The sequence below is a fragment of the Streptomyces sp. NPDC047880 genome, assembly GCF_040706515.1.
In the GTDB taxonomy this organism is placed as follows: Bacteria; Actinomycetota; Actinomycetes; order Streptomycetales; family Streptomycetaceae; genus Streptomyces.
The window spans coordinates 114,208-228,150 of the sequence record NZ_JBEZOK010000011.1; the positions used below are offsets into that span (position 1 = coordinate 114,208).

At 72.3% G+C, this 113,943-nt stretch carries 98 protein-coding genes, 3 tRNA genes and 2 pseudogenes (1 of these 103 only partly in view); 58 read left to right on the forward strand and 45 right to left on the reverse strand.

Annotation, left to right across the window (positions count from 1 at the left end; translation table 11 throughout):
- Both AB0937_RS18735 and AB0937_RS18740 read right to left on the reverse strand, forming a co-directional pair.
- Positions 1-208: the beginning of a TetR/AcrR family transcriptional regulator gene (locus tag AB0937_RS18735; protein ID WP_366712971.1), read on the reverse strand. The gene continues 434 nt to the left of window position 1, outside the view; only the first 208 of its 642 coding nucleotides appear in the window; the start codon lies at positions 206-208; its stop codon lies beyond the left edge, outside the window.
- Positions 209-306: 98 nt separating this feature from the next.
- Complete coding sequence (locus tag AB0937_RS18740; RefSeq protein ID WP_366712973.1) at positions 307-1,485, reverse strand: Glu/Leu/Phe/Val dehydrogenase dimerization domain-containing protein; 1,179 nt, start codon at positions 1,483-1,485, stop codon at positions 307-309.
- A gap of 140 nt (positions 1,486-1,625) precedes the next feature.
- On the opposite strand from AB0937_RS18740, the gene AB0937_RS18745 reads away from it, so the two are divergent.
- The 13 genes from AB0937_RS18745 to AB0937_RS18805 all read left to right on the forward strand — a co-directional run bounded on the left by AB0937_RS18745 (position 1,626) and on the right by AB0937_RS18805 (position 13,098).
- Positions 1,626-2,891 carry an MBL fold metallo-hydrolase gene (locus AB0937_RS18745; protein WP_366712975.1) on the forward strand — a complete coding sequence of 422 codons (1,266 nt, stop codon included), beginning with the start codon at positions 1,626-1,628 and terminating at the stop codon, positions 2,889-2,891.
- A 572-nt stretch (positions 2,892-3,463) separates the two neighbouring features.
- Complete coding sequence (locus AB0937_RS18750) at positions 3,464-5,863, forward strand: ATP-binding protein (RefSeq protein WP_366712977.1); 2,400 nt, start codon at positions 3,464-3,466, stop codon at positions 5,861-5,863.
- A gap of 68 nt (positions 5,864-5,931) precedes the next feature.
- Complete coding sequence (locus AB0937_RS18755) at positions 5,932-6,363, forward strand: roadblock/LC7 domain-containing protein (RefSeq protein WP_030840841.1); 432 nt, start codon at positions 5,932-5,934, stop codon at positions 6,361-6,363.
- Between the two features lie 2 nt (positions 6,364-6,365).
- Complete coding sequence (locus AB0937_RS18760; protein ID WP_366713132.1) at positions 6,366-6,737, forward strand: DUF742 domain-containing protein; 372 nt, start codon at positions 6,366-6,368, stop codon at positions 6,735-6,737.
- The gene (locus AB0937_RS18765) at positions 6,715-7,344 is read left to right on the forward strand and encodes an ATP/GTP-binding protein (RefSeq protein ID WP_366712979.1); all 630 of its coding nucleotides are present in this window, start codon (positions 6,715-6,717) and stop codon (positions 7,342-7,344) included. The genes AB0937_RS18760 and AB0937_RS18765 overlap by 23 nt, the downstream gene beginning before the upstream one ends.
- A 61-nt stretch (positions 7,345-7,405) precedes the next feature.
- Entirely contained in the window at positions 7,406-7,978 is a 573-nt protein-coding gene (locus AB0937_RS18770) for a GAF domain-containing protein (protein WP_366712980.1), read from the forward strand.
- A 182-nt stretch (positions 7,979-8,160) separates the two neighbouring features.
- Positions 8,161-9,189, forward strand: coding sequence for an L-threonine 3-dehydrogenase (gene tdh, locus AB0937_RS18775; RefSeq protein WP_366712982.1), 1,029 nt, complete (start codon positions 8,161-8,163; stop codon positions 9,187-9,189).
- A gap of 35 nt (positions 9,190-9,224) precedes the next feature.
- Positions 9,225-10,427, forward strand: coding sequence for a glycine C-acetyltransferase (locus tag AB0937_RS18780; protein ID WP_366712984.1), 1,203 nt, complete (start codon positions 9,225-9,227; stop codon positions 10,425-10,427).
- Between the two features lie 26 nt (positions 10,428-10,453).
- Positions 10,454-11,356, forward strand: coding sequence for a LysR family transcriptional regulator (locus AB0937_RS18785; protein ID WP_366712985.1), 903 nt, complete (start codon positions 10,454-10,456; stop codon positions 11,354-11,356).
- A 46-nt stretch (positions 11,357-11,402) separates the two neighbouring features.
- Entirely contained in the window at positions 11,403-11,975 is a 573-nt protein-coding gene (locus AB0937_RS18790; RefSeq protein ID WP_366712987.1) for an XRE family transcriptional regulator, read from the forward strand.
- Positions 11,972-12,499: a GNAT family N-acetyltransferase gene (locus tag AB0937_RS18795; RefSeq protein ID WP_366712989.1), complete on the forward strand. Its 528-nt coding sequence runs from the start codon at positions 11,972-11,974 to the stop codon at positions 12,497-12,499. The genes AB0937_RS18790 and AB0937_RS18795 overlap by 4 nt, the downstream gene beginning before the upstream one ends.
- 30 nt (positions 12,500-12,529) lie before the next feature.
- A complete protein-coding gene (locus tag AB0937_RS18800) occupies positions 12,530-12,886 on the forward strand; it encodes an MmcQ/YjbR family DNA-binding protein (RefSeq protein ID WP_366712990.1) in 357 nt (118 codons plus the stop codon).
- 138 nt (positions 12,887-13,024) lie between these two features.
- Positions 13,025-13,098: transfer RNA gene (locus AB0937_RS18805), tRNA-Pro, on the forward strand.
- A 74-nt stretch (positions 13,099-13,172) separates the two neighbouring features.
- Here the strand turns inward: AB0937_RS18805 and AB0937_RS18810 are convergent.
- From AB0937_RS18810 to AB0937_RS18840, 7 genes are all read right to left on the reverse strand, one after another.
- Positions 13,173-14,159, reverse strand: coding sequence for an MASE1 domain-containing protein (locus AB0937_RS18810; protein WP_366712992.1), 987 nt, complete (start codon positions 14,157-14,159; stop codon positions 13,173-13,175).
- A 104-nt stretch (positions 14,160-14,263) separates the two neighbouring features.
- On the reverse strand, positions 14,264-15,481 hold the full coding sequence (locus tag AB0937_RS18815) for a GAF domain-containing SpoIIE family protein phosphatase (protein WP_366713134.1): 1,218 nt from the start codon (positions 15,479-15,481) through the stop codon (positions 14,264-14,266).
- 165 nt (positions 15,482-15,646) lie between these two features.
- Positions 15,647-16,174, reverse strand: coding sequence for an NUDIX hydrolase family protein (locus tag AB0937_RS18820; RefSeq protein WP_033308005.1), 528 nt, complete (start codon positions 16,172-16,174; stop codon positions 15,647-15,649).
- Positions 16,175-16,259: 85 nt separating this feature from the next.
- Positions 16,260-17,399 (reverse strand): amidohydrolase family protein, encoded by a 1,140-nt coding sequence (locus AB0937_RS18825; RefSeq protein WP_366712994.1) that lies wholly within the window; start codon positions 17,397-17,399, stop codon positions 16,260-16,262.
- 1 nt (position 17,400) lies between these two features.
- On the reverse strand, positions 17,401-18,804 hold the full coding sequence (locus AB0937_RS18830; RefSeq protein ID WP_366712995.1) for a glutamine synthetase family protein: 1,404 nt from the start codon (positions 18,802-18,804) through the stop codon (positions 17,401-17,403).
- 55 nt (positions 18,805-18,859) lie between these two features.
- The gene (locus AB0937_RS18835; RefSeq protein ID WP_366712997.1) at positions 18,860-19,672 is read right to left on the reverse strand and encodes an SAM-dependent methyltransferase; all 813 of its coding nucleotides are present in this window, start codon (positions 19,670-19,672) and stop codon (positions 18,860-18,862) included.
- 141 nt (positions 19,673-19,813) lie between these two features.
- Positions 19,814-20,629 (reverse strand): hypothetical protein, encoded by an 816-nt coding sequence (locus tag AB0937_RS18840; RefSeq protein ID WP_366712999.1) that lies wholly within the window; start codon positions 20,627-20,629, stop codon positions 19,814-19,816.
- 189 nt (positions 20,630-20,818) lie between these two features.
- Here AB0937_RS18840 and AB0937_RS18845 point away from each other — a divergent pair, with 189 nt between their 5' ends.
- Genes AB0937_RS18845 through AB0937_RS18880 form a run of 8 tightly spaced genes read left to right on the forward strand, consistent with a single transcriptional unit; the run spans position 20,819 to position 27,947 of the window.
- On the forward strand, positions 20,819-21,514 hold the full coding sequence (locus AB0937_RS18845; RefSeq protein ID WP_366713000.1) for an XRE family transcriptional regulator: 696 nt from the start codon (positions 20,819-20,821) through the stop codon (positions 21,512-21,514).
- Positions 21,515-21,566: 52 nt separating this feature from the next.
- Positions 21,567-23,036, forward strand: coding sequence for a Xaa-Pro peptidase family protein (locus tag AB0937_RS18850; RefSeq protein WP_366713002.1), 1,470 nt, complete (start codon positions 21,567-21,569; stop codon positions 23,034-23,036).
- Positions 23,036-24,013, forward strand: coding sequence for a thiamine pyrophosphate-dependent dehydrogenase E1 component subunit alpha (locus AB0937_RS18855; RefSeq protein WP_366713004.1), 978 nt, complete (start codon positions 23,036-23,038; stop codon positions 24,011-24,013). The genes AB0937_RS18850 and AB0937_RS18855 overlap by 1 nt, the downstream gene beginning before the upstream one ends.
- A complete protein-coding gene (locus AB0937_RS18860) occupies positions 24,001-24,981 on the forward strand; it encodes an alpha-ketoacid dehydrogenase subunit beta (RefSeq protein WP_366713005.1) in 981 nt (326 codons plus the stop codon). Before AB0937_RS18855 ends, AB0937_RS18860 begins: the two co-directional genes overlap by 13 nt.
- Positions 24,982-25,022: 41 nt before the next feature.
- Entirely contained in the window at positions 25,023-26,384 is a 1,362-nt protein-coding gene (locus AB0937_RS18865) for an amidohydrolase family protein (RefSeq protein ID WP_366713006.1), read from the forward strand.
- Positions 26,381-27,037, forward strand: coding sequence for a cupin domain-containing protein (locus AB0937_RS18870; RefSeq protein WP_366713008.1), 657 nt, complete (start codon positions 26,381-26,383; stop codon positions 27,035-27,037). The genes AB0937_RS18865 and AB0937_RS18870 overlap by 4 nt, the downstream gene beginning before the upstream one ends.
- Complete coding sequence (locus AB0937_RS18875; protein ID WP_366713010.1) at positions 26,971-27,261, forward strand: cupin domain-containing protein; 291 nt, start codon at positions 26,971-26,973, stop codon at positions 27,259-27,261. The genes AB0937_RS18870 and AB0937_RS18875 overlap by 67 nt, the downstream gene beginning before the upstream one ends.
- Positions 27,258-27,947 carry an SDR family oxidoreductase gene (locus tag AB0937_RS18880; RefSeq protein ID WP_366713012.1) on the forward strand — a complete coding sequence of 230 codons (690 nt, stop codon included), beginning with the start codon at positions 27,258-27,260 and terminating at the stop codon, positions 27,945-27,947. The genes AB0937_RS18875 and AB0937_RS18880 overlap by 4 nt, the downstream gene beginning before the upstream one ends.
- Before the next feature lie 104 nt (positions 27,948-28,051).
- On the opposite strand, the gene AB0937_RS18885 is transcribed toward AB0937_RS18880, so the two are convergent.
- The 4 genes from AB0937_RS18885 to AB0937_RS18900 are packed head-to-tail and all read right to left on the reverse strand — an operon-like array spanning position 28,052 to position 29,832.
- Positions 28,052-28,699, reverse strand: coding sequence for an endonuclease (locus AB0937_RS18885; RefSeq protein ID WP_366713014.1), 648 nt, complete (start codon positions 28,697-28,699; stop codon positions 28,052-28,054).
- Positions 28,700-28,704: 5 nt separating this feature from the next.
- Positions 28,705-29,049 (reverse strand): DUF3140 domain-containing protein, encoded by a 345-nt coding sequence (locus tag AB0937_RS18890; RefSeq protein WP_366713016.1) that lies wholly within the window; start codon positions 29,047-29,049, stop codon positions 28,705-28,707.
- A 52-nt stretch (positions 29,050-29,101) separates the two neighbouring features.
- Positions 29,102-29,578 (reverse strand): DNA starvation/stationary phase protection protein, encoded by a 477-nt coding sequence (locus AB0937_RS18895; RefSeq protein ID WP_366713017.1) that lies wholly within the window; start codon positions 29,576-29,578, stop codon positions 29,102-29,104.
- Complete coding sequence (locus AB0937_RS18900; RefSeq protein ID WP_366713018.1) at positions 29,575-29,832, reverse strand: WhiB family transcriptional regulator; 258 nt, start codon at positions 29,830-29,832, stop codon at positions 29,575-29,577. The genes AB0937_RS18895 and AB0937_RS18900 overlap by 4 nt, the downstream gene beginning before the upstream one ends.
- 183 nt (positions 29,833-30,015) lie before the next feature.
- Between AB0937_RS18900 and AB0937_RS18905 the strand changes: the two genes are divergently transcribed.
- Both AB0937_RS18905 and AB0937_RS18910 read left to right on the forward strand, forming a co-directional pair.
- On the forward strand, positions 30,016-31,203 hold the full coding sequence (locus AB0937_RS18905; protein WP_366713020.1) for a thiolase family protein: 1,188 nt from the start codon (positions 30,016-30,018) through the stop codon (positions 31,201-31,203).
- An 83-nt stretch (positions 31,204-31,286) separates the two neighbouring features.
- Complete coding sequence (locus AB0937_RS18910; RefSeq protein WP_366713022.1) at positions 31,287-32,060, forward strand: sulfite exporter TauE/SafE family protein; 774 nt, start codon at positions 31,287-31,289, stop codon at positions 32,058-32,060.
- On the opposite strand, the gene AB0937_RS18915 is transcribed toward AB0937_RS18910, so the two are convergent.
- Positions 32,046-32,846, reverse strand: coding sequence for an HAD-IIA family hydrolase (locus AB0937_RS18915; protein WP_366713024.1), 801 nt, complete (start codon positions 32,844-32,846; stop codon positions 32,046-32,048). The two genes, AB0937_RS18910 and AB0937_RS18915, sit on opposite strands and share 15 nt — an antisense overlap.
- Before the next feature lie 156 nt (positions 32,847-33,002).
- Here AB0937_RS18915 and AB0937_RS18920 point away from each other — a divergent pair, with 156 nt between their 5' ends.
- The gene (locus AB0937_RS18920) at positions 33,003-33,743 is read left to right on the forward strand and encodes a cobalt-precorrin-6A reductase (protein ID WP_366713026.1); all 741 of its coding nucleotides are present in this window, start codon (positions 33,003-33,005) and stop codon (positions 33,741-33,743) included.
- A gap of 241 nt (positions 33,744-33,984) precedes the next feature.
- Here AB0937_RS18920 and cobF read toward each other — a convergent pair whose 3' ends face one another.
- A complete protein-coding gene (gene cobF / locus AB0937_RS18925) occupies positions 33,985-34,755 on the reverse strand; it encodes a precorrin-6A synthase (deacetylating) (protein WP_366713027.1) in 771 nt (256 codons plus the stop codon).
- A gap of 315 nt (positions 34,756-35,070) precedes the next feature.
- Entirely contained in the window at positions 35,071-35,610 is a 540-nt protein-coding gene (locus tag AB0937_RS18930; RefSeq protein ID WP_366713029.1) for a DUF309 domain-containing protein, read from the reverse strand.
- A gap of 98 nt (positions 35,611-35,708) precedes the next feature.
- Here AB0937_RS18930 and AB0937_RS18935 point away from each other — a divergent pair.
- A tRNA-Pro gene (locus AB0937_RS18935) sits at positions 35,709-35,782 on the forward strand.
- Between the two features lie 96 nt (positions 35,783-35,878).
- Here the strand turns inward: AB0937_RS18935 and AB0937_RS18940 are convergent.
- On the reverse strand, positions 35,879-36,601 hold the full coding sequence (locus tag AB0937_RS18940; RefSeq protein WP_366713030.1) for a TetR family transcriptional regulator: 723 nt from the start codon (positions 36,599-36,601) through the stop codon (positions 35,879-35,881).
- A gap of 343 nt (positions 36,602-36,944) precedes the next feature.
- On the opposite strand from AB0937_RS18940, the gene AB0937_RS18945 reads away from it, so the two are divergent.
- From AB0937_RS18945 to AB0937_RS18960, 4 genes are read left to right on the forward strand one after another with little or no spacing between them, the layout of a single operon-like run.
- Complete coding sequence (locus tag AB0937_RS18945) at positions 36,945-39,092, forward strand: glycosyltransferase (protein ID WP_366713032.1); 2,148 nt, start codon at positions 36,945-36,947, stop codon at positions 39,090-39,092.
- Complete coding sequence (locus AB0937_RS18950) at positions 39,092-40,495, forward strand: O-antigen ligase family protein (RefSeq protein ID WP_366713033.1); 1,404 nt, start codon at positions 39,092-39,094, stop codon at positions 40,493-40,495. The genes AB0937_RS18945 and AB0937_RS18950 overlap by 1 nt, the downstream gene beginning before the upstream one ends.
- A gap of 10 nt (positions 40,496-40,505) precedes the next feature.
- Complete coding sequence (locus AB0937_RS18955; RefSeq protein ID WP_366713034.1) at positions 40,506-41,189, forward strand: hypothetical protein; 684 nt, start codon at positions 40,506-40,508, stop codon at positions 41,187-41,189.
- On the forward strand, positions 41,186-41,953 hold the full coding sequence (locus tag AB0937_RS18960) for a polysaccharide deacetylase family protein (protein ID WP_366713035.1): 768 nt from the start codon (positions 41,186-41,188) through the stop codon (positions 41,951-41,953). Before AB0937_RS18955 ends, AB0937_RS18960 begins: the two co-directional genes overlap by 4 nt.
- Here AB0937_RS18960 and AB0937_RS18965 read toward each other — a convergent pair.
- Positions 41,886-43,112: a glycosyltransferase gene (locus AB0937_RS18965; RefSeq protein WP_366713037.1), complete on the reverse strand. Its 1,227-nt coding sequence runs from the start codon at positions 43,110-43,112 to the stop codon at positions 41,886-41,888. The two genes, AB0937_RS18960 and AB0937_RS18965, sit on opposite strands and share 68 nt — an antisense overlap.
- 233 nt (positions 43,113-43,345) lie before the next feature.
- On the opposite strand from AB0937_RS18965, the gene AB0937_RS18970 reads away from it, so the two are divergent.
- Positions 43,346-44,647 (forward strand): sugar transferase, encoded by a 1,302-nt coding sequence (locus AB0937_RS18970; protein WP_366713038.1) that lies wholly within the window; start codon positions 43,346-43,348, stop codon positions 44,645-44,647.
- A gap of 44 nt (positions 44,648-44,691) precedes the next feature.
- Entirely contained in the window at positions 44,692-46,035 is a 1,344-nt protein-coding gene (locus AB0937_RS18975) for a UDP-glucose/GDP-mannose dehydrogenase family protein (RefSeq protein ID WP_366713039.1), read from the forward strand.
- Positions 46,036-46,057: 22 nt separating this feature from the next.
- Here AB0937_RS18975 and AB0937_RS18980 read toward each other — a convergent pair whose 3' ends face one another.
- Positions 46,058-47,143 (reverse strand): GNAT family N-acetyltransferase, encoded by a 1,086-nt coding sequence (locus tag AB0937_RS18980; RefSeq protein WP_366713041.1) that lies wholly within the window; start codon positions 47,141-47,143, stop codon positions 46,058-46,060.
- Between the two features lie 252 nt (positions 47,144-47,395).
- Between AB0937_RS18980 and AB0937_RS18985 the strand changes: the two genes are divergently transcribed.
- A complete protein-coding gene (locus AB0937_RS18985; protein ID WP_366713042.1) occupies positions 47,396-48,502 on the forward strand; it encodes a GNAT family N-acetyltransferase in 1,107 nt (368 codons plus the stop codon).
- 25 nt (positions 48,503-48,527) lie between these two features.
- Here AB0937_RS18985 and AB0937_RS18990 read toward each other — a convergent pair whose 3' ends face one another.
- A complete protein-coding gene (locus AB0937_RS18990) occupies positions 48,528-50,159 on the reverse strand; it encodes a flippase (RefSeq protein WP_366713043.1) in 1,632 nt (543 codons plus the stop codon).
- A gap of 167 nt (positions 50,160-50,326) precedes the next feature.
- Here AB0937_RS18990 and AB0937_RS18995 point away from each other — a divergent pair, with 167 nt between their 5' ends.
- A complete protein-coding gene (locus tag AB0937_RS18995; protein ID WP_366713045.1) occupies positions 50,327-52,213 on the forward strand; it encodes a glycoside hydrolase family 15 protein in 1,887 nt (628 codons plus the stop codon).
- Positions 52,214-52,369: 156 nt separating this feature from the next.
- Here AB0937_RS18995 and AB0937_RS19000 read toward each other — a convergent pair whose 3' ends face one another.
- Complete coding sequence (locus tag AB0937_RS19000) at positions 52,370-55,516, reverse strand: EAL domain-containing protein (RefSeq protein ID WP_366713047.1); 3,147 nt, start codon at positions 55,514-55,516, stop codon at positions 52,370-52,372.
- Positions 55,517-55,656: 140 nt separating this feature from the next.
- Positions 55,657-56,790 carry a UDP-glucose 4-epimerase GalE gene (galE, locus tag AB0937_RS19005; RefSeq protein WP_366713049.1) on the reverse strand — a complete coding sequence of 378 codons (1,134 nt, stop codon included), beginning with the start codon at positions 56,788-56,790 and terminating at the stop codon, positions 55,657-55,659.
- 179 nt (positions 56,791-56,969) lie between these two features.
- Between galE and AB0937_RS19010 the strand changes: the two are divergent.
- Both AB0937_RS19010 and AB0937_RS19015 read left to right on the forward strand, forming a co-directional pair.
- Positions 56,970-57,172 (forward strand): annotated as a pseudogene (locus AB0937_RS19010) (aldo/keto reductase); the annotation flags it as partial.
- Positions 57,173-57,358: 186 nt separating this feature from the next.
- Positions 57,359-58,162: a DUF427 domain-containing protein gene (locus tag AB0937_RS19015; RefSeq protein ID WP_366713051.1), complete on the forward strand. Its 804-nt coding sequence runs from the start codon at positions 57,359-57,361 to the stop codon at positions 58,160-58,162.
- On the opposite strand, the gene AB0937_RS19020 is transcribed toward AB0937_RS19015, so the two are convergent.
- Genes AB0937_RS19020 through iolC form a run of 6 tightly spaced genes read right to left on the reverse strand, consistent with a single transcriptional unit; the run spans position 58,152 to position 65,140 of the window.
- Positions 58,152-58,940: a GntR family transcriptional regulator gene (locus AB0937_RS19020; RefSeq protein WP_366713053.1), complete on the reverse strand. Its 789-nt coding sequence runs from the start codon at positions 58,938-58,940 to the stop codon at positions 58,152-58,154. The two genes, AB0937_RS19015 and AB0937_RS19020, sit on opposite strands and share 11 nt — an antisense overlap.
- Before the next feature lie 20 nt (positions 58,941-58,960).
- The gene (locus tag AB0937_RS19025) at positions 58,961-60,454 is read right to left on the reverse strand and encodes a CoA-acylating methylmalonate-semialdehyde dehydrogenase (protein ID WP_366713135.1); all 1,494 of its coding nucleotides are present in this window, start codon (positions 60,452-60,454) and stop codon (positions 58,961-58,963) included.
- 41 nt (positions 60,455-60,495) lie between these two features.
- Positions 60,496-62,367 carry a 3D-(3,5/4)-trihydroxycyclohexane-1,2-dione acylhydrolase (decyclizing) gene (iolD, locus tag AB0937_RS19030; protein WP_366713055.1) on the reverse strand — a complete coding sequence of 624 codons (1,872 nt, stop codon included), beginning with the start codon at positions 62,365-62,367 and terminating at the stop codon, positions 60,496-60,498.
- Positions 62,364-63,257 carry a 5-deoxy-glucuronate isomerase gene (gene iolB, locus AB0937_RS19035; protein WP_366713057.1) on the reverse strand — a complete coding sequence of 298 codons (894 nt, stop codon included), beginning with the start codon at positions 63,255-63,257 and terminating at the stop codon, positions 62,364-62,366. The genes iolD and iolB overlap by 4 nt, the downstream gene beginning before the upstream one ends.
- A gap of 13 nt (positions 63,258-63,270) precedes the next feature.
- Positions 63,271-64,149 carry a deoxyribose-phosphate aldolase gene (locus tag AB0937_RS19040; RefSeq protein WP_366713059.1) on the reverse strand — a complete coding sequence of 293 codons (879 nt, stop codon included), beginning with the start codon at positions 64,147-64,149 and terminating at the stop codon, positions 63,271-63,273.
- Positions 64,150-64,162: 13 nt separating this feature from the next.
- Positions 64,163-65,140: a 5-dehydro-2-deoxygluconokinase gene (gene iolC / locus AB0937_RS19045; protein WP_366713061.1), complete on the reverse strand. Its 978-nt coding sequence runs from the start codon at positions 65,138-65,140 to the stop codon at positions 64,163-64,165.
- Between the two features lie 321 nt (positions 65,141-65,461).
- Between iolC and AB0937_RS19050 the strand changes: the two genes are divergently transcribed.
- The 7 genes from AB0937_RS19050 to AB0937_RS19080 all read left to right on the forward strand — a co-directional run bounded on the left by AB0937_RS19050 (position 65,462) and on the right by AB0937_RS19080 (position 72,312).
- Positions 65,462-66,481 carry a sugar ABC transporter substrate-binding protein gene (locus AB0937_RS19050; RefSeq protein ID WP_366713063.1) on the forward strand — a complete coding sequence of 340 codons (1,020 nt, stop codon included), beginning with the start codon at positions 65,462-65,464 and terminating at the stop codon, positions 66,479-66,481.
- Positions 66,481-67,557, forward strand: a complete 1,077-nt coding sequence (locus tag AB0937_RS19055) for an ABC transporter permease (protein WP_366713065.1) — start codon at positions 66,481-66,483, stop codon at positions 67,555-67,557. Before AB0937_RS19050 ends, AB0937_RS19055 begins: the two co-directional genes overlap by 1 nt.
- A 5-nt stretch (positions 67,558-67,562) precedes the next feature.
- Positions 67,563-68,474: an ATP-binding cassette domain-containing protein gene (locus AB0937_RS19060; RefSeq protein WP_366713067.1), complete on the forward strand. Its 912-nt coding sequence runs from the start codon at positions 67,563-67,565 to the stop codon at positions 68,472-68,474.
- A gap of 1 nt (position 68,475) precedes the next feature.
- Positions 68,476-69,378 (forward strand): sugar phosphate isomerase/epimerase, encoded by a 903-nt coding sequence (locus tag AB0937_RS19065; RefSeq protein WP_366713069.1) that lies wholly within the window; start codon positions 68,476-68,478, stop codon positions 69,376-69,378.
- An 18-nt stretch (positions 69,379-69,396) separates the two neighbouring features.
- Positions 69,397-70,416 (forward strand): Gfo/Idh/MocA family oxidoreductase, encoded by a 1,020-nt coding sequence (locus AB0937_RS19070; RefSeq protein WP_366713071.1) that lies wholly within the window; start codon positions 69,397-69,399, stop codon positions 70,414-70,416.
- 109 nt (positions 70,417-70,525) lie between these two features.
- On the forward strand, positions 70,526-71,161 hold the full coding sequence (locus AB0937_RS19075) for a hypothetical protein (protein WP_366713073.1): 636 nt from the start codon (positions 70,526-70,528) through the stop codon (positions 71,159-71,161).
- Positions 71,162-71,508: 347 nt separating this feature from the next.
- Complete coding sequence (locus AB0937_RS19080) at positions 71,509-72,312, forward strand: hypothetical protein (RefSeq protein ID WP_366713136.1); 804 nt, start codon at positions 71,509-71,511, stop codon at positions 72,310-72,312.
- An 81-nt stretch (positions 72,313-72,393) separates the two neighbouring features.
- Here AB0937_RS19080 and AB0937_RS19085 read toward each other — a convergent pair.
- The 4 genes and pseudogenes from AB0937_RS19085 to AB0937_RS19100 form a co-directional block, all read right to left on the reverse strand.
- Positions 72,394-72,609, reverse strand: a pseudogene (locus tag AB0937_RS19085) (gfo/Idh/MocA family oxidoreductase); the annotation flags it as partial.
- On the reverse strand, positions 72,606-73,610 hold the full coding sequence (locus AB0937_RS19090; protein WP_366713074.1) for a Gfo/Idh/MocA family oxidoreductase: 1,005 nt from the start codon (positions 73,608-73,610) through the stop codon (positions 72,606-72,608). The pseudogene AB0937_RS19085 and the gene AB0937_RS19090, both read right to left, overlap by 4 nt.
- A 46-nt stretch (positions 73,611-73,656) precedes the next feature.
- Positions 73,657-74,433, reverse strand: a complete 777-nt coding sequence (locus AB0937_RS19095; protein ID WP_366713075.1) for an SDR family oxidoreductase — start codon at positions 74,431-74,433, stop codon at positions 73,657-73,659.
- 8 nt (positions 74,434-74,441) lie between these two features.
- Positions 74,442-75,599, reverse strand: coding sequence for a phytanoyl-CoA dioxygenase family protein (locus tag AB0937_RS19100; protein WP_366713077.1), 1,158 nt, complete (start codon positions 75,597-75,599; stop codon positions 74,442-74,444).
- Positions 75,600-75,707: 108 nt separating this feature from the next.
- Between AB0937_RS19100 and AB0937_RS19105 the strand changes: the two genes are divergently transcribed.
- Both AB0937_RS19105 and AB0937_RS19110 read left to right on the forward strand, forming a co-directional pair.
- Positions 75,708-76,739: a LacI family DNA-binding transcriptional regulator gene (locus tag AB0937_RS19105; RefSeq protein WP_366713079.1), complete on the forward strand. Its 1,032-nt coding sequence runs from the start codon at positions 75,708-75,710 to the stop codon at positions 76,737-76,739.
- 63 nt (positions 76,740-76,802) lie between these two features.
- Positions 76,803-77,414 carry a TMEM175 family protein gene (locus AB0937_RS19110; protein ID WP_366713080.1) on the forward strand — a complete coding sequence of 204 codons (612 nt, stop codon included), beginning with the start codon at positions 76,803-76,805 and terminating at the stop codon, positions 77,412-77,414.
- A 9-nt stretch (positions 77,415-77,423) separates the two neighbouring features.
- Here AB0937_RS19110 and AB0937_RS19115 read toward each other — a convergent pair whose 3' ends face one another.
- The gene (locus AB0937_RS19115; protein ID WP_366713082.1) at positions 77,424-78,587 is read right to left on the reverse strand and encodes a Gfo/Idh/MocA family oxidoreductase; all 1,164 of its coding nucleotides are present in this window, start codon (positions 78,585-78,587) and stop codon (positions 77,424-77,426) included.
- Positions 78,588-78,720: 133 nt separating this feature from the next.
- Here AB0937_RS19115 and AB0937_RS19120 point away from each other — a divergent pair, with 133 nt between their 5' ends.
- Complete coding sequence (locus AB0937_RS19120) at positions 78,721-79,725, forward strand: LacI family DNA-binding transcriptional regulator (RefSeq protein WP_366713083.1); 1,005 nt, start codon at positions 78,721-78,723, stop codon at positions 79,723-79,725.
- Between the two features lie 15 nt (positions 79,726-79,740).
- Here the strand turns inward: AB0937_RS19120 and AB0937_RS19125 are convergent, their stop codons facing one another.
- Entirely contained in the window at positions 79,741-80,085 is a 345-nt protein-coding gene (locus AB0937_RS19125; RefSeq protein WP_366713084.1) for a cupin domain-containing protein, read from the reverse strand.
- Positions 80,086-80,597: 512 nt separating this feature from the next.
- Between AB0937_RS19125 and AB0937_RS19130 the strand changes: the two genes are divergently transcribed.
- From AB0937_RS19130 to ugpC, 5 genes are all read left to right on the forward strand, one after another.
- Positions 80,598-80,674, forward strand: a tRNA-Pro gene (locus AB0937_RS19130).
- Between the two features lie 263 nt (positions 80,675-80,937).
- On the forward strand, positions 80,938-82,158 hold the full coding sequence (locus AB0937_RS19135; RefSeq protein ID WP_366713086.1) for an ABC transporter substrate-binding protein: 1,221 nt from the start codon (positions 80,938-80,940) through the stop codon (positions 82,156-82,158).
- Between the two features lie 70 nt (positions 82,159-82,228).
- Positions 82,229-83,188 (forward strand): sugar ABC transporter permease, encoded by a 960-nt coding sequence (locus tag AB0937_RS19140; protein WP_366713088.1) that lies wholly within the window; start codon positions 82,229-82,231, stop codon positions 83,186-83,188.
- The gene (locus AB0937_RS19145; RefSeq protein WP_142156932.1) at positions 83,188-84,021 is read left to right on the forward strand and encodes a carbohydrate ABC transporter permease; all 834 of its coding nucleotides are present in this window, start codon (positions 83,188-83,190) and stop codon (positions 84,019-84,021) included. The genes AB0937_RS19140 and AB0937_RS19145 overlap by 1 nt, the downstream gene beginning before the upstream one ends.
- 26 nt (positions 84,022-84,047) lie before the next feature.
- Complete coding sequence (gene ugpC / locus AB0937_RS19150) at positions 84,048-85,235, forward strand: sn-glycerol-3-phosphate ABC transporter ATP-binding protein UgpC (RefSeq protein ID WP_366713090.1); 1,188 nt, start codon at positions 84,048-84,050, stop codon at positions 85,233-85,235.
- A gap of 601 nt (positions 85,236-85,836) precedes the next feature.
- On the opposite strand, the gene AB0937_RS19155 is transcribed toward ugpC, so the two are convergent.
- The 3 genes from AB0937_RS19155 to AB0937_RS19165 all read right to left on the reverse strand — a co-directional run bounded on the left by AB0937_RS19155 (position 85,837) and on the right by AB0937_RS19165 (position 88,861).
- Complete coding sequence (locus tag AB0937_RS19155) at positions 85,837-86,112, reverse strand: hypothetical protein (RefSeq protein ID WP_366713091.1); 276 nt, start codon at positions 86,110-86,112, stop codon at positions 85,837-85,839.
- Positions 86,113-86,273: 161 nt separating this feature from the next.
- On the reverse strand, positions 86,274-87,617 hold the full coding sequence (locus tag AB0937_RS19160) for an HEXXH motif domain-containing protein (RefSeq protein ID WP_366713092.1): 1,344 nt from the start codon (positions 87,615-87,617) through the stop codon (positions 86,274-86,276).
- A 20-nt stretch (positions 87,618-87,637) separates the two neighbouring features.
- Positions 87,638-88,861, reverse strand: coding sequence for an FxsB family cyclophane-forming radical SAM/SPASM peptide maturase (locus tag AB0937_RS19165; RefSeq protein ID WP_366713093.1), 1,224 nt, complete (start codon positions 88,859-88,861; stop codon positions 87,638-87,640).
- Between the two features lie 256 nt (positions 88,862-89,117).
- Here AB0937_RS19165 and fxsA point away from each other — a divergent pair, with 256 nt between their 5' ends.
- The 3 genes from fxsA (at position 89,118) to AB0937_RS19180 (ending at position 94,105) form a co-directional block, all read left to right on the forward strand.
- Positions 89,118-89,312 carry an FxSxx-COOH cyclophane-containing RiPP peptide gene (fxsA, locus tag AB0937_RS19170; protein WP_366713095.1) on the forward strand — a complete coding sequence of 65 codons (195 nt, stop codon included), beginning with the start codon at positions 89,118-89,120 and terminating at the stop codon, positions 89,310-89,312.
- Between the two features lie 123 nt (positions 89,313-89,435).
- A complete protein-coding gene (gene fxsT, locus AB0937_RS19175) occupies positions 89,436-93,062 on the forward strand; it encodes an FxSxx-COOH system tetratricopeptide repeat protein (RefSeq protein ID WP_366713096.1) in 3,627 nt (1,208 codons plus the stop codon).
- Between the two features lie 170 nt (positions 93,063-93,232).
- Positions 93,233-94,105, forward strand: coding sequence for a hypothetical protein (locus AB0937_RS19180; protein WP_366713098.1), 873 nt, complete (start codon positions 93,233-93,235; stop codon positions 94,103-94,105).
- Here AB0937_RS19180 and AB0937_RS19185 read toward each other — a convergent pair.
- From AB0937_RS19185 to AB0937_RS19205, 5 genes are all read right to left on the reverse strand, one after another.
- Positions 94,083-96,356 (reverse strand): hypothetical protein, encoded by a 2,274-nt coding sequence (locus AB0937_RS19185; RefSeq protein WP_366713100.1) that lies wholly within the window; start codon positions 96,354-96,356, stop codon positions 94,083-94,085. The genes AB0937_RS19180 and AB0937_RS19185 overlap by 23 nt on opposite strands.
- A gap of 47 nt (positions 96,357-96,403) precedes the next feature.
- Positions 96,404-97,489: a hypothetical protein gene (locus AB0937_RS19190; protein WP_366713101.1), complete on the reverse strand. Its 1,086-nt coding sequence runs from the start codon at positions 97,487-97,489 to the stop codon at positions 96,404-96,406.
- The gene (locus AB0937_RS19195) at positions 97,486-98,427 is read right to left on the reverse strand and encodes a hypothetical protein (protein WP_366713103.1); all 942 of its coding nucleotides are present in this window, start codon (positions 98,425-98,427) and stop codon (positions 97,486-97,488) included. Before AB0937_RS19195 ends, AB0937_RS19190 begins: the two co-directional genes overlap by 4 nt.
- A gap of 56 nt (positions 98,428-98,483) precedes the next feature.
- Positions 98,484-99,737 carry a cation:proton antiporter gene (locus AB0937_RS19200; RefSeq protein WP_366713105.1) on the reverse strand — a complete coding sequence of 418 codons (1,254 nt, stop codon included), beginning with the start codon at positions 99,735-99,737 and terminating at the stop codon, positions 98,484-98,486.
- 539 nt (positions 99,738-100,276) lie between these two features.
- On the reverse strand, positions 100,277-101,362 hold the full coding sequence (locus AB0937_RS19205; RefSeq protein ID WP_366713107.1) for a M12 family metallopeptidase: 1,086 nt from the start codon (positions 101,360-101,362) through the stop codon (positions 100,277-100,279).
- A 99-nt stretch (positions 101,363-101,461) separates the two neighbouring features.
- Here AB0937_RS19205 and AB0937_RS19210 point away from each other — a divergent pair, with 99 nt between their 5' ends.
- A complete protein-coding gene (locus AB0937_RS19210) occupies positions 101,462-103,189 on the forward strand; it encodes a LuxR C-terminal-related transcriptional regulator (RefSeq protein WP_366713109.1) in 1,728 nt (575 codons plus the stop codon).
- Positions 103,190-103,377: 188 nt separating this feature from the next.
- Here the strand turns inward: AB0937_RS19210 and AB0937_RS19215 are convergent, their stop codons facing one another.
- Positions 103,378-105,945 carry a CHAT domain-containing protein gene (locus tag AB0937_RS19215; RefSeq protein WP_366713138.1) on the reverse strand — a complete coding sequence of 856 codons (2,568 nt, stop codon included), beginning with the start codon at positions 105,943-105,945 and terminating at the stop codon, positions 103,378-103,380.
- Between the two features lie 170 nt (positions 105,946-106,115).
- Between AB0937_RS19215 and AB0937_RS19220 the strand changes: the two genes are divergently transcribed.
- The 3 genes from AB0937_RS19220 to AB0937_RS19230 all read left to right on the forward strand — a co-directional run bounded on the left by AB0937_RS19220 (position 106,116) and on the right by AB0937_RS19230 (position 108,678).
- Complete coding sequence (locus AB0937_RS19220; RefSeq protein ID WP_366713111.1) at positions 106,116-107,546, forward strand: S8/S53 family peptidase; 1,431 nt, start codon at positions 106,116-106,118, stop codon at positions 107,544-107,546.
- Positions 107,547-107,608: 62 nt separating this feature from the next.
- Positions 107,609-108,184: a sigma-70 family RNA polymerase sigma factor gene (locus tag AB0937_RS19225; RefSeq protein WP_234845394.1), complete on the forward strand. Its 576-nt coding sequence runs from the start codon at positions 107,609-107,611 to the stop codon at positions 108,182-108,184.
- 14 nt (positions 108,185-108,198) lie between these two features.
- Positions 108,199-108,678, forward strand: coding sequence for a hypothetical protein (locus AB0937_RS19230; RefSeq protein WP_366713140.1), 480 nt, complete (start codon positions 108,199-108,201; stop codon positions 108,676-108,678).
- Positions 108,679-108,714: 36 nt separating this feature from the next.
- On the opposite strand, the gene AB0937_RS19235 is transcribed toward AB0937_RS19230, so the two are convergent.
- The gene (locus AB0937_RS19235; protein ID WP_366713113.1) at positions 108,715-109,503 is read right to left on the reverse strand and encodes an N-formylglutamate amidohydrolase; all 789 of its coding nucleotides are present in this window, start codon (positions 109,501-109,503) and stop codon (positions 108,715-108,717) included.
- Positions 109,504-109,649: 146 nt separating this feature from the next.
- Positions 109,650-111,869, reverse strand: coding sequence for an NADP-dependent isocitrate dehydrogenase (locus tag AB0937_RS19240; protein ID WP_366713114.1), 2,220 nt, complete (start codon positions 111,867-111,869; stop codon positions 109,650-109,652).
- A 187-nt stretch (positions 111,870-112,056) separates the two neighbouring features.
- On the opposite strand from AB0937_RS19240, the gene AB0937_RS19245 reads away from it, so the two are divergent.
- The gene (locus AB0937_RS19245; protein ID WP_366713115.1) at positions 112,057-113,601 is read left to right on the forward strand and encodes a M1 family metallopeptidase; all 1,545 of its coding nucleotides are present in this window, start codon (positions 112,057-112,059) and stop codon (positions 113,599-113,601) included.
- Positions 113,602-113,943: the final 342 nt, after the last annotated feature.

A 113,943-nucleotide genomic window follows, 5' to 3' on the forward strand; every position in this document is an offset into this window, starting at 1 on the left:
GATCGCCCTCCGCCGCGTGCCGGAACGCGGCGGCGACCAGCTGTTCCTTCGTCGAGAAGTGGTAGAGGACCAGCGCGTTGCTCACGCCGAGCGCCGAGGCCACGTCGGCGATCCTGACGGCCGCCACACCCCTCGCCTCGATCTGCTCGATGGCGGCCCGCAGCAGATCCCCGCGCCGCTCGGCCACACTCAACCGGACTCTCGTCACGCCGTCACCCTACCCATGCACGTGCGGCCCATCGACGGGGTGTTCCGGCCGGTCCTGCCGGGCCCGCGACGGCAGTCGCCGAGGGCGCGGCAGGTGCCTCACCGGAACCAGCCGAAGCGTTCCGCGATCAGCGGCAGCCGGTCCGCCGCGATCGCGTGGGCGGCGGCCCGCGGTGTCGTCCCGTCGGCCTGCGCGCGGTCCAGCATCCGCTCGACCAGGGTCCGCATCGCGCGGCGGGTGTGGGTGAACGCCTCCTCGGCGTCGGCGCCGACGTCCCCGAACAGCGTCCACCACCACCAGGCATTGGTACCCGAGTTGACCACGACGTCCGGCAGCACGGTCACCCCGCGCGCGGCCAGCAGCAGCTCCGCCTCCGGGCGCACGGGCATGTTGGCGGCCTCCACGACCCAACGGGCGGTGATCCGCTCCTGGTTGACAGCGTCGACCGCGTACGACACGGCGGCCGGTACCAGCACGTCCGCGTCGGCCGACAGCCAGTCCTCGCCCGGCAGTTCGCGGTCGCCGGGGCGCAGCGCGCGGCGGTCGACCGTGCCGTGGGTGTCCCTCGCCGCGAGCAGCGCCTCGACGTCGAGGCCCGCCGGGTTGGCGATGGTGCCCTTGAGGTCGGCGACGGCCACGATCGTGAGCCCCGCGCGGGTGAGGAAGCGCGTGGTGGCCCCGCCCATGGTGCCGAGCCCCTGGAGGGCGACCCGTGTCCCGGTGCGCGGCACACCTGCCCGGTCCAGGACGGTCAGGGCCGCCTCGGCCACACCGCAGCCGCCGACCAGCTCGTCCAGGCCGATGCCGTCGGCCTCGACCGCGAACGCGTCCCGCAACCGCCGCCGGGCCTCGGCCTCGTCGTCCAGCAGCGGATACACGGCCTGGATCGAGGAGACCAGCCCCGCTTCGGCCGCGGCCCGGTCGACCAGGTCCTGGGTGAGCCCCAGGTCCTCGCCCGTCGTCCAGCAGCTCTCTATGTACGGCCGCATCGCGCGCAGGTAGCGCACCAGCAGCGGGTACGCCCCGGGGTCCCGGGGATCGCAGTCGATGCCGCCCTTGGCGCCGCCGAGGGGGACGTAGCGGCTCGCCGGGTCGTAGTGCAGGGCCTCCTTGACGGTCATGCCGCGGGCCAGGCCGGTGACCTCGTCCAGGGTGCAGCCGGCGCGCATCCGCAGGCCGCCGCTGGCGACCCCGCGCACCAGCCGGTCCACGACCAGGAAGCCCTGCCGTCCCGTGAGGTGATCGGTCCAGGTCAGAGACAGCAGGGGGGTGGCCATACGGGCTCCTTCGCCACACGGGTAACTGAATCACCGGTCAGTATCGCCTTCGGTCCGCCTCCGGTGTGACCTCTGTGATCCCGTGGTGTCGGAGGGGCCGACCATAATGGAAAGCCTGACCGACTCCACCTGGAGGTACCGTGGCCGGTTTCCGCACTCTGAGCTCCGGGCTCCGCGCGCTGCAGCCCGGGGCGTTCGGCGCCGACCCGAGCGGTGAGCGCATGGCGCGCATCCGCAGATCACCCCACTTCAAGGACGGGGTCTTCCAGAACCCCGGCGGCCCCGCGCGGACCCGTCCCTCGGGCTCGACCCTGGACTTCGCGAAGGTCTTCTTCGACAAGGACACCCGGCCCCGCCGTGTCCCGAAGGGCACCGTGCCGGTGCACTCCACCACCCTCGCCGACATTGCCCGGCCCCCGGCCACCGGCCTCCGGCTGACGTGGATGGGGCACTCGAGCGTGCTCGCGGAGATCGACGGCCGTCGCGTCCTGTTCGACCCGGTGTGGGGCGAGCGGTGCTCCCCCTTCTCCTTCGCGGGTCCCAAGCGGCTGCACCCCGTCCCCCTGCCGCTGGCCGCCCTCGGGCCGGTCGACGTCGTGGTCATCTCGCACGACCACTACGACCACCTGGACATGCCCACCATCAAGGCGCTCGCGGGCACGGACACGCTGTTCGCCGTGCCCCTCGGCGTCGGCGCGCACCTCGAGCACTGGGGCGTGTCCGCCGGCCGGCTGCGCGAACTGGACTGGCACGAGTCCACCGGCATCGGCGGCCTCACCCTGACCGCCACCCCGGCCCGGCACTTCTGCGGTCGCGGACTGCGCAACACCCAGCACACCCTGTGGGCCTCCTGGGTCGTCTCCGGTGAGGAGCACCGGATCTACCACAGCGGTGACACCGGCTACTTCGGCGGCTTCAAGGAGATCGGCGCCGAGCACGGGCCGTTCGACGCCACGATGATCCAGATCGGCGCGTACTCCGACTTCTGGCCCGACATCCACATGACCCCCGAGGAGGGCATGCGCGCCCACCTCGACCTCCAGGGCGGACCGGAACACGGCCCGATGCTGCCGATCCACTGGGCCACCTTCAACCTGGCGACGCACCCGTGGGCGGATCCCGGTGAGGGGACGCTCGCGGCCGCCCGCGCGGAGGGTGCCGGCGTCGCCCTGCCCCGCCCCGGTGAGCCCTTCGAACCCACGGCCGAGACCGTCCCGTCCGAGCCGTGGTGGCGTGGCGTGGCACTCGCCCCGAAGGGTGGCTTCCCGACCGGGGAGGTCCTCGCCGACGCCACGATCAAGACCGCGTCGGACGCGGCAGCCTTGGCCCAAGCTGACACGGTGAGTGACGGTGGTCGTGGAGCGGGCCAGGGTACCGAGGATCCCGAAACGCTCCCGACGGGCTGACCCGGGGACGTAGGACAGAGCGGCGGCGAGGGCCGGGGGTGAGAAGCCCCCGGCCCTCGCCGCTTCCGTGTGACCGCTTCTGACCAGGTCGGATCGATCTCTCATCGTTCGCGTTCGGGTCTAGGGCGGTGTTATCGGTCTGTCGTGCGAGACCTCATACCAGAGCGGGACGCTCACCGTATGAGTTTGTCAACTGCCCGCCGCACATGATGCGCTGGCGACTACTGTCAGTGGCCGTCGGGAAACAGGGCGGATCAGCGAGCGGGGGCCGGCACGTGCAGGCGCAGGGCGGACGAGGGAGTCGACGCGACGGGGAGCCCCGCTGCCCGCGCGCCACCGCCGCCGGCGTCGGCGGCGCGATCGGCGGCGACGTCCCGGACGAGGCAGGCGCGGCCGTCACGGAGGTCTCCCGCCCGGGTCGCCCCACAGGACCCCGAGGCGCCGGCGGCACGCGGAAGCGGCGTGCGGCCGGGGGAGCCTCCCGGGGCGCACGCAAGCGTCCACGCGAACCCGTTCGCACCCCCGCGAGCTCCCCTGGCACCCAGGCCCGACGTACCCGTACGAGGACACCGATGTCTCACCTCCGCGCCCCGGCCGCACGCGCAGACCGCCGTGAGGGCGGGCGGCACGGGCGGCCCGCCGTCCGCACCGCACCCGCGCTGCCCGAGACCCACATACGGCCCCAGCTGCTGCGGCTCGCGGTTCTGCCCCCCGTGGCCGTCGCCCTCAGCGGCTGCGCCGCCGTCCTCTTCACCGTCCGGTCCACCGGAGCGCGGCCGGGCCCCACCCTGTGGGCGGTGCTCGGCGGTGCCGTCTTCGTGGCCCTCGTCGGCATCGTCGTCGCCGCGGTCGCCGCCGACCGGGCCGCCCGCTCCGTGCACGACCGCATCGGCGTGCTGCGTCGCGGCACCGCTCGGCACGAGGCCGATCTGCGCACCCTCGTCGAGACCCTGCGCCGCGGCGACGGCCCGCCGCAGCTCGCATCGCAGAGCCGGCCCGAGGGACCGCCCGCGGACGCCGACGACTTCGACCTCCTCGCCGCCGACCTGTCCCGCGCGCACGACGGCGCCGTCACCGCCGTCGTGCAGGCCTCCCAGCTCTCCAGCCAGACCGGAAGCGAGCAGAAGCTCGAGGTGTTCGTCAACCTCGCCCGGCGCCTGCAGTCCCTGGTCCACCGCGAGATCTCCATCCTCGACGAGCTGGAGAACGAGATGGAGGACCCCGACCTGCTCAAGGGGCTCTTCCACGTCGACCACCTCGCCACCCGCATCCGCCGCCACGCGGAGAACCTCGCCGTGCTCGGCGGAGCCGTCTCGCGCCGCCAGTGGAGCAACCCGGTCTCCATGACCGAGGTGCTGCGCTCGGCCATCGCCGAGGTCGAGCAGTACTCGCGGGTCAAACTCGTGCCGCCGATCGACGGTCAGCTGCGGGGGCACGCCGTCGCCGACGTCATCCACCTCCTCGCCGAACTCGTCGAGAACGCCACGGTGTTCTCCGCCCCGCACACCCACGTCCTGCTGCGCGCCAACCTCGTCACCTCCGGGCTCGCCGTCGAGGTCGAGGACCGCGGACTCGGCATGCCCCTGGAGGAGCAGACGCGGATGAACGCGCTGCTCGCCGACCCCGACCAGGTGAACGTCGCCCGGCTCCTCGCCGACGGCCGCATCGGCCTGTTCGTCGTCTCCCAGCTCGCACGACGGCACGGCATCACCGTCCGGCTCCAGACCAACATCTACGGCGGAGTGCAGGCGGTGCTCGTCGTGCCGCAGGCGTTGCTGGGAGCGGAGGCGGGGGCGGGTGCGCCCGGGGGAGAGGGGCAGCCGGAGGGCGGAGCGGACACTGCGGACCGCCCTGCTGTACCGACGCGGCAGGCCGGGCAGGGTGGTCAGGCGGGGCCGGGTGGCGGTGGTCAGGCGGGGCCGGGTGGCCGGACCGGGCAGGGCGGTCAGGCCGGGCGGCCGGGCCGGGCCGGGCAGGCGACCTCTGGTGCCGGGGCCGGGCCGGCTGCCCTTGCCCCGGCCCAGGGCCGATCCTCGGCCGACGGCGCCGAATCCGGGGTCTCCTCCGCACAGCTGCCCGTCTCCGGAGCGGGGACACCGACCCCGCTCGCCCCACCCGGGGCATCACGGGGACGCGCACCGGAAGCCGAGCCTGTCCCGGGCGGGAACGCGCCGGGCGGCCGGCCCGCGCCCCTGCCCGTGCGCGGGGCCCGTCGGGAACGTCCGACCCCCGCCGAGGCACGGCCCGGTGTCAGTCCCGACGACCGGCGCGCCCTCGCCGAGCACGCCACCGAACTGCCCACCCCCCGCAACGGCGCCGTGCGCGGCACCATGGGCAAGCCCCAACTGCCCCGTCGCCGTGCCCAGGAGCACATCGCCCCCCAGCTGCGTGACGGCCCGGCGCCCCGCCAGGACCCCGAGCACCTCGTGGGGCACGACCCCGGTCTGATGGCGGCCTTCCAACGCGGCATCAGCCTCGCGGAGGCCCAGCAGAATCTGGAGGCCGACCACACGGAGTGGGGCGACACCCCGACCGCCCCCATGGAGACGGCCCCCACACAGTCCTCGCACACGCCTGCCGTCCCCCGGCCGGGCACGGAGCCGTCCCCCTTGGACTCGCACATGGGTGGTGTTCCCGTGGATTCCGCGCACATGGGCGATGCCCCCATGGACTCCACGCACATGGGCGGTCCCCCCACGCGCCCCACCTACATGGACTGCGCCTACACGGACCCCGTCCCCATGGGCTCCGCCTACACGGACCCCGTCCCCATGGGCTCCGCCGACACAGGCACCGCCCACACGGACCCCGCACCCAGCGGGTCCACCCGCAGGGAGCCGATGCACGTCCGTCCCGTCCACCTCGAGGCGCTCGCCCAGGAGCCGTTCCCCTCGAGCAGGCCGACGCCCGGGCCCCGTTCCGACCACCGCACGACCCCCACCCGGCAGGACGGGAGCGCACCCGCCGGATGACCACCCCCCTTCCCACCCCCACCCCCAGCGCTCCCTCAGACCTTCGTACCCCAAGGAGTCGATCCACCATGGCGAGCGATGCGCCGACCGCCCATGTTTCCGATCTCGACTGGCTGATGAGCGGCCTCGTGCAGCGCGTACCGCACACGACCGCCGCCGTGCTCCTGTCCTGCGACGGACTCGTGAAGTCCGTGCACGGTCTCGACCCGGACAGCGCCGACCACATGGCAGCGCTGGCCTCCGGCCTGTACTCCCTCGGCCGCAGCGCCGGTGTCCGCTTCGGCGACGGCGGCGACGTGCGGCAGGTCGTCGTCGAACTCGCCTCGACCCTGCTGTTCGTCACCACCGCCGGCTCCGGCACCTGCCTCGCCGTGCTCGCCGGCCGCGAGGCCGACGCGGCCGTGCTGGGCTACGAGATGGCGATGCTGGTCAAGAGTGTCCGGCCCTACCTGGTGACCGCTCCCCGGCAGTCCGTCGAATCCCCGGCGATGAGGCCTTGAGCGTGACGGCGGCCGGTGACGGGCCATGGCTCGACGACGCGGCCGGGCGGCTCGTACGGCCGTTCACGGTCAGCAACGGCCGCACCCGTCCGACCGTCGCGCTCGACCTCATGTCGCAGGTGATGGCCACCGGGTCGACCCCGCTCGGCTACCTCGGCCCCGAACACACGGAAGCGCTGGAGCGGTGCCGCGTGCCCGTCGCCGTCGCCGAGGTCGCCGCCCACCTCAAACTGCCGGTGGCCGTCACCAAGGTGCTGCTGGCGGACCTCGTCGACTGCGGGACGCTGACGACCAAGCCCCCCGCGTTCCACCACAACCCGACGGACCGGGCCCTTCTGGAGGCAGTGCTCGATGGACTACGACGACAGCTCTGACTACACCGACGGACCGGGCCCCGGCGCGGACCCGTTCCCCACCGCGCTGAAAATCCTGGTGGCAGGCGGGTTCGGGGTGGGCAAGACGACCTTCGTCGGCGCGGTCAGCGAGATCGCGCCGCTCAGCACGGAGGAACTGCTCACCACCGTCAGTGCCGCGACCGACAACCTCGACGGCATCGAGAACAAGGTCGAGACGACCGTGGCCATGGACTTCGGCCGGATCACCCTCGACCCCAAGCACGTGCTGTACCTCTTCGGCACGCCCGGGCAGGAGCGCTTCTGGTTCATGTGGGACGAGTTGTGCGAGGGCGCGCTCGGCGCGGTCATCCTCGCCGACACCCGCCGGCTCCAGGAGTGCTTCGCGGCCGTCGACTTCTTCGAGCAGCGCGGCCTCGGCTTCATCGTCGCCGTCAACGAGTTCGACGGCGCCTACCGCTACGACCCCGAGGAGGTGCGCGGCGCCCTGGACCTGTCAGCGGACGTCCCCGTCGTGTGCTGCGACGCGCGGATCTCCAGCTCCGGGGTCCAGACCCTGCTGACCCTGGTGCGCCATCTCATCGCCCACACGCCGGCCCCCGCGACGGGGTATGGCGCCCACAGGTGACCCCCTCACACCAGCCACGGAGCCCATATATGACGCAAGTCCACACTCCAGGAGCATGCCCATGACCTACGACCCGCCGCGCCCGGCCGGTCGTCTGCTGCTCACACCCGAGGACAAGGAGGCCCCCGCCCGCACCCGCCGACTGCGCCGACTGGGCCTGGGGGAGTGCCCCGACCCGGCGCTCGACGCCTTCGCCCACCGCCTCGCCGCACTCACCGCGGCGCCTTACGCCATGGTCAACCTCCCCGACGAGCAGGGGCAGTTCTTCGCGGGCCTGTACGCGCCGGCGATCGCGCCGGTCGTGCGCAGCGACGGCACCAGCCCGCGCCTCGGCCGTGCCCTGCCCCGCGACCACGGCTTCTGCCCCCATGTGGTGGCACGCCGCAAGGCCCTCGCCCTGGAGGACGTCGGCGACTTTCCGCGGTTCGCGGGCAATCCGGTGGTCGACGAGTTCGGCATCCGCTCCTACCTCGGCGCACCGCTCATCGACGGCACGGGCCTGGTTTTGGGCACGGTCAGCGTCGCGGACATCGCGCCCCGGCCGTGGGGGAAGCCGGGCCTGACGACGATCAAGGAACACGCCGCGCGCCTCGTCGTGGAACTGGAGAGCCGGGACGGCCTGCCGCCCTACTGAGGCCCGGGCCTCCCACGGCCGTGGCCGAGGGCGTGAAGCAAAGCTGAGGCGGCGCTTAAGAAATCCTCGATGGACCGGCGTGGCCGCCGTACGGCAGATTGCAGTGCGATCCCACTCCCATCCCGGTCCAGGGGTTCCTTCGGCATGCCCGGAGCCGGGACTCACGCACAGGAGCCGTAGCGGTGAAGGCGCTGGTCAAGCAGAAGGCGGAACCCGGGCTGTGGCTCGCGGACGTCCCCGAGCCCGCCGTCGGGCCCACGGACGTGCTCATCAAGGTGCTGCGCACCGGCATCTGCGGCACCGATCTGCACATCCGGGCGTGGGACGGCTGGGCCCAGCAGGCGATCAGCACCCCGCTCGTGGTCGGGCACGAGTTCGTCGGCGAGGTCGTCGAGACCGGCCGCGACGTCACCGACATCTCCGTCGGCGACCGGGTCAGCGGCGAGGGCCACCTGGTGTGCGGCAAGTGCCGCAACTGCCTGGCCGGCCGCCGTCACCTGTGCCGGGCCACCGTCGGGCTCGGAGTCGGCCGGGACGGCGCGTTCGCCGAGTACGTGGCCCTGCCCGCCGGCAACGTCTGGGTGCACCGGGTGCCCGTCGACCTCGACGTGGCCGCCATCTTCGACCCCTTCGGCAACGCCGTGCACACCGCGCTGTCCTTTCCGCTCGTCGGCGAGGACGTCCTGGTCACCGGAGCGGGCCCCATCGGCCTGATGGCCGCCGCCGTGGCCAGGCACGCGGGTGCCCGCAACGTCGTGATCACCGACGTCAGCGAGGAGCGGCTGGAACTCGCCCGCAAGATCGGCGTCAGCCTCGCACTGAACGTCTCCGGCTCCACCATCGCCGACGGGCAGCGCACGCTCGGACTGCGGGAGGGCTTCGACATCGGCCTGGAGATGTCCGGCCGCCCCGAGGCCATGCGCGACATGATCGCCAACATGACGCACGGCGGCCGGATCGCGATGCTGGGCCTGCCCTCGCAGGAGTTCCCCGTCGACTGGGCCCGCATCGTCACCTCGATGATCACCATCAAGGGCATCTACGGCCGCGAGATGTTCGAGACCTGGTACGCCATGTCCGTCCTGCTCGAAGCGGGCCTGGACCTCGCGCCCGTCATCACCGGCCGCTACAGCCACCGCGACTTCGAGGCGGCGTTCGAGGACGCGGCGAGCGGCCGCGGCGGCAAGGTCATCCTCGACTGGACCGCGTAACCCCCAACTCCGCGAGCACCTTAGGAGCTTTCCCGATGTTCGACTCCGTGCGCGACGACCTGCGCGCCACCCTCGACGAGATCCGCGCCGCCGGCCTGCACAAGCCCGAGCGCGTGATCGGCACTCCGCAGTCCGCCACCGTGAACGTCACGGCGGGCGGCCGCCCCGGCGAGGTCCTCAACTTCTGCGCCAACAACTACCTCGGCCTCGCCGACCAGCCCGAGGTCGTGGCCGCCGCACACCAGGCCCTGGACCGCTGGGGATACGGCATGGCCTCCGTCCGCTTCATCTGCGGCACCCAGGAGGTGCACAAGGAACTCGAGGCCAGGCTCTCGGCGTTCCTCGGCCAGGAGGACACGATCCTCTACTCGTCGTGCTTCGACGCCAACGGCGGCGTGTTCGAGACGCTGCTCGGCCCGGAGGACGCGGTCATCTCCGACGCCCTCAACCACGCGTCGATCATCGACGGCATCCGCCTGTCCAAGGCCCGCCGCCTGCGCTACGCCAACCGCGACCTGGCCGAGCTGGAAGCCCGCCTGAAGGAGGCCTCCGACGCGCGCCGCCGCCTGATCGTCACGGACGGCGTCTTCTCCATGGACGGCTACGTCGCCCCGCTGCGCGAGATCTGCGACCTCGCCGACCGCTACGACGCGATGGTCATGGTCGACGACTCCCACGCGGTCGGTTTCGTCGGCCCCGGCGGCCGCGGAACGCCCGAGCTGCACGGCGTGATGGACCGCGTCGACATCATCACCGGCACCCTCGGCAAGGCCCTCGGCGGCGCCTCCGGCGGCTACGTCGCCGCCCGCGCCGAGATCGTCGCCCTGCTGCGCCAGCGCTCCCGGCCGTACCTGTTCTCCAACACGCTCGCCCCGGTCATCGCCGCGGCCTCCCTGAAGGTCCTCGACCTGCTGGAGTCGGCGGACGACCTGCGCGTCCAGCTGGCCGAGAACACGGCCCTCTTCCGCGGCCGGATGACCGAGGAGGGCTTCGACGTCCTCCCCGGCGACCACGCCATCGCCCCGGTGATGATCGGGGACGCGGCGGTCGCCGGCCGCATGGCGGAGCTGCTGCTGGAGCGCGGCGTCTACGTCATCGGCTTCTCGTACCCGGTGGTGCCGCAGGGCCAGGCCCGCATCCGCGTCCAGCTGTCGGCCGCGCACTCCACGGACGACGTCAACCGCGCGGTCGACGCTTTCGTGGCGGCCCGGGCTCAGCTGGACTCCGAGCAGGCCTGAGGGATGCGTTTGAGACAATCGATCGCATGATCGAAGCGCGGCGGCTCCACATCCTCCGGGCGGTGGCCGACCACCGTACGGTGACGGCGGCTGCCGCCGCGCTCTACCTCACCCCGTCGGCCGTCTCCCAGCAGCTCGCCGCCCTGGAGCAGGAGACCGGCCACCGGCTCGTCGAGCGCGGCGCCAAGGGCGTACGGCTCACCCCCGCCGGCGAGATCCTGCTCAACCACACCAACGCGGTCCTGGCCCAGCTGGAGCGGGCCGAGGCCGAGCTGGCCGCGTACAGCTCGGGCTCGGCCGGCACCGTCACGGTCGCCTCCTTCGCCACGGGCATCGCCCTGGTCGTCGCGCCGGCCGTGGCCGGTCTCGCCCGGTCGGCGCCCGGCATCCGCATCCGCGTCCAGGACGCCGAGGGCGACGCGAGCCTGCCGATGGTGCTGGACCGGCAGGTCGATGTCGCGGTCGCCGTCGAGTACCGCGGGGCCCCGCCCGCCGACGACCCGCGACTGGCCCACGTGCCGTTGTACTCCGAGCCCTTCGACGCGGTCGTGCCGGTCACCCACCGTCTGGCCGACGCGGCGGAGGTGCCGCTCGCCGAACTGGCCAAGGACGCGTGGATCGGCCCCTACCCCGGCAACCCCTGCCACGACGTGGTGATCCTGGCCTGCGAGAACGCCGGTTTCCAGCCGCGCATGGAACATTCCTCGGACGACTTCCGCGCGGTCGTCGCCCTCGCCTCGGCCGACGCCGGAGTCGCCCTGGTGCCTCGCTCGGCGCTGCGCGGCATGGACCTCACCGGCGTGGTGGTCCGCCCCGTCGACGGGACACCCCCCACCCGCCGGGTCTTCGCCGCCGTCCGCAGGGGAGCCGAGGAGCACCCCCTCATCCGACCCGTGCTGGACGCGCTCGGCGCGGCGGCCCGGATGTGAGCGTCCCGTAACGCGGTTGTCTCATATCCGGGATAGCGTCCCGGATGTGAGAAATGACGAGGTGGACCCCGTCGACGCCCGGCTGGGTGCACGACTGGCCGAGCTGCGGGCCGAACACGGCTGGTCCCTGGGCGAGTTGGCGAACCGTAGCGGAGTGAGCCGGTCCACCCTGTCCCGGGCCGAACGGGCGGAGACCAGCCCGACCGCCGCTCTCCTGAACCGCCTGTGCGCCGTCTACGGACGCACCATGTCCCAACTGCTCAGCGAGGTCGAGGCGGAACCGGAGGAAGTGGTCCGCTCCGCCGAGCAGCCCGTGTGGCAGGACCGGGCCCACGGCTTCGTACGGCGGTCCGTGTCGCCCCCGCACACCGCCCTGCGCGGCGAACTGGTCGAGGCCCGCCTCTCACCGGGCGCGGACATCTCCTACGATCGTCCACCCGTGGCCGGGCTGGAGCAGCACATCTGGATCCTGGAGGGAGCCCTGGACGTGACGGCACAGGACACCGAACACCACCTCGGCGCCGACGACTGCCTGCGGATGCGCGTATGGGGCCCGACCCGTTTCCGGTGCGCCGCACCCGAGGGTGTCCGGTACCTGCTGGCGGTGGTGCGGCCGTGATCCCGCTGGACGAGACCGGCCTGCCGGCCCACGCGGAGCAACTGGCGGATCTGCTGGCCGACACCGTGAACGGAGGTGCCTCCATCGGGTTCCTCGCCCCGCTCGACCGGGCGCAGGCCCTGGCCTGGTGGGAGGAGAGGGCCATGGACGTCGCCGCGGGCCGGCTCGCCGTCTGGGCCGCGTGCGAGGGGGAGCGCGTGCTCGGCACCGTGAGCCTGGCCTTCCCCGGCAAGACCAACAGCCGTCACCGCGCCGAGCTCGTGAAGCTGATGGTCCACGCGGACGCCCGTGGTCGCGGCCTCGGCCGCGCGCTCCTGGCCACGGCCGAGGCCGCGGCCACGGCGGCCGGTGTCACGCTCCTGCACCTGGATACGCAGACCGGCAGCCCCGCCGAGCGTCTGTACCGGTCCGCCGGCTGGACCCCGATCGGCTCGATCCCCGACTACGCGGCCGATCCCGGCGGAAGGCTGCGGCCGACGACGATCTACTACAAGCGCATCCCGGCCACCGCTCCCACCAGGTGATTGTCAGTGCGAGCCGATACGGTGCCTGCCATGCCGGATGCCGAAGACGTACGACGGATCGCCCTGTCCCTGCCGGACACGACGGAGAAGATCGCCTGGAGCATGCCCACGTTCCGGGTCGCGGGGAAGATGTTCGCTACCCTTCCCGAGGACGAGACCTCCCTCGCCGTGCGCTGCCCCAAGGAGGAGCGCGACGAACTGGTGCTCGCCGAGCCGGGGAAGTTCTGGATCGCCGACCACGAGGCCCAGTTCGCCTGGGTGCGGGCCCGGCTCGACGCCATCGAGGACGAGGCCGAGCTGCGCGACATCCTCGCCGACTCCTGGCGGCAGGCGGCCCCGACCCGGCTCCTGGAGGCCCACCCCCGCCTGGGCCTTCCGGCGAACTGAGGCGCACACCTCGCCACCGCGACCGGCCTCGCAGTCGAGCGGGCGGGCCCGGGGAAACGGGTGCACGATCATCGGCGCGAGTGCGGTATTGTTTTCCTGCGCGTTCGGCCGGGGGAAACCCCCAGGTCAGACGGGCAACGGGACGTGGCGCAGCTTGGTAGCGCACTTGACTGGGGGTCAAGGGGTCGCAGGTTCAAATCCTGTCGTCCCGACTTGTGAAGCAGCAGGTCGGCGGCCGTAATCGGAGCATTCCGATACGGCCGCTCGATCGTTTCCGGCGTCCTGCTCATTCCTGTTCGCGCCGACCGCTCGGCAGGGCCGGCCTGCGGTCGCTGGTGGCGATCCTGGTGGCCATCCCGGCGAGTTGCCGGCACGCCTGCGTGATCTCCCGCTCGGTCTCGGCGCGTTCGCTCACGGCCGCTCCGAGCATGAGCGCCGTCAACGAGGCGGAACCGTTGAACGCCTGAAGAGTGATCATGTCGGTGAACAGGTCATGGCCGGCGAACGGCCCCGATTGCTGCGCGGCCGCGACGATCGCGAAGGTCGACACGGCGAGGGCGCAGGGCGCGACCCCGGCGAGCCGGAAGCGGAAGCCGGCCCAGATCAGCAGCGGGAAGCCGAGGAAGAGCAGCGGTGTGCTGCTGGTCTCGACGAAACCGACACACGCCGTGGCCGCCACCAGCAGGATCCCCTCCACCCATCGGGACAGCGGAACGCCCCGGGGCCACCGGGCCGAGCGCAGCACGAGCAGCACGGGTGTGACGGTCAGGACGCCCATCGCGTCTCCGGTCCACCACACCGACCAGGTCGAGGCGAAGTCGTCGGTCGCCAGCACCCCGGTCAGGGCCAGCGTCCCGCTGCCGACGGAGGCGCTGACCAGCATCCCGGTGAAGGCCCCGAGGAAGATCAGGGCCAGCGCGTCCCGCAGCCGGTTCAGTTCGTTGCGGAACCCGGCACGCCGGAGCAGGGCGTACGAACAGACCGGTGCGAGCGTGTTGCCCGCCGCGATCGCGAGGACGGCCCACAGGGACGGCCCGAGAGTGACGTTGGCCAGGAACGCGCCGAGAGCGATCCCGGGCCAGACCCGCGGTCCGAGCAGCAGGAGACTCGCGAGCGCGATACCGCTCGGCGGCCACAGCGGGGTGACCTGCCCGCGTACGAGTTGCTGGAGCAGTCCCAGCTCGGCCGAGCCGTAGTACAGCGCGGCGACGGCGCAGATCTGCAGGGCCACCCGGACGTCGCGCCGGGGCCGGACCTGCCGCGCGACCGCCATCGGGGACCTCCGCATCGCCATCCCCTCGACCATCATCCGCCGGATCCCCAGGTTCCTCCACACCATTGCTGAGCTGGATGTTCGGCCCTCGTGGGTGCCCGGCCTCAGGAGGGCGGCGTGCGCAGGGCGAGCAGGGCCATGTCGTCGTGACCGTCGCTGGGATGGTGATCGGCCAGGGCGCACACGAAGTCCGGCAGGGGCAGGGCGGTGTGGACCGCCGCGAGACCGGCCAGCTCCGCCAGGCTCTCGTCGATGGAGCGGGAGGGATGCTCGATCAGGCCGTCGGTGAAGAAGACCAGGGTGGTGCCGGGGTCCAGGAAGCGGGAGTGGTCGGGGCGGGGCTCCTCCGGGTCGACCCCGAGCGGCAGCCCGGGCTCCGCTGAGAGGATCTCGACCCGGCGCTCGGGGGTGATCAGCAGGGGTGGGACGTGCCCCGCGGTGCTCCAGCGCAGGCGCCAGCCACGTCCCTCCGGCTCGATCCGGGCCAGGGCGGTCGTCGTGACGGGGTTGGGTGTGACCGCCTGGAGCGTGTGGTCGAGCCGGGTCAGGACCGCCGCGGGCGAACTGCCCGGATCGAAGAGCAGAGCGCGCAGCATGTTGCGCGTGGAGGCCATGGCGGCCGCGGCGTGCAGATCGTGTCCGACCACGTCACCGATGACGACGGCCACCACGTCGTCGGGCAGCTGGATCGCGTCGTACCAGTCCCCGCCGAGCTTGCTGGGCTCCGCGGCGGGCCGGTAGACGGCCGCCGCGGTGAACGGGCTCAGGTCCGGCAGCGTGGGCAGCAGCAGCCGCTGGAACTGCTCGGCTCCCACCCGCACCTGCTCGAACAGGCGGACGTTCTCGATCGCGATCCCGGCGGCGCTGGCAAGGGCCATCAGGACGTTCTCGTCGTGCACGTCGAAGGGCTGCCCGTCCTGCCGCTCGGAGAGGTACAGGTCGCCGTAGATCTCGCCGCGGACGCTGATGGCGACGCCGAGCAGGGTCGTCAGGTGGGGATGGCCGGGCGGGAAGCCGACGGACGCGGCGTGGGCGGGGATGTCGCCGATCCGCAGGGGCTCGGGGTGGCTGATCAGATGGCCTAGGACGCCCCGGCCGGTCGGCAGGCCCGTCCCGGCCAGGGCGGCGCTCTCCCGCTCCGAGAGGCCGGCGGTGATGAACTGCTCCAAGTGCTCACCGGTGTCGTTGAGCACGCCGAGGGCACCGTAGCGGGTGCCGACCAGGTCCATGGCGGTGGTGACGATGCGGTGCAGCACCGCGGGCAGCTCCACCTCGCGGCTGATGGCCACCACGGCGTCCAGCAGTCCCTGCATCCGGTCCATCGCGTCCAGCAGGGAGCGCAGCTGCTCGTCGATCCGGTCCAGCTCGGTGCGCAGGCGCACGTGCAGTTCGGGCAGGTGCTGCTGTCCCGGATATCGGCCCTGCTGCTCCGCCGCCATCACATGCGCCTCCCGGCCGGAGGTCGGTCACGTGAACGAGCTTATGCCTCAGATCACGCAGCCCGCATGGGCCAGCGCCTGCTTCAGAAGCACCCCGTGCCCGCCCGGCATCTCGCTCTGCACCGCCTCCGAGACCGCCTCCTGCGGGCTGAACCACACCAGGTCGAGCGCGTCCTGCCGGGGCCGGCAGTCGCCCGTCACCGGCACGATGTAGGCGAGGGACACCGCGTGCTGACGGGGGTCGTGGTACGGCGTGATGCCCTGCGTCGGGAAGTACTCCGCGACCGTGAACGGCTGCAGCGACGCCGGGACGCGGGGCAGCGCGACCGGGCCGAGGTCCTTCTCCAGGTGGCGCAGGAGGGCGTCGCGCACGCGTTCGTGGTGCAGCACGCGACCGGAGACCAGCGTCCGGCTGACCGTACCGTCCGGTCCGATGCGCAGCAGCAGGCCGACGCTGGTGACTTCGCCGCTGTCGTCGACGCGCACCGGGACGGCCTCGACGTACAGGATCGGCATGCGGGCGCGCGTCATCTCCAGTTCGTCGGAGGACAGCCAGCCGGGCGTGGTTTCGGTCATGTCAGACATCGCTTGATCATACTTTCAGCCGTTCGGACTTCCTGGGTAGCCGCTTCAGGAGAACTGTGACCGGCCCCACCCCTGTTCAATCGCCCTCCGGCCGTTCGTTCCGCAACCGGTAGACCCGAAGGGCGTTGTCCCGTCCGGCCCACCGCGCGAACCGCAGCGCGTCCGGCAGGGCCAGTTCGTCGGCGTCCACCCGCTCCTGGAGCAGCTCCGCCAGCCCCTGCCGGAAGGCGAGAGCCCCGAGGTGGTGGAACTCCGGCACACCGTAGGCGTCGGAGCTGTACAGCAGTTTGCGGAACGGTGTGATCTCCAGGGCCTCCGCGAGGACCGCGCCGGCCCGGGCGGGGCCGACGTAGTGGAGGGTGAGGCCGACGTCGAGGTACACCTGCTCGAAGACCGCCGCCAGGTAGGCGGCCTGCCGCTGGTAGGGCCAGCAGTGCAGCAGCAGCACGGGGATCCTCCCGGCGGTGAGGTGCAGCCAGTCCGTGAGGTGGGTGGGGTCGACGCGGTGCAGCCGGATGTCGTTGTCGCCGAACCCGGTGTGCAGTTGCAGTGGCAGACCGAGGTCGACGGCGGTCCACAGCAGGTGCCGCACGAGGACCGGGTCGTCGAGACGGCCCCCTCTGCCGAGCCAGGCCCGGGCCGCCTTGGTGACCTGCGCGTCCGAGGGGCGGGCCGGGTCCACGTCGAAGCCGGTGCGGTAGGCCGCCACCGACTTCACGGCCACCACGCCGGGCCGTCGCACGGCGTCCAGGGCGGCCGCGTGGAAGGTCCGCGCGTACGCGTCCGGTTCGACCCCCGCGGCCCGTACCGACTCCGCGACGCCCTCCAGCCGTACGACCTCGTACGCCGTGCCGCCTGCGGCCCCGGCGATGTCCCGGGGCGTGGTGATGCGGTCGGGGGCGTAGCCGGTGTCGACGCAGAAGACGTCCGTGCCCGTCGCGCGCAGGAAGCGGCGCTGCACCTCGCGCCAGCCCAGTTCCGAGCGGCGGGCGAGGTACTCCCCGGGGGTCGCGTGCCGGGGGAGGTCCAGCAGGGGAGCGCAGTGGCGGCGCACGGCCACGCCGACGGGGCTGTCGAAGGGCGAGACGCCCGGCCACGCCTCGCCCTCCGTGAGGAGAGACTCGAAGGTGCTCCGGTCGAGGTCGGCCGTGACGGTGCCGTGGCAGTGGTGGTCGACCAGCCGTAGGGAGTCGAGCGCCTCGCGGACCGCGCCCACGTCAGTACTTCCAGCGGTACGCCGCCGCCACCCGGTCGTCGTCGAGACCGGCGACGGACGCTGCTTCTCCGAGGCGGACGGCGATCACCGCGTCGGCCAGCACAGGGCCGAGGGCCGCGCGCAGGACGGCGTCCGCGCGGAACTCCTCGACGGCCCCCTCCAGGGAGACCGGCAGGCGCCGCACGCCCCGGGCCGCCGCCTTCGCCTCGGCCAGGTGGGCCGGGTCCCCGGTGGTCTCGGCGGGGAGCGCGGCCGACGACGTCAGGCCGTCAAGGCCGGCGACGATCAGGGAACCGATCGCGAGGTAGGGGTTGGCGGCCAGGTCGACGGGCTTGATCTCCAGGTTGGCCGCCCGGTCGCGCAGACCCGCGGTGCCGGTGACGACACGCAGCGCGGTCTCCCGGGTCTCGTGGCCCCAGGCGGTGAACACCCCGGCCCACTGGGAGGGCCTGAGCCGCAGGTGACTGGCGGGGCTCGGGGCGGTGACGGCCGTGAGGGCGGGCAGGTGGCCGAGGATGCCGGCCGTGAACGACTCCGCTTCCGCCGTCATGCCGTACCGGCCCGCGCCCCCGGAGTACAGATTGGCCCCGTCGCGCCAGGCGGACAGGTGGACGTGGCCGCCGTTCCCGACGCCCCGGCCCGCCACGGCCGGGGCGAAGGAGACCCTCAGCCCGTGCCGCCCGGCCACCGCACGGACGGTCTGGCGGACCAGCACACTGCGGTCGGCCGCCGCCACCGGATCGGCGGCACCCACCGAGATCTCGAACTGCCCGGACGCGTACTCGGGGTGAACCTGCTCGACATCGATGCCCTGCGCCGCGCACGCCGCCAGCAGATCGGCGGTGTAGTCGCCGAGCTCGACCTGCCGGATCGCCCCGTACGCCGGTCCGGTCGTCGCCGGCACGAACGCGTCGCCGGGGGCGTCGCCGCGGGCCACGGTCCACTCGACCTCGATGGCCGCCTTGAAGGTGAGGCCCTGCTGCTCGGCCGCCCCGGTGACGATCCGCCGCAGGAACGTGCGGGTGCAGCCGGGGTGCCGCTCGCCGTCCTGGGTGATGCGGTCGACCGGTGCCCAGGCCCAGCCGGGCTGCCCGGCGAGGACGACGAGCCGGTCCAGGTCCGGGTAGAGGCGCAGATCGCCGTCGGGGGAGCCCAGGACGTCGGTGGTGACGACGGAGTCGTCCGCCAGGAACGTGTCGAACACCGGTGACATGCCGACGCCCCAGGCCGCCGCGGAGGACAGCCGGGCCGTCGGGACGGTCTTCACCCGGCCGATGCCCGCGGTGTCGACATAGGCCAGCACGACACCGTGCACACCCCGCTCCGCGAGCTCGCCGCTCAGCGCGGTGGCCCGCTCGACGTCGCCGGGACGGCCGCCGGGCACGGGATCGGCCAGGGTGGTCATACGTCCTCCGTGGGTCTCCGGACTTCAGTGGCGAGGCCGGCCGGGGCGGCGCCCGTCAGGGTTTCACGGCCACGGCGCCGTACTGCGGTACCAGCACGGCCGATCCCGGCCCGGCGCGCCACTGCCCGCACGACACCAGGCCCGGTTCGAGCACCTCCAGCCCCTCGAAGAACGCCGCGATGTCCGAGCCGCTGCGGGCGGTGATCGGGGGAGTGGCGTTCTCGTTCCAGAACTCCATGGCCGGGATCTGGCCCGCGCCGCCGAGCTCGTCGTCGAAGGTCGGGTGGGTGAGGACCAGGAAGCTGCCGGACGGCACCGCGGCCATCACCCGGCGCACGATGTCCCGGGCCTTCTCGACGTCCAGGACGAAGTTCAGGATGCCCAGCATCATCACGGCGATGGGCTCGGTGAAGTCGAGGGTCTGCCCGGCCCGTTCGAGGATGGCGTCCGGGTCGTGCACATCGGCGTCGATGTAGGCGGTGACGCCGTCGTGGGTGCCGGTGAGCAGCGTACGGGCGTGCACCAGCACGATCGGGTCGTTGTCGACGTAGACGATGCGCGCGTCGGGCGCGAGCCGCTGGGCGATCTCATGGGTGTTGTCCGCCGTCGGCAGCCCCGTGCCGATGTCGAGGAACTGCCGCACACCCCGCTCGCCGGCGAGGAACGACACGGCCCGGCCGAGGAAGTCCCGGTCGGCCCGGGCGATGTCCCGGATGATCGGGAACATGCCGGCGACGTGCTCGCCGACCTGCTGGTCGACCTCGTAGTTGTCCTTGCCGCCGATCCAGTAGTTCCACACGCGCGCGTTGTGCGCCACACCGGTGTTCAGCCTCGCCGACCCGCCCGAAGGGGTGTGGCCATCACTCACGACTCGTCCTCTCCTCGCACGCACGACCGAAGCCGGTCATCGCCGCCATTGTGCCGCTCCGGTGATCACACTGTCCCGGGAATCGGCGGAGCGGGAAAGGCGGTTGGCGCGGGAAAGGAGCCTCCCGGCGTGCCGGCCGGTCTAGGTGGGGCTCGCGGCCGGCGACTTCCCCGCCAGGACGTCCTCGAGGCGCTGGGTGCCCTGCTGCACCGCCTGCTTCAAGGAGTCGTCCTCGCCCCCGTCGAGCCCGCCCGCCGTGACGGTGATCGCGTCGTCGCCGACCCGTACGGCGGCGACGTTCAGGGTCAGCGTCGCGTCGTCGCCGCCCGCCGAGCCCTGCACCGTCACGCGCAGGCCCTGCCGGGCGTCGCCGACTTTGGGGAGCGAGATCTCGATGACCTGGACGGTGCGCTTCTCCTTGCCGTCGGTCACGGTGAACTGGTCGCACTTCTCCGGCAGGGTCGCCATCCAGTTCAGGGAGTCCTGCGCATCGGTCCGGTCGTAGGAGGCGACCTGGTAGAGCAGGCGGGAGTCGCCCTCCTCGAAGCCACGCAGCGCGGACGCGCCCGACGGCCTGCCCAGCAGATCGTCGTCGAACAGGGAGTCGAGGAGCCGCTGGCAGTCGGACGCCTGGGCCTTGGCGGTGAGGAAGTCGGAGACGTCGACGGTGCCGATGAGGAGGTTGTCGTGCCAGTTCTCCGCCTCCGCGTCCTTGACCTGCGTCCAGTCGTCCTCGATGTCCGCCTCGGTGATCAGTGCGGTGCGCGCGCCGTCCTTGGACAGGGTGGCGGTGGGGGACGGGGACTGCCGCGCGCCGGCGACCTGGGACGCGGTGACGCCGGAGACGTGTGAGCCGTCCGTGCCGCCGTCGTCCGAACAGGCGGCGGCGGAGAGCAGCGTGCCGGCCGCCAGCGTGCAGGAGAGGACGCGGACGAGCCTGGACGGACTTCGGGTCATCGGGAGTGCCTCCTGGAAGCGTGACGCGTGCCCTCAGCGCACCACCGCCGCCGGGGGCCCACCACCGGCGTCCGACCGTTCGGGTGAGCAGCACCGGGGCCACCCGCAAGACCCTGGCGCCCGGGCTCGCACGCGCTGTTCAATGAAGCTGAACAGCACGCACCGTCCGTCCGAGCAGAGGAGCCGCCCGTGTCCGCCGTCGTACCGCCTGTCGGCTCGCGCATCCGGCGGGCGCGCCTGGAGCGCGGTACGAGCCTGCGCGCGCTGGCCCGGGAGATCGGCGTGTCGGCGAGTCTCGTGTCGCAGATCGAGACGGGCAAGAGCCAGCCGTCGGTCAGCACGCTGTACGCGATCACCACGGCCCTCGGGATCTCCGTCGAGTCCCTCTTCGACGCCCGTGAGGAGGCCGCGCCGGTCCCGCCCGCCGCGATCCGGCCCGCCGTCCCGCACGCCGCGCCCTCCGCCATCGCGTCCTCCGCCGCCGCGTCCCCCGCCACCGTGCCGCTCGCCCTCGCCGCCTTGGCGGCCGAGCCGGGGCGGCGGATCGGGCCGCTGGTCGCCGCGGGCGGGCGCGAGACGCTGGAGCTGGACTCGGGGGTCGTGTGGGAGCGGCTCGGGCGGGCCCCCGGCGCGGAGGCCGACTTCCTGCTCGTGACCTACCGCCCCGGCGGCTCGTCCTCCGCCTCCGGGGCGCTGATGCGGCACCCCGGGACCGAGTACGGCTATCTGACCTCCGGCGAGCTGATCCTCACCCTCGCCTTCGAGGAGTACACGCTGCGGCCGGGCGATTCCGTCTGCTTCGAGTCGACGACCCCCCACCGCTACCGCAACGATGGAGAGGTACCGGCGGTGGGCGTCTGGTTCGTGTCCGGCGATGTTCAGTGACACTTGACACCCATCGCACACGGGCGTTCACTCCGAAGTGGGGGTGGTCGCCATGGCGATCCGCACATATGGACCCAACGCCGTCGACTGGGAAGAGCGCATCGACCTGGACCGGCTGCGCGGGCAGCGGCTGGCCCGGCTGCACGAGTCCCTGAACCGCTCCTCCCTCGGCGCGGTGCTCGGCTTCGACTTCGCCAACATCCGCTACATGACGGCCACCCACATCGGCACCTGGGCGATGGACAAGCTGATCCGCTTCGCCCTGCTGGTGCGCGACGGCGAACCGGTCGTCTGGGACTTCGGTTCCGCCGCCCGCCACCACCAGCTCTACAACCCCTGGCTCGACTACAGCGACGGCAAGGGCGGCCCGCCCACCGGTGCCCGGGCCGGCATCTCCACCCTGCGCGGCGCCTTCCATCCGGGCGCCGGGATCGCCGAGGACGTGGCGGCCAAGATCGCCGCCGAGCTGCGCGCCCACGGCCTGGCGGGCGAGCCGCTCGGCGTCGACGTCGCCGAGATGCCCGTCCTCACCGCGCTGCGTGCGGAGGGCATCGACGCGGTCGACGGGCAGCAGGTGTTCCTGGAGGCCCGCCGCATCAAGACCGGCGACGAGATCGCCCTGCTCACCCAGGCCTGCGCCATGGTCGACGCCGCCTACGAGGAGCTGTACGGCTACCTGCGCCCGGGAGTACGCGAGAACGAGTGCGTCGGCGTGGTCAGCAAGGTGCTGTACGACCTCGGCAGCGAGTACGTCGAAGGCGTCAACGCCATTTCGGGCGAGCGCTGTTCGCCGCATCCGCACGTCTACAGCGACCGGTTGGTCCGCCCCGGCGACCCCGCCTTCTTCGACATCCTGCACAGCCACCTCGGCTACCGCACCTGCTACTACCGCACGTTCGCCGTGGGCAGCGCCTCGCGGGCGCAGCGGGACGCGTACGTGCGCTGCCGGGCGTACATGGACGAGGCGATCGCCCTGGTCCGGCCGGGCGCCACCACCGCCGACGTCGTGCGGGTCTGGCCGCGCGCCGAGGAGTTCGGCTTCGCCGACGAAACCGCCGCGTTCGCCCTCCAGTACGGCCACGGCGTGGGCCTGTCGATCTGGGAGAAGCCGATCTTCAGCCGCCTGGTCTCCCTCGACCACCCCGAAGTCCTCGAAGAGGGCATGGTGTTCGCGCTGGAGACGTACTGGCCGGCCGCCGACGGCTGGTCCGCCGCCCGGATCGAGGAGGAACTGGTCGTGACCGCCGACGGCTGCGAGGTCATCACCAAGTTCCCCGCCGAGGAACTGCTGGTGGCCGGGCGCAAGTACTGGACGGTGGGCGGCGAGCTGAACACCTGCCGCGAGGCGCAGTCCCACCTCAACACCGGGGACCGCGCGCGGGCGGACGCCGCGGACCGCACAGGGGCAGGCACCCGGGACGGCGCGCGGGCGGACATCGGGGACGGCGCGCGGGCAGGAGCCGGTGAGCGTGCGCACGCGCACAGCGCGGACCGCTCCCGGCCCACCGGCGGGGACCGCTGATGGACGCTCCCGGGCTCCTCGACCGGTACGAGCGGATGAACGTCATCCGCCGGACGGAGAAGGCCGCCCATGACCTGTTCCTGCGGGGCCTGGTGAAGGGCACCACGCACCTGGCCGCCGGGCAGGAGGCGATCGCCGTGGGCGCGAGCGCCGCCCTGCGCCCGGACGACTACGTGTTCGCCACCTACCGGGGCCACCACCACGTCCTCGCCAGGGGAGCCACCCCCGAGGAGTGCCTCGCCGAGCTGATGAGCCGCGCGAGCGGGCTGTGCCGCGCCAAGGGCGGCTCCATGCACCTGACCAAGGCGGCCACCGGCATGCTCGGCTCGTACGCCATCGTCGGCGCCCACCTCCCGATGGCGGTGGGCGCTGCCTGGTCGGCCCGGCTGCGGGGCACCGAGCAGGTCGCGGTCGCCTTCTTCGGCGACGGCGCCACCAACATCGGCGCCTTCCACGAGTCGCTCAACCTGGCAGCCGTCTGGAAGCTGCCGGTGCTGTTCGTGTGCGAGAACAACCTGTACATGGAGTACACGCCGATCGCCGACGTCACGGCCGTGCCCCGGCCCGCGGCCGACCGGGCCCCCGCCCACGGCATCCCGGGCGAGGTCGTCGACGGCAACGACGTCGTCGCGGTCGAGGAGGCGATGGGGCGGCTCGCCCGGCGGGCCCGGGCCGGGGACGGGCCCGCCGTGCTGGAGGCCGAGACCTACCGCCACTTCGGGCACAGCCGTACCGACCCGGCGGCGTACCGTCCGGCGGAAGAGGTCGAACGCTGGCTGAAACACGACCCGTTGGACCTCGCGCGGGGGCGTCTGGCCGAACTGGGCGTTACCGAGGACACGGTCGCCGAGGCCGACGAGCGGGCCCGGGCCGTCGTGGAGCGGGCCGTGGAGGCGGCGAAGGCCGCGCCACCGCCCGACCCGCGTGAGGCACTGACCGATGTGTGGGCGGACGGGGGTGCCGCATGGCGGACGTGATCACCTACCGGGACGCGGTCGCCGAGGGCATCGCCCGGGAGATGCGGCGGGACGCGTCCGTGGTGTGCCTCGGGGAGGACATCGGCGCGGCCGGCGGTGTGTTCAAGACGACCGCGGGGCTGTGGGAGGAGTTCGGGCCCGAGCGGGTGTGGGACACGCCTATTTCTGAACAGGCCATCGTGGGCGCGGCGATGGGCGCCGCCATGACCGGGATGCGGCCCGTCGTGGAGATCATGTTCTCCGACTTCCTGGCCTGCTGCTGGGACTACCTGGCCAACGAGATCCCCAAGGTGCGCTACATGACCGGCGGCCAGGTGACCGTGCCGCTCGTCGTGCGCACCGCCAACGGCGGCGGGCTCGGCTTCGGCGCGCAGCACTCCCAGGCCACCGAGAACTGGGCGCTGACCGTCCCCGGGCTGAAGATCGCGGCGCCGGCGACGCCCGCCGACGTCGTCGGCATGATGGCGGCGGCGATTCGCAGCGACGACCCGGTGGTCTTCTTCGAGCACAAGGGACTGTTCGCGACCAAGGGCCCACCGCCGCCGCCCGGTCACGTCGTCGAACTGGGCCGGGCCGCGGTCGTCCGCGAGGGCGGCGACGTCACGCTCGTCGCGCTGGCGCCGATGGTTCCCCTGGCCCTGAAGGCCGCCGAGATCCTCACCGGGGAGGGCGTCGAGGCCGAGGTGGTCGACCTGCGCTGCCTGGTCCCGCTGGACGCGGCGACCGTCCTCGACTCGCTGCGCAAGACCTCGCGGCTCGTCACCGTCGAGGAGAACCCGTACCAGGGCGGCTGGGGTGCCACCGTCGTCTCGGTCGTCGCCGGCGAGGGATTCGGCCTCCTCGACGCGCCCGTGCGGCGGGTGGCGGGGGAGTGCGTCCCGCTGCCGTTCGCCGACGCGCTGGAGGAACAGGTCATCCCGACCGTCGACAAGGTCGTCACGGAGGTCCGCCGACTCGCCGCCTACTGAGCCGCACACCCGCGACCGCACACCCCATGGGAGGAAGCGCGATGACCACCAGGACACTGCTGCGCTCCGGTCACGTGATCTCGATGGACCCGGGCATCGGGGACCTGCCCCGGGGGGACGTCCTCGTCGAGGACGGCAGGATCGCGGCCGTCGAACCCGAGATCAGCGCCGAGGCCGAAGTCCTCGACATGAGCGGCCACATCGTGATCCCCGGCTTCGTCGACACCCACCGCCACACCTGGGAGGCGCCCATCCGGGGCGTGGCCCCGAACGCCACCCTCGACGACTACTTCGTCGACATCCTCGACACCTTCGCACCCCTGTACACCCCGGAGGACGTCTACGCCGGCAACCTCGCGGGCGCGCTGGAGTGCCTCAACGCAGGCATCACCACGCTGGTCGACTGGTCGCACATCAACAACACCCCCGAGCACCCGGACGCGGCGGTCCAGGGCCTGCGGGAGTCCGGCATCCGGGCGCAGTACGCGTACGGCAGCGCCAACACCTCCCTCGCCGAGTACTGGTTCGAGAGCCGGATCGCGATCCCCGCGGACGACGTACGGCGGATCCGGTCGACGCACTTCTCGTCCGACGAGGGCCTGCTGACCATGGGCCTCGCCACCCGCGGCCCGGGCTTCTGCGTCGACGAGGTCGTCACCGCCGAGTGGGCCACGGCGAGGGAGCTGGGCCTGCCGATCACCGTGCACGTGGCCATGGGACGCCTCGCCGGCCGCTTCGGCATGGTCAGGCAGCTCCACGGCCTGGGACTGCTCGGTCCGGACACCACCTACGTCCACAGCTGCTATCTCAGCGAGGAGGAGTGGCGGATGGCCGCCGACAGCGGCGGCAAGATCTCGGTCGCGCCTCAGGTGGAGCTCCAGATGGGGCACGGCTGGCCGCCGGTCATGCAGGCCATCGAGCACGGTCTGCGCCCCGCGCTCAGCATCGACGTCGTCACCACCGTGCCGGGCGACATGTTCACCCAGATCCGCGCGGCCTTCGGCGCCGAACGGGCCCGCGTCAACGCCGACTGCTGGCAGGCCAACATGCCCGTGCCCAGCACCATGCTGACAGCACGTCAGATGCTGGAGATCGCCACCGTGAACGGTGCCCACGTCGCCGGTCTCGAGGACCGCACCGGCTCCCTGACCCCCGGCAAGCGTGCCGACGTCGTCGCGATAGACGCCACCGCTCCCAACGTCGCCCCCGTGCACGACGCGGCGGCCGCGGTGACCCTGTGCGCCGACGTCTCCAACGTGGACACCGTCCTCGTCGACGGTGTGATCCACAAACGCGACGGCAGGCTCCTCGGCGACACTGCCCGGGCCCTGCGGCTCGTCGGGGAATCCCGCGACCGGCTCCTCGCGGCGAAGGAGTCCAAGAGGGCGAAGGCTCCGGCATGAGCGATCACCTGGTGCGCCACGCCGCCGACCTGCCCGATGCGCCCCACGACGGCCGGGGCCACCGGCGGCGGGCGCTGGTCGGTGAGGACGACGGGAGCGTCCACACCGGCTTCGGCCTGTGCGAACTGCGTCTCGACGGCCGGGTGCCCGCCCATGTGCACTCGTACGAGGAGACCTTCTTCGTCCTCGACGGGGCCGTGATCCTGGACCTGCCCGAGGGCTCGTACCTGCTGGAGGCCGGCGACTACGGCCTGCTGCCGACCGGCGTCGCGCACGCCTGGCGCGGGGCAGGGAGCACCGGCGGCCGCTGGGCGGACATGCTGGCCCCGGTGCCGCGCGCCCGCTACGGACACGAGACCCAGGCCGTGCCGGACCTGCCCGAGCGCGAGCCGGCCCGGATCGATGTCCGCGACCCGCGCACCCGCGCCTTCGGCCACTTCGAGCCCGCCCAGATGGACCCCGGCAAGCAGTCCCAGGACGTGCTGGCCGTCACGGCGAGCATGCGGACCGCGCTGCTGGTCTACAGCGGGATCACGGTGAAGATGATGATCGACGGCGACCTGGCGCGGTCGCCTCGACGATGTTCATGGTGCAGTACGCGTCCGACGGGATCATCGGCACCCACGACCACCCCTTCGAGGAGACGTATCTGATCCTGGAGGGCGTCGCGGAGGCCACCCTCGACGGCGAGCGGTACCGGCTGGAGCCCGGCGACGTGGCCTGGGCCGGCGCCGGGTGCGTGCACGGGTTCGTCAACGCCGGGCGCGGCCCGCTGCGCTGGCTGGAGACCCAGGCGCCGCAACCGCCGTCGCGGCACTCGTACCGGTTCACACGGGACTGGGACTACCTGCGCTCGGCACTGGAGGAACAGTCATGAGCAGTGTGCTCGTCGTCGGCGGAACGTCCGGGATCGGGCTCGCATTCGCCCGCACGCGCGCCGAGCGCGGGGACGACGTGGTTCTCACCAGCCGCGACGCCCAGCGGGCCGAAGCGGTCGCCAAGGAGTTCGGCGCACGCGGACTCGCCCTCGACCTGGCCCGGCCGCTGGAGATCGCGGCGTCCCTGGCCGACATGGGGCGCGTCGACCACCTGGTGATCGCGGGGGTGTCCCGGGACGACAACAAGGTGACCGAGTACGACATCGACGCCGCGTTGCGCCTGGTCACCCTCAAACTCGTCGGATACACGGAGGTCGTGCACACACTGCGCGGCCGCCTGCACGACGGCAGCGCCATCGTGCTGTTCGGCGGCCAGGCCAAGGAGCGCCCCTACCCTGGCGCGACGACGGTGGCGACGGTCAACGCGGGGGTGCGGGGCCTGATGAACTCCCTCGCCGTCGAGCTGGCCCCCGTCCGGGTCAACGCCGTGCATCCCGGTGTCGTGGGCGACAGCCCGTACTGGCAGGCCAAACCGGAGAAGGTGCTCGCCACCCTGCGCACCGAGACACCCACGGGGCGGCTCGCCTCGATGGACGACGTGGTGGACGCGGTGGACTTCCTGCTGCGCAACCGATCGGTCAACGCGGTCGAACTGACCGTGGACGGGGGCTGGTTGCTCGGGTGAGCCCGCCCGCTCCGACGGGCCGGGCTGAAGCGCCCTGGCGCAACGGACGGGGACGGACTCGGCTGAGGTGCCCTGCGCGGGACGGACCGGGCGGCAGAAGACCGTCACCCGGCGCGCCGCAGCGTGTCCCGCGCGACCTCCTTGTCCACCGCCGCCCGCACCAGAGCGGCGGCGAAGACGGCCGGGTCGGTGTCCCCGGCCAGTTCGGCGAGGCGCTCCGGGTCGGTGGGGAGGTTCAGCCGCTCGGCGCCCTGGAGAGCCTTGGCGTCCAGGTAGGGGGCCACCTCCGGCCACACGCCCTGCACCTCGCGCAGGAAGATGCCGGCGCCCGCGGGACCCATGCCCGGGAACTCCTGGAGCAGCCGGCGCAGTTCGGGCACCTTGCCGTCCGCCTCCCGGCGCAGCCGCCGCACATCGCCGCCCCACCGCTCGCCGAGGAGCCGGGCCCCCTCGCCCAGCTGGGTGGCCGTGCGTTCGTCGTAGCGCCGGTAGCCGCCCCGGCCCAGCGCGTCGACCCGTTCCTGCCAGGAGGCCCGCGCCATGTGCCGCGGATCGCGCAGCCCCGCCTCGTACAGGGCACGGGCGGTCGCCAGCGCGATGGAACCGCGGATGCGGGCACTGAGCAGATGGGACAGCACCAGCAGCCGGTACAGCGGCTGCGGCGTGTCCTTCAGCCCGATGCCCGCCTCCTCGGCGTACGTCCGGCCGTGCGCGCCGAGGAGTTCCCGGACGACGCGCTCCTCGCGGCCCACGGCACCTATCCCCGCAGCGGGTCGTGCCCGACCGTCATCAGCCGGTGCCGGCGGCGTGTGTCCTCCTCCGTCACCTCGGGCTCGGGCTCGTTCTCCGGATCCACCTGGTCGGTGACCGTCTCCACGACCTTCCGCATCACGCGCAGGTCGTCCTCGGTCAGGTCGGTGCGCCGCTTCTGGAGGATCGCCAGGACGTGCTGTCCGGTGGCGGAGCCCGCCTGGTCCGGCAGCGGCTCGGTGGTCTCGTCGGCGTCGCGGACCCGCAGCCAGGCCGCGAGTTCCTGCGAGGTCATGTTCACCACGCGGTGGAAGTCCTCCCACAGCGCGTCGAGTTCGAGGGCGTCGGTCATCGCCTGCCCCTTCCGTACGTCCGTCGGATGTTCTGCGCCGTCGCCCCGCGGGTCAGCGGGGGAAGTTCTCGGCGTCGAACATCCACCGCTGCTTCTCCAGCTCCGCGGTGATGGTGATCAGCAGGTCCTGGGTGACCGGGTCGGCCTTCTCGGTCGCGTCGATGCGCTTGCGCAGCCGGGCGACCGCGTCCTGCAGCGCCTCCACCATCACCCGCACGGCGTCCGAGTCGCGCACCCAGCCCTCCTGCGGGGCGGGCAGCGTGAAGTCCCTGGCGACGGTCTCCGGCCGGCCGTCCGGCGGGACGCCCAGCGCCGCGGACCGCTCCGCGACCGTGTCGGCGAAGTCCCGCGCCACCGTGACCACCTCGTCGAGCTGGAGGTGGATGGACCGGAACCGCGGTCCGACGACGTTCCAGTGCGCCTGCTTCCCGACCAGCGAGAGCCCGAGCAGATCCACCAAGGTGTCCTGCAGTGCCTCGCAGGCGACCTTGCGGGCGTCGTCGGGCAGGGTGCTCCTCACAGTCGTCATGGGGCGCTTCTCCTTCTCACGTCGTTCTTCGTCGTCCGGAGCAGTGCGTCGCGCTCCTCCTCGCCGGTGCCGCCCCACACGCCGGAGGTCTGACCGCTGCTCAGCGCGAAGCTCAGGCACTGGTCGGTGACCGGGCAGCGCGCACAGACCCGCTTCGCGGCGCTCACGTCACGCAGGGCGGGGCCGGCGGTGCCGACGGGAAAGAACAGCTCGGGGTCCTCGTCCACGCAGGCGGCGCTCCGCAACCACTCCATGAACGCGCGGGTGCCCCGGACGCTTCGGTGCAAACGCGACGCATCAGCCACGTCGGACCTGCGATACAACTGCCCAGGACCCCTGGAGGCGCAGAATCTTCACAGCGGGCGGGCCGAGGGTCTATAGTCCGAAACTAGCAGTGCTAATTAATGCGCGTTGATGCGCGGCGTGAGGAGCCTCTCGTGCGTTCCGTCCACTTCGCGGCCGCCCGCCGCACCCCCATCGGCAAGCTGCGGGGATCCCTCTCCTCGGTACGGCCCGACGACCTCGCGGCGACCGTGGTCCGTGCCCTGGTCACCGGCGTGCCCGCGCTGGACCCGGCCCGGATCGACGACGTCTACTGGGGCGCCGCCAACCAGGCCGGCGAGGACAACCGCAACGTCGCCCGCATGGCCGCGCTGCTCGCAGGTCTCCCCGACTCCGTGCCCGGCGCCACCGTCAACCGCCTGTGCGCGTCGGGCCTGGAGGCCGTGACCACGGCCGCCCGCACCATCGCCGCCGGCGAGGCCGACGTCGTGATCGCGGGCGGCTCCGAGTCGATGAGCCGCGCCCCGTTCGTGCTGCCCCGGCCCGACGAGGCCCTGCCGCACCGCATGGAGACCGCCGACACCCGCCTCGGCTGGCGCCTGGTCAACCCGGCGATGCGCGAACTGCACGGCCTGCTCGCCATGGGCGAGACGGCCGAGGAGGTCGCCGCGCGGTACGGCATCCCGCGCGAACGCCAGGACGACTTCGCCCTGCGCAGCCACCAGCGGGCCGCCCTGGCCCGCAAGAACGGCCACTTCGACGACGAACTCCTTTCCGTGGAACGCCCCGACGGCGTGGTCGTCGACACCGACGAATGCGTCCGCGAGGACACCTCGTACGAGAAGCTGTCCCGGCTGAAGCCGGTGTTCCGCGAGGGCGGCACGGTCACCGCGGGCAACGCCTCACCGATGAACGACGGCGCCGCCGGCCTTCTCCTGGTCAGCGAGGAGGCCCTGAACGAGCTGGGCCTGGAGTCCCTGGGCCGCTACGTCGGCGGAGCCTCCGCCGGTGTCCACCCCGACGTCATGGGCATCGGCCCCGTCCCCGCCACCCGCAAGGTGCTGAACCGCGCCGGCTGGAGCGTCGACGACCTGGAGGAGGCCGAGTTCAACGAGGCCTTCGCCGCCCAGGCCCTGGCCTGCGTGGACCAGCTCGGCATCGACCCCGAACTGGTCAACCCCAGCGGCGGCGCCATCGCGCTGGGCCACCCCCTGGGCTGCTCCGGCGCCCGCATCCTGACGACACTGCTCCACCGCATGCGGCGCACCGGCGCGGGGCGGGGCCTCGCCACGATGTGCGTGGGGGTGGGCCAGGGAAGCGCGGTCCTCGTCGAACGGCCCTAGCGGCCCTGGCGGCCCGGGCCCGGCCCACCAGGCGAGACAGCGCTTACGGGTACCCGTTCGTTGCACATAGCATCAGTGTTCGCATGAACACCATGACCCTCTGGCACATCACGGGCTGGGAATTCGCCGCCCTCGCCCTCGCGGCCCTGCTCGTCGGCTTCTCGAAGACCGCGGTGAGCGGGGCCAACACGGTCAGCCTCGCCATCTTCGCGGCGGTGCTGCCGGCCCGCGCCTCCACCGGCGTGCTGCTGCCCATCCTGATCGCCGGCGACCTCCTGGCCGTCGCCACCTACCGGCGGCACGCTCACTGGCCCACGCTGTGGCGGCTGTTCCCCGCGGTCGCCGCGGGCGTCGTCGTCGGCACGGTGTTCCTCCTCTGGGCCGACGACGCGATCGTACGGACCTCGATCGGCGCGATCCTGCTGCTGATGGCGGCCGTGACGGTGTGGCGCCGGCGCAGGGCCGACAAGGAGGAGGAACCGGAGTCGGTCACGACCCGGTCGGGCCGGATCAAGGCCCGCTCCTACGGTGTGCTCGGCGGCTTCACCACCATGGTCGCCAACGCGGGAGGCCCCGTGATGTCGATGTACCTGCTCTCCGCGGGCTTCCGCAAGCTCGGCTTCCTCGGCACCTCGGCCTTCTTCTTCCTGATCGTCAACGTCTCCAAGCTGCCCTTCAGCGCGGGGCTCGGCCTGATCGACGGCCGCTCGCTCCTGCTCGACCTCGCGCTCGTGACGTTCGTCGTGCCCGGCGCGCTGTTCGGCAAGTGGGCCGTGCACCGGATCAACCAGCGGCTGTTCGAGCAGCTCGTCATCGCGGCGACGGTCGTGGGCGGTCTGCAACTACTGCTGCGCTGACCCCCGCAGCAGCGCCGGGAGGTCCGCGAAGGAGTCGATCACGTGGTCGGGCGTGCCGTCGGCGGCCCGCAGCGTCTCCTCCTGGAACTTCCCGGTCCGCACGAGCACCCCGGTGAGCCCGGCCCGCTGTGCCGCCAGCACATCGGACTCGACGTCGTCGCCGACCATCACCGCCTCGTGCGCGCCGACGCCCAGCCGCGTGAGCGCCGAGTCGAAGAACGCCCGCGCGGGCTTGCCGGTGATCTCGGCCTCCATCCGCGCGGCCCGCTCCAGACCCGCCAGGAACGCCCCGGAGTCCAGCCGCAGTCCCTCGGCCGTGCGCCAGTACAGGTTGCGGTGCATCGCCACCAGCCGGGCCCCGCGCTGCAGATGCCCGAAGGCCCGGTCGAGCGCCGCGTAGCCGAACTCGGGACCGGCCCCGCCGACCAGGACGACATCCGGCACGGTATCCGTGTCGCCCGCCTCCACGATGCCGGCTCCGCCGAGGTCCTCGGCGATGTCGCCGCTGTTCAGCAGCGCGCAGCGGGCGCCGGGACAGTGCTCGGCGAGGTAGGCGGCGGTGGCGGCGGGCGCGGTCAGGATGTCCTCGGCCGACACGGGGAACCCGGCCTCCGCCAGTGTCCCGGCGATCGAAGCCCGGGTGCGGGAGGTGGTGTTGGTGACCAGCAGAACGCCGAACCCGGCCTCCCGGACCTCCCGCAACGCCTCGACGGCCCCGGGCAAGGGCCGCCACGAGACGGTGAGCACCCCGTCGATGTCCACGAGCACGGCACGCACGGACTCCATGCCAGGACGATAGCCACCGGGCGCCGGACGCGCCGCTCGAACCGGTCACGCAGCCGCCGGCGGGATCCGCGCAGCCGGTCGATCACCGTCCCGCTGCCGCTCCCCGCCGGTACCCGCCCCGGCGCCGGCCGCACCGGACCTCGTACGCTCGACGCCGTGTCCCCTCACGTCCTGATCCTCGGCGGCACGACCGAGGCCCGTGCCCTGGCCGCGGCGCTGTCCACCCGTCCCGGCGTCCGCGTGACGACGTCCCTCGCCGGGCGCGTGACCAGGCCCGGGGCACTGGACGGGGAAGTGCGCGTCGGGGGCTTCGGCGGGGCCCGGGGACTGGCCCGGTGGCTGCGGGCGGAAGGCGTGGACGCGCTCGTCGACGCCACGCACCCCTTCGCCGAGGCGATCACGGCCAACGCCGCCGACGCCGCGCGGGAGACCGGCGTACCAGCGGTGGTGCTGCGCCGCCCCGGGTGGCGGCCCGGCCCCGGGGACCACTGGCACGCGGTCCCGTCCCTGGACGCCGCCGCGGACCTGCTCCCGCGTCTCGGCCGCCGGGTGTTCCTCACCACCGGGCGCCTCGGCCTTGCCTGCTTCGCCCATCTGACGGACCTCCACTTCGTCGTGAGGTCGGTGGATCCCCCCGAGCCGCCGATGCCGCCCGACACCCAAGTGCTGCTCGCACGCGGCCCGTTCACCGTCCCCGGTGAGACCGCCCTGCTGCGCGAGCACCGCGTCGACGCCCTGGTGACCAAGGACAGCGGGGGAGCGGCCACGGCGGCCAAACTGACGGCGGCCCGGGACCTCGGACTGCCGGTGGTCGTCGTACGGCGGCCGCCGCTGCCGGGCGGTGTCACGGCCGTACCCGATGCGCAGGGCGTGCTGGAACGGCTGGGGCTCGGGTAGGGCGCTCATACCGAGCCGGCGGCCGCGAGGGACTTCTCCCCGCTGCGCGGCAGCCCATGGCGCAGGTCCTCCACCAGGTCCCGCCCCAGCCGGGCCTCCAGTCAGTCGGCCCAAGCCCTCCTCGGCCATTCGCTCGAAGACCGGCAGCAGCAGCCCCGGAGGCAGCCTGCGCCGCGCGGCGATCTACGTGCGCATGCCGGAACGTCCGCACGGGTGCCTGGTGATGGACCTGCCGGTCCCGTCAGTCGCGGGGATGCCGGCGCAGCAGATACGTGTCCATGATCCAGCCCTTGCGCTCACGGGCCTCGGCCCGCAACCGCTCGATACGGGGGGCGGCCTCGGCGATCGGGCCGGAGACGAGGATCTCGTCCGGGGTGCCGATGTAGGCGCCCCAGTAGATGTCGACGTCCTCCTGCGCGTACTGCCGGAAGGTCTGGTGGGCGTCGAGCATGACCACGACGTCGTCCACGCCCTCCGGGAAGCCCTCCGCCAGCCGCCGGCCGGTGGTGATCTGCACCGGCCGGGCGACGCGGTTGAGACCCGTGCGGTGCCGGGCGACGAGCGCCGAGACGCTGCTGATGCCGGGCACGACGTCGTACTCGAACACCACGGCGCCCCGCCCCAGCACTTCCTCCAGGATCCCCAGCGTGCTGTCGTAGAGCGACGGGTCGCCCCACACCAGGAACGCGCCGGTCTGCTCCTCGCCGAGTTCCTCGGCGATCAGCCGCTCGTAGATGCCGGCCCGGGCGCTGCGCCAGTCCTCGACGGCGGGGGAGTAGGCCGCGCCGCCGGCACTCCGGTCCCGCTCCGGGTCACGCGCCTCGACGACGCGGTACGTGCCCTCGGGCACGTGCGCGTCGAGCATGTCCCGGCGCAGCCCCGTGAGGTCCGCCTTCACCTCGCCCTTCTCCAGGATGAAGAACACGTCCGTGCTCCGCAGCGCCCGGACCGCCTGGAGCGTGAGCTGGTCGGGGTCGCCCGCGCCGATACCGATGACATGAATCTTTCGCACGCCCCGAGTCTGCCGCACGGGGGTGAGGCCGCTTCCACCGCGGTCCTTCCACCGGTCCCGGGGGCCGGGTCACAGCGCCCGGCACCGGCTGCCGCGGCCCGGCTGGCCGCCCCGCCCCGCAGGCGCGGTGCCCGGCGACCCGGCTGGCCGCCCCGCCACCCCGCCCCGGAGGTGCGGCGCCCGGTGTCCCTGGGCTCAGGCTCAGGACTCGGCCGCCCCGCCACCCCGCCCCGCAGGCGCGGCGCCCGGCGAGCCGGCTGGCCGCCCCGCCACCCCGCCCCGGAGGTGCGGCGCCCGGTGCCCCTGGGCTCAGGCTCAGGACTCGGCCGCCCCGCTCCGCAGCCGTGGGGCCCGTGCACCGGCGTCCACCGAGCGGCCGTTCCGTTCCACCTCTCCGGCCAGCTGCCGTGCCCACGCGGCCACGCTCGCGACGTCGATGCCGTGCGGCTGTGCCTGCCCCGTCCCGGACGCCCAGGCCTCGGCCGCCCCCGCCCCGCGCCGCAGCAGCCGGGCCCCGCCGGTCAGATTGCCCCGGGCGGCGTGCGTGAGCCCCACGGCGAGCTGGGCGAGGCCGCGCCACAACTCGCGCTCCTGGTCGGGCCCCGACTTCCACGCGTCCTCGAAGACCTCGTGCGCGTGGAACGGCTTGCCCTCGTCGAGCAGCCGCTGCGCCTCCGCGACGGTCTCCTCCGGGGTACGGACGACGCCCTCGGGCTGCCGGGGCACACCGTCCGAGCCGTACGGCAGGGGCCGCCCGAGTCCGTCCCGGGGCCGGGCGTTGCGCGCCCGCCCCTCACGGTCGCGGTCCCGTGCGTCGCCCGGCCGGCCCGGGGAGGTCTCTCCTGTGCTGCCCATACGCCGATTGTCCCGCCCGGCCCGCTTTCGGCGCGGCCAGGGGTGTGGGGTAAGGTGCTGTTCGCGCGATCACGCGGCTCACCGCGGGTGGCGCGCACCGGGACGTGGCGCAGCTTGGTAGCGCACTTGACTGGGGGTCAAGGGGTCGCAGGTTCAAATCCTGTCGTCCCGACGGTGCGGAAGGCCCTCACAGGCATATGCCTGTGAGGGCCTTTTCCTGTCGCTGAGCCGAAAGCGATCACTGAACCCGGCCCGGGGCTCTGGTGATCTAGCCCGGGACGAACCGGTCGAGCAGCCCGTCGAGCCCGGCCGCCAGCGCCTCCGGCCCGCCGGGCTCGGCGAGTGCCGCGGCCGTTGCCCGGAGCGTGGGCAGTTCCTGGGCCGGAAGTCGGTGCAGTCCGAGGCGGAAGGACGGCTCGGGTTCCTCGGGGTTGTCCACCATGGGCTGGAGCTCGACCGACACATAGCCCAGCAGCCACGCGGTGAAGGCCCGGAAGACGGTCGCCGCGGTGGCTTCGCCGAACCCCGCCTCCTTCAGCAGGGCGAGCACCCGTTCGTGGTTGAGGAGGACGGCTGAGGGCCGCCGCGCCAGGGGCACCGCCAGCATGCGTGTGGCGAGCAGGGGGACTGCCCGGGGATGGGCGAGGCAGACGTCGTACGTCGTCCGGGCGATGCGGTGGAGGCCGTTGCGCCATGCGGGGGCGTCGGCGAGGGCATGGGGATCTTCCCCGGTGGCGAGCCGTTCCTCCAGTTCGAGGTACAGAGCCTCCACCAGACCGTCCAGGAGGGCGTCCTTGCTCGCCGCGTACCGGTAGAGGGCCATGGCCTCCACCCCGAGCTCGGCACCCAGCCGTCGCATGCTCAGAGCCGAGAGGCCTTCGCGATCCACCAGTTCCAGGGCGGCGGCCAGTACCCGTTCCCGGTTGAGCCTGCCGTAGCGCCCGCGATCGCTGGCGCGTCGAGCCGGGCTCGCCCCTGAGCCATTCGCCATGCGCGTGCCTCCTTCACGTCGACCCGGTGATGCGGGGTCGGTATCCGTTTTCCGCAACGTAAAGATATGCGGGGGCACCGCACATGTGCGGCTCTGGCGCAGCAGCTCGAGGCCCGTACTCAGGACGGCTGCCATCGGTTGGCACGCCCGAGCGGTGTGAGTAAGGATTGATGAAGGGCTCCCCGCCGAGGAGTTCCCGCCTCTTTTTCCGTTTTCTTTTTCTTGCCATCACGGAGCTCGGCGTCAGGATAATCGGCAATTCTGCGTATGCGCTCGTAGCGTCATGCGCCGGTCCGGAACAGGTGCCCGTCCTGCGCGGAATCCTCATGCCGAGGAGGAGCACATGATCGAGCCGCTGCGCGTCACCGTCGTGGCCCCTGCGGGTGTCCTGGGTGGTTCCGAGCTGTGGCTGCTCTCCCTGCTGGACGCCACCGACCGGCTCGCGCCGGAGGTCGTGATGCTCGCCGACGGGCCGCTGCGCGAGGAGTTCACCCGCCGGGGCATTCCCTGTGTCGTACGCCCGACCGGCGCGTCCGGCGGCGCCGTGGCAGGCGCAGCAGTGTGGCTGACACGACTGCTGCGCAGCAGTCGCCCCGACGTCGTCCTGGCCAACGGGGTCAAGGCCGCGGTGGTGGCCGCTCCAGCCGCGTGGCTCGCGGGAGTCCGGTGCGTCTGGGCCAAGCACGACCACTCGTTCGACGGCCCCGTCATGACGTCGCTCGCCGCCCTGACCGAGGCCTGCGTGGCCACCGAGGCCGCCTTGCTCGCCGACTCACGGCACCCCAAGGCGACCCTCGTCCCTTTCCCCGCTCCGGGGCGGGGAGCTCTGCCCCGGGACACCGCACGTGAGGAACTCGTCCGGCGAGGGGTGAGGCTCCACCGGGACGAGCTGTTGCTGGTCATGGCGGCACGGCTGGTCGGGTACAAGGGCTTGGACGACGCCGTCACGGCTCTCGCCCAACCGGGCGGATCCCGTTGGCGGCTGGCCGTGATCGGTCCGGAAGACCCGGCCGCACCGGACGAACACAGGCGTCTCGCGACACTGGCGGAGGACCTGGGCGTCGCCGACCGGGTGGACTTCACCGGCTGGGTGCCGGACGCGTGGCGGCTCCTGCCCGCCGCCGACGCGGTCGCCGTGCTGACCAAGCCGTACGGGAGCGGGCCGGAGCAGGAGAGCTTCGGCGCGGTCGGGCTCGAGGCGATGGTGTCCGGCGTCCCCGTGATCGCGACGGCGCCCGGTCCCGTCGCCGACCGGATCGACGGGTCGGGCCAACGTGCCGGGATCACGGTGCCGCCCGCGCAACCCGTCGACGTGGCCGATGCGTTGCACCACCTGGAGGATCCGGCAGCTCGTGCTGCGATGGGCAGGGCAGGACGCTCTCGTGCCACCTCTCATCCGAGCGCGGCTCCCTGTGCCGCGCTGCTCGCGCAGACTCTGTCCGAAGCAGCCCGCCTGCCCGGCGCGGGACTGAGCGGGACGGCGCCGGTATCCGTCCTGACGTGCTTCTGGAACGAGGGAGAGGACGTCGACCGACTCCTCGGCCTCCTCCTGCCACAACTCACCGAGGACGGCGACGAACTCGTGGTGGTGGACGACGGTTCCACGGACGACACGGCTGATCGAGTCGCCGCCTGGGCGGACGAGGACGCGCGTGTGCGCCTCCTGGCGCTCCCTCACCAGGGCCTCCCGGCTTCTCGCAACGCCGGTGTCCGCGCCGCCCGGCACCCGCTGATCGCCTGTACCGATGCGGGGTGCGACCCCGCCCCCGACTGGCTGGCCAGGCTGCGCGCGGCGTGGGCCGAGCCGGACCCCGCCGGCCTCCTCGCCGGCGTCTACCGGGTGCGAGGTCACGGCATTCTCGACAAGGCCATGGCACTGGTGGGGTCTCCGCTGCCCGAGGAAGCGCGTCACCCGGGGCCATGGACCCGTGTGTACTCCCGGTTTCTCGGACGGGCCTTCGACGCGGCAAGACCCCCGGGCCGTTCGATGGCCTTCACCCGCGAGGCGTGGCAGGCCGCCAAGGGCTTCCGCGAAGAGCTCACGTCGGCCGAGGACATAGCCTTCGGGCAGAGCGTCATCGCGGCCGGCCATCGGGCCGTGGTCGTCGCCTCCGCGGTAGTGGTCTGGAAACAGCATCCGACTCTGCGCAAGACGGCCCGGATGTACTTCCGTTATGGCCAGGGCGGCGGGCGCTCGGCCGATCCCCGCCTGATCGCGCGTGACATCCCGAGAGCGATGGCCTACCCCGCCGCCGCGGCCGCCGTGCGAACTCCCCACGGCCGACGCGTCACAGTGGCCGCGGCCGTCGTCTACCTGTCGCTGCCGGCAGTGCGGGCCATCCGCGAACGCCAGTGGGCGTCCTTGCCTGTCATCCCCCTGGTCGTGGTGGTACGCGATCTTGCCAAGGCGGCCGGCACGGTACACGGACTGGCCGCACGACTGAGGGCCGGTCGGGCCACAGCGCCCGCTGCGGACACGGACGGCCCTTGATGGAGCAGAAGAAGGCCATCGACCTCCGAGGCGTGTACGGCGCCCTCGCCCTCACCCTCGTGGCTGTCGGCGTCTGGGTGTCCGGGCAGAGTGTGCCCCTCAGTTTCGTTCTTCTGCTCGGGGTGCCGGTGCTCGTCACCGTGGCCGTCATCGCCGTCTATCGGCCGGTCCTGGCCCTGGCCGTGGTCGCCGTCCTTCTGGTGTCAGGAGACATCGATCTGCCGCTGGGGATTCCGCTTGTACGGCTGCTCGCCCTGGGCGCAGTGGTGATCGTCGTGACGGCTCGGTTGTGCGGACGCGGACGGCCCATCGGCTGGTCGCCACTGCTCGCCGTCATGGCCCTTCTGGTCACGGCTGCCTTGCTGTCCACGATCTTCGGCGTCGATCCGAGCCGTGCGCTGCGGCAGGACTTCGCGTACGTCGTCGGACTGCTGTTGGCGGCAGCCATCGTCATGGCCACGGCCGACCGCTCCGACCTGCTGGTGCTCGCCCTGGCCCTCTGCCTCGGCGGGGCACTGCTGTGTGTGACGGCCGTGACCAAGATGCCCGACTTCGAGGTGGTGAGCAGTGACGCCGCGGTGGTCGGCAACCGGCCGGTGGGAGTCTTCGCGCAGCCCAACGAGTTGGGTCTGTGCGCGGCGATGGTCTTCTGTTTCAGCTTCGCCATGATCATCTTGACTCGGCGTCAGCGCCGTTCCTGGCTCGTCGCACTGTGCGTGGTGGCGGCGCTGCTGGCCCTGACGGCCCTGCTCCTGAGCCTCTCCCGCGGGGCCTGGATCGGCACGGTCGTGGGGCTCCTGGTCCTCGCCGTACTGCTGCGCGAGGCGCGTCCGGCACTGCTCTGGCTGGCCACGGTGCTCACCATCGGCTTGGCGCTGCTGGTGGTCGTTCCGTCGGTGAACCCGCCGGTCATCGCCCAACGGCTGCTGTCCGTGTTCGGCGGCCCGGGCAATCCGTACGACGAGCGGCCGGCCGCGAGATCCGAGGCCGTGGTCCAGATGTCCGAGCGCCCGCTCCTGGGGAGCGGACCCGCCTCCTATTCGTGGGCCGCCCAGCAGGGCGTCACCCACGTACCGGCTGCCAAGGGAGAGGCGCACGCTCACAATCTGTTTCTCGCCGTGGGCGCGGAGCAGGGAGTCCTGGGCGTGACCCTGCTCGTCACCGCGGCCGGTGTCGGTGCGGCGGCGGCGCTGCGAAATCGCGGTGCGCCGGGAGAGCGCGGCGGCGACCCGACGGTGCGCATGGTGTCCGCGGGCTCGGCCGCCGCGCTGGCCGCCGTCCTGGGCCACGGTGTGGTCGATTACCCCCTGCGCAATCCCATCATCGCGACCATGACGTGGCTGTTCATCGGTCTTCTGGCGGCGTGCGCACGAACGCGCCGGACTGCTACCCACACATCCTGAGGCGGAAGAAATGAGAGCTAGGCAAGCCAGAGTATCCGGTGGTACGGCGTCACGAACCGGGACGGGGTCGGACACTGCCGATCGGGACGAAGCCGCGGCACCGTCCCAGTCCGGCCCGGCGCGCTTTCTGAGCTCCGGCAGCCCGCGCCGGCGCGGACTGCTGGCGGCGCTGCTGGCGGGCCTGATCGTGCTCGGCGCCGGTCTCGTGGTCATCGAGCAATTGCCCACCCGTTATTCGGCGACCAGCACGATCTCCTTCGCCCCCCGCTCGCTGAACGTCGTCGACGCGGACGTGGTCGAACTGATCGCCAACAAGTACTCGGTGGTGGCAGGCGCGACGGCCACCGTGGATTCTGCCGCCGGCACCGCCGGGGTGACGCCCAAGCAACTTCGCGACACGTTGTCCGCCACCGTGGAGCCGAACACCGGCAACCTCAACATCTCCGTCTCGCTCGCGAACGCCCGCCAGGCCGCCGTGGCGGCGAACTCGATCGCGAACACGGTCAACCGGGCGGCGGGCAACGACCGGCTGATCGCAGGGGAGATCACCGCTCGGGCCGATCCCACGGCTGCACAGCTCAAACCGTCCCGCACACTGCTCCGTGTCGTCGTCGTGGCCGCGGCCCTGCTGGTGGCGGGCTGGGTCGGCTTCACTGTCCGGCAGCTCGGCCGCCGAGCGGGGAAGGAGACATGATCGCGTCGAGAAAGGGCCCCCTGGTGCTGATGTACCACGGGGTCGGCCGACGCAGTGGCCAGGAGGACCCTTTCCATCTCTTCGTCTCACCGGACCGGCTCCGCGGGCAGCTCACCGCTCTGCTCCGGCGCGGCTGGACGCCGGTGACCCTGGATGCGTATCTGCACCGGACCGTCCCGCGGCGGAGCGTGCTGGTGACCTTCGACGACGGGTACCGGGCGATGGTGGAGGAAGGGCTGCCGATCCTGCGGGAACTCAACGTGCCCGCCACCGTCTTCGTGCTCAGCGGCCTGCTGGGCGGCAGGTCCCGGTGGATGACGGAGATGTCCGACGAGGCACTCCTCGACGCCGAAGACGTGGCGAGACTGGTCGGTGCCGGACTGGATGTGGAGTGCCACGGTTGGGACCACAGCTGTCTGGCGGCGGCGGACCCCACCACCCTCGTCCGCAACGTAGTGGACGCGGCCGGGGCCCTGCGCGACCTCACCGGCCGCCGCCCGCGCGCATTCGCCTATCCCTACGGGGAGCACGACGCCACGGCCCGTCGAGCGGTCGCCGAGGCCGGTTTCGAGATCGCTTTCAGCACCCATCGCGGCGGTGGGAGGTATGCCGTCCCCCGCGTCGACGTCAACTCCACCGACACGGACACGACGTTTCGGATCAAGACCCTGCGCGGCTACCCGGCCATGCGTCGGGTCACCGGTCGAGTTCCCGCGCTGCGCCCGGCTCTGCACTCCCTGATCGGCCGCGCCGAACGGAACTGACGGGGGTCCGTCGCGCTCCGGTCCGGGACGCACGTCCGCGGGCAGCGGCAGAGCCCTGGGCGGTCCGGGCGGCCTCGTATGCGGCCTGGGTGCGCTCCAGCATGGAGCGCACATCGTGGTGCCGTCGTACATGGGCACGTCCCTGCGCGCCGAGGTCGTCGCAGGCTGCGCGATCAGGCAGCAGGCCCGTCACGGCGTCGGCGAGGGCCCGGGAGTCGCCACGCGGAACCAGCATGCGCCCGGTCCGGCCCGGGGGCAGCGACTCGAGCGCCCCGGGCACGTCGGTCACGACCACGGCGCGGCCGGAAGCCATGGCTTCCAGCGGGGCCAGTGCCATGCCCTCCCACCGGGAGGGCAGGACCACGAGGTCCGCCGCGAGGTACCAGTCCCGGGGATCCCCGACCTCTCCGGTGAAGACGACGTCGGGGGGCGCCCCGTGCCCGAGCAGCTCGCGGTACGGCCCGTCGCCGACCAGGACCAGTCGTGCTCCGGGAACCCGGTCGCCGATGTCCTGCCAGGCGCTCAGCAGAATGTCCTGCCCCTTCTGACGGCACAGTCGTCCCACGCAGACAGCGAGCGGATCGGCCGGAGCCATGCCCAGCCGCAGCCTGGCACTCTCGCGCGCGGCGGGCTCCGTGAGGCCGAAGCGGTCGAGGTCGATGCCGTTCGGGATCACCGTGTAGGGCGCCTCGACTCCGGCCGCGACGCCCTGGGCGCGTTCGGCCTCACTGACGCAGACCACCTGGTGTGCCCATCGAGCCCCTGCTCTCTCCCAGCGGATGGAGGCGACCCGCAGGCCACCGCTGACCGCGTTGAAGGACCAGGCGTGGGGCTGGAAGACGGTGGGGAGCCGGCCGCGCACGGCGAGGCGGCCGGCCAGACCCGCCTTGGAGCTGTGCAGGTGCACGAGGTCGGGACGGACGGAGTCGATGAGCCGATACAGATCCCGTACCTCGCGGGGGAGCTCGTGGCCCGGTTCCCGCACAGCCCGCCAGGCCAGCACCTCGGCCCCGCACCGCGCGGCCGCGGTGGAGAGTCCGCTGTCCGGGAGGCAGGCGACGACGACTCGGTCGCCAGAGGAGAGTTGGCCGGCCGCAAGGCTAGCCACCACACGTGACACGCCACCTCCGCTGGACTGTGCCACGTGCAGAACGGTCATGCGGTGACGCCCTCGACCGTGTGCACGGCCGTGGGGCTGATCTGATCCGAAGCGGGTCGTCGACACGGCGCCAGAGCTCCCCAGCAAGATTTTTAAGTGTCCGTTTACTGTGTATATGTGCAGTGTAGCGAGGTATGGGCCCCTTGGGCTAAGGTGTACGTATATGACGTAAACGTACGCCCTGTCGCTTGCGATATGGGGCTGCACCAGGCTCCGCAGGAGGCATGACCGCCATGTCCAGGACCGCTCTCACCGCCCGGCACCCCGCTCCGCCAGGAATCCGGCATCGCCCCCGCACCCGCCCGCCGCACGGGGGGGACGGGGACACGCGGCGGGGGCGGGCGAGGAGGCGCCGGCTTCCGCAGGCCGCGCCGCGGGCACTCGGTGTGATCGTGATCGCGGTGGGAGCGGTCGCAGGGTTCCTCGCCTCGGGGCCGCTGCTCCGTGTGGTGCTGTTCGCCGCGACGATCACCGTCCTGCTTGCGTTCCTGCTCCACGAGGGCCGGCGCGGGCGGATGCTGCCCGCCCGCGCCGGGCGGCGGCAGGCCCCGCTCATCCTGCTGGTCGGGCCCGCCCGTCCGGCGGCCGAACTGATCACCCGACTGCACCGGGACACTCCGTGCGGTCTCCGGGTCGTGGCGGCGTGCCTGACGGATCCGGCCCGCGCCGACGAGGTCACCTCGCTCGGTGTGCCGGTGTTCGGAATGGAGGACGTCCTCCGTACGGCACGCCGATGCGAACCGGACGCCGTTCTGACCCTGCCGCACCCCGATCTGGGCGCCGAGGCGTTGCGAGAACTGGCCTGGAGTCTGCGGGGCGAAGACGTCGAGCTGATGGTGGCCCCGGCTCTCCCTGACGTCGCTCCGGCGCGCATCAGCGTCATGGCGGTCGCGGGAATGCCGCTGTTGCGCGTGCGGGTGCCCAATCTCTCCCGGGTGGCGCGCATACCCAAAGCCCTGTCCGATCGGATCCTGGCGGGCGTGGGCCTCGTGCTCCTCTCCCCGCTCCTGGTCGCCCTCGCGATCCTGGTGCGCCTGGACAGTCCGGGCCCGGCGTTCTTCCGCCAGCGGCGGCTCGGGCTCGACGGCCGGGCCTTCACGGTGATCAAACTCCGTACGATGCAGCGGGACGCGGAGGCACGCAAAGCTGAACTGATCGCGCTCGACCGCAGGCGTGACGGTCTGTATTTCAAGGTCGCCGATGATCCCCGAGTGACCAGGGTGGGCTCGGTTCTGCGCCGGTATTCACTGGACGAACTTCCGCAGCTGTTCAACGTCGCGATGGGTCAGATGTCGCTCGTCGGTCCCAGGCCGTTGTCGGCGAAGCCCAGCGCCTACACGGAGATGATGAAGCGCAGATTGCTGGTGAAGCCGGGGATGACCGGACTCTGGCAGGTGAGCGGCCGTTGCAGCCTCTCGCGGGAGGAGAGCCTTCGCCTCGACCTCAGTTATGTCGAGAACTGGTCCCCCGCACTCGACATGAAGATCCTGCTGCGCACGGCCCGTGCGGTGGTGCGTGGCACCGGTGCCTACTAAGTGTGTTCATTTCTCGCGAACGTATGTGGTGATGGAGGGTTCCCATGCGGCTGACAGTCATAGGAACCGGATACGTCGGGCTCGTACATGCCGCGTGCATGGCGGACATGGGGCACGAGGTCCTCGGTGTCGATCGTGATGCCGACCGGATCGCGGCCCTGTCCAGGGGCACAGTGCCCTTCTACGAACCGGGTCTGCACGGATTGCTCAACAGGAACCTGAAGTCGGGCCGTCTTCGCTTCACCCGTTCCCTTGCCGACGCGGCCCGGTTCGCCCGTACGCACTTCGTCTGCGTGGGAACTCCGCAGCAGCCCGGCTCCCACGCCGCCGACTTGCGTTTCGTCGACGGCGTCATGGATGAACTGGCTGCCCACCTGCGCGAACAGCAGGGTTGGTGCCTGGTCGTGGGGAAGTCGACCGTGCCGGTGGGAACCGCGACGCGACTGGCGGACCGGCTGGGCCGGGTCGCACCGCACGCCGAGATCGCCTGGAACCCCGAGTTCCTGCGTGAGGGCTTCGCCGTGCACGACACCCTCCGGCCCGAGCGCCTGGTGGCCGGTGTCGTGTCCCCTCGGGCGGATGCGACGCTGCGAGAGATCTACGCGCCCATGGTGCACGCGGGCGTGCCCTTCATCAGCACCGATCTGGCCACCGCCGAGCTGGTCAAGCTCGCGGCGAACTCCTTCCTGGCGACGAAGATCTCGTTCATCAACGCGATGGCGGAACTGTGCGACGCCATGGGCGCCGACGTGGTGACCCTGGCGGAGGCCGTCGGCCGGGACCCGCGGATCGGGCGCCCGTTCCTGCAGCCGGGACTCGGATTCGGAGGCAGTTGTCTGCCCAAGGACATCCGGGCCCTCGTCGCCCGGGCCGAGGAACTTGGGCTCGGCACGTCGGTGGGATTCCTGCGCGAGGTCGACGAGATCAACATGCGCCAGCGCCTGCGCACCATCACCCTGGCGGAGCAACTCACCGGTGGATCCTTCTCCGGCCGGAATGTCGCCGTACTGGGCGCGGCCTTCAAACCCGGCAGCGACGACGTGCGTGACTCGCCGGCCCTCGCGGTTGCCGACGGCATCCGCTGCCAGGGAGCGCGGGTACGCGTGCACGACCCGGAGGCCGCCGATCGCGGCCGCGCGGCCCTTCCCGGATTGCAGTTCACCTTGGACGTACCGAAGACATGCGAGGAGGCGGACGTCGTCCTGCATCTCACCGCATGGCCCGAGTACGGCGCGATCGATCCGGCCGAACTCGCCGCGGTGGTGCGCAGACCGGTGATCCTCGACGCACGCCACACCCTTGACGCGGCGAGATGGCGGTCCTCGGGATGGACATTCCGGGCCTTCGGACGGCCGTCGCCCGGCGATCCACCCGACGGAGCGTGGTGAGAACCCGGCAGGTGGCGGTGTGTCAGACCGGCTTGAAGCGAATCGTCCGCCTGACGGCCCACCAGAGCCCCCGTCTGGGGACGGACGTGGGAAGCCGCTCGCGGAAGTACCGCGGAGCCGCGGTGCTCTCCGTTCCGAAGCTGTCCTTGAATCTGCGCAGGGTCGTCCCCTCGCGCGAGGTCCCCATGTCGTACTGCAGACAACCGGCGGCGCACGCGTCCTCGATCGCCAACCTGTGCAACAGGTGATTGGCCCTGATCGGATGAGCCAGTTCCCGGTTCATGGCGCCGCGCCAGTACAGGGCGTGGTTGCCGTGGCGCAGGACGACGATCGCCGCGGCGGGTTCCCCGGCATGCCGAGCCATGTAGATCGCGCAGTCTTCCCCGAGCCGGGCTGCGACCGTCTCCAGTCTGCGCGGGGGGAAGACGCGCGTTCTGCGCCGACGGGCCAGCGCCAGCGGTTCGTTCTGCTGGCCGGCCCAGCGCGGGATCGACAGCTCGAACAGGTGGTAGAACTCCGGGGCCAGACGGCCGGTGCGGTCCACCTCGACCTCGATGTCGCAGCGCTCGGCCTGGCGGACTCCGCGCCGCACCCCTTGGTGGAACCGACGTTCCCACACCGTGTCGAACCCGCCCTCGAGGTTCAGCACATGCGCGGTGTGCTGGTCGAGGCGGAAGCTGTCGGGGGCGGTGCGCGCCCACACGTCGTCGTTCCCGGGGCGGAACCACACACCGACTCGGTTGGCCGGCCGGCGCGCCAGGTCGTCGAACAACGCCTCGGCTTCCGCCGACCCGACACTTCCCCGGCACACCGGCCCCCCGATGCCCCACTCGCCCGGCCAGGACTCCTCCTCGCCCAGCCACTGCGGGCGCTTCCGCCTGCCCGCCAGGGGGAGCACGAACTGCCTCCCGTTCTCGAACTCGTAGAGGCGACTGGCGTCGCGGTACGGTCCAGTCGCGCAGATGCAGTCGAGCCACACGGGAAGCTGGGTGACCTGGGTTGCCGGGTCTTGCTCGGCCAGTTCCCACCAGGTCTCACGTGGCGCCGGGGTGGTGACCCGCACAGGACCGGCTCGCGTGTCGATCAGGAGTGCAGCAGATCCGCTCACAGCCTTCTCCCGCCTCGTTCGCGGAGGGGACCCACCTGTGCCCACGTTTCGAGTTTAGGGCGGGCAGAACAGGCGGGCATCTCGGTGAAGCGCCGAGAAGGATCTGCCCGGCCTTGATCGAACAGCGGGGGGAAGCTCCCGGAATGCAGGCGATGAATCTTTGCTGAAGGCTCACCTGGCTGGAAAGAGAAAAGGGAACTTAGACTGGTTCACGTCGTGTCGTGCAGTCGTTGTCCTACTGAGGTGATCGCGATGGACGTCACGGTCCTCCGGCCCGACGAACTGACCACTGCCGACATCAGCGCGTGGCACGCCATGCAGCAAGCAGACCTGGCGCTGGCCAATCCCTTCTTCTCGCCGGAGTTCACCAGGGCGGTGGGGCGGCAGCGCGCCAACGCCAGGGTGGCCCGGCTGACCGTCCCGGCCCCGGACGGCCCGCGTACCGTGGGGTTCTTCCCCTTCGAGCGGCACGCCTTCGGCTCCGGCAAACCCATCGGCTCGGGATTCTGCGACTGCCAGGGCCTGATTCACGAGCCGGGTCTCGACTGGGACCCTCAGGAACTGCTGCGGGCATGCGATCTCTCGGTCTGGGAGTACGACCACCTGGCCGCGGGACAGATTCCCTTCGAAGACTCGGGTACGCCTCGCGGGCGAGCCTCTTCACCCATCATGGAATTGAACGGCGATCACCGCGCGTACCTCGCACGTCTGGAAGACCTTCGGCGCAAACCCCTCAAAGCGGCGCGGAGAAAGGAGCGAAAGCTGAGCCGCGAAGTAGGTCCGGTCCGTCTGGTCTTCCACACACCCGACCCCGCTCTCCTCGAAACCCTGATCCGCTGGAAGTCCGCCCAGCTGCAGGCGAAGGGGATTCGCCGGAACCTCCTCTCCCAGGAGTGGTTCCGAGCGATCCTCCGGGAGCTCTTCGACCTGCCCTCCGACTCCTGCTCGGGCGTCCTGTCCGCGCTGTACGCGGGCGAGGAACTCGTCGCCATGCGTTACGAGTTGCGGTCTCGTCAGGTGCTCGCCTGCTGGTTCCCCGCCTATGACACACGGTTCGCCTGGTACTCGCCCGGAGTGGTGCTGTCATTCAAGGTCGCCGAGGCCGCCGCGGATCTGGGCATCGTCCGTATCGACCTGGGCAAGGGGACCGAGCGCCACAAGCAGGAACTCAAGACAGCGGATCTGAGCCTGACCGAGGGGTATGTGGCCCGGCGCACACCCAGGGCGGCACTGTGGCGGGCTTGGACGGCGTCGGACCGTACCGCTCGCGAGGTGGTCCGCTCCCACCCGAGGGTCCACCACGTCGCCGTCAAGGCGGCAGGGGCCGTGGAGCGGCTCCGCCGGCCGTCGGCTGCCTGACTCCCCGCCCGGCGTCGGTCATTCGCTACTGCGCCTTCTGAACACTGCGCCTTCTGAACATCTGGCGTAGAACCTGGATCTGTTCGGGATCGAGGCGTCGTGCGATGGCCGCCCAGCAGGACACGTAGACCACCGCGGCGGCGAGCAGAGCCGGTGCGAGTGGCCAGGGGGCCAGCAGCGGACCCGCTGCGAGACCGGAGGCCACGACGGCCGGCAGGACGGTTCGGGTCAGCCGGGGGCGCCCGATTCTCGCGGGACCGAGAAGGATCAGCACGACGGCTGCGACCGCGTACGAGCACGACGTCGTGAACGCCGCGGCGACTCCGCCGTAGTGGGGGATGAGGGCAAGATTGAGCACCACGTTGACCACCAGGGCCGTCACCGCTCCGGTGAGCGCACGCAGGGTCGGGCCGGCCGCGGTCAGTGCGTCGCTGAGTAGGTAGGCGATGCCGAACAGCAGAGGCGCCGGTGCGAGCCAGCGCAGCGTGTCCGTGCCGGCGTCGGCGAACTGCTCGCCGTAGAGCAGCAGCAGCACGTCGTGCCCCCGGCACAACAGCACCGTCATGTAGGGGATGAACACGGCTGCCAGTACACCGATGCCACGCTCGGTGTGACGGCGCACGCGATGCGGCCTCGGATCGGAGGCCATCAAGGGGAAGACCGCCCGGCTCACGACCCAGCAGACGAACACGGCCGTCTCGAGCAGACGGTAGGGCGCGGCGTAGAGGCCGACCACCCGGTTGCCCGCGAGCCAGCCGAGGAACAGCGTGTCCAGCCTGAACAGAGCCATCGCGACGATGGACTCCAGGCCGATCATCCAGGTTCCGCGGTTGAGCCGGACGAGTGACCCGACCGATACGGCACTCCAGTCGGCACGCGTCCCCTGGCGCCGGATCAGCAGCATGGCGGCCACCGGGCCCACCGCCGTCCCGGCGAAGTAGGCGACGGCCAGTCCCATGAGACCGGTGTCCAGCAGCAAAGCGGTCAGCACCCAGGCCGCGGTCAGCAGGCGCTGCATCAGGTGAACGACGGCGATGGTGTTCTGCCGCTGCTGGGCTGCCGCGGCGGACCGGTAGGCCTCCGTGAAGGTGTCCAGCAGGACGGCGGCGACCACGATCAGTCCCGCCAGGGCCGTGTCGCTGTCGGAGGGCCGGGAGAGTACGAGCGCCCCGCAGATGATCGCGAAGACCAGTGCGACCAGGCCGGTTCGCATGACCAGAAGCTCGGCGAGCAGCGCCCGCAGGCGCTCCGGTGCGGCGCTGGCCCGCTGCACCACGATCGTGTCGTAGCCCCACAGGGGGACAGTCGTGGCCAGCGCGCCCACGGCCAGGGCGTAGGCGAAGACGCCGAAGTCCGCTACTCCGAGCAGCCGGGCCGCGCCGATGACCACCAGCACCATGGACAGCTTGCCGATGACCTCGGTGACGCCGAGCACCACGATGGTGCGGGCGGTGCGTACCGTCCCGCTGGTGGGCTCGGCACGGTCCCCGGGCTCGGCCGCGGTGCCGTTCGGCTTGTGAAGCCTGCCGAAACGGGAACGGACCGGGCGGTGCCGGGTCTTCACGACGGCGCCGCCGCCGACCCGGGACCCGTTCGGCGCACGTGCAAGCTGCTCAATGTGCAGCACTCCTGCCATGTCCCTGAAGGGCTGATCCATTTCATCGTCACTCACACCGCGCGGGCGTGCCAATGGACGGAGGGCGGCGCCGGAACGGGGTTGACCCCGGCCGACGGTAGGGAGAAGATTGTAAATATACGACGTAAACATACGTCCCTTAAACGGGAGTCCCACGGGGCCGGTCCCCGGGGACGGAGGCACCGATCATGAGCGCACCGATCGAGGACTACGCACTCCTCAGTGATCTGGAGGCCGCTGCCATGGTCGGCCGGGACGGGGCGATCGACTGGCTGTGTCTGCCTCGCTTCGACTCACCGGCCTGTCTGGCCGCGCTGCTCGGCTCCGAGAACAACGGGTTCTGGCGGATCGCCCCCGTCTCCGGCGGCCCCTGCACCCGCCGCGCCTACCGCCCCGACACCCTGGTTCTGGACTCCGTGTGGCAGACGGCCACCGGGGCCGTGCGGGTCACGGACTTCATGCCGCCCCGTGCGGGGCTGCCGTGTCTCGTGCGGGTGATCGAGGGGCTGTCGGGGAACGTGACCGTGCGCAGCGAACTGCGCCTGCGCTTCCACCAGGGCCGCGTGGTGCCGTGGGTCCGCGAGGTCGGACACTGCACCGTCGCGGTCGCCGGACCGGACGCCGTCTGGCTGAGTGGTGACACTCCGGAGCGGGTCGAAGGCGGTGAGGAGGCCACGATCCGGTACTTCACCGTTCCGGCGGGCCGGCGCGTGGCGCTGACGCTGGTGTGGTCACCCTCCCACAGGCCCGGCCCGCCCGAGCCGCTGTCCGTCCCGGCCGAGACCGCGCTGAAGGAGACCGCCGGCTTCTGGCGGCGCTGGACCGGCCAGTGCCGGTACGAGGGGCCATGGCGGGACGCCGTGGTGCGCTCCCTCATCACGCTCAAGGCGCTTACCTACGCCCCCACGGGCGGCATCGTGGCCGCGCCGACCACCTCGCTCCCCGGCACCATCGGAGGGGAGCGCAACTGGGACGACCGGTTCTGCTGGCTGAACGACTCCACACGGACCCTGTCGTGCCTGCTGCGCAGTGGTTACCGGGAGGAGGCCACGGCCTGGCTGGACTGGCTGGTGCGCGCCATCGCGGGTGACCCCGCCGATCTGCAGACCGTGTACGGCGTCAAAGGACAGCGGCTGCTGCCGGAGACCGAGGCGCCGTGGCTGCCGGGCTACGAGGACTCCCGGCCGGTGCGGTTCGGGACCTCCGGGGTGCGTTCCTTCCAGCTGGACGTGTACGGCGAGGTCATCGACACGCTCTGGCACTCGCTGCGGGCCGGGATCGCTATGCCGGCTCATGTGTGGGACCTGGTCGAAGCGCTGATGGGGTTCCTCTACCGGCACTGGCGCGAACCCGACCTCGGACTCTGGCAGGTACGGGGACCGCGGAAACAGTTCGTGCACTCCAAGGTGATGGCATGGGTGGCCGCGGACCGCGCCCTGCGCATGGGTGAACTGCTCGGCCGCAACGGCTCCTCCGGTGAGTGGCGGGCCATGCGGGAAGAGGCGCGCCGGCAGGTCTGCCGGGAGGGCTGGGACACCACCCAGGGGTCCTTCGTGCAGTCGTACGGCTCGTCGGCCCTGGACGCCTCCGCCCTGCTCATGCCCCGGCTCGGCTTTCTCCCGCCCCGGGACGAACGGGTGCTCGGCACCGTCCGTGCCATGCGCAGGCTCGGGCACGGAGGATTCATGCGCCGGTACGGCCAGGGCCGCCGGGGGGCGTCGGACGGCATGCCCGGCCATGAGGGGACCTTCGTCTCGTGCTCCCTGTGGTACGCCGACGCCCTCGCCTCGACCGGTCGTCCGCAGGAGGCTCGCGAGGCCTTCGAGCGCGTCCTCGCCATCCGCAACGACGTGGGGCTGCTCGCCGAGCAGTGGGACCCGGACGCGGGCCGGCAACTGGGCAACGCGCCGAAGGCGTTCAGCCATGTCGCACTGGTGGAGACGGCGTTCGCGCTGTCACCGGCGTCGGGTGAGACCCCGTCGTGGCGAGACGGCCCCGCGCAACCGGCGCCTAGCGTGCAGCGCCGAGGCGCTGGTGGGCCTTCGCGTGGCGCCGTGGTGCCGGTCGGCGGCTGACCGGCTCGCCGAGCGGGCCGCCCTCCGTTCGGTCGCCCGCCAGTCGCCCGGTGGCTCAGTCGCCCTCCGCACCACGTGGCCGTCGACGCAGGCATCCATGGAGGTGGACAGGTAGCCCTCCGTTCAGTCGCGCGACTGAACGGAGGGCGGCGGCGTTCAATCACGCGGTGGGCGGCGGTCGGCGGCCTGCCGCCGCAGTACGGTCTCGCTCTGCTCCACCGTCATCGGCCGGGCGAAGAAGTACCCCTGCCCGTACCGGCAGCCGACCCTCTCCAGCAGCTCCCGCTGTGCCGGCTGCTCGATTCCCTCGGCGATCACCTGGAGCTCCAGTGCGTCGGCGAGGTGGACGATGCCCTCGACGAGAGCGATCTGCCGGGGGTCCGCCGTAATGTCGTCGATGAAGGACTTGTCGATCTTCAGCACGTCGATCGGGAAGTCCCGCAGATAGCGCACCGAGGAGTAACCGGTGCCGAAGTCGTCGACGGCGATACGCACGCCGCGCTCCTTCAGGGACCGCAGGAGCGTGTCGATCTGCTCGGTGCGCCGCATGAGCACCGACTCGGTGAGTTCCAGCTGCAGCGTGCCCGGAGCCAGCCCGTCGTCGAGGGCGCGGCACACCTGCTCGAGGAAGTCCGTGTCGTGCCACTGCCGGGCGGAGACGTTGACACTGAGATACGGTGCGGGCCCCGTCATACGATGCTGCAGCCCGGCCATGTCGGCGGCGGCGCTGTGCAGCACCCAGGCGCCCAGTGCGGAGATGTGCCCGGTCTCCTCGGCAAGAGGGATGAACTGCGTCGGCGGGACCGGTTCGCGGTGCTGACGCGGCCAGCGCGCCAGGGCCTCGAAGCCCACCACCTCGTCCGCGGCGATGTCCACGACCGGCTGGTACAGCAGATCGAACTCCTGCCGGGCGACCGCGCTGTCCAGCCGCGCCCTGAGATCGTGCCGCTCCGCCATGCGCACGCGCTGCTGGGGCTGGAAGCGGCGCCACTGCCGCTTCCCGGCCGCCTTCGCCGCGTACAGCGCGACGTCGGCGAGGGCCAGCAGCTCCTGGGCGTCGGTGCTGTCCCTGGCCGTGGCGATGCCCACGCTGGCCGACACCCGCACCGACGCGTCGGCCAGCTGGAACGGCCTGCTCAGTGTCTGGATCAGCTGTGCGGCCAGGAGCTCGCCGTCCAAGGGCGCTTTGGCGTCCTCCATGAGCACGGCGAACTCGTCGCCGCCGAGGCGGGCCGCCGTGTCGGTCCGTCGCAACACAGCCGCCAGGCGCTCCGCCACGGCGCGCAGCAGGTGGTCTCCGACCGAGTGGCCCAGCGTGTCGTTGACGATCTTGAAGTCGTCCAGGTCGACGAAGAGCAGACACGTGACGGTCGACTCCCGGCGGCCGCGGAGCAGCGCCCGTTCGGTGCGTTCCAGCAGCAGCGTCCGGTTGGGCAGACCGGTCAGCGAGTCGTGGAAGGCCCGCTGGGTGAGGTCGTGCTCCAGCTGCCGTTGCTCGGTGACGTCCCGGAGCGTGACGACCAGGCCGCCGATGGTCCGGTCCTGCCGAAGGTCACGGCAGCGCACTTCCACTTCGATCCGTCTGGTGTCCCGCGCCACCCACCAGTGGTCGCGTGCCTCCTGCCGCTCCGTGTTGCGCAGCACGTTGAGGGTGCGTACCACTCGGTCGCTCTCTCCGGAGTCCACCAGGTCCGGCAGCCGGGCCCCGGTCAGCTCGGCGCTGCCGAACACGGCACGGGAGGACGGGCTCGCGTACCGGACGGTCATGTCGTCGTCGACGATCAGAATGACGTCCGAGGCGTTGTGCACGAGGGTGCGGAAGTACGCCTCGCTCTCCTTGCGGACGATCTCCCGTCGCAGCGCGACGCGTTCCGTCGCCAGCCCGGCGTGCGAGGCGAGGATCTCCAGCGAGCCGTGCACCTCGGCGAGGTGCTGCTCGGGGCCCGCCACCACCAGTACGCCCGGGAGCTCACCGCCCGCCGGTCGGTCGGGCTGGACCATGGGGCAGACCAGGGCGGTCGGGAGCCCTCCGAGCCGGGCGGCGACGACCGGCCCGCAGACGGCGGTGGGAACCATGAGGGCGCGCGGGCCGACCGGCTCTGGGAGCCCGCTCCGGGCGGTCTCACCACGGTCGGCGCCACCGCGTGCGGGCACAGCCCGTTTCCCGCCCGCGACGCCGTCGCTGTGGCCGGGGCAGCTCGCCAGGCGTGCGCAGAGGTCGCTGGCGTCCTGGGCCGGCAGGAGCAGTGTCGTGTGCCGTACCTTCCCTCCGACCAGGCCGGTGACCGCTGCCTCGCAGGTCCGCGCGATCTCGTGGGGCCAGAACGCGGCCACCAGCGCGGTGGCGGCGGCGCGCAGTGCCTGGTCGCGCGCCACTGCCTTGCGGTAGGCCCGAGCCATCACCGCGAGCCGCAGGATCACCAGCAGGAACAGCGTGCCGGAGAACGCGGCGAGCGCCGTCGCGTCCCGCACCCGGCCCGTGGCCTCCTCGTGGATGAGGATCACGGGGGGCACCAGCGTGACCGCCGCGAGGATCAGGAGCCGCCGCCACGGTGGCAGCAGCGGGCGTGGCGGGGACTGAGCGGCGGTGAGACCCGCCATGGACGGGTGCAGGGCGGCCAGCCCCCACGCCGTGTAGAAGACGATCCTGCCGGAGTCCAGCGGCGTGCCCGCCTGCCATGTCCCGGCGAGTTGCAGGATGCCGTGGACGATGTCGAAGCAGAGCAGCGTGAGCGCGCCCAGCACCAGGAGCTGCACGGCACGGTTCACGCCGGACACGGTGCCGGGGGAGAGCAGGGAGGCCAGGAGGGCCAGCACCAGCACGTCTCCGAGCGGATAGCCGATGCCGATCGCGCGTTCCTGCCAGGTCAGGCCTTCCACCCGGGTGAGTGGCTGGACCAGATGGACCCAGATCACCAGGCCGAGACCGGTGGTCACCATCAGGGCGTCGAGCAGGCCGGGTACGGCGCGGCCCGCCCGGCGATACCGCACCAGACCGAACAGGCCCGCGGCGAACAGGGGGTAGGCCGCCAGGTAGCAGGCGTCGGCCGCGGACGGAATGGGGTCGGCCGCCTCGAAGTACGCCTCCTGGACGTGGTAGTACGTGTCGCCCGCGGTGAAGGCGAGCAGGCCGGCGGCGAGCGCCCACCAGGGCCAGCGGTGCGTGGGCCGGTGGACGTACACACCGCAGAGGACGGCTCCGGCACTCGCCGGCCCGATGGCGGCCCACAGCGGAGTACGCAGTTCCGGGACGGTCATGGAGAGGATGGTCAGCGTGCAGGCCAGGACGAGGAAGGCAGCCATGAGCCTGTGGCCGGCCGGGGTCCCGCCGCGTCTGCGCACGCGGTCCGGGGGGCGGTGGCGCGGAGCCTGGGGCCGTCCCGGTCGAGTGAGCGGGTCCGCCGGGTGTGTCGTGCGCAGGGCCGGGGGCGACATGACGGGGCCTACTCGTGATGGTCCGGCTGTCGCGGGCGGTCCGCATAGCCGTACGGGTTGAGCCGCTGGAAGTGCCACGCGTCGCGGCACACGTCGGCGAGGTCCCGGGTGGGGCGCCACCCCCAGGCGAGTGTGACGGCCGACGGGTCCGTGACGCGTTCGGGGACGTCATTCGGGCGGCGGGGCAGGATGTCGTAGGGGATGGGGCGGCCACTGGCCCGGGAGAAGGCGGCGATGACGTCGAGGACCGAACTGCCCTGCCCGGCGCCGATGTTGTACACACTCATGCCCGGTCCGTCCGTGAGGTGGTCGAGCGCCACGCGGTGTGCCTCGACCGCGTCCATGACGTGCAGGTAGTCCCGGACCGCGGTTCCGTCACGGGTGGGGTAGTCGTCGCCGTAGACGCGCAGCCGCCCGCGTCTGCCGTCGGCCACCTGGGAGACGTACGACATCAGGGTGTCCGGTGCCTCCCGCGAGTCCTCGCCGAGCAGCCCGCTGGGGTGTGCCCCGGCGGGGGTGGAGTAGCGCAGGCACAGCACGGTGCACTCGGGGCAGTGCCGGCACACGTCCGCGAGGATCTGCTCGCAGATCCACTTCGAGGACGCATAGGGGTTGGCGGGCCGGGCGGGGGTCTTCTCGTCGAGAGGGCCGGGACCGGCGTCGCCGTAGACCGAGCAGGACGACGGGTACACGAGGTGATGCACCCCGTGGTCGTGCATGGTCCGCAGCAGGGACGTCATGCCGCCGACGTTGGTGTCGTAGTACTGCACGGGCATGCGCGTCGACCGCTCCGCCGTCTTGTACGCGGCGAAGTGCACGACGGCGTCCACGGAGTGCCGGTCGAAGACGGCCGACAGGGCGCGCCGGTCGCGGATGTCCAGCTCGTAGACGGCACCGACGAAGCGCCCCGCTATCCGTTCCACCCGGGCGAAGACCTGTGGAGAGCTGTTGGAGTAGTCGTCGACCACGATCACTTCGTAGCCGTGGTCGAGGAGTTCGACGCAGGTGTGGCTGCCGATGAAACCGGCTCCGCCGGTCACCAGGACGGTCGACGGCGCCCACGGGGTTGCGGCGCGCGTGCTCGGCTCAGGGCGGGTATCCGCCCCGGGAGAATCGGCCGTGCCCGGCCCGTTGCGCACCATGGGGGACGTCCTGCGTGCGATCGGCGGTACCGTATGTTTACGGTGTATATGTACAACCTTGTGGCATGGGTCCCACCTGAGTCAAGGCGCGTTCGCCCACTCCCGGCGAGCCACGCCGTTTCCGTCGACCGGTACCCCTCGCGCACTCCGGAGCGGGGTGCGCGAGGGAGGGAGCAGGCCTGAAGTACCGCACCACGGGCACCGATCCGCGGACTCGCCGCCGGGTGAGCGTGCTCGCACTCGGCGTGGTGTGTTCGCCTCGGTGACCGACGCGATGACGTCCTGCGCCATTCTCGACCGTTGCGTGGAGACGGGCGGCAGCTTCATCGACCCGTCCGACAACTGCGCCCTCTGGGCCGACGAGGGCAGGGCGGATAAGGCGAGGAACTGCTCGGGCGGCCGCAGGTAGCCGAGAAGATCGAGGCCGGCGTGGCCGAACGTCAGTTCCAGATCCCGCCGGAGCAGCATGCCCGGCTGGACGCGGTGCACTGACCTTTCCGTGAGGGCCCCGGTGGCCCGGTGGTGGGACCGTGGAGGAGTACCGGACATCGGAAGGGAGCACCCGGCCATGACCACCCATCCCGCCGCCCGATCCGTGCACACCACGCCGGAAGGCCTCCTGTGGGAGCCCAGCGAGCGCTGGGTGCGCGGCCGCAAGGGCGACGTCACCGTCGTCGACAGCCGGCACCCGGTCCTCGTCTGGGAGCCCCACCTGCCCGTACCGCAGTACGCCTTCCCCCGGGAAGACGTCCGCACTGACCTCCTGCGCCCCGCCGAGCACCCGCCCACGGGAGCGCACACCGGATCACAGATCTTCTACGACCTTCACGCAGGCGGCGAATCCGTCGCGAACGCGGCCTGGACGTTCCCCGCGGACGACCTGGCCGGACACATCGCCTTCGAGTGGTTCCGGCGCTGGGACAGCGGCCTGGACCACTGGTACGAGGAGGAGGAAGAGATCTTCGTCCACCCGCGCGACCCGCACAAACGAGTCGACGCGCTGGCCAGCAGCAGGCACGTCCAGGTCGGCATCGGCGGCACCCTCGTGGCGGACACCGTGCGCCCCGTGCTGCTCTTCGAGACGTCGCTGCCGACCCGCTACTACATCCCCCGCGAAGACGTCCGCCTCGACCTGTTCGAGCCGACGGACCACCGCACCGCATGCCCGTACAAGGGACGGGCGAGGTACTGGACCTGGCGGGGCGAGGGCGACGTGCCCCGTAACGTCCTCTGGAGCTATCCGGATCCGTTGCCGGCCGTCGCCGTCGTGCAGGAGCTGTTCGCCTTCTACAACGAAGTCGTCGACATCACGGTGGACGGCCGAGGCCTGGAGCGCCCGGTCACGCCGTTCACCGCGAGTCTCACGGCCTGATCAGCAACTGGAAGTCGAACGTGTACAGCGAGGCCCGGTAGATGTGCGTTCCGTACTCGACCGGGCGCCCCGTGTCGTCGTACGCCGTGCGCCGCATCGTCAGCAGCGCCGCACCCTCCTCCTCGTCCAGACGGGACGCCTCCTGCGCCGTGGCCGCCCGGGCGCCGACGGTCTGGCGGGCGCTGTGCAGGGTGATGCCCGCCGAACGCAGCACGCGGTACAGACCGGTCGACTCCAGGCGGGCGCTGTCGAAGGCCGGCAGGGACGCCGGCAGGTAGTTGCGGAGCAGGGCCACCGGCCGGCCGTGGGTGAGGCGCAGCCGGTCGAGGACGATCACCTCGCCGCCCTCCGGCACTCCGAGGGCGGCGGCCACGTCGCAGGAAGCCGGGACCGGCTCGTTGCGCACGACCTCGGTCGCGGGCCCCTGTCCGGCCGCCTCCAGGTCGTCGTAGAGACTGCTCAGTTCCAGGGGGCGCCGCACCTGGCTGTGCACCACCTGCGTGCCCACCCCGCGCCGCCGGACCAGCAGCCCCTTGTCGACGAGGGACTGGATGGCCTGGCGGACGGTGGGGCGTGACAGCCCGAGGCGCACGGACAGGTCCACCTCGTTGCCCAGGAGGTTCCCGGGGGCGAGGGCACCGCGCTCGATCGCCGCCTCCAGCTGCTGCGCGAGCTGGTGGTAGAGCGGCACGGGACTGCCCCGGTCCAGGGCGAAGTCCAGCGAGCCGAGCACCGGGGCGGCCGTGGTGCGGGCCGCCCGGCCACCGGTCTTCGCCATGGATGAACCCCCCTCGGGTGTCAGGAGTTGCTCGGGAAACCGAGGTTGATGCCGCCGTCGGACGGGTCCGGCCAGCGCGTGGTGACGACCTTGCCCTGCGTGTAGAAGGCGATGCCGTCGTTGCCGTAGATGTGCAGGTCGCCGAAGAGGGAGTCCTTCCAGCCGCCGAAGGAGTGGTAGCCGACGGGGACCGGGATCGGCACGTTGACGCCGACCATGCCCGCCTTGACCTCCATCTGGAAGCGGCGGGCCGCGCCGCCGTCCCGGGTGAAGATCGCCGTGCCGTTGCCCCAGCGTGAGGAGTTGATCAGCTGGATGGCCTCGTCGTACGTCTCCGCACGGACGACCGCCAGCACCGGCCCGAAGATCTCGTCCCGGTACGCGTCCGCCGTCAACGGCACCCGGTCCAGCAGGGAGACGCCCAGGAAGAAGCCGCTCTCGTGGCCCGCCACCGAGAAGCCCGTGCCGTCGACCACGACCTCCGCGCCCTGCTCGGCGGCCGACGCCACGTACGACGCCACCTTGTCGCGGTGCTCACGGGTGATCAGCGGACCCATCTCCGAGGCCGGGTCGTCACCGGGGCCGATCCTCAGCTTCCTCGCCCGCTCGGCGATCTTGCCGACCAGCTCGTCACCGATGTCACCCACGGCCACGACCACCGACACGGCCATGCAGCGCTCGCCGGCCGAGCCGTACGCCGCGTTGATCGCCTGGTCGGCGGCGAGTTCCAGATCGGCGTCGGGCAGCACCAGCATGTGGTTCTTGGCACCGCCGAGCGCCTGCACCCGCTTGCCGTGCTCGACGGCTTTCAGCTGGATGTACTTGGCGATCGGGGTCGAGCCCACGAAGGACACCGCCTCGATGTCCGGGTGCTCCAGGATGCGGTCCACGGCCGTCTTGTCGCCCTGCACGATGTTCAGGACACCTTCCGGCAGACCCGCCTCCGTGGCCAGCTCCGCCAGGCGCAGGGAGGCCGACGGGTCCTTCTCCGACGGCTTCAGCACGAAGGTGTTGCCGCAGGCGATCGCCAGCGGGAACATCCACATCGGCACCATCGCCGGGAAGTTGAACGGCGTGATGCCCGCGACCACGCCCAGCGGCTGGCGGATCGAGGCCACGTCCACCCGGGTGGAGACCTGGGTGGACAGCTCGCCCTTGAGCTGGACGGAGATCCCGCACGCCAGCTCCACGATCTCCATGCCGCGCGCGACCTCGCCGAGCGCGTCGGAGTGCACCTTCCCGTGCTCGGCGGTGATCAGCTCCGCGATCTCGTCCCGGTGGGCGTCGAGCAGCTCGCGGTACTTGAAAAGGATCGCCGTCCGCTTGGCCAGGGAGGACTCGCCCCAGCTCGCGAAGGCGGCCTTGGCGGAGGCGACCGCGGCGTCGACCTCCTCGACGGTCGCGAACGCGACCTGCTTCTCCTGGGCGCCCGTCGCCGGGTTGTAGACGGGGCCGAACCGGCCGGAGCCGCCCTCGACGGGCTTGCCGTCGATCCAGTGGGTGAGGGTCTTCATGGTGCGCAAGGGCCTTTCGTGGAGCGTGGGTTCAGGGGGGTTCAGAGGTGGCGGCGGCGGTCCGCGACCTGCCGGTCGTAGCGCTCGCGGGCCTCGACGGCGGCCGCGCGGGTGGCGGTCTCGGCCACCGGCACGTCCCACCAGGCCTCGGCCGGGGGAGCGGTCGGGGCCGGGTCGGTCTCGACGTACACACACGTCGGGTGGTCGGATGCGCGGGCCGCGGCGAGCGCCTCGCGCAGCTCGCGCACGGTCTTCGCGCGCAGCACCTCCATGCCGAGGCTGGCCGCGTTGGCGGCGAGGTCGACGGGCAGCGGGTCGCCGGTGAAGGTGCCGTCGGCGGCCCGGAAGCGGTAGGCCGTGCCGAAGCGTTCGCCGCCGGTCTCCTCCGACAGGCCGCCGATGGAGGCGTAGCCGTGGTTCTGGATCAGGACGATGTTGACCGGCAGGCCCTCCTGGACGGCCGTGACGATCTCCGTCGGCATCATGAGGTAGGTGCCGTCGCCGACCAGTGCCCACACAGGAGTGCCGGGGGCGGCCTGCTGGACGCCGATGCCGGCCGGGATCTCGTAGCCCATGCAGGAGTAGCCGTACTCCAGGTGGTACTGGCGCGGGCTGCGGGCGCGCCACAGCTTGTGCAGGTCGCCGGGGAGCGAACCGGCCGCGTTGATGACCACGTCGTCGTCGCCGACGGCGGCGTCCAGCGCGCCGAGCACCTGCGTCTGGGTGGGGACCGCAGTGTCGTCGTCGGCCCGGTAGGCGGCTTCCACGACCTCGTCCCAGCGCTCCCTGCCGGCACGGTACTCAGCCTCGTACGCCTCGGCCACGCGGTGCCCGGACAGCCCCTCGGCCAGCCGCTCCAGACCCGACCGCGCGTCGCACACCAGGGTCCGCGCGGCCAGCTTGTGCGCGTCGAAGCCGGTGATGTTCAGGTTGAGGAACCGCACGTCCGGGTTCCGGAAGAGCGTGCCGGAGGCGGTGGTGAAGTCGGTGTAGCGGGTGCCGACGCCGATCACCAGGTCGGCGGTACGGGCGAGCGCGTCGCTCACCGCCGTGCCGGTGTGCCCGATGCCGCCGAGGTCGGCGGGGTGGTCGTGCCGCAGGGAGCCCTTGCCGGCCTGGGTGGAGGCGACCGGGATGCCCGTGGACTCCACGAACGCCTTCAGGGCCTGCTCGGCCTCGCTGTGGTGGACGCCGCCGCCCGCCACGATCAGCGGCCGCTCGGCCGACCTGATCGCCTCGACGGCCGCCGCCAGCTCCACGGGGTCCGGCGCGGGACGCCGTACGTACCAGACACGCTCGGCGAAGAACTCCTCCGGCCAGTCGTACGCCTCGGCCTGCACGTCCTGCGGCAGGGCGAGGGTGACGGCGCCGGTCTCCGCCGGGTCGGCCAGCACGCGCATCGCCTGGAGCGCCGAGGGGATCAGCGCCTCGGGGCGGGTGATCCGGTCGAAGTACCTCGACACCGGGCGCAGCGTGTCGTTGACCGACACGTCGGCCTCGACCGGGTGCTCCAGCTGCTGGAGCAGCGGGTCGGGGGCGTGCGAGGCGAAGTAGTCGCCGGGCAGGAGCAGCACCGGCAGCCGGTTGATGGTCGCGAGCGCGGCGCCGGTGACCAGGTTGGTGGCGCCCGGGCCGATCGAGGTCGTCACGGCCTGTGCGGACAGGCGGTTGAGCTGGCGGGCGTGGCCGACGGCCGCGTGCACCATGGACTGCTCGTTGCGGCCCTGGTGGTAGGGCATCACATCGGCGTACTCGACCAGCGCCTGGCCGACCCCGGCGACGTTGCCATGGCCGAAGATGCCCCAGGTCCCGGCGATCAGCCGGCGGCGCACGCCGTCGCGCTCGGTGTACTGGGCGGACAGGAACCGGACCAGCGCCTGGGCGGTCGTCAGTCTGCGGGTGGGGGCGCTCATACGGAGGTCTCCGGGGCGGTGTAGAGGGGGAGCCGGGGGTCGACCGGCTGGTCCGGCCAGGTGTCGCGGACCCAGGCGTGGTCGGGGTGGTCGCAGATCAGCCAGGCGCGCTCTGCCTCCGGGCCCGCCATGACGTTCAGGTAGTACATGTGGTGGCCGGGCGTGGCCATCGACGGCCCGTGCCAGCCGTCCGGGATGAGGACGACGTCGCCGTCGCGCACCTCCGCGAGCACGTCGGTGTCCCGGCCCGGGCCGGACGGGGAGACGCGCTGGTAGCCGAGGCCGGGGACGCCGTCGTGGCCGGCGAACTCGAAGTAGTAGATCTCCTCCAGCACGGACTCCTCGCCGGGCCGGTGCTCGTCGTGCTTGTGCGGCGGGAACGACGACCAGTTGCCGCCCGGGGTGATCACCTCGACCGCGATGAGCTTGTCGCACTCGAAGACCCCGGCCGCGCCGAAGTTGTTGACCTGCCGGGAGCAGTTGCCGGTGCCCCGCAGCTCGACGGGCACCTCGGAGGCCGGCCCGTAGCGGGCGGGCAGCCTGCGGGTGCAGCGCGCACCGGTCAGTGCGAACCGGCCGCCCGCTGCGGACGCCACGGTCGCGCGGGCGTCGCGCTGCACGTACGCGAAATCACTGACGCCGCTGAACACGTCGGCGCGGCCCCGGAGTTCGAAGGTGTCCTGGCCGAAGTCGTCCGCGGCGGCGACGGTGCAGCCGCCGCTCAGCGGGACGACGATCCACTCGCTGTCTGCGGTGTCGAAGGAGTGCGCGCCGCCCGGCGGCAGCTCCAGGATCCGCAGGCTGGAGTGGCCCCAGCCGGCCTTCTCGGGCGTGACGTCGACGGCGTAGGGGCCGCCGAGGGCCTTGCCGGCGGGAAGGTGGTACGTCATTGATTCCTCCGGATCACAGTAGACCGACGGCCGTGTCCACGGCCTCTTCCACGCTGCCCCCGGCCGGGTAGAGCAGCGACCGTCCGACCACCATGCCCTGGACGGTGGGCAGCCGCAGGGCCTTGCGCCAGCGTTCGTAGGCGCCTTCCTGGTCCTCGCCCACCTCGCCGCCGAGCAGGACGACGGGCAGCGTCGAGGTCTGGAGGACCTCGGCCATGTCGTCCGGGTCCTCGGTGACGGGCAGCTTCAGCCAGGTGTAGGCGGAGGTGCCGCCCAGTCCCGAGGCGATCGCGACGGACCGGGTGACGGCCTCGGCGGACAGGTCGTTGCGGACCCTGCCGTCGACCCGCCGGGAGATGAACGGCTCGACGAAGAGCGGGAGCTTGCGGGCCGCCATGGCGTCGACGGCCCGCGCGGTGGACTCCAGCGTGGTCAGCGAGCCCGGGTCGTCGTAGTCGATGCGGACCAGGAGCTTGCCGGCGTCGAAGCGCAGCCGTGCGATGTCCTCGGCGCGGTGGCCGGTGAAGCGGTCGTCCATCTCGAAACAGGCCCCGGCGAGTCCGCCGCGGTTCATCGAGCCCATGACGACCTTGTTCTCCAGCACCCCGAGCAGGAGCAGGTCCTCCAGGATGTCGGCGGTGGCGAGCACGCCGTCGACGCCGGGCCGCGACAGCGCGGTGCACAGCCGCTCCAGCAGGTCCGCGCGGTCGGCCATGGCCAGACGCCGGTCGCCGACCCCGAGAGCGCCGCGCGCCGGGTGGTCGGCGGCCACGATCATCAGGCGGCCGCTGTCACCGATCAGCGGTCGGCGCACCCTGCGGGCCGCCGCCTCGGCGACGGCCTCGGGGTTGCGGGCTCTGACGGTGGTGAGGCCGGGGATGCCGATGTTCAAGGAAGGCTCCGTTTCAGTGGCTCGTGCTCGGCGACGGCACCCCGGCGAGGAGCTCCTCGACCTCGGAGGGGGTGGGCATCGCGGACGAGCAGGCGAGGCGGGAGGCGACGAGGGCGCCGGCGGCGTTGGCGTGGCGCATGGTCCGCTCCAGGTCCCAGCCGGCGAGCAGGCCGTGGCACAGCGAGCCGCCGAAGGCGTCCCCGGCGCCCAGGCCGTTGACCACCTCGACCGGCACCGGCGGCACCTCGGCCCGGGTGCCGTCGCGGTGCACGGCGAGGACCCCCTTGGGGCCCTGTTTGACGACGGCCAGCTCCACGCCCGCCTCCAGCAGCGCGTCCGCACAGGCCTGCGGCTCGCGCACACCGGTGGCGATCTCGCACTCGTCCAGGTTGCCGACCGCGACCGTGGCGTGCCGCAGGGCCTCGCGGTAGTACGGGCGGGCCTCCTCGGGATCGCCCCAGAACATCGGGCGCCAGTCGAGGTCGAAGACCGTGGTGCCGGACTTGTCGCGGGCCTTGAGGGCGGCGAGGGTGGCGGAGCGGCTCGGTTCCTCGCTCAGTCCGGTGCCGGTGATCCAGAAGATGCGGGCGTCGCGGATGGCGAAGAAGTCCAGCTCGTCGGTGTGGATCTCCAGGTCCGGCGCCTTGGGGCGGCGGTAGAAGTACAGCGGGAAGTCGTCCGGCGGGAAGATCTCGCAGAACGTGACCGGCGTCGGATACGCGGCGACCGGGGTGACCCAGCGGTCGTCGACGCCGAAGCCCTTCAGCTCCTGGTGCAGGTACGTGCCGAACGGATCGTCGCCGGTGCGCGTGATCACCGCCGTGCGGCGTCCGAGGCGGGCGGCCGCGACCGCCACATTGGCCGCGGAACCTCCCAGGAATTTCCCGAACGTGTCCACCGACTCCAGTGGGACGCCGGTCTGCAGGGGGTAGAGGTCGACCCCGATGCGGCCCATCGTGATCACATCGAAATACTGGGCTGGCTCGGCCATGCGCGACCTCCTCGGGAAGCTGGGGATGCGGGTCCTGGGGCGCCCTGACACGGTGGGGGCGTGGAACCACGGGACCTGCCGCCTCCCAGGTGTAGGTCTCCGAGGGCGGCACTGTCAATAGTTTGTACTTACATTCGGACCTGCTTGTGAAATGATGTCTTAACAAAGTATTGACAGCGGGCGCGGCAGGGACTTGTATCCCGTGCCATCGCAACAGTCGGTTTGCGGCATCATGATCCGGACTCCGTAAGGCTCCGGGACCACGGATCCCTTCGTGGTCCCTTCCTTTCCCCGCAGTAGCACAGTGAGGTGCCAGGAAAGATGGACCGCTCTTCCCACCCCCGCTCTCGCAGGCTCGCGCCCGTCGTCGCCCTCGCCGCGGCAGCGGCCCTGACCCTCGCCGGCTGCTCCAGCAGTTCCGGGGGCAAGAAGTCCGAGGAGGGCGCCGCCAACGCCTCGGCGGGCAAGGCGACCACGCCCCGCATGACCGTCGCCCTCGTCACCCACCAGGCGCCCGGCGACACCTTCTGGGACACCGTCCGCAAGGGCGCCGAGGCCGCGGCCGCCAAGGACAACATCAAGCTCGTCTACTCCGCCGACCCGAACGCGGGCAACCAGGCCAACCTGGTCCAGAACGCGATCGACCAGAAGGTCGACGGCATCGCCGTCACCCTCGCCAAGCCGGACGCGCTCAAGGGCGTCATAGGCAAGGCCGAGAAGTCCGGCATACCCGTCGTCGGCCTCAACTCCGGCCTGAGCGACTGGAAGAAGCTCAATCTGCTGGAGTTCTTCGGCCAGGACGAGTCCGTGGCGGGCGAGGCCTTCGGCAAGAAGCTGAACGAGGTCGGCGCCAAGAAGGTCCTCTGCGTCATGCAGGAGCAGGGCAACGTCGGCCTCACCCAGCGCTGCGACGGTGTCGCCAAGACCTTCGAGGGCAAGGTCGACCCGCAGAACGTCAACGGCACCGACATGCCGTCCGTGAAGTCGACGATCACCGCCAAGCTGAAGCAGGACCCGTCCATCGACTACGTCGTCACGCTCGGCGCGCCCTTCGCGCTGACCGCGGTGCAGTCGGTGTCGGACGCCGGCAGCAAGGCGAAGGTCGCCACCTTCGACCTCAACAAGGACCTCATCAAGGCCGTCAAGGGCGGCGACATCCAGTTCGCCGTCGACCAGCAGCCCTACCTCCAGGGGTACCTGGCCGTCGACGGCCTGTGGCTCTACAAGAACAACGGCAACTACAGCGGCGGCGGTGAGCAGCCCGTGCTGACCGGCCCGGCCTTCGTCGACAAGTCCAACGTCGACAAGATCGGGGAGTTCGCCGCGAAGGGCACCCGGTGATGAGCATGACCCAGCAGGCTGAGCCGGCGGTGGACACACCGCCGGCCCCCGGCCAGAAGCAGACGGACGGCCGGACGCGGCGGCGCCCGCTGGCGCTGCGGCTGCTCGCCCGGCCCGAGGTCGGCGTGTTCCTCGGCGCCGTGGCCGTGCTCGTGTTCTTCCTGTTCGCGGCACCGCCGGTGCGCGACGGCAGTTCGATGGCCAACATCCTCTACCAGTCGTCGACCATCGGGATCATGGCGCTGCCCGTGGCCCTGCTGATGATCGGCGGCGAGTTCGACCTCTCGGCGGGCGTCGCCGTGGTCACCTCGGCGCTGACCGCGTCGATGCTCAGCTACCAGCTGACGCTGAACGTCTGGATGGGCGTGATCGTCGCCCTGATCGTGTCCCTCGCGATCGGCGCGTTCAACGGCTGGCTGCTGGTCAAGACCGGTCTGCCGAGCTTCCTGGTCACCCTGGGCACCTTCCTGATCCTCCAGGGCGTGAACCTCGCGATCACCAAGCTGGTCACGGGCAACGTCGCCACCGACGACATCAGCGACATGGACGGCTTCGCCCAGGCGCAGAAGCTCTTCGCCTCCACGTTCGAGGTCGGCGGGGTCAACGTCAAGATCACCGTGGTGTGGTGGCTGGTCTTCGCTGCTCTGGCCACCTGGGTGCTGCTGCGCACCAAGTACGGCAACTGGATCTTCGCCGTCGGCGGCAACAAGGACTCCGCCCGGGCCGTCGGTGTCCCCGTGACCTTCACCAAGATCTCACTGTTCATGCTGGTCGGCTTCGGCGCCTGGTTCGTCGGCATGCACCAGCTGTTCTCCTTCAACACCGTGCAGTCCGGCGAGGGCGTGGGCCAGGAGCTCATCTACATCGCCGCAGCCGTCATCGGCGGCTGTCTGCTCACCGGTGGCTACGGCTCCGCGATCGGCACGGTCTTCGGCGCCTTCATGTTCGGCATGGTGCAGCAGGGCATCGTCTACGCCGGCTGGAACCCCGACTGGTTCAAGGCCTTCCTCGGCGTGATGCTCCTCGGCGCCGTCCTCATCAATCTGTGGGTCCAGCGCACGGCGACCCGGAGGTGACCGCGATGACCAGCGAAGAAACCGGCACCCACGGTGCCGTCCTCAAGGACACCCCGCCCGCCGGCGAGCGTCCCCTCGTCGAACTCCGCGGCGCCGGCAAGTCCTACGGCAACATCCGCGCCCTGCACGGCGTGAGCCTCGAAGTCCACCCCGGCAAGGTGACCTGCGTCCTCGGCGACAACGGCGCCGGCAAGTCCACCCTCATCAAGATCATCTCGGGGCTGCACCAGCACACCGAGGGCGAGTTCCTCGTCGACGGCGAACCGGTGCGCTTCTCCACCCCGCGCGAGGCCCTCGACAAGGGCATCGCCACGGTCTACCAGGACCTCGCGGTTGTCCCGCTGATGCCGGTGTGGCGCAACTTCTTCCTCGGCTCCGAGATGACCAAGGGCCCCTGGCCGCTGCGCCGTCTCGACATCGAGAAGATGAAGAAGACCGCGGACGAGGAACTGCGCAACATGGGCATCGTCCTGGACGACCTGGAGCAGCCCATCGGCACGCTCTCTGGCGGCCAGCGCCAGTGCGTCGCCATCGCCCGCGCCGTCTACTTCGGCGCCCGCGTCCTCATCCTGGACGAGCCCACCGCCGCCCTCGGCGTCAAGCAGTCCGGTGTGGTGCTGAAGTACATCGCCGCCGCCCGCGAGAAGGGCCTCGGCGTCATCTTCATCACCCACAACCCGCACCACGCCTACATGGTCGGCGACCACTTCAGCGTGCTGCGCCTCGGGACCATGGAACTGTCCGCCTCCCGCAGCGACGTCTCCCTCGAGGAACTGACCAACCACATGGCCGGCGGCGCCGAACTGGCCTCCCTCAAGCATGAGTTGTCCCAGGTCCGCGGCGTCGATGTCGAGGAGCTGCCCGAAGAGGGAGATCTCACCGCCCCCGTAGCCACGTCTTCGGAAGGAAAGTCCTGACATGGCCCACGCGCTCGACCGCATCCGGGTCGGCTCCGCCCCCGACTCCTGGGGCGTCTGGTTCCCCGACGACCCCCAGCAGGTGCCCTGGGAACGCTTCCTCGACGAGGTCGCCGAGGCCGGCTACTCCTGGATAGAACTCGGCCCGTACGGCTACCTGCCCACCGACCCGGCCCGGCTCACCGACGAGGTGACCAAGCGGAACCTCAAGGTCTCCGCCGGCACCATCTTCTGCGGCCTGCACCGCGGCCCCTCCGAGTGGGACTCCACCTGGGAGCAGGTCAGCCGGGTCGCCGCGCTCACCCAGGCCATGGACGCGGGGCACCTGGTGGTCATCCCCTCGTTCTGGCGGGACGACAAGACCGCCGAGATCCTCGAGCCGCCGGAGCTCACCGTCGAGCAGTGGCGCAACCTCACCACGGGCATGGAGCGCCTCGGCCGCGAGGTGAAGGACAGGTACGGCCTGGACATCGTCGTCCACCCGCACGCCGACACCCACATCGACACCGAGGAACACGTCGAGCGGTTCCTCGACTCGACCGACTCCGACGCCGTCAACCTCTGCCTCGACACCGGGCACTACGCCTACTGCGGCGGTGACAGCGTCAAGCTGATCGAGACCTACGGCGAGCGCATCGGCTATCTGCACCTCAAGCAGGTCGACCCGGAGATCCTCGCCGACGTCGTCAAGAACGAGGTCCCGTTCGGCCCCGCCGTCGCGCGCGGCGTGATGTGCGAACCGCCCGCGGGCGTGCCCGAGTTGGGGCCGGTCCTCACGGCGGCCCAGAAGCTCGGCGTGGACCTGTTCGCCATCGTCGAGCAGGACATGTACCCCTGTGAGCCGGACAAGCCGCTGCCCATCGCGGTGCGCACCCGCAAGTTCCTGAGGTCCTGCGGCGCCTGACGACCCGAAAGGACGGCCATGACGGAGCGCGCCCCCCTGGGCATCGCGGTCATCGGTACCGGAAGGATGGGCGCCGACCACGTGCGCCGCATCCGCGACGTCATCAGCGGAGCACGTGTGGCCGCCGTCGTGGACGTCGACGCGGAGCGCGCGAAGGCCGTCGCCGCCCGTGTCGACGGCTGCACCGCCCACACCGACCCGGCGGCCGCGATGGCGGCGGCCGACGTCGATGCCGTCCTGATCGCCTCCCCGGGCCCGGCCCACGAGGCCACCCTCCTCGCCGCCTTCGAGCACGATCTGCCCGTCCTGTGCGAGAAGCCGCTCACCCCCGACGCGGCCTCCGCCCTGCGCGTCCTCGAAGCCGAACTGCGCCTCGGCCACCGCCGGGTCCAGGTCGGTTTCATGCGTCGCTACGACCCCGAGTACGCGAAGCTGAAGGCCCTGCTGACGACCGGTCAGCTGGGCCGCCCGCTCATGGTGCACAACCGGCACCGCAACGTGGCCAGCCCGCCTTTCTTCACCAGCTCCATGCTCATCAGCGACTCCGTCGCCCACGAGGCCGACGTGACCCGCTGGCTGCTGGGCCAGGAGATCACAGCCGTCACGGTGCTGCGCCCCACCCCGTCGGCCAACGCCCCGGACGCGCTGCAGGACCCCCAGTTCGTCGTCTTCGAGACCGACGGCGGGGCCCTCAGCGACGTCGAGATCTTCGTCAACTGCGGCTTCGGCTACCAGGTCCAGGCCGAGGTGGTCTGCGAACGCGGCACCGCCCGCATCGGCGACGGCCACGCCCTGGTCACCAACATGGCCGGCCGCTGGGGCGGCACCATCGCCCAGGACTTCACCGAACGCTTCGAGACGGCCTACGACCAGGAGATCCAGGCCTGGGTCGACGCCACCCGCCGCGGCGAGACCACCGGCCCCAGCACCTGGGACGGCTACGCCGCGGCGGCGGTGTGCGAGGCGGGAGTGAGGGCGCTGGAGAACGGCGGCCGGGTGGAGATCGATCTGGTGGAGAAGCCGGCACAGTACAGGTGACGTCGAGGTCCGTCCAGCGCTCTTTCGTTCGCTCCGTGGCGGGCCCTACGCTCGGGGAGCGGCTCCGAAGGCCGGAGCCGCTCGTTCGCAAGCGGGGGAAGCCGTGGACGTGCCGACGCTGATCCTGCTGGGCGGGGCGGGCGGCGTATTGCGGGGACTGCTGGACGTCTACACCCGGTTCCTCGACTGGCACACGGACCGACGAGGACACCGCCGATTACCCTCGGGGCAAGAAGGGGGACCTCCGCGCTTCCAGCAGTACTTCGACCCTGTGGGTGATTCCGTCGCGGCCGTGGTGCACAGCGCGATGGGTGCGGGCGCCGCGGTGCTCCTCGGCACCACCGGCCAGATCAGCGGTGCCTACGCGGCACTGGTCGTCGGCATCTCCGCACCGGTGATCCTGACCCAGCTGGGCCGCGTTCAGTCGGTGAACGACGCGCTCACCGGCGGGCCGCAGCCCGAAACGGGCGTCGGGGTCCAGGCGGTGCCGGAGCCCGCGCCACAGGCCACGGCCGCCGCAGCGCCCTCTCCCGTTCCGGTGGCGCTGTCCGGGCCGGCCGTCGCACGGCCGGTGTCCGGCGAGAGCGACGGGACAGCGGGGGAGACGGGCAACGCCCCACCGCACACGGCGCACTCGAACGGCCGGCCCGCCGATGCCGCGGGCAGCCCGGCCAGGGAACGCCACGGCCGTGAGACTCCGCCCCTTCCTCCGAGGCCGGCCGTCGGAGAGGAGGGGACCGGATGACGCAGCGACCCGGTGCGCGTCGGCGCATCGCCGCGAGCATCCTGGGCGTGGACCGCGCGGGACGCCGGTTCCCCACGCTCGAACAGCAGCGTCGTCTGTCCCTCGGGCGACGGGTCCTCGCCTCGCTCCTCGGAATCGGTGTCCGCCCGTCCGCGCCCGCGCCCCGTACACGGGCAGCCGTGACGCCGCCGGCACCCGAACATGCTCCGGAGCCCACGGTGCCGGAGCCAACCACCGTCGCGTCCCGCACCGAGCACCCGGACCACGTCCCCGAAGCGGTTCCCCGGTCCCAGTCGACGAGTCGGCGCACCACGTGGGCCACAGCCCCGGCCGGCGACCGCTTCGCCGTGCCCGTCCACTTGCTGAACGAGGACCGCTCCGACTACGAGCGAACCCTCGACGCGGCGCTGCGTTCCGCACCGCACCGCCCGGAACTGGCCGCTCTCGGGCGGCGGCTCAACGTCGAACAGTTGCGCACCATGGCGCTCGACGCCACTGCGGTCATCACGGCGGCAGCGGGGAGTGAGTACCGCCACTACGTGAAGGTCCGCGACGAACGGCTCGGGCCGGCGATGTCCGCGCCGTCCTCTCGCGCAACCGCCCCGGCTCAGACGGACCCGGGCGCCCCAGGCTCCGCCACGACAGCAGGCGAGGTCGCCGAAACCGGCGGAGCCGGACTGGCGGCCGTCATCGCGGTGCTGGGGCCCGTCCTCGCAGGCACGGGCGCGGCGATCCTCCTGCTGGTCGGCTACATCCTGCGGATGCTCAACCCGGAGACGCCCATCGCCCGGACGATCATCACCACCGGCTGGCTGTTCGGCGCGGTGACCGGGGCCTCGCTCCTCGTCGCCGCCGTCGGGCTGCTCCTCACGGCTCTGCGCAACGAACCGGGCCGTCCTCCCGACGAGCCCATCGAGGTGACCCGGGCCAGGGACGCCTGGCTAGAGGCCCTGCTGGAGCGGGGCATCATGCCGTTCCTGCGGGAGGCGCTCACCGACCCGGCCTCGGCGGAGACCCGACAGCGTACGGTGCCACCCCCACCGGCCGGCCGTACGCCCGGCTTCACGAGCCCGGACTTCACCAGCCCCGACTTCACGAGCTCCGATTTCCCGAGTCCCGGCCACGGCGGGCCGGAGCGCCGGCCGGAGTGATCGCTGCGTGCGCCGGGCCGGAGCCACTGGAGAGCACCGGCCCGGCCGAAGTCAGCGCACGAGGCTGCGCGGGCCGGGGCACTCGACCTCGGGGCCGGCGATCGGTTCGGCGTACGAGGAGGCCACCCGCTCCACGCCGTGCCCGGCGGCGAACGCCTCGGCGCGGGCGCGGTCGCGGGCGGCCACCGCGACGAGGCGGTGCCCGGTCGCCCGGGCCGGGGCGGCCGGAAAGCGTTCGGTGATCCGTACGGCTCCCGGCACGCCTGTGCACAGGGGTTCCCGGCCCCTCCCGCTCACGCCTGCCGTACCTCCTCGATCGTCACGGGACGGTGCTCGTGCAGCGACAGGGTGCACGCGTCGGCGATCCAGCCCGCCTCCAGGGCGTCCTCGATCGTGCACGGCGACGGTCGGGTGCCGGCGACGACCTCGGTGAACGCGGTCAGTTCGGCGCGATAGGCCTCGGTGAAGCGGTCCATGAAGAAGTCGTGCGGCGGGCCCGCCGGGAACGTCACCCCGGGCTCGACCGAGCGCAGCGGCAGCTTGTCCTCCAAGCCGACGGCGATGGAGTCCTGGAAGCCGTGGATCTCCATGCGGACGTCGTAACCGCGTCCGTTGTGGCGGGAGTTGGAGACCACCGCGATCGTGCCGTCGTCGAGGGTGAGGATCGCGCCGGTGGTGTCGGCGTCGCCGGCCTCCTTGATGAAGTCCGCGCCGCGATTGCCGCCGACGGCGTAGACCTCGGTCACCTCGCGGCCGGTCACCCAGCGGATGATGTCGAAGTCGTGCACCGAGCAGTCGCGGAAGATGCCGCCGGAGGAGGCGATGTAGGCGGCCGGCGGGGGCGCCGGGTCGAGCGTGGTCGAGCGGACCGTGTGCAGTGTGCCGAGCTCACCGCTCTGCACGGCGGCCCGGGCGTTGACGAACCCGGCGTCGAAGCGCCGGTTGTAGCCGATCTGGATCGGCACGTCCCGGCCCGCGACGGCCTTGAGCACCTCGACCCCCTCGGCCATGGTCCTGGCGACGGGCTTCTCGCAGAAGACGGGGACACCCGCCTCGACACCGGCCAGGATCAGCGCCGGGTGGGCGTCCGTGGCGGCGGCGACGACGATGCCGTCCACACCGGTGGCCAGCAGCGCCTCCGGCGAATCCACCACATCGGCCCCGAACCGCTCGGCGGCGGACTTGGCGGCGTCCGCGAACGGATCGGTCAGGACGAGGGAGTCGACGGCGTCGAGTCCCGAGAGGGTCTCGGCGTGGAAGGCGCCGATGCGGCCGAGGCCGAGGATTCCGATACGCATGGGGGTGTTGCTCCTAGGGAGGGGGAGGGTTGCTTGCGGAGAGTTGTCAGTCCAGGCCGCCGAGGACGTTCTGGTCCCAGTCGATGACCGACCCGGTGACCACCCCGGACCGGTCCGACAGCAGGAAGACCACGAAATCGGCGATCTCGTCCGGCTGGCCGAGCTTGCCCATGGGCAGCTTCGCGGCGGCTTCGTCACGCCAGTCGTCCCCGGCCCCGTGGAACGCCTTCTGCGTGGCGTCCTCACCCTCCGTGGCCGTCCAGCCGATGTTGAGCCCGTTGATCCGGACCCGGTCCCAGCGGTGCGCGTGCGCGGCGTTGCGGGTCAGTCCGATCAGTCCTGCCTTGGCGGCGACATAGGGCGCGAGGAACGGCTGCCCGCCGTGCGCCGACGAGGTGATGATGTTGACGATGGTGCCCGGCGCCTGACGGCCCACCATGTCGGCCACCGCCGCCTGCATCGCGAAGAACGGGCCCTTGAGGTTGATCCCGATGTGCTGGTCGAACAGCTCGGGCGTGGTGTCCAGCAGCGTCCCCCGGGACGTCAGACCGGCGGAGTTCACCAGGCAGTCGACGCGGCCGTACGTCTCCACGACCCGGGCCACGGAGGCCTTTGCCTGCTCGGCGTCCGACAGGTCGGCCCGCATGTACAGGGCCTTGCCGCCCGCGGCGGTCAGTTCCGCCACCAGGGCCTCGCCTGGCCCGGGGCGCCGCCCGGTGACGGCCACGACCGCCCCTTCGCGCACCGCGGCCCGCGCGATGGCCGCGCCGACCCCCTGGCTGCCGCCGTTGACCAGGACGACCTTGTCGTCGAGAAGTCCCATCGGTTTCCTCAGCTCTCTCGCCGTTCGGCACCGGACCGCAGCGCGGCCCGGAGCGCCTGCGGTGTCCACTCCTCGCGCAGCGCGCGCCGCACCAGATCCGCCTGCGAGGGCGGGGCGAGGCCTTCGACCGGCGGGTCGCTGTCGAGGTTGGTGGGGAAGGGGTAGCCCTCGGCGCTCGCCGCGATCACCTGGTCCAGCCACGCCTGGTCGGCGCCTTCGGCCTTGCGCTCGAGGAGGACCGGGTACACCGCGTTCGCCACGGCCTCCCGGTCCACCGTCTCCATCGCGCGGCCGAAGGCGGACGACACCTGGAGCAGGTTCGCCATACGCCGGACGTCCGCCGAGCGGTTGGTGCCGGCCGCGTGGAAGAGCGCCGGGTTGAAGAACACGGCGTCGCCCTTGGCGAGCGGCAGCTGCACCTGGTGCGCCTCGAAGTACGACCGGAACTCCGGGAGCCGCCAGGCGAGGTAGCCCGGTTCGTACTTCTGCGAGTGTGGCAGGTACATCGTCGGCCCGGACTCCACCGGCATGTCGCAGTGCGCGACCGCGCCCTGGAGCGTCAGCACGGGGGAGAGGCGGTGCACGTGCGCCGGATAGGCGGCGGCGACCTCGTTCGACAGGAAGCCCAGGTGGTAGTCCCGGTGCGCGGTCTGGGCGGCGCCGCCCGGGTTGACCACGTTCAGCTGGGAGGTGACCTGGTAGCCGGGGCCGAGCCAGGCGGTGGCCACCAGGGCCAGGACGTCGTTGGCGTAGTAGTCGGCGAACGCCTCCGGGTCGTAGAGGGCCGCCTTCTCCAGCGCGTTCCACACCCGGTCGTTGGCACCGGGCCGGGCGAAGTGGTCACCGGCCGCCGCGCCCGAGGCGCGCTGCTTAGCGATCAGCGCCTCGAACACGGCGGTGGTCCGGTCCACGACGTCCGGGTCGGGGAAGGCGCCGCGGAAGACCACGATGCCGGGCCCCTCCGCGAGCGCCCGCACCAGCTCGGCCTGGACGACCCGGTCGCCTTCGAGCAGACCGCAGTCGTAGACGGGCACGTTCCGCTCGACCGCGCAAGCGTGCGGATAGTCGGCGGGATCCGTAGCCCGTTCCACCAGGTCGCGGAACGCCTCGAGATCACAGTCCTGCTCGGACAGCCAGGCACGGTGGTGTACGGAAGTGAAGGACATCGTCGTCCCTTCGGGGTCACGGAGCGACGCAGCCCTGTCATTCTTGTCAGTACAAACCCATCGAACAACCAGCAGCGAGCCATCAAAAACCCCTCAAGGAGCCGGCGCATGGGACACCCGTTCCCGATCCGCGAGATCGCCCGTCAGGCGGGCCTGAGCGAGGCGACCGTCGACCGGGTGCTGAACGGCAGGGGCGGAGTGCGCGAGAGCACCGCCCGGGAGGTCCGCCAGGCCATCGCCGATCTCGACCGGCAGCGCACCCAGGTGCGCCTCGTCGGCCGGACGTTCATGGTCGACATCGTGATGCAGGCGCCCGAGCGCTTCACCACGGCGATCCGCGCCGCCCTGGAGGCCGAACTGCCGTCCCTGCGCCCGGCGGTGCTGCGCTCCCGCTTCCACTTCCGCGAGACCGGCCCGGCCGCCGAGCTGGTGCGGATCCTCGACCGCATCGCACGGCGCGGCTCGCAGGGCGTGATCCTCAAGGCGCCGGACGTCCCCGAGGTGACCGCCGCGGTCGGCCGCCTCGAAGCCGCCGGCGTCCCGGTGGTGACGCTGGTGACCGACCTGCCGGCCAGCGCCCGCCTCGCCTACATCGGCATAGACGACAGGGCGGCGGGCGCCACGGCCGCCTATCTGATGGGCCAGTGGCTGGGGGAGCGCCCGGGCAACATCCTCACCAGCCTCAGCAGCGGGTTCTTCCGCAACGAGGAAGAGCGCGAGATGGGCTTCCGCAGCGCCATGCGCGCCCGGCACCCGGGGCGCACGCTGGTCGAGATCGCCGAGGGCCAGGGGCTGGACACCACCCAGTACGACCTCGTCCGGGCCGCGCTGGAACGCGACCCGGACATCCGCGCGGTGTACTCGATCGGCGGCGGCAACATCGCCACGCTGCGCGCCTTCGACGACCTCGGCCGCGACTGCGCGGTGTTCGTCGCGCACGACCTCGACCACGACAACACACGCCTGCTGCGCGAGCACCGCCTGTCCGCCGTGCTCCACCACGACCTCCGCCAGGACGTGCGCGAGGCCTGCCACACCGTCATGCGCGCCCACGACGCGCTGCCGCCGGCCGGACCGACCCTGCCGTCGGCCATCCAGGTCGTGACGCCGTACAACATGCCACCGCAGGCGGCCGTGTGATCCCCGGGGCGGCACCGGGCGTGGATACGTGAGGAGACCCGGCCCCGCCCCTACCGTCGGCCCATGTGGACCTCGCGCCCGGACGGCGGCCCCGAGCGGTTGGTGACCCTGGTCGACGGCGTGTTCGCCATCGCCATCACGCTGCTCGTCCTGGATCTCTCCGTGCCACGGGAACTCGAGCCCGCCGCGTACCGCGCGGCCCTGCGCGAGCTGCTCCCGGACCTCGGGGCCTACGCGCTGAGCGTCGCGGTGCTGGGGAGCTTCTGGCGCGACCACCGGCGGATCTTCCAGGACGTGCGGGAGATCGACGGCCAGGTGATCGGCATCTCGATGGTCGGCCTCGGCGCCGCGGCCCTCGTGCCGTTCCCGACCCGGCTGCTCGCCGAGTACGGCGCCCAGTCCGTGTCGGTCGCCGTGTACGCGGGTGCCGTCGCCGCGCTGGGCGCCTGCCACCTGGCCGTGGCCACCGTGCTGGCGAGGCGCCCCTGGCTGCGCCACGACACGCCCTCCGAGGCGGCGAGCACCCTCTACCTCCTGGACAGCGCCTCGTCCGTGGTGGTCTTCCTCGCCACCGTCCCGCTGGCCCTGGTGGCCGGCCCCAGGATCATGTGGATGTGGCTGGCCCTCGTGCCGGTGAAGGTCTACCTGGGCCGCAGGCTGACCAGCCCCACCTGACGGCGGGAGTCACGCCCGGCCGGTGACCTCCGCCCAGCTCCCGCTCTGCGCCGACCGCGCCATCGCGTCCAGCGCGGCCGCACTGTGGACGGCGTCCGCGAGCGTCGCTCCGTGCGGGGTGCCCTCGGCGACCGACCGCAGGAAGCGGTACGCCTCGACGACCTTCAGGTCGTCGTACCCCATGGCGTTCGCCGCACCGGGCTGGAACGCGGCGAACTCGCCGTGCCCCGGGCCCACGTACACCGTGGTGACGGACTGGTCCTGGTACGTGGTGCCGCGGCTGACCCCCAGCTCGTTCATGCGGCGGAAGTCCCAGAACACCGCGCCCTTCGTGCCGTGCACCTCGAAGCCGTAGTTGTTCTGCTCGCCGACCGACACCCGGCAGGCCTCCAGGACGCCGCGCGCCCCGGAGGCGAAGCGCAGCAGGCAGCCGACGTAGTCCTCGTTCTCGACCGGGCCGAGTTCGCCTCCGGCGGCGCGGCTGTGGCCGGCGGTGGCGCCGGACGGGCGGGCCCGCTCCGGGACGAAGATCGCCGTGTCGGCCGTCAGGGACGCGATGTCGCCGACGAGGTGACGGGCCAGGTCCACGCCGTGCGAAGCGAGGTCGCCCAGCACCCCGCTGCCGCCCCGCTCCCGTTCGTAGCGCCACGTCAGCGCGCCTTCGGGATGCGCCGCGTAGTCGCTGAACAGCCGGATGCGCAGATGCGTGACCGCGCCGATCTCGCCGGCGGCGATCAGCTCGCGGGCCGCCTCGACGGCGGGCGCGTTGCGGTAGTTGAAGCCCACCGTTGCCTGTACGCCGGCCCGAGCGACCGCGTCCGCGACCGCGCCGGCGTCCTCGGCGGTCAGCCCCACCGGCTTCTCGATCCAGATGTGCTTGCCGGCCTCGGCCATGGCGACGCCGATCTCACGGTGCAGGAAGTTCGGCGCGGTGATGCTGACCGCTCGCACGCGCGGATCGGCGGCCACCTCGCGCCAGTCCCGGGTCGCCGAGGCGAACCCGAACTGCGCGGCCGCCTCCTCGGCACGGCCCGGCACCTCCTCGGCGACCGTGACCAGCTCCGGGGCGAGGGGGAGCTGCGGATAGTGGTGCCGCACGCGCGCGTAGGCCTGGGTGTGCACCCGCCCCATCCAGCCGAATCCGATGACGGCGACGCCGAGCGTGTCCACCATGAGAGCCCCTTTTTGGACCGTTCCAGAACCTGTCCAGGCCACCCTGGGCGGGGCCTGGTGACGCTGTCAACCCTTTGAAGGGCCGTGCCGCCTGCTTTGACAAGCCGTACCACTCCGTGGAACGGTCCATCCCATGAGACCGCCGACGATCCGGGACGTGGCCGAACGGGCCGGTGTCTCCAAGTCGCTGGTCTCCCTCGTGCTGCGCGGCTCCGACCAGGTGCGCCCCGAGAAGCGGGACGCCGTGCTCCGGGCGGCCCGGGAGCTCGGCTACCGCCCCAACGCCGCCGCCCGCAGCCTCAGCGAGCGGCGCACCCGCACGGTCGGTGTCCTCCTGAACGATCTGCGCAACCCCTGGTTCGTCGACCTCCTCGACGGCCTCAACTCCCTGCTGCACGCCAACGGCCTGCGCATGCTGCTGGCCGACGCCCGCCTCAACCGCCGCACCGGCCAGGACCCGGCCGACCCGCTGCTGGACCTGCGCGTCGACGGCCTGGTCGTGGTCGGCACGCTGCCCGACCCGGCGGCCCTCGGAGACGTGGCCGGGCGGATCCCGGTCGTACTGGCCGGCTCCCGCGAACCGGCGCCGCCGGGCGTCGACGTCGTGGCGGGCGACGACGAGCGGGGCGCCCGTCTGGCGGCCGAGCACCTGATCGGCCTCGGGCACCGCCGGATCGCGCACATCGCGGGCTACGGAGCGGTCGGGGAGCTGCGGCACCGGAGTTTTGAGGCGACGATGCGCCGGCACGGGCTCGCCGAGCAGGCTGTGGTCGAGCCGAGCGACATGACCGAGGAGGGCGGCTACCGCACGACCGTCCGGCTGCTCAGCCGCCCCGGCCGGCCCACGGCCGTCTTCGCCGTCAACGACATCGCCGCCATCGGCGCCCTCTCGGCGGCAGAGGAACTGGGCCTGCGCGTCCCGCACGACCTGTCCGTCGTCGGCTACGACAACACGAGCATCTCCCGCCTGCGGCACGTATGGCTGACGACGGTCGACAACTCCAGCCACGAGGTCGGCCGCCGCGCGGCCCGCTGCCTCCTGGAGCGCTTCGAGGGCGCCGGCGGACCGGGCCGCGTCCAACTCGCCGTGCCCACCCTGGAGATCCGCGGGTCGACGGCGCCCGCGCCCACCCGCTGACCGCGTCCGCCCCGCTCAGAGGTTGATCGCGTACGCCTTGCGCAGGGTCTCGTGCACCGTCCACGTCGTACGGTCGCCCTCGCGCAGGACGGCCATGTCGCCGGGCCCGACCGTCAGCGTCGGCCCGCCCTCGACCTCGATCGTCGCCGACCCGCTGATCACGACGAACAGTTCGTCGGCCTCGGTGTCGGTGACCACGCCGGGGGTGATCTGCCAGACGCCCCGCACCTGACGGCCGTCCTCCGACTCCCAGACCACCTTCCCGGTCACCTCGGGCGTCCCGGAGACGACCTGCTCGGGCGCGAGGGGCTCGGGTTCGAGCTCGGCGTCGGGGATGTGCAGTACGAAGCTGTGCGTCATGCGGCGACCCTAGCCGCGTTGAACGGGGGAGCGGCCTCGACAGAGTGTGGGGTGCCGGCTGGGCCGGGCGGACACTCCGTCGTCCCGGCCCGGCGGGTGCGGCCTGCATTCAGCGCCCGGGCTTATGGTGTCCGTCCCAACCCCTATGCCCTGGTCGGGAGTTCCCACCGATTCGCGTATCGTTTGCGGCATATGCCCGGGAGTTGAGATGCCCGGGTGCGCACGTGTGGGCGAAGGGGGAGCAGGACGTGGACGAGATGCGGCAACGAGCCGCCCGGCGGACCGGACCGGCCGGAGGTGTTGTCACGGCACTCCTGGCCGTGGCGGCCTGTGCCTGCCACGCGACCAAGGCGAACCTCCCCTGGTGGGCCGTCCTCGCCGTCGCCGTCTCGACGGTGGGCCTCGCGGGCTGGACCGGCGCCCGGATCGGCCGCCGGCACGGGCCGGCGGGCGAGTTCGCATGCGGTAGGGTTGACCTGCGCGATCACGCGGTTCACCCGCGCGAGACGCATCGGGACGTGGCGCAGCTTGGTAGCGCACTTGACTGGGGGTCAAGGGGTCGCAGGTTCAAATCCTGTCGTCCCGACCAGCGAAGTAGCAGGTCGGAGGTCATTTCCGGTTGACGGAAATGACCTCTTTGTCGTTCCCGCCGCGTCTGCCCCAAGCTGGCCAATGGGTTATTCGATACCAAATGTCCTTGATGTCGCCTTGAGTGGTCTTTAGTGTTCGCCGGGAGGCAAACACTGCAAGGCCCGAGCCCGTGCCACCGTCCGGAAGCGAGTTGTGGAGCGCGTGCATGCGAGGGGACATCCCAGAGGGACGCGATGGCTGCGGGCGTTCGCCGTACTGCCATTGCTGGCATCGGTGCTCGCCGCCTGTGGCAGTGACGAAGGCTCCGGTAGGCCCACCCTCAACTGGTACAACTTCCCCGACGACTCCGGTGCGCTGCAGAAGGCGGCCGACCGGTGCAGCCAGGCGTCGGGCGGCCGCTACAGGATCAGCTACAACAAGCTCCCGCGCGCGGCCGACGGCCAGCGTCAGCAGCTTGTCCGCAGGCTCGCCGCCGAGGACGACTCGCTCGACATCCTGGGCCTGGACGTCACCTGGGCGGCGGAGTTCGCCGAGGCGCGCTGGATCCGGGAATGGACGGGAGCGGCGAAGCGGCAGGCCGCCGAGGGCACTCTGCGCGTACCGCTGCAGACCTCGACCTGGAAGGGCAAGCTGTACGCCGTCCCTTACAACACCAACACCCAGCTCCTGTGGTACCGCAAGGACCTGGTGCCCACACCGCCCCGGACCTGGGCCGAGATGCTGGACATGGCCGGCGCCCTCGCCCGGCAGGGCAAACCGCACTTCGTCGAGATCCAGGGCGCCCAGTACGAGGGCCTGACCGTCTGGTTCAACACGCTCATCAACAGTGCGGGCGGCTCCATCCTCAACGCGAGCGCGACCGAGCCCTCCCTCGGTCCTCCCGCTGTGCGGGCCGCGGGGATCATGCGTGAGCTGGCGAACTCCCCGGCCGCGGACCCCTCCCTGTCCAACCAGATGGAGGACCAGAACCGGCTCGCCATGGAGTCGGGGGTGGCGGCGTTCGAGCTCAACTACCCGTTCGTCTATCCATCGATGAAGGCGAACAACCCCGAGCTGTTCAAGAACTTCCGCTGGGCGCCGTACCCCCGGGTCGACGCGAACCGCCGGGCACGGCCCACCATCGGCGGCATCGACCTGGCGGTGAGCGCCTACTCGCGCCACCCCGACCTTGCCTTCGAGGCGGCGCTGTGCCTGCGCAACCGGGAGAACCAGCTCACCGCCGCGCTCGAGGGCGGTCTGCCGCCCACCCTGCGCGCCCTGTACGACGAGCCGGCGTTCATGAAGGAGTACCCCTTCTCCGCGGAGGTGCTGGCCGCCCTGGAGTCGGCGAGCGTGCGCCCGATCACCCCGGTCTACCAGAACGTGTCGATCGCGGTCTCCCACACGCTGTCTCCGCCGTCCGGGATCAAACCGGAGAGCTCCGTCAACACCATCAGGGAGCAGATCGACGATGCCCTGCGATCCGAGGGTGTGATCCCGTGAACCACCACCTCCCGCACCACTTCGCCGCCCGGCGCCGCAGCGCGCGGGCCTCCTCCCCGGGCGGCCCGAGATGAGCACACGGGCGCAACCCGCCGGAACCCCACCGCCCCCCGAAACGGAGACGGAGCAGAAGGGGCCGGACCAGGCGGCACTGTCGGCGGGCGCCCGGCAGGAGCGGCGGCTCGGCTGGCTGCTCTGCGCACCCGCCGTCGTCGTCATGATCGCCGTGACCGCCTACCCCATCGGGTACGCCGTCTATCTGTCCCTCCAGCGGTACGACCTGCGCTTTCCCGGACGGGCGGAGTTCGTGGGCCTGAGCAACTACGGGGCGGTGCTGTCCTCCCCGTTCTGGTGGGACGCCTTCTGGGTCACGCTGTTCATCACCGCGGTGTCCGTGGCGATCGAACTGGTCCTCGGAATGGGGCTCGCCATGGTGATGCACCGCACGATCTTCTGGCGCGGCGCCGTTCGCACGTCGGTCCTCGTCCCGTACGGCATCGTCACCGTGGTCGCCGCCTTCTCCTGGCAGTACGCCTGGACCCCGAACCTCGGATACCTCGCCGAGTTGCTGCCCAGCGGAGAGGCTCCGCTGACCGAGCAGTGGCCCGCCCTCTGGCTGATCATCCTCGCCGAGGTGTGGAAGACGACGCCGTTCATGGCCCTGCTGCTGCTCGCGGGCCTCGCGCTGGTCCCCGAGGAGACCTTGAAGGCGGCTATGGTGGACGGTGCCACCGCCTGGCAGCGCTTCACCAAGGTCATCCTGCCGCTGATGAAGCCGGCCGTCCTGGTGGCCCTGCTCTTCCGCACACTGGACGCGTTCCGGATCTTCGACAACATCTACATCCTGACCGCGGGCGCCCACGGGACCGGCTCGCTGTCGATCCTCGGGTACGACAACCTGTTCACCGCGCTGAACCTGGGCATCGGGTCGGCGATCTCGGTCCTGATCTTCATCTGCGTCGGGATCATCGCCTTCACCTTCGTCAAACTGTTCGGTGCCGCCGCACCCGGCGCGGAGGTGAAGCGCTGATGGCCGCCGTGGGAAAGACACATGCCGCCCGATGGGGCGTCCTGAACGTGGTGGTGGTGCTGTACGCCCTGTTCCCGGTGTGGTGGATCGCCGCGCTGTCGTTCAAGGACCCCGGCACCCTGACGGACGGTGACTACATCCCCCGGGACTGGACCTGGGAGAACTACCGGGGCATCTTCGAGACCGCCGAGTTCACCCGTGCGCTGATCAACTCGATCGGCATCGCCCTGATCGCCACGGTGATCGCGGTGGCCCTGGGCACCATGGCCGCCTACGCGGTGGCCCGGCTGCGGTTCCCCGGCAAGCGGGTACTCATCGGCATGTCACTGCTGATTGCCATGTTCCCGCCGATCTCCCTGGTGTCACCGCTGTTCAACATCGAGCGGATCATCGGGATCTTCGACACCTGGATCGGGCTGATCATCCCGTACATGACCTTCTCCCTGCCGCTCGCGATCTACACCCTGTCGGCGTTCTTCCGGGAGATCCCCTGGGATCTGGAGAAGGCCGCCAAGGTCGACGGGGCGACGCCCGCGCAGGCCTTTCGGCTGGTCATCGCGCCGCTGGCCGCGCCGGGCGTGTTCACCACGGCCATTCTCGTGTTCATCTTCTGCTGGAACGACTTCCTGTTCGCGATCTCGCTGACGTCCACCGAGTCCGCGCGCACCGTGCCCGCCGCGATCGCGTTCTTCACCGGGAGTTCCCAGTTCCAGCAGCCCACAGGGTCGATCGCCGCCGCCGCTGTGGTCATCACCATCCCGATCATCGTTTTCGTCCTGCTCTTCCAGCGGCGGATCGTCGCGGGACTGACCTCCGGGGCAGTCAAGGGCTGAACGGGGAAGGCAAGGAGGCACCATCCATGGCCGAGATCATCCTTGAGGGAGTCACCAAGCGCTTTCCCGACGGGTCCCTCGCCGTGAAGGACGTGGACCTCGAGATCGCCGACGGCGAGTTCGTGATCCTGGTCGGTCCGTCGGGGTGCGGCAAGTCCACCACCCTGAACATGATCGCCGGACTAGAGGACATCACGGAGGGCACCCTGCGCATCGGAGACCGCGTCGTCAACGACCTGGCTCCCAAGGAACGCGACGTCGCCATGGTGTTCCAGAGCTACGCCCTGTATCCGCACATGAGCGTCCGGGAGAACATGGGCTTCCCGCTGCGCCTGGCCAAGGTGGACAAGGACACCATCGACGCCAAGGTGACGCACGCCGCCCGGATCCTCGACCTCACCGAGCACCTGGACCGCAAGCCCGCCAACCTCTCGGGCGGTCAGCGCCAGCGGGTGGCCATGGGGCGGGCGATCGTCCGTGATCCCAAGGCGTTCCTGATGGACGAGCCACTGTCCAACCTGGACGCCAAACTCCGGGTCCAGATGCGCACCCAGATCTCCCGGCTGCAGCGGAGCCTCGGCACGACCACGGTGTACGTCACCCACGACCAGACCGAGGCGATGACGCTGGGCGACCGCGTCGTGGTCATGAGACAGGGCCTGGTCCAGCAGATCGGTACACCTGCCGAGTTGTACGACCTGCCGCGCAACATCTTCGTCGCGGGCTTCATCGGCTCCCCGGCGATGAACTTCCTGAACGCCACTCTGGAGGGCGGTGCCCTGCGTTCGCCCCTGGGCGACCTGCCCCTCGACGACCGTACGAGGCAGGCGCTGGAACGCCAGAACGCGCCCCGCGAGGTCATCGTCGGGCTGCGACCGGAGGCATTCGAGGACGTGGCCCTGTCACATGACCGGGACCGGACGGGCCCGGTCTTCACCGCCACCGTGGAGGTACTGGAGTCGCTGGGCTCCGACGCGTACGTCTACTTCGCCGCGGAGGGCGGGCCCGCGACGACCACCGAACTGGAGGAACTCGCCAAGGACTCGGGCCTGCGCGACACCGGCGCCGACACCAGTCAACTCGTGGCCCGCCTGGACGCCGCCACGCGTGCCCGCGAGGGAGAACCGCTGGAACTGCGGGTCGACATGGCCAAGGCCCACGTGTTCGACCCGGCGAACGGGGCGAACCTCACGCATCCGGCGCGGGCGGACTGACGATTCGCCACGCGGCCGGGCCGGGCCACCACCGTGATGTAGGCCACTCGTGTGCATCCGCATCGTGTGTGTTTGCCATCGCGTCGGCTGGAAAATGGCTCTGTAGTCACCGGACGCGACAGTCCGGTGGACAGTGACCGAAAGCCGGAGAATGGAGGTTCGATGTCCTCGAAGCGACGTCGCAAGAAGAAGGCCCGCCGCAAGAACGGCGCGAACCACGGCAGCCGTCCGCAGTCCTGAGAAGCTTCGCGGGCGCGCCGACGTATCGGGTGGGTGGCAGGTGCCACCCACTCGTTTGCGTTCGCAGGCACGGTGCGGCCTCTCGATCGCTCGGTGGTGTCACAGGCGGAAGACCCCCCGAGTGCGTCGGGCCGGTGCGGGCTCCGTCTCCGCGGGCGTGAGCCGTGCCGGACGGGCGGTGAGACAGCCGTCCGGGCGGATGAGGAGGGCCGTCGCACCCCTGGTGCCGTACAGACGCTCGAACTCTCCTGCCTCGTCCCGGAACACGGGCAGGCGCCGGCCGTTCGCGCCGCCGGGGCGTGGACGGCCTTCGCCGTGTCGTCGTCCCCGGCGACGACGAACGCGGGCACCTTGCCGCCCGTCAGCCGGCCGGCGGTGGCGGCGGCCTCGTGGCACGCGGTGAGAGCGTCGGCCGAGTCGGAACAGAGGACCAGGACCCGCGGTCGCGCAGCAGGTCGTAGAGGCGCAGGGGCGTCACGGCCAGGCCGGTGGTGAGTCCGCGGCAGTCGGGAGCCCGTTCGCCCGGACCCGGGCCGGGTTCGGCCCGGTCGCCGGGGCCCGCGCCGTTCGTCGCGGTCAGGGGGCTGTCCGGGTAGGCGACGAGCAACTGTGCCTCGCGCAGCATCACCGTCGTCATGTCGTCCTTCGGGGCCGGGACGCCACCCTCGGTGGCGTGCCCGGCGTCATAGCTGTCGAGCAGCCGGGGATGGGCGACCCTGTCCAGGGCGAGGGCACTCCATGGTCCACCGTCGTGAGACGATCGGCGACTCAACGGCCGGCGGCCGGGCCTGGGCGCGTTCAGATCAGCAGGGCCTGCGGCACTCCGTTCCTGCGGACCCACTCCCTGCGGTGGGCGGCCGCCAGGGCCAGGCCCCGGCGGCGGGCCTCGGCCGGGAGCGGGAGCCGGCACAGGGCGTCGAGCGTGCCCAGCATCGTCTGCGCGAAGTGCTCGCCCAAGGCGGTGAGGCGACCGGACGCCAGCAGGACCTCCGTGGCCTGCCGGGCGCCCACCCGCCAGCGCGCGAACTGCGCCTCGGCCAGGGCGCGTTCGGCGGGATCCTGCTCCACGGCCCGGCGGCGGTTCCAGAAGTCCGCTACTCCCAGGTGCGCGTACGCCCCGTGGAAGAGGCCGAGCAGGGGGCGCGGATCGGGGCGCCAGGGCGCGTAGTAGAGCTCCTCGCCGTCCGGCTCGAAGAGGTCGAACAGATGCAGTACGGCGGCGAACTTGCCGTGCTGCATCTCGTGGGCCATGGACAGGGCCAGGCCCCGCGCCGAGCGCGGCCGGGACAGCGCCATGGCGCCGAACGCCTCCGCGCTGCTGCCGCTGAAGCTGCCCGGGCGGTCGACCGGGACCAACGTGCGCGGACCGGCGACGAGTTCGGCGTAGGTCTGCGGGTGGTGGGCCCGCAGCAGACGGCAGGCCTCCCGCGCCGTGCTCTGCCACCGGCACAATTCGTCCTCCGGCAGTCCCAGCGGCCGCGCGGGCACACCGGGGAAGCGCAGCGGGTCGGCGTCGTCCAGGAGCAGCGGCGCGCCCGCGTCCGGCACCACGAGCCGGTGCGCCGCCCGCCACCGGCCCGACGGCCCGGACGGGGCCCGCGGCACGTCGACCGGGCGGTCCGGGCAAGCGCCTGCGGCCACCTGGATCCTGGCCGCGCCATCCGCGTCGACCACCACCTCAGCCAGGTCACCGGGCCGGGCACTGGGGAAGCGGGCACCGCCGAGCGAGGGCAGGAACACCTCGTCCGTCGCCAGGGCCCACCGCACCCGCCCGGGCACGCCCGCGCGGACCGCGGCGGCCGCGGCCAGGGCGCTGAACCAGTGGACCGGCGGCGCGCACGCACCCCCGGACCCGCCCGCGACGACCCGGTCCAGCCGGGCCAGCAGGCCCGTCAGCGCGGTACCCGCCGAGGGATGGGACAGGACCGCGGCCACGGCCTCCGGATCGGTCCGGTGGGCGGCCGTGAGCACCTCCCACGCGCGCGCGGCGGAGTCGGCCACGCCACCGCCGGCCTCACCGGCGGTCTCCGCCACCGCCAGTGCGCAGGCCAGCCGGCGGCTGTGCTCGGCGCGTGCCAGCAGGCGCAGGGCTTCGGCCCCGCCGCCGCCCGAAGCGAGCGCGGTGAAAAGCCTGCCGGGCACACGAAGCGGCACCGGCCCCCTCATGCCGCTTCCGCCGCAGCGGTACGCAGCCCGTCCAGGTCCGCGGCCAGCCGCCCCCTGACCCGCGTGATCAGAGCCGCCAGGTCGGCGCAGTAGACACTGGGGTTGGCGAACCCGGTGGCCGCACGGTAGCGGTGGGCGTAGTGCCCGCCTCCGCACACCTGCCGCAGCCGGCACGCACGGCACTGCGCGGACAGGCCGTCGGCCCCCCACTGCCGGGCCGCGACACCCGGATGGCGCAGCAGCGCGTCGAAGGAGTCACGCCCGATGTGCAGACCCGTCCGGGCAGCGCCGTGGTACGCGGTGCGCAACGTGTCGTCCTGGGCGAGCGAACCGTCCGTCTCCACCACCGCGTACCTCACCGGGGACAGACCCAGCACCTCGGTCTGCGGTGTCCCGCCGAGCAGCAGCGCCATCATGTCCTCGAGCAACCGCACCCGGGTCTCCCGCCGCCCCGCCCCGTACCACCGCTCGAACACCCGCCACAGCCAGTCCGCGTACGGCGTGCCCGGACGCAGCCCCGGTGGGGGAGTCCCCCAATTGCCCTGCGGCAGCAGGAAGTCCACGGCCGGCGGGCGGTACGCCAGCAGATGCTCGTAACAGCGCACCGGATCGTTGCGCAGGTCGATGGTGCACAACAGGCCCGCGAACAGCGCGCGATGGGGCCCGTCGGCCAGGCGGCTCAGCGCCTCGGCCACCCGGGCGTGGCTGCCGCGGCCGTCCGCGCCGCGGCGGTGCCGGTCATGAGCTGCGCGGTCCCCGTCCAGGCTGACCGAGACGCGGATGCCGTGCTCGGCGCACAGGTCGAGCCAGCGCTCGGTCAGCCGTACGCCGTTGGTCTGCAGGGCGAGGTGCAGCCGTACGCCGGGACCGGCCGCCGCACGCAGGACCGAGACGGTGCGTCCGACAGCGGCCTCACCGGCCAGCAGTGGCTCACCCCCGTGCAGCACCACCGCGGCCTCGCGCACACCGTGCGCCGCGAGGTGCTCCGCGATGCGGCCGGCCGTGCGGTCCACCGTCTCCGGCGCCATGGTGCGCGGCTGCGCACGCCAGCTCTGGTCCTGGGAGCGGTACATGTAGCAGTACTGACAGGCGAGGTCGCAGCGGCTGTGCACCTTCAGGACGAAGGAGTGGAACGGCGCGGGCACCCAGCCGGCCGCCTCCCTGGCCACGACGTCGGCCGCGACCGGCCACGGCGGCTCCGCATGGCGCAGCCGATTCATACGCACCCCCCGGTTCGCATGCCGCCCGGCCCGTGCCCGCCCGGCCGGGCCACGCCATTGGGCCCAGTATTCGGTGGGGGTGACAGGCCGTCAACATCGAGAATCCGTCGTCCGGGCCGCCACCGCCCGAAAGTCGCCGTTTTCCCGCGGCACCCCGTGGGGACGTCAACACTGGACACCGAGTCCCGGGACACGCATGCGCCGGGCGTGGAGAGCCGCCACACGGCGGTCCGTCGGGCACCGCGGAGGATGGGCCATGGCAGAGCTCGAGGAAGCGGGTGCCGAGCGGGACGAGGCCGCCCTGGAGTCCGTCGTACTGGACCTCACCGACGTGCCCCTGGACGACCTCGCCGTGCTGCCGCCCTCCGTACTGGGCGAGACCCTGCGCAGGCTGCGGACCGGCGGCGACCCGGACGAGCCCTTCGTCACCGGCCACAACGAGAGCCAATGACCGGCCCCCGTGCCGACGCGGCCCTCGCGCGAAACCGTCTGATCAGGGGCAACCCGTCTTATACTGACCGTCCCTGACTGTCGTGCCCACCGTCCAGCACCTGCCGTCCGAAGCGGAGTGGCCATGCCCGACATCCACGCAGCCGACCGCTCGGGACGGTTCGCCCTCTTCTGCTCCACCGCGGAGAACCTCGGCGTCAGCACGACGGTGCGCAACGTCGCGGACCTGCTGGCCGCCGGCAACCGCAGCGTCCTCGTCGTGGACGGCCGGGCCACCGCCACGCCGGGTGACGCCCCGGTGCCCGAGCCCGAACCCGGGCGCATCCACGCCGTCGCCCGCCCCGACACCTTGTCCCTCCTCGCCCTCACCTCCGACCCCCGGGTGCTCGGCCACGACCACGTGCTCGTGGAGGCGCCGCTGCCCGACGCGCTCGACGCGCCGGCCGAGGGCAGACTCGGCTCGCTCGCCGACTCCCTCGTGCTCTGCTTTGCCATGACCGCCTGGTCCATCGACGGCGCCGCCGCACTGGCCGAGCAGATGAGCGGCGGCCGGTCCGGCCGGCCCGTGCGGCTGCTGGCCCTTGGCCTGAAGAGCAACGTCGAGTCGCACGACCGGCTGCGCGGCGCACGCGAACGGGTGCGCCGCAAGTTCGGGCCCCTCTCGCGGGCCTCCCGCACCTCCGAGGTCGCCTTCCTGGAGATCCCGTACCACCCCCTCTACCTCGACACCCGGCAACTGGCGGTCGAGAGCGAGCCGGAGGGCTCGGTGACCGGGCTGCGTCCCTACTACGAGCGGCTGGCCGACTGGCTCCGCAACCGGCGCCCGCTGCCGCTGAGCCGGGTCACCCTCGTCCACTCCCAGCGCCACGCGCCCTGGGCGGCCTGGCTGGAGGACCAGTTCCGGCGCGGTGGCATCCGTACCGAACTGCGTGCCCTGGACGCCTACTCCGGCGACCGGCCGGCCCCGGGCACCGCGCTGCTCTTCCTCTCCCCGGCCGACATGGACCACGCCGGCCTCGCCCAGCTCGCCGCGCTGTCCCACCCCGACGTCCGGATCGTCCTGGCCGACGAGCCCTTCCCCGACCCGGGTGCCGCCCACCACGAGCGCATCGACCTGCGCGGCACCGACGAGGACGAGGCGGTGCGGCGGCTGTACGCCGGGCTCGGCCTCGGCGCACCACCCCCGGCGGACGGCACGCCCGGCGCCCGCTTCCCCCGACTGCCCGCGGTCACCAACGTCGCCCCCCGCTACAGCGGCTTCGTCGGCAGGGACGACGTCCTCGGCGCTCTTCTGGAGAACCTGCACGCGGCGGGCCGGGACCACACCCCGCTGGTCGTGCACGCCGCGAGCGGCTGGGGCAAGAGCGAGATCGTCCGCGAGCTGTGCCACCGCTTCGGCTCCGCCTACGACGTGGTGTGGTGGGTGCGTTCCTGGGAGATCCCGCGCGCCCACCGCGGCCTGAACCGGCTCGCCGGCCGGCTCGACCTGATCACCACCGGCGACGGGGCCTCCCCGGCCCTGTTCGAACACCTCTCCCGCACCGACACGCAGAGCTGGCTGCTCATCTACGACGGGGCCGAGTCCCCCGACGGGCTGCAGGACATGCTGCCCACCCCGCACACCCGCGGGCACGTGCTGATCACCAGCCGCAGCGCCCCCGCCACGGCAGGCATGGCGGCCTTCCCCCTGCCTCCCATGTCACCGGCCGAGTGCCGGGCCGTCCTCGGTGAACGGCTCGCGGAGATCGACGAGGAGCAGGCCCAGCGGGTCGGCCAGGTCCTGGGCTTCGTCCCGCTCGCCCTGCGCATCGCCGCCCTCTGCCTCGCCGAACGCGCGGCGGCCCACCGGCGCGACGACAACATGGGCGATCAGGCCGCGGCCCGGGCGGCCGTCGCCCACCTCCTCGCCGAATACCGCACGGCCCAGCAGGCCCTGCTCGAACAGGACGGCGCCGCCCCGCCGGTGCCGGTCATGGTGCGGGTGGCACGGCAGACCGTGCTGCACACCCCGGGCGCCGCCGCCTGGCGTGCGGAGAGCCGTACGAGCGACGCCCTCGGCTGGCTGCTGAACGCCGCCTCCCTGCTCACCGGCCGCGGCATGGGCCTGGAACTGCTCCGCTCACGGCGCATCCTCTCCGAACTCGCCCGTGACGACGGCCCCGGCGCCGCGGCGGTGCGCCGGATCCCGGCCGACGCGCGGATGCCCGACGAGCACATGGTGAGCGTCGCCCTGTGGGCCCTGTCCCGGGTCGGACTCCTCGAGGTGGACTTCGACCGGCCCGACCAGCCCCTCGGACAGCACCACGCCGTACGGGACGCCGTCCGCACCGCCATGGACCCGGCCGAGCGCGCCCACATCGAGCAGGTGCTGCGCGGCACCCTCGCCGAGTTCACCCCGGACGAGGACCGCGGACTGAGCGCCGACTGGGCCCGCGAGGTGTACTCCCTGCGCCTGTGGGAGGACCACCGCCCCCGTGTCCGGCGCTCCCTGCTGCGCCATCTCAACGCCCTCAGCCAGCGCGGCGAGACCGCCGACCTCGCCCGCCTGCTCGACATCTCCGAGCGCGCCCAGGCGTCCTGGGCCCCGGCGGACGACGACGATCCGTCACCGGAGTACCTGCGCCTGCTCAACTTCACCGCACGCGCCCACCGCCTCACCGGCGCCTACGAACCGGCCCGCCGGCTGTCCGAACGGGCCCTGCGCGGCCACCGCCGGCTGCTCGGCCCCCTGCACCCGAGAACGCTGCTGTCCGCCGACTCCTACGGCGCCAACCTGCGCTCCCTCGGCAGGTTCTCCGACGCGCTGTTCCAGGCCCGCCCCGTCCTGGAGGGCCTGACGCTGCTGCTCGGACCGCAGCACGCCGCGACCGTGCAGGTCGAGCACAACCTCGCCTTCACCGAGGCCCTGAGCGGACGGGCCCCCGACGCGCTGGCCCGGCTCCTCGCCCGGTTCCGCAACCGGCAGGCCGTCGGCGGCGAGGACGATCCGGCCGTCTGGCACGCCGCCGACCTGCTCGCCTGGGTCTACCGGACCCTGGGCCGCGACGCGGAGTCCCAGGACCTGCTGCGGCAGTGGCTGCACCGCCACGGCGACGTCACCACCGGCACCCGCCTGATCATCGAACTGGGCCTGGCCGTCAGCGAACGCCGCATCACCTACAACTCCGCCCGTTCCCACGAGCGGGTCTACGGCTACGAGAAGGCCCTCGAACGCGACCGGCGGGTGCTGGCCGAGACGACCAGCCGGTTCGGTGCCGGACACCTGACCACCGTGCGCTGCCGCTTCAGCCTCGCCGCCGACCTGCACGCCCTCGGCAAGCACGACGAGGCCGCACACGAGGCCCGGCTGTGCAGCCGGGCCCTGGAGAGCACCCTCGGCGCCGGGCACCCCTACGCCGCACTGGCCGGAGTCCGGCACGCGGTGTACCTGCGGGCCACCGGCGCCGTCGACGACGCGGAGGCCACCGGCCGGGCCGCGCTGCACCTCCTGACCGACCGGCTCGGCGACAGCCACCCCTGGGTGTCCGCCGCGGAGAACTCCCTCGCGGCCACCCTCGCCGTGGCCGGGCGGACCGAGGAGGCGACCGGGCTCGCCGAGAGCGCCCTGCGCCGTTTGCGGGACCTGGACATGGGGCATCGCCCCGACGGGCGGCGCGTGGGGGCGCACCACGCCTGGCTCACCTCCCGGGCCTCCGGATCCACCGCACCGGCCCGGGACTTCGACATCGATCTGGAACTGCCCGGCATCTAGGACCGGCGCCGTCGCCCCGGCGGTTCCCCGACGGAAGGTGAGCGTACGTGGCAGCAGCTCCGCACCCGGAGACCGAGCTCTTCACGGAGTCCCACTGGTCCCCGGAGGGCCACGGCCGAATAACAGAGCTGTGCCAAGGGGCCTTCGCCGGTGTTCCCGCACTGAGGTCGGTGTCCCACTACAGCAACGGGATCATCGACTTCGTGGTCCGCAGGGGCGGCAGCCCGCCGCTGAGCAGCCTGATCACCGTGGGCGGCGAGGACATCGCGAACGAGGCGCTGCCCGGCAGCCGGCTGCTGCTGTGCACCCAGGACCTGGGCGCGCTGATGCGGCCGCTGGGCACCGGTGAGCTGATGCGTGTCGTGGTGGCCAACGCGCACGGCGGCCTGTGGGGCGGGCGCGTCAAGGCGGGGGAGTACCTGTCCGCGCACACCGACACACCCGGCGGGATGCCCGCCGTGGACGGGGCCATGAACTCCCTCGTCTCCGCCATCCGCACCCAGGTGCACCACCTGCCCGACGAACTGCCCGGCGGCGTCACGGACTCCATGGAGCCCCTGCCGGAGGACAAGGGGCGGCTGCGGATCGACTTCGGGACGGCGGCGGCCGGGCACGACGGCCCCTCCGAGATGCGGCTGCGGGCCCTGTGGGGCGGCCACGTCAACACCCTCGACCTGCAGTACGCCGCCTACTACCGGGACTGGAAACTCGTCTGCGCGGGCGACGTCTTCGAAAGTCCCGACCTCGGCCCGCGCTTCCTGGAGACCAGCGTGCGCTCACGCCGCACCTCCTACCGCGACCTCGCCCAGAGTCTGCGTGGCCATCTCGCCCGCCTCACCGACGCGTTGCGCCTGGTCGTGCCGCCGCCCGCCGATCGCCTCGTCCTGGACGTCCAGGAGGGCGCCGTGTACGTGGTCTGGCTGTCGCCGCGCGACTACGTCCTCGGCGTGACCCTGGACCAGCGGCAGGTCACCCATGCCGAAGCCCGGCTGCGCCTGCTGGCGGACGTCCTGCGCGAGGTCACGGCGCCCGGACGGCGCTGACCAGGTCGCCCCACACCTCGTCGGCGAGTGCCTCCACCGCCCGCGCCACGGTCGGGCGGTGCACCGGGCCCGCCCCGCCGAGGGCCTGCACGGGCAGCACCTCGACCGCCGTCTCGTACTGCCGGCAGACCCCGCGCAGCCGCGCCCACTGCTCCTCGCTCGGCACACCGGCCGAGACGGCACGGAACCAGGCGTCGGCTCCCGTACGGAACGTCTCCGTCAACTGCCGCACCAGCGTGGCGCAGCCCAGCGCCGCCAGCTCCGCCGGCCCCGCCCGCAGGGCCGGACCGCCGACGGCGTCACCGTCCGCCGGGTGTCCGGCCAGCCGTTCCACGGACGCGTCCAGCAGCGCGAACACCTCCTCGAAGCGTCCCTCGACCGGCTCCGGCAGCGCCGTACGCGCCGGGCCGGGCGCCGCCGCGACCAGATCACGCCGGGCCAGATCGCTCACCGTACGCCGCAGCTGCCCCAGTTGGGCACCGTGCTCACCCAGGGCACTGCGCAACTCGGTGGTCAGCTCGGCGAGATCGGCCTCCTGACGCAGTTGGGTGAGGCGGGCACGCAGCCGGTCCAGGGCCTGGTTCACGTCCTGCGCGAAGTCGCCCGGGCGGTACACCAGGGGCTGTGAGCCCAGGGAGCGCGCCAGCCGGTCCCGCATGGTGCGCGACACATGGCCGTTGACCACCAGCAGCACCTCGGCCTGCGCCGGATCGAGGGCGTAGCGCAGGGCCCGGACCCGCGCGGTGATGCGCTCCTCGTCGTCCGCGACGAGCACCGACGGGGTGACCACGATCGCGATGTAGGCGTTGCGGGCCGGCTCCAGCCAGTACGCCACCAGCAACGGGCCGTCGGAGCCGCGTGCCGGGACCGGGTCGGGTGAGGCGATGCGCCACTGGCCCAGCGCCAGCGCGTCGTGGATCGTGGACAGCACCTGGTCGTCGGAGACGTTGTCGTGCAGCTCGCGCACGGCCCGCAGCACGGTCGCGGCACTCACCTCCCGGACCGCGCCGCCGCCGTCCTCGCTCAACTGCCAGGCGTGTCGGCAGGTCTTGAGGATCTCCCGGGGCACCCCGCCGGTGAGCTCCTGGAGGACGCCGACCGACTCGGAACCGAACGGCGCGGGCCACCGCTCGATCGCGTCCGACCCCTCGGACGCCTCCGGCCGGGTGCCCGAACCGACGTACTCGGCGACCAGCCGCCCGGTGAGCTCGGCGCCGAACCGGGTCGGCCACAGCTGTACCACCCGCTCGTGCAGGCTCGGCCGGAACGCGTTCAGACCACGCGGCGACGTGCAGAACACCAGCAGACCGCCCCGGCTGACATACACGTTCACCAGCCGCTCGAAGGCGTCCACGAACGTACGACGGGGCTCCTCGGGCCAGTCCAGCACCTTCTCCAGCGAGTCGATCAGCAGGACGTACGGTTTACCCACCCGGCCGTGCAGGAAGCCCTGGACGGCCAGCGCGTCGAAGACCGGGTCGATGCCCGAGACGGCGTCCTTGATGCCGCGTTCCTTCAACTGCTGCGCGGGCTCGTCGCCGCTCAGCCACGCCCACACCATCGAGGTGAACCGCGGATCCTGGAGCAGGGCGAGCGCGGTGGCGAAGCGCCGGTGCTCCGTCACCTCGCCGAGGGTGACACGCAGGTCGGCGTGCATCACCTCGGGGTCGTAGCGCAGGGCGGACACCACCTTGTCCGGGTCGAGGACCCGGTCGCGCAGCCCGGTGGCGATGTCGTCGAGCGCGATGTCGCCCAGCGGGATGTCGTCCGGCCGCCCCGGGCGCGTGTCGGAGCTCTGCTCGCCGACCCGCACCGCCGTCACGTAGGCGTAGTAGTCCCGGACGAGTTCCTCGAACGCGGCACGCCCCTCCGGGCTGTCGGCGGGGCCCCGCAGCCGGTCGCGGTACATCCGGCCGAAGTCCTGCGCCGGCTCGTCGACGATCCACAGGGCGGGGCCGTCCGGGCGGGCCAGCGCGTTGCAGACCTCCCGGGCCGCATGGGACTTGCCCAGGCCGAACTCGCCCACCACGGCGATCGCCCGGCCGCGCCGGCCGCCCCGGGGCCGGTCCCGGAGGTAGTCGCGCACCAGGCCCTGGAGGTCCTCCAGGATCTGGGTCGGGACATGGGCGTTGCCCGAGTCCGCGGCCTCGACCGGGGCCTCGCCGAGGTCCGCCGACGGGCCGAGTCGCACGACCGGCACCAGGGGGAAGGGGTTGCTGTACCAGGTGTCTGCATTGCCTGCTGCGGCCACGATGGCACTCCTTGCGGATCCTGTGAGGGCGCGGTCGGGGGTGGGCGTCAGCCGCCGGAGCGGGGCGGGATCGGGTCACGGAGCAGGGAGGCGCGGCCTGCCCGCCGCCGCTCCCAGTGAGGTCTGAGCGCGTCGGCGTCGATCGGCCAGGGGTGCGGCGCGCTGCGCAGCGCGTCCGCCGCCGAGTGGAACACCGTCCGCAGCTCGCGTACGTCGGACGGTCTCCATTCGGAGTGTGCCGCCACCAGGGAACTCCTGTCCGGTTCGACCAGTCCGGCCGGGCCGCCGTTCGCCGCCCGGGCGCTGCGACTGAACCGCCAGATGTCCTCGGCGTCCAGCTCGCGCAGCGCCAGATGGGTGACCGCCGCCGACCCGTTGAGGGTGGCGGCCACTTCCCTCGCCGTCTCAGCCGCACCGTGACTCACTTCGACGAACAGTACGATCCTGGGGTGCGCGGCGCTCAGGCAGGAGCGCAGAAAGTCGGTTCGCAGGCCGGCGTCGTTCCACCGTATGTGCGGGATCACGGCGAAGAGCAGGGCGTTGTGCTGGTCCAGCAGATCCCTCATGTCGCCGTAGGCCTGGTACGGATCCTCCTCCGCGACGATCGACCGGACGCGCTCCTCGGGGAACGCGTGCCGCAACAGCCTCTTCGCGATCTCCTTGCGTATGCGGGTGTTGATCAGTTCGACCGGTGCGAACGACCCGTCAGGTCCGACGCTGATGCGGTGGCCGTCGTTCATCAGGCCCGCGGTCGGCACGAACACGGCGAGCGGGTCGCCCGCCTCGGCCGCCCCCTTCGCCACCCGTTGCCGAGCCTCGTGGATACACCGGTGGATGAGGCTCGTCTTGCCCATGCCGGGCAGTCCGCTGACGATCACCACACGGCCGTCCCCGGAGCCCCCGTCGAGGAGTTCGTCGAGCGTGGGCCAGCGCGCGAGGAAGCGCTTCAGCTGCTCGCCCGAGTGATCCACGTCCACCCATTGGTCCATGTGGTCCGGCTGCTTCCACGGCACCAGGGGGTGGTCGGCGCTGAACGTCGCGCGCGCGTCGGCTTCCGGATCACCGTTCGCCGGACCGTTCGATCCGTACGGTTTGCGCACTCCGTAGGGGTTGGCCCAGTCGGAGCTGGTCATGCGTGAGGTCCTCCGGCGCTGGTGGGACGGTCGCTGCCGCGTGTTCCGGGCAGCCACCACAGGGGCGCCGGGCGTCGCAGATCCGCCACCTCGCGGGTCCGCAGGTCCAGGGTCGTGCGCACGGCGTCCGCCTCGCTCTTTCTCTGCCGCGGCAGCAGGAGTTGACCTTCCCGGCTGCTCGGCAGTCTGTCCGTCAGGGGCAGGGAATCGGCCAGCCGCCGGGCCGCCTCGCGGCGCGGACCGGGCCCGGGCACCTGGGCGAGGAGAGCGGTGAGCGTCTCCCGGGCCCGTAACGCCTCGGCGGGGTCCGTCTCGGGATCCTGCTCGTACGCCGCGAGATACAGCCATGCGATCCTCCGGAATTCCTGCACGGCCGCCGTCAGTTGCCGGTCGCGCGTGCGCCGCTCCGCCGAGATCCGTTCCGTCGCCTGTCCGACCAGGGTGAGGGCCGCGCCGGCCGCCAGCAGGTACACCCCGTCGAGGAAACCGCCCAGGCCGCCGGAGCCGCCCTTGTCCGCGGACGCCCCCGGCGGGTCGCCCGCCGCGGCCATGACCGCGTCGCAGACCCGCTCGAAGTCACTCTGATGCTTGCCGGCCCAGTCGTCGAGCGACATCACACCGCCTTCGGAACCGGGCACCCGGACGGCGTCCGGACCGCCCGGGCCCGGCGGGCGCCGCACCACGCCCAGTCGTAACGCGGCCTGCCTGAGCTCGTCACGGTGGTCGTCGGCCAGGCAGTACACGAGACGGACGTCACTGCTGCCGCTGCCGGCCGCGGCCTGACCGGCGCCGGCGGGGAGGAGCAGCAGGGCGCCGAGCAGGACGGGCCGCCAGCGAGGGACGGGGGAGGGGCGCAGGACGCCGTACCTACGCCCGCCGCGGTGGACACGCCCGCAGCGGCGAGGGCGCCCCCCGCCGCTTCCTCCCCGCTCAACCATCCGGCCTCCCCGTTCTCCTGGCCGCGACCCGTCCGGGACGCCGCACACCCCTGCGGCTATGCGGAGGACCGCAGTCCGTCGGTCGTGGCCGGTGCCCCGTCCGGCGTGCCGTCGGCGGGGTCCGGACGCCGGGGGAGACGCTTCCGCCCGGCCGTGGGTTGCCGCTTCTTGCCGGCCCGGTGACGCGACCAGCAGCCGAACCCGATCCGGGCGCCGTAGTGCAGCAGATTGACCGTCACCACGGCCGGTGCGACGACGCCGACCGTCTTCGGGAAGTCGCGTTCGAGGGTGAGGGCGAGCAGCACGGCCGTGAGTCCGTTCTGCTGACCGATTCCCAGCAGGATGCGGTCCCTCGCGGACAGGCCGCGGACGAAGAGCGGCATCAGCAGCACGGCCACCACCGCCTGGGCGAGGAAGGCCGAACCCCCCAGCAGCAGCCCGGGCTTGAACGCCACACCCTGGGCGACGAACAGGCCCAGCAGGGCGGTGGCGAGCAGGAAGGCGCTGGTGACCGCCCGTGCGAGAGGGCGGGCGAACGCCGGTGTGCGCAGGAACAGTCCGGCCACCGCGACGGCCAGCATGAGCATGTTCGCGGCGGCGAGCCCCAGCATGACCACGACCAGGAGGGCGGCGAGCGGCGTCACCGGGCGCCTTGGGCGCATGGGATCCTCGTCCGTCCGGCGGTCCGGCCACAGCCTCGCGCACGCCCACCACGCCAGCAGGGCTCCGGCCAGCAGCAGACCGTTCAGCACCAGCCCGAGGGCGTATCCCCGGGCCCCGCCCCCCACCACCGCGGGCGTGCCCGAGTGGCCCGAGGCCGTGTAGGCGTACCCGGCGACGTACAGCGTCAGCAGGACCGTCATCGGATCGTCGAAGGCCGCCCATGCCGTGAGCAGGGAGCGGGCGCGTTGCGACATGTGCCCGTTCTCGTTGAGGGCGGCCACCGACAACGGGTCGATCTGCGCCACGACGATGCCGAGGACCAGGTACTGCGGGCGGTCGAAGGCCCAGACCATCACGCCCGAGATCATCGCCGCCTTGAGGACGACCCCCAGCGTGACGGCCGCCACCACGCCCCGCAGGTCGCGCCGGAGATCGGCGAGATCGATGCCGTACGTGCTGCCGTACAACCCCACGGCGAGCAGCAGCCCCGTGGCGACGACGTACCCGGTGGTGCCGACCAGGCGCGTCGGGTCCGCCGCCAGGCCGATCGACGTCCCCAGGAACAGCGCGCCCAGCGCTCCGAGCAGTACGGCCGGAACCGCCGGCAGCCTCCGCCGCCGGCCTCGGTCGGGTCGTGACCTCTCCACCTGCTCCCCCCATCCCCCGGTGGTACGCCGCGAGCGTAGTCGGGCCGTAGGCACCTCGTGCGCTTATCGATACGGACGTGCAACCGCGAGAGCAATCAAGCTTAGATGTGAGCACCCGGACGGCGTAACACCATTGCCAGCCGTTCCCTTCCACGATGCCCGGTGGCGACGGCCGCTGAACGCTCTTCACCCCTGGGGTGGATCCACGGTGCCCCGGCCGGTGCGCCCCGCGTCCGCCCCGCCGCCCTCGGCGGGGCCCCGGAGGGCACCGCGTCCGTCGGGTGTGCGCCCCCGGCTCCGGCCGGACATCGGCGTGCGGGTGCGGACGGCGGCGCACGCGCCCGGCAAGCCGCACCCGGCGTGCGCGAGCCGGTGCCCCGGGGCGTGCGCTGGGCCGGTGCCCCCGGCACCCGGCGAGCCGCCCCCCCCCCGGGCACATGGCGTGGTCGAGGACGTCACCCACCCCCATGGGCGACGTCCTCGACCGCTCCCCCGGTGCCGGACTGTGGCTCAGGTGCCCGCGTCGCGGATCCGTGCCGTCACCAGCACATCACCGCCGTCCCGCCGCAACCCCAGGCGGAGTACAGACGTACGCGGACGACGTAGCGGCGGCCCTTGGCGAGCCGGGCGCGGATCGTGGCGTTGTGCGGCGTCCCCCCGTCGTCCCGGCCGGCGAGATAGCGGGGCTCCCCGTCCCGCTCCTCGAAGACCACGACGACGGCGTCGCAGTCGCCGAAGGTTCCCAGCGTGTAGGTGCGGCTCTCCGGCGGGTCGATCACGAAGTCCGCCTGCTCGCCCGGGCCGAGCCCGAGCGGCGCCGAGCGGAACGGCACCAGCGCGGGCGACCCCTGCGGACCCGCCGGCGGATACCAGCGGAGCACGGCCTCCTTGTCGGCGGCGGACAGGGTGCCGGGCGGGTTCAAGCCACCGCGGTACTGCTCCGGTTCCAGGATCAGCCCCGAGGGGAAGGGGAACTCCATGATCGACTGAGGGTCCCAGACCGGGGCGTCCACCTCGTCGGGTCCGAGCTTGCGCAGGATGTTGTAGTGGGTCCGCTCCCGGCTCCAGTGGTGGGGCGGGCCCGCCAGTTCGGCGTACACCGCCTCGTCGTCCCAGTGGATGCCGGCGAACGGGCTCTGGTGCTCGTGCAGCAGGCCGAGCGCGTGCCCGACCTGGTGCAGGGCCGTCGCGCGCTCCCCGGGCGCGGTCAGGTCCCAGCCGAAGTTCATGGTGCGCTCGTGCCGCCCGGCCCGCAGCGCCTCCCGGCCCACCGCCGACCAGGAGCCGTCGCCGGCCTGGAAGCCGATGCGCAGTTCGGCCTCCGAACGGTCGGCGACCTCGGCGAAGGAGATCCCGATGCCGAGGTCCTGCCACTCCCGGAAGCAGGCGCGCACCATGTCCCGCTGCTCCTCGCCACCGGCCCACGACACCCGTCGCGTCATCCCCCTCCCCGGCACGGGGATGACGGACGCGTCGGAGTCGGCGCCGAAGAACCAGTAGTGCAGGACGGTGCCGTTGACCCACATCCGCCGCCCGCTCGCGAGCGCGCTCAGCCGCTCGGCCGCCAGCCCCGGTGCGAAGGCGGGCGCCGGCGCCTGTGCCAGCGAGCAGTAGCGTGCGGTCATGGGTCACAGCCTGCCCTGCGGCCCGTCCCCGGCGCCTGAGTCGGGGGCTACTCAAGTCGCCCTGTATCAAAGGTGAGTAGTGGCGCTCATGTCTGTGTGATGACTTACGAGAGGGACGCGACGACGCTGGAGCTGCCCTGGCCGTTCACCGGCCGGGAGGACGAGCTGGAGCTGGTCCGCCGGTCCCTGACCGGCGCACGGCGCGGCATCGTGGTGACGGGCCCGGCGGGCAGCGGCAAGACCCGCCTGGTCACCGAGGCGATCCGCGGCACCGACTGCGCCCGGGCGGCCGGCACCCCCGAGAGCCGGACCACTCCCTTCGCGGCGTTCGCCCATCTGCTGCCCGAGCCGGTCACGCTGCACCGCGCGGTCCGGTCGCTGTCGGGCGTGCGCACCCTGCTCGTGGACGACGCGCACCTCCTCGACGACGCCTCCGCCTCCCTGGTCCACCAGCTCGCCGTGCACGGGCGGACCCGGCTGCTGGTCGTCACCACGGACGGCCCCTGCGTGCCCGGCGCGATCTCCCGGCTGTGGACCGGTGAACTCCTGCCGCGCCTCGCGCTGGAGCCGCTGCCCGAGGAGGAGACCGACCCCCTGCTCACGGCCGGTGCCGGTCCCCTCGACGCGCTCACCGCGAACCGGCTGCGCCGTCTGAGCCAGGGCGACCTGCGACTGCTGCGTGACCTGCTGGGGGCGGTGCGCGGGCTGCTGACCTCCGTCCCCGGCACCGGAGAACGGGCGTGGCGGGGCCCGGTCCCGCTGACCCCGGCCGTCCGCGAGCGCGCCGTCCCCGTCCTCGGCCGGACCTGCCCTCTGGAGCGCGAGACCCTCGACCGGCTCGCCTTCGCCGAACCCCTGCCGCCGGACCAGGACGACCTGGATCTCGCGGTCCTCGAAGCGCTGGAGTCCGACGGCCTGATCGAGGTCGACGACCGGGGTGCCGTCCGTCTCGCCCACCCCCTGTACGGGCCGGTGCTGCGGGCCGCGGCGGGCCGGCTGCGGGCACGCCGGCTGGCGAGGACGCAGGACGCGTACGCCGCCGCCCTCGACGCCGAGTCGGCCGCCCTGGCCCGCCGCATCGACCGGGCCGACGTCCGCGCGACGGCCACGCCGGTGGGGGAGTGGCTGGTGGCCGAGGGCGGGCCGCTGCCGGCCGGGTACGCCGCGGTGCGCGCCCGGTTCGCCCGGCTGCGCGGGGAGGTCCGGGAGGCCGCGGCCTGGGCGCGGGAAGGCCTGCGGGGTGATCCCGGGGACGCGTCCTGCCGGGCGGAACTCGACCTGGCCGTCGCGGCGGTGGACAGCCCCGGCGGCCCCGGCCTGGATCCGGAGGCCCTCACCGACCCCTACGACGCCGTGCGCCTCGGTGCCCCCGGGAGGGCCGTCGACCGGCTCGGTGGCGTCTTCGCCCGCCACGCCGACGCACTCAGCCGCGCCGACGGCCCGCAACTCGACGAGGTGGCCGGGGAACTGGAGCGGCGGGGCTTCCTGCTGTTCGCCGCCGAGGCCCACGCCCAGGCCGTGCGCGCGCACCGTGATCCGCGCGCCGCCCGGAACTCGCGCACCCGGGCCGTCGCGCTGGCCCGGCGCTGCCAGGGCGCCCGCACGCCCGCACTGTCCGGACTGGTCCTCGGCGAACTCACCGCCAGACAGCGGCAGATCGTCACCCTGGCGGCATCCGGCCTGACCAACCGGCAGATCGCCGAACGCCTCACACTGTCCGTCCGGACCGTCGGCAACCACCTCTACAGCGCCTACGCCCGGCTCGGGGCGAGCGACCGCGGCGCCCTGCCGTGGCTGGACCGCACACCGGAGGCCCAGCCGGCCTGAGCCGGGACCGGACAGCCGATGTTGCTCGGTCACCAGGACACGGCCGACTTGAACCGGCACAGCGGTGCCCGAGCCGCGTCAGGGCAGCCGGTTTGCTCCGGCGCCGTGACAGCCGGCTCGGACCGGCGCCAGGGCAGTCGGCTCGGACCGGCAGCAGGACAGGCGGCCTGACCCGCACAGGGGACGGGTCAGGCCGCCCCGAACGCGGCGAACGCCCAGCCCGTGGCCTGGTGCAGGGCATCGCCCGGCAGCGCGGCCCGGGCGTCGCGCAGCGCCTCCGCCAGGGACAGACCGGCGTCGAGGCCCTTGTGCAGCGCGAGCATCAGCGGTACCACCGCGGCGTCGTTCACGGGCGCGCTGCACGCCACCACCCCGGCCGTGCCCAGCGGCAGCAACGCCGTGACCAGACCCAGCAGTTCGTCGGCCCCGACGGAGGCGAGCCGGGCGGTGTCGCAGCAGGACAGGATGATCCGGTAGGGGCTGCGGTCCAGTCGCTCGAAGTCGTGCACGACGATCGGCCCGTCCGCCATCCGCAGGGACGAGAACAGCGGGCTGTCCGCACGGAACGTGCCGTGCGCCGCGATGTGGGCCAGCGCCGCCCCGTCCAGCTCCTCCAGCACCCGGGGCACCCGCGCCCGGTCCTCCTCCAGGACCGTCGCACAGCCGTACCGTCCGGCCAGTTCGGGCACCTCGGCGCCGCCCGACGCCAGGCCCGGCCCGCGCACCAGCACGTGGCAGCCGTCCGGCGGCGGCGCGGTCCCCCGGGCCCGCAGCCAGCTGCCCGCCGACGGCGACACGCTGAGCACCCGCTCCCGCAGCGACGGCAGCAGCGCCCACGGCACCCGGTGCAGCCGCCCCGGCGGCACGATCACCACCGGCCCGCGGCCCAGATGCGCCGCGGCCGGTCCGAGCAGCAGTTCCTCCAGCCGGCGCCCCGCCGCCTCCACCACCGGAAGCCGTGCCTCGGCCCCGGGGTGGGCCAGCCGCCGCAGGCCCGCCTGCACGTGCTCGGCCTCGGTCTCCGCCTCGGCGAGCAGCCCGGCCCCGAACCGGCGCACCCGCCCCCGCCCGCACAGCAGCACCTGCACCCGCCCGTCGACGACGGCGAGCTCCACCAGCAGGATCTCGTCGCCCAGGTGTTCCAGCAGCCGGCCGACGTCGAACCGGTTCCCGTCCCCGGGCGCCTCGCCCCGCATGTGCAGCGTCCGGGAACGGATCTCCCGCTCCAGGCGCCGCTGTTCGCGCTCCAGCGCCACGACCGGCCGGCCCTCCATCCGGGCCGCCTCCGCACGCGAGGCGATCTCCCGGAAGGCCGTCATGCCGCTGAGCAGCTCCGGGTCCGCGGGCGGCCGGGTCGGCGGTGCGGACAGCACGGTGGCCCGCCAGCGCTCGCTCCACACCAGCAGCTGCCGCGGTCCGCCGGAGACCAGACTGACCCGCTGCGCCAACGCCGCCAGTTCCGCGCCCTGCTCGGTGGCACGCGCCCGGAGCTCCGAGGCACCCAGGGTCATCCGGTGGTCGTCCAGCACGTCCAGGCCCCGCCGGCAGGCCTCCAGCACCCCCCGGGACGATCCGGCGGCCCGGGCCCGCAACGCCTGCGCCGCCCAGCCCGTCAACCGCGCCAGCGGCGGACCGCTGCGCCGGCTGCGCGCCGCTGCGGCCAAGTGCCGCTCCGCGTCCGCGGTCCAGCCCAGGTCCAGCGCGATCCGGCCCGCGAGCAGCGACGCCTCCGGCGCGGCCGGGGAGCCGAAGGACGCCAGCTTCCCGGCCACCGCGGCCGCGTCGGCGACCAGCCGCCCCGAGCCGCGCCCGGCCGCGTGCCGCGCCTCGGTCAGCACCAGCCGGGCGTGCGTCTCCCACCAGGTGCGCCGCTGCCCGGCGAACAGCCGTACCGCGAGGGCCGCACGGGCGATCGCCGTGTGCGGATCGCCCGCGAGCCGGGCCGCCCGCGCCGCGGCCAGCAGCAGCTCCGCCTTGCGGGTGGACTGCCCGCCGATCCCGTCCAGCCTCCCGGTCGCCGCGTCCGCCTCGGCCAGCGCCTCCGGTGCCAGACCGGCCGCCATCAGCACCTCGCAGCGCCGGATGTTCAGCATGAACGTCGGCGTGCCGAGCCGGGCGTACCGCTCCTCCGCCTCGTCCAGCAGCCGCAGCGCCGCCGGCACGTCCCCCGACCGGAAGGCGGCCAGGCCCCGGCTCTCCACCGCGTCGGCCTTGTCGTGCTCCTGGCCGGTGGTGTCCCACAGTGCCTCGGCCGCGCTGAAGTCCGCCTCCGCCCGCTCCACCGCCCCCAGCGCCAGATGCACGGTGGCCCGCAGGGTCAGCGCCCGCGCCGTCCAGATCACGTCGTCCGCCTGCCGCAGCACGGGCACCGCCCGGCGCACGTCCTCCAGCGCCTCGCGATGGTGACCGAGCACCCACCACACGTACGCCCGCCGGTACAGCACCCGCGCCCTGGTGTGCCCGCCGCCCCGTGCCACCCCCCGCTCGAACGCGGCCAGGCCGTCCCGGGTGCGGCCCGCGTGCACCAGTGCCACGCCCAGCGTGGCCAGCACGTCCGCCTCCCGGTCGGCCGAGTCGGCGCGCGCCGCGCACTCCCGGGCCCGCCGCAGATGGTGCAGCGCGAGCCGCAGGTCGCCGAAGTCCCGCTGCCAGATGCCGATCACCTGGTGGGCCACGGAGGCGTCCAGCGGGGAGGGGCCGGCGTCGAGCAGCGCCCGGGCCCCCGCGAGGGCCTCGCCCGGGTCGGCGAACACCATCGGCAGCAGTTCGGTCACCGAGTCGCTTCCCGCTGTCACTCCTCGGATGGTACTGGTCACGGAGCACGCCCCACAGGTGTGGAGCTGTATCAAGGGACGCCCCGGCGGCTCTTGTTGACGACCGCTCAGCGCCACCGGACGACGCCGTCGCACCAACGGGAGGACCCGCCATGGCACCTCAGCGATTCCACGAGCAGTTCGACCACATCCAGCGCTCGATGCCGGACGTCCCCCTGGCGATGGGCCCGGACGACTCGGCGGAGTTCATGTACGAGAAGGGCGTGGTCCTCGTCCGTGACGGAGAGGAGGCCCGGGTCGTCGAGGACACGGTGCGGGCCCACTTCACGGCGGCACCCGACCTCGACCAGGAGCAGGTCCGGCGCGCGGGCCCGCAGACCAACCGCAGCGGCATCACCCGCATCCGGGTCGGTGACCCGGGCGAGGGCGGACGGGACGCCGACCGTGCGGTCGCCCACGCCCTGCGCTCGGTACGGGAGCAGGAGTCCCGGGCCGGGCACCGGATGGTCGCCCGCAATCACGTGGTGCACATCGCCGTCAACGCGTGCCCCGGCGACGAACCCGTGCCCGCACCGCTCAGCGAGCCACCCAACCCGGCCGCCGCCGACACGCCCCACGACCCGGACACCGCCGTGGCCGTCCTCGTCGTCGACACCGGCCTCACGCACGACTACCGCTCCTGCGGCCTGCTGGCCCACACCGGCGGCGACGTCCAGGTGCGGGAGTGCGACGACCAGGGGGTCCTCCAGCAGTACGTCGGCCACGGCACGTTCATCGCCGGGCTCGTGGCGGCCGTGGCGCCCAACACCGACATCACCGTGCGCGGCACCCTCAACGACGCGGGCGCCATCCTGGAGTCGGAGTTCGGCGAGAGGCTCTTCGACGCCGTCGACGCGGGCGGCTGGCCCGACGTCCTCAGCCTCTCCGCCGGCACAGCCAACGGCCGCACCGACGGCCTGCTGGGCGTCGAGAACTTCATGCGGGAACTGCGCGAGCAGCGCACCCTGCTGGTCGCCGCCGCCGGCAACAACGCCGGCGCCACGCCCTTCTGGCCCGCCGCCTACGCCGATCTGCCCGGCTGGGAGGACTCCGTGCTGTCGGTCGGCGCCCTGCGCAGCGACGGCGAGTTCGGCGCCTGCTTCACCAACCACGGCCCCTGGGTGAAGGTCTACGCCCCCGGCGAGCGCCTCACCAGCGCCCTCACCGGCTTCGACTCCCCGGTCCCGTACGTCTACCAGCACTCCACCTACGACGCCTGCCGCTACGGCTTCTCCTACGGCTGCACGTGCAGCCACCCCCGCCACAGCGGCGTGCTGAGCGACGAGGGCGTCGCCGCCAAGCCGGACCAGGTGATGTTCGAGGGGTACGCGCAGTGGAGCGGCACCTCCTTCGCCACCCCGGTGACCGCCGGCCTGGTCGCCGCCCACATGACGGCGCACAAGGAGACCGACCCGCGCGCGGCCCGACAGCAGCTCCTGCACACCAACACGGAGTTCGCGGAAGTGCGCGGTGCGCACGTTCCGGCGCTGCGTCCGCCCACCTGGCGCCCGGTCCCCGTCGTGCGCCTCGGCCCCGGACTGTGATGGCCGAAGCCGCCCCCTCCACGGCGTACGATGACGTGCCGTACTCGAGGGGTGGGGCTGCCGTGGACCGTACTGATGCCGGCGCGCTCGTCCAGGCGGCCGCCGACGGCGACGCGGCGGCCTGGAAGGCGCTCGTGGAAGGGCTGAGCCCTCTGGTGTGGTCCGTCGTCCGGGCCCACAGGCTCTCCGACGCCGACGCCCACGAGGTGTACCAGACGGCGTGGTTCCGCTTCGCCCAGCACCTCGGGCGGATCCGCGAGCCCGGCAAGGCCGGCGCGTGGCTGGCGAGCACCGCGCGCCACGAGTGCCTGAAGGTCATCCGCAGCGCGCAGCGACTCACTCTGACGGACGACCCGCGGATGCTGGACCGGGTCAGCGAGGACGGCACGCCGGAACAGTCGCTGCTCGACTCCGAGGAGGCCGCCGCGCAGAGCGAACGCGTCCGGCGGCTGTGGCAGGAGTTCGAGGAACTGGGCGAGCGATGCAGGCAGTTGCTGCGCGTGCTGATGGCCACGCCGCCGCCCAGCTACCACGACGTGTCCGCCGCGCTGGGGATCGCGGTGGGCAGCATCGGGCCGCTGCGCCAGCGCTGCCTCAGGCGCCTGCGGGCCCGGCTCGAGGCACGGGGGGCGATGTGAGCGGCATGAACGGCATGAACGACGACGACCTTTTCGGCGAAGAGGACTTCGACGACCGGGAGTTCGACGACGATCTGCTGGAGGAGGAGCTGCGGCGGGCCGCCGCCGTCCTCGACCCGGTTCCGGCGGTGCTCCAGCAGATCGCGGTCGACGCCTACGCGCTGCACGACCTGGACACGCGCGTGGCCGAGCTGGCCTTCGACTCGCTGGTCGACGCCCTCCCGGTCAGGGGTGTCGCCGACGTGCCCCGGATGCTGACGTTCCGGGCGGGTGAGGTGACCGTGGACGTCGAGGTGACCGAGCGGGGGCTGATGGGGCAGGTGCTGCCGCCGCAACCGGCCCGGATCGAGGTCCTCTGCGGGCCGCGGCCCGGCTCCCCGCTCACGGCCGACGACCTGGGCCGCTTCACCACCGACGTTCCGCTGTCCGGCCCGTTCGCCCTGCGGCTGCGGACCGGCGGGGACGTGGTGGAGACGGAGTGGCTGCGGGCCTGATCGCGGTGCGGTGACCACGGATCACCGCAGGGCGGTTCAGCGGGACACGGCGTCCACCAGTCGCGCCAGTGCCCCGCCGAGCCGCTCCAGCCCGGGCCCGGCGGGGCCGCCCGGCTCGGTCATGTAGGTGTCGCGGCGGATCTCGACCATGAGGGCGCTCACCTCGGGCCGCCTCCCGTAGAACTCCAGGGGGACGTAGGTTCCGCTGAACGGGGTGTCGAGTTCCGTCTCCCCGAACGCCTCCCGGGCGGCGTCCAGCAGCGCGGGAGGGGTGTGGAAGGAGTCGGTGCCGAGACAGACCGCCGGGCGGGGCCCCTCCCCGTGCAGCTCGTAGGGCAGCCTCCGGCTGGGGTACGAGTGCACGTCGATGATCACGGCCCGTCCGGTGGCTTCCAGCCGGTCCGCCACGGCCCGTGTCACCGCCCGCGCGTACGGCTCGAAGTACCGCTCGACGAGCGGCCCGGCATCGACGCTGCCGGGCCGCAGCACCCCGCCGTGCGTGGTCCGCGTGTAGACCGCCCCCATTCCGACGGCCAGCATCTCCTCCCGCTCGTCCGGGAACCGCTCCGGATCGACGACCAGCCGCGACAGCCGGTTGACGAAGCGCCACGGTGTGACGGCGGCCAGCCCGGCCGCCGTCTCGGCGATCTCCGCCGTGTGCGCGTCGGTGATGTGGTCGAGCTCCCGCCCCAGCTCCTCGTCGCCGAGCACGATCCGCTCCCGCACGGCGTCCGGTATCTGCCGTGCGGAGTGCGGCACGTGGAGGATCACAGGCGACCGTCGGTCTCCGGTCAGCAGCTCGAAGGCGTGCGGGGCGTCGGTCACGGGGCGGCTCCAGGACGTTGTTCCGGTGGTGTCCGAAAGGATCGAGGCGGGGCCCACCGGGCCGGGGGAGGGTCGGACACGGCTCCGCCCCGGCCGGGCGCTGTGCCGGCCGGGGCGGAGTCGGCGGGCCGCAAGGGCCCATGGCGTCAGCTCAGGGACGCCAGGGCCTCGTTCCACGTGGTGGACGGGCGCATGGCCGCCGCGGCCTTCGCCGGGTCGGGCTGGTAGTAGCCGCCGATCTCGACGGGCTTGCCCTGGGCGCCGACCAGCTCGTCGACGATCTTCTGCTCGTTCGCGGCGAGCGTCTCGGCGAGCGGCGCGAAGGCCTTCGCCAGGTCCGCGTCGTCGGTCTGCCCGGCCAGCTCCTGCGCCCAGTACAGGGACAGGTAGAAGTGGCTGCCGCGGTTGTCGATGCCGCCGACGCGACGGGTCGGGGACTTGTCCTCGTTGAGGAAGGTCGCCGTTGCGCGGTCGAGGGTGTCGGCCAGCACCTGGGCGCGGGCGTTGCCCGTCACCTTGGCGTACTGCTCCAGGGACGGCACCAGGGCGAAGAACTCACCCAGGGAGTCCCAGCGCAGGTAGTTCTCCTTGACCAGCTGCTGCACGTGCTTCGGCGCCGAGCCGCCCGCACCCGTCTCGAACAGGCCGCCGCCCGCCATCAGCGGGACGACCGACAGCATCTTGGCGCTGGTGCCCAGCTCCAGGATCGGGAACAGGTCGGTCAGGTAGTCGCGCAGGACGTTGCCGGTGACCGAGATCGTGTTCTCGCCGCGGCGGATGCGCTCCACGGACAGCTTCGTCGCCTCGACCGGGTTGAGGATCCGGATGTCCAGGCCCTCGGTGTCGTGCTCGGCGAGGTAGGTGTTGACCTTGGCGATCAGGTTGGCGTCGTGCGCGCGGGTCTCGTCCAGCCAGAACACCGCCGGGTCGCCGGTGGCGCGGGCGCGGGTGACGGCCAGCTTCACCCAGTCCTTGATCGGCGCGTCCTTGGTCTGGCAGGCGCGGAAGATGTCGCCGGCCGAGACGGTCTGCTCGATCAGGGCGGTGCCGTTGCCGTCGACCAGACGGACGGTGCCCGTGGTGGGGATCTCGAACGTCTTGTCGTGGCTGCCGTACTCCTCGGCCTTCTGCGCCATCAGACCGACGTTCGGCACCGTGCCCATGACGGACGGGTCGAAGGCGCCGTTGGCCCGGCAGTCCTCGATCACGGCCTGGTAGACGCCCGCGTAGGAGGAGTCCGGGATGACCGCGAGGGCGTCGTGCTCCTGCCCGTCCGGGCCCCACATGTGGCCGGAGGTGCGGATCATGGCCGGCATGGAGGCGTCGATGATGACGTCGGAGGGCACGTGCAGGTTGGTGATGCCCTTGTCGGAGTCCACCATCGCCAGCTCCGGTCCCTCGGCGAGCTCGGCGTCGAAGGAGGCCTTGATCTCGGCGCCCTCCGGCAGGGCGTCCAGGCCCTTCCAGATGCCGCCCAGACCGTCGTTCGGGGTCAGACCGGCGGCGGCGATCTTGTCGCCGTACCGCGCGAACGTCTTCGGGAAGAAGGCGCGCACCACGTGACCGAAGACGATCGGGTCGGAGACCTTCATCATCGTCGCCTTCAGGTGCACCGAGAACAGCACGCCCTCGGCCTTGGCGCGGGCGACCTGCGCGGTCAGGAACTCGCGCAGCGCGGCGACGCGCATCACGGAGGCGTCGACGACCTCACCGGCGAGCACCGGTACGGACTCGCGCAGCACGGTGGTGGTGCCGTCGTCACCGACGAGCTCGATGCGCAGCGCGCCGTCCTCGGCGATCACGACCGACTTCTCGGTGGAGCGGAAGTCGTTCTGGCCCATGGTCGCCACGTTGGTCTTGGACTCGGGGGTCCAGGCGCCCATGCGGTGCGGGTGGGACTTGGCGTAGTTCTTGACCGAGGCGGGGGCGCGCCGGTCGGAGTTGCCCTCACGCAGGACCGGGTTCACGGCGGAGCCCTTGACCTTGTCGTAGCGGGCGCGGATCTCGCGCTCCTCGTCGGTCTTCGGGTCGTCCGGGTAGTCCGGCAGCGCGTAGCCCTGGCCCTGCAGCTCGGCCACGGCGGCCTTGAGCTGCGGGATGGACGCCGAGATGTTCGGCAGCTTGACGATGTTGGCGGCGGGCGTCTTGGCCAGCTCGCCGAGCTCCGCGAGGGCGTCCGGGATGCGCTGGTCCTCGGTCAGGTACTCCGGGAACACGGCGATGATGCGTCCGGCCAGCGAGATGTCGCGGGTCTCCACGGGGACACCCGCCTGCGATGCGTACGCCCGGACCACCGGCAGGAAGGAATACGTCGCCAGGGCGGGGGCCTCGTCAGTGTGCGTATAGATGATGGTCGAGTCAGTCACCGGGTGCTCCGCTCCACGTCTGCAACATTGCTCGACATCAAGATATCTCGTGATCGACCTCGTCTCGACAGGGGTCCGCGACCGGTTTCGTGCAACCGATCGCCCGCTTCGCGTGTCCTGGAGAGAGATCACTCACTCCCAGCCACGGCCGGACCTGACCACCCGGCCGTCCGAGCGAAAGCGGACCATGAGATATCGCACCAGAGTGACGGCCCCCGCGGCCGCCCTGATCGGCACCGCGGCGGCACTCACCACGGGGATTCCCGCCCAGGCCGCCCCCGGGACCGGCGCCACCCCCGGCGCCGAGACCCTCGGCGATTCGGTCTACCCCGCCCTCGGCAACGGCGGATACCGCGTCTCGGCCTACCACCTCGACTTCGCCTACGACGCCACGGCCAAGCTCGTCGAAGCCACCGCGACCCTGACCATCTGCACCACCCAGGCCCTGAGCCGCTTCTCCCTGGACGCGCGCGGCCTGGACATACGCTCCGTCCGGGTCGACGGCCGCACGGCCTCCGTCGAGCAGGTGGCCGAGAAGCTGCGGATCACCCCCGCCCGGCAGCTCGCGACGAAATCCCGGGTCAAGGTCGAGGTGGCCTACGGCGCCGACCCGCGCCGGGCCCCGGCGCCCACCGGCGGGTGGGTGCCCACCCCCGACGGGTTCGCCGTGTGCTGCCAGCCGGACCTGGCGCGCACCGTCTTCCCCTGCAACGACCACCCCTCCGACAAGGCCGACTTCACCTTCCGGATCACCGTGCCCGACGGGCTGCGGGGCGTCGCGAGCGGCATGCTGGTGCGCACCGAGCAGCTGTCCGGCGGCCTGACCGCGTACACGTACCGCTCCCGCTCGCCGATCGCCACCGAGGTGGTGCAGATCACCGTCGGCGACTACGTGATCAAGGACAGGCAGGGTCCGCACGGCCTGCCGCTGCGCGACGTCGTCCCGGTGGCCCGGGCCACCGCCCTGGAACCGGCCCTGGCGCTCACCCCGGCCCTGGTGGCGTGGGTCGAGCAGCGGCTCGGCGCGTACCCCTTCGAGACGTACGGCCTGCTGCCCTGCAACAACGACGCCTCGAACGCCTTCGACTTCACCGGCCTGGAGACCCAGACCCTCACGCTCTACAAGCCGAACTACCTCCTCCAGGAGGAGAGCAAGATCGGCTCGCACATGATGCACGAGCTGGTCCACTCCTACTTCGGCAACAGCGTCAGCCCCGCGAGCTGGGCCGACCTGTGGCTGAACGAGGGCCACGCCGACTTCTACGGCCTGCTGTACCGCTACGAGCGCGGCTGGACCGATTCGCTTGGCATGACCACGCTGGAAGCGCGCATGAAGCACACCTACGCCCAGGGCGACCAGTGGCGTCGCGACTCCGGGCCGGTGGCGGCGCCCAATGCGGCCAACCTGTTCGACAGCCAGCGCTACCTGGGCGGCGTGCTCGTGCTGTACGCGCTGCGGCAGCAGGTCGGCGAGGCGGCCTTCACGGCCCTGGAACGCACGTTCCTGGAGCGTTACCGCGACTCCACCGCCTCCACCGAGGACTACATCGCCGTCGCCTCGGAGGTCTCGGGACAGGACCTCACCGGCTTCCTGCGGGACTGGCTGTACGGCACGAAGACGCCGCGGATGCCGGGGCACCCGGACTGGACCGTGACGCCGGTGAAGGCGTCCCTCGCGTCGCCGCGCGACCGGAGGGACAGCCGCCACCACGAGAACTCCGCGACGCTGTAACGAGCGGGCGCGTCCCGGCCGAGGCGGCGGGTCTCGGTCAGGGCGGCGGGTCTCGGTCGTGACGGTGCGTCTCGGTCGAGGCGGTGGGTCTCGGTCGTGGCGGTGCGTCCGGGCCGAGCCCGCGCGTCTCGGCCGAGGGCCCGTGCCCCGGCCGAGCGTGCCTCTCCGTCGCGCCGTCGCCTCTCGGTCGTGGCGGTGCGTCCGGGCCGAGCCCGCGCGTCTCGGCCGAGGGCCCGTGTCCCGGCCGAGCGTGCCTCTCCGTCGCGCCGTCGCCTCTCGGTCGTGGCGGTGCGTCCCAATCGAGCCCGCGCGTCTCGGCCGAGGGCCCGTGCCCCGGCCGAG

Excerpts from the sequence above, each read along its gene's own strand:
- AB0937_RS18950 (WP_366713033.1), top strand. The coding sequence starts at position 39,092 with ATGGAGCAGAAGAAGGCCATCGACCTCCGAGGCGTGTACGGCGCCCTC.
- AB0937_RS18855 (WP_366713004.1), top strand. The coding sequence starts at position 23,036 with ATGGACGCTCCCGGGCTCCTCGACCGGTACGAGCGGATGAACGTCATC.
- AB0937_RS18990 (WP_366713043.1), bottom strand. The coding sequence starts at position 50,159 with ATGGATCAGCCCTTCAGGGACATGGCAGGAGTGCTGCACATTGAGCAG.
- AB0937_RS18975 (WP_366713039.1), top strand. The coding sequence starts at position 44,692 with ATGCGGCTGACAGTCATAGGAACCGGATACGTCGGGCTCGTACATGCC.
- AB0937_RS19095 (WP_366713075.1), bottom strand. The coding sequence starts at position 74,433 with ATGGGACTTCTCGACGACAAGGTCGTCCTGGTCAACGGCGGCAGCCAG.
- AB0937_RS19090 (WP_366713074.1), bottom strand. The coding sequence starts at position 73,610 with ATGCGTATCGGAATCCTCGGCCTCGGCCGCATCGGCGCCTTCCACGCC.
- AB0937_RS18915 (WP_366713024.1), bottom strand. The coding sequence starts at position 32,846 with ATGGAGTCCGTGCGTGCCGTGCTCGTGGACATCGACGGGGTGCTCACC.
- AB0937_RS18840 (WP_366712999.1), bottom strand. The coding sequence starts at position 20,629 with ATGACCCGAAGTCCGTCCAGGCTCGTCCGCGTCCTCTCCTGCACGCTG.
- AB0937_RS18995 (WP_366713045.1), top strand. The coding sequence starts at position 50,327 with ATGAGCGCACCGATCGAGGACTACGCACTCCTCAGTGATCTGGAGGCC.
- AB0937_RS19100 (WP_366713077.1), bottom strand. The coding sequence starts at position 75,599 with ATGTCCTTCACTTCCGTACACCACCGTGCCTGGCTGTCCGAGCAGGAC.
- AB0937_RS19070 (WP_366713071.1), top strand. The coding sequence starts at position 69,397 with ATGACGGAGCGCGCCCCCCTGGGCATCGCGGTCATCGGTACCGGAAGG.
- AB0937_RS19205 (WP_366713107.1), bottom strand. The coding sequence starts at position 101,362 with ATGACCGCACGCTACTGCTCGCTGGCACAGGCGCCGGCGCCCGCCTTC.
- fxsT (WP_366713096.1), top strand. The coding sequence starts at position 89,436 with ATGCCCGACATCCACGCAGCCGACCGCTCGGGACGGTTCGCCCTCTTC.
- iolC (WP_366713061.1), bottom strand. The coding sequence starts at position 65,140 with ATGGCCGAGCCAGCCCAGTATTTCGATGTGATCACGATGGGCCGCATC.
- AB0937_RS18755 (WP_030840841.1), top strand. The coding sequence starts at position 5,932 with ATGGCGAGCGATGCGCCGACCGCCCATGTTTCCGATCTCGACTGGCTG.
- AB0937_RS18965 (WP_366713037.1), bottom strand. The coding sequence starts at position 43,112 with ATGACCGTTCTGCACGTGGCACAGTCCAGCGGAGGTGGCGTGTCACGT.
- AB0937_RS19020 (WP_366713053.1), bottom strand. The coding sequence starts at position 58,940 with ATGGCGAAGACCGGTGGCCGGGCGGCCCGCACCACGGCCGCCCCGGTG.
- AB0937_RS18765 (WP_366712979.1), top strand. The coding sequence starts at position 6,715 with ATGGACTACGACGACAGCTCTGACTACACCGACGGACCGGGCCCCGGC.
- AB0937_RS18860 (WP_366713005.1), top strand. The coding sequence starts at position 24,001 with ATGGCGGACGTGATCACCTACCGGGACGCGGTCGCCGAGGGCATCGCC.
- AB0937_RS19105 (WP_366713079.1), top strand. The coding sequence starts at position 75,708 with ATGGGACACCCGTTCCCGATCCGCGAGATCGCCCGTCAGGCGGGCCTG.
- AB0937_RS18800 (WP_366712990.1), top strand. The coding sequence starts at position 12,530 with ATGCCGGATGCCGAAGACGTACGACGGATCGCCCTGTCCCTGCCGGAC.
- AB0937_RS18985 (WP_366713042.1), top strand. The coding sequence starts at position 47,396 with ATGGACGTCACGGTCCTCCGGCCCGACGAACTGACCACTGCCGACATC.
- AB0937_RS19195 (WP_366713103.1), bottom strand. The coding sequence starts at position 98,427 with ATGGTTGAGCGGGGAGGAAGCGGCGGGGGGCGCCCTCGCCGCTGCGGG.
- AB0937_RS19110 (WP_366713080.1), top strand. The coding sequence starts at position 76,803 with ATGTGGACCTCGCGCCCGGACGGCGGCCCCGAGCGGTTGGTGACCCTG.
- AB0937_RS19065 (WP_366713069.1), top strand. The coding sequence starts at position 68,476 with ATGGCCCACGCGCTCGACCGCATCCGGGTCGGCTCCGCCCCCGACTCC.
- AB0937_RS18810 (WP_366712992.1), bottom strand. The coding sequence starts at position 14,159 with ATGGCGGTCGCGCGGCAGGTCCGGCCCCGGCGCGACGTCCGGGTGGCC.
- AB0937_RS19060 (WP_366713067.1), top strand. The coding sequence starts at position 67,563 with ATGACCAGCGAAGAAACCGGCACCCACGGTGCCGTCCTCAAGGACACC.
- AB0937_RS18830 (WP_366712995.1), bottom strand. The coding sequence starts at position 18,804 with ATGACCACCCTGGCCGATCCCGTGCCCGGCGGCCGTCCCGGCGACGTC.
- AB0937_RS19000 (WP_366713047.1), bottom strand. The coding sequence starts at position 55,516 with ATGGCTGCCTTCCTCGTCCTGGCCTGCACGCTGACCATCCTCTCCATG.
- AB0937_RS18930 (WP_366713029.1), bottom strand. The coding sequence starts at position 35,610 with ATGGGCAGCACAGGAGAGACCTCCCCGGGCCGGCCGGGCGACGCACGG.
- AB0937_RS19245 (WP_366713115.1), top strand. The coding sequence starts at position 112,057 with ATGAGATATCGCACCAGAGTGACGGCCCCCGCGGCCGCCCTGATCGGC.
- AB0937_RS19165 (WP_366713093.1), bottom strand. The coding sequence starts at position 88,861 with ATGAATCGGCTGCGCCATGCGGAGCCGCCGTGGCCGGTCGCGGCCGAC.
- galE (WP_366713049.1), bottom strand. The coding sequence starts at position 56,790 with ATGGTGCGCAACGGGCCGGGCACGGCCGATTCTCCCGGGGCGGATACC.
- AB0937_RS18740 (WP_366712973.1), bottom strand. The coding sequence starts at position 1,485 with ATGGCCACCCCCCTGCTGTCTCTGACCTGGACCGATCACCTCACGGGA.
- AB0937_RS18780 (WP_366712984.1), top strand. The coding sequence starts at position 9,225 with ATGTTCGACTCCGTGCGCGACGACCTGCGCGCCACCCTCGACGAGATC.
- AB0937_RS19055 (WP_366713065.1), top strand. The coding sequence starts at position 66,481 with ATGAGCATGACCCAGCAGGCTGAGCCGGCGGTGGACACACCGCCGGCC.
- AB0937_RS19220 (WP_366713111.1), top strand. The coding sequence starts at position 106,116 with ATGGCACCTCAGCGATTCCACGAGCAGTTCGACCACATCCAGCGCTCG.
- AB0937_RS18970 (WP_366713038.1), top strand. The coding sequence starts at position 43,346 with ATGTCCAGGACCGCTCTCACCGCCCGGCACCCCGCTCCGCCAGGAATC.
- AB0937_RS19125 (WP_366713084.1), bottom strand. The coding sequence starts at position 80,085 with ATGACGCACAGCTTCGTACTGCACATCCCCGACGCCGAGCTCGAACCC.
- AB0937_RS18770 (WP_366712980.1), top strand. The coding sequence starts at position 7,406 with ATGACCTACGACCCGCCGCGCCCGGCCGGTCGTCTGCTGCTCACACCC.
- AB0937_RS18880 (WP_366713012.1), top strand. The coding sequence starts at position 27,258 with ATGAGCAGTGTGCTCGTCGTCGGCGGAACGTCCGGGATCGGGCTCGCA.
- AB0937_RS18940 (WP_366713030.1), bottom strand. The coding sequence starts at position 36,601 with ATGGCGAATGGCTCAGGGGCGAGCCCGGCTCGACGCGCCAGCGATCGC.
- AB0937_RS18870 (WP_366713008.1), top strand. The coding sequence starts at position 26,381 with ATGAGCGATCACCTGGTGCGCCACGCCGCCGACCTGCCCGATGCGCCC.
- AB0937_RS19145 (WP_142156932.1), top strand. The coding sequence starts at position 83,188 with ATGGCCGCCGTGGGAAAGACACATGCCGCCCGATGGGGCGTCCTGAAC.
- AB0937_RS19190 (WP_366713101.1), bottom strand. The coding sequence starts at position 97,489 with ATGACCAGCTCCGACTGGGCCAACCCCTACGGAGTGCGCAAACCGTAC.
- AB0937_RS19140 (WP_366713088.1), top strand. The coding sequence starts at position 82,229 with ATGAGCACACGGGCGCAACCCGCCGGAACCCCACCGCCCCCCGAAACG.
- AB0937_RS19025 (WP_366713135.1), bottom strand. The coding sequence starts at position 60,454 with ATGAAGACCCTCACCCACTGGATCGACGGCAAGCCCGTCGAGGGCGGC.
- AB0937_RS19015 (WP_366713051.1), top strand. The coding sequence starts at position 57,359 with ATGACCACCCATCCCGCCGCCCGATCCGTGCACACCACGCCGGAAGGC.
- iolB (WP_366713057.1), bottom strand. The coding sequence starts at position 63,257 with ATGACGTACCACCTTCCCGCCGGCAAGGCCCTCGGCGGCCCCTACGCC.
- AB0937_RS19115 (WP_366713082.1), bottom strand. The coding sequence starts at position 78,587 with ATGGTGGACACGCTCGGCGTCGCCGTCATCGGATTCGGCTGGATGGGG.
- AB0937_RS18865 (WP_366713006.1), top strand. The coding sequence starts at position 25,023 with ATGACCACCAGGACACTGCTGCGCTCCGGTCACGTGATCTCGATGGAC.
- AB0937_RS19210 (WP_366713109.1), top strand. The coding sequence starts at position 101,462 with ATGACTTACGAGAGGGACGCGACGACGCTGGAGCTGCCCTGGCCGTTC.
- AB0937_RS18900 (WP_366713018.1), bottom strand. The coding sequence starts at position 29,832 with ATGGAGTGGTTGCGGAGCGCCGCCTGCGTGGACGAGGACCCCGAGCTG.
- AB0937_RS19050 (WP_366713063.1), top strand. The coding sequence starts at position 65,462 with ATGGACCGCTCTTCCCACCCCCGCTCTCGCAGGCTCGCGCCCGTCGTC.
- AB0937_RS19120 (WP_366713083.1), top strand. The coding sequence starts at position 78,721 with ATGAGACCGCCGACGATCCGGGACGTGGCCGAACGGGCCGGTGTCTCC.
- AB0937_RS18890 (WP_366713016.1), bottom strand. The coding sequence starts at position 29,049 with ATGACCGACGCCCTCGAACTCGACGCGCTGTGGGAGGACTTCCACCGC.
- AB0937_RS18815 (WP_366713134.1), bottom strand. The coding sequence starts at position 15,481 with ATGGACCGGATGCAGGGACTGCTGGACGCCGTGGTGGCCATCAGCCGC.
- AB0937_RS18875 (WP_366713010.1), top strand. The coding sequence starts at position 26,971 with ATGGTGCAGTACGCGTCCGACGGGATCATCGGCACCCACGACCACCCC.
- AB0937_RS18945 (WP_366713032.1), top strand. The coding sequence starts at position 36,945 with ATGATCGAGCCGCTGCGCGTCACCGTCGTGGCCCCTGCGGGTGTCCTG.
- AB0937_RS19215 (WP_366713138.1), bottom strand. The coding sequence starts at position 105,945 with ATGGTGTTCGCCGACCCGGGCGAGGCCCTCGCGGGGGCCCGGGCGCTG.
- AB0937_RS18895 (WP_366713017.1), bottom strand. The coding sequence starts at position 29,578 with ATGACGACTGTGAGGAGCACCCTGCCCGACGACGCCCGCAAGGTCGCC.
- AB0937_RS18910 (WP_366713022.1), top strand. The coding sequence starts at position 31,287 with ATGAACACCATGACCCTCTGGCACATCACGGGCTGGGAATTCGCCGCC.
- AB0937_RS18750 (WP_366712977.1), top strand. The coding sequence starts at position 3,464 with ATGTCTCACCTCCGCGCCCCGGCCGCACGCGCAGACCGCCGTGAGGGC.
- AB0937_RS19155 (WP_366713091.1), bottom strand. The coding sequence starts at position 86,112 with ATGACGACGGTGATGCTGCGCGAGGCACAGTTGCTCGTCGCCTACCCG.
- AB0937_RS19230 (WP_366713140.1), top strand. The coding sequence starts at position 108,199 with ATGAACGACGACGACCTTTTCGGCGAAGAGGACTTCGACGACCGGGAG.
- fxsA (WP_366713095.1), top strand. The coding sequence starts at position 89,118 with ATGGCAGAGCTCGAGGAAGCGGGTGCCGAGCGGGACGAGGCCGCCCTG.
- AB0937_RS18955 (WP_366713034.1), top strand. The coding sequence starts at position 40,506 with ATGAGAGCTAGGCAAGCCAGAGTATCCGGTGGTACGGCGTCACGAACC.
- ugpC (WP_366713090.1), top strand. The coding sequence starts at position 84,048 with ATGGCCGAGATCATCCTTGAGGGAGTCACCAAGCGCTTTCCCGACGGG.
- AB0937_RS18960 (WP_366713035.1), top strand. The coding sequence starts at position 41,186 with ATGATCGCGTCGAGAAAGGGCCCCCTGGTGCTGATGTACCACGGGGTC.
- AB0937_RS18785 (WP_366712985.1), top strand. The coding sequence starts at position 10,454 with ATGATCGAAGCGCGGCGGCTCCACATCCTCCGGGCGGTGGCCGACCAC.
- AB0937_RS18850 (WP_366713002.1), top strand. The coding sequence starts at position 21,567 with ATGGCGATCCGCACATATGGACCCAACGCCGTCGACTGGGAAGAGCGC.
- iolD (WP_366713055.1), bottom strand. The coding sequence starts at position 62,367 with ATGAGCGCCCCCACCCGCAGACTGACGACCGCCCAGGCGCTGGTCCGG.
- AB0937_RS18820 (WP_033308005.1), bottom strand. The coding sequence starts at position 16,174 with ATGACCGAAACCACGCCCGGCTGGCTGTCCTCCGACGAACTGGAGATG.